Genomic DNA, 115343 nt, shown 5'->3' with positions numbered 1-115343 from the left:
CCCGGATCGGGCGGCAGAAACGCTTTGCCTCATTCAAGCCGAAGTGAGCCAGATGGCAAAGGACGGCGTCAGCGAAAAAGAACTCGAAACTGCAAAGAAAAATACGATCGGCAGTTTTGCGATCAATAACCTCAACTCATCGAGCGGAATTGCCGGAACTTTAGTCGAAATCCAGTTGGACGATCTCGGAATCGATTATATTGAGCGGCGGGAACAGCTGATCCAGGCAGTGACCCGTGACGACGTCCGCTCCGCCGCGAGGCGGCTTCTCTCCGCCGACCCTGCCGTCATGATTGTCGGACCGCCGCTCGAAGGGCACAAAAAATGATGGTCTATGGAGAAAGATGGAGATAGATGCTGCCGGGGCGCATCCGGCAGCGGAGCCACTTCATTGATTGGCCAAGGTCACCTTATGGTCGAACTACCGGGAACAACCAGTTGTGTTCCCATTGATGACGGCAATATTCGGATCGTTGAAGACGAGATTGGCAATACCCGCCGCGGCCACCCTTGAGGCTGCGTTATTATTTTTGCCATTAAAAATTGCGCCACTTGCAATGCTCCAGTGACCGGCTGGGTTGTTGTCGAAATAGATCTGCCAAGGAAACACTCGTGGTTGATCGACGGTGAAGGCACCGACCGCTATATCCGCATTTCCGATGAGAGAGTGGTGACCTGGTGCCGGCGGTGGGTCGATGTTGCCTAGATCGATCTTGACGATGCACTGGAAGGTAGACAGTGCCGCTCTTGCGGCCGCGTCATCTACATAATGGAAGAAAGACAAGCTTGGAGTAGCGCCACTCACTCCAAAATTCTTTTCGTCCCAGATCACATGACGGAAAGGATTGGCTACCACTCCGCGATAGACGGAATAGGCGCTGGCCGGACTTTCTAAAGTGAGGACTGCCAGGATTGCCAATACGGTTGCGATGACGCAATGGCGTCGCTTGTTGCTGTTCATAACGGTTCCTTTCACGATAATTGGTAGACGCTCGGCGGTTAACCAAGAGGCAGACCGCTGCGTTCTGCCGGATCGGGTAGGCGTTGGAGCGGAAGCCCCGCCCTTCGCCTTTTGAGGTGTTCTGAGAGCACAAATGCTGGTCGCCTCCAGAACTGGATTAAGCCCGGGTTGATGCCGTTGGTGTGAGGGAAGGGTGCTCTCAACCCGTTGCGGTTCGAAGGCGGTGCTCCAGGCTGGAGTTGCGGCCGACCTGGGTGACGGCGGCTTATCAGCCGCCGTCAGTCCGTGATCAGGAAATCCTGATCAGATTTTCGATGTCGAGGACCGCCGTCCGAGACGTGAGCGAGCCACCATAGGTGACCTCGACGGCTTTGGTCACATCTTGGATGTCCATCACGTCGCCCGTCTCATAATTACCGAAGACAACCCAGTAATTCGGGTGTGGGGTAAAGACGGCCGTCATGTTGGGAGCCGCCTGGACGGCAAAGGTACCCGAGCCTGACATGCCGATACCGACGGACGTTTTGTCAGGTTCGACAGTGGACAACTGCTGGATGGTGAGCGAACCGAGTGCGCCCCCGCCGCTTTGCTTGCCGAAGGTTGTCGCACTATACTGATCCTTTGTCAGCTGGATCAGGTTCTGGCGATCCGGATCGGCAGGCACGGTCTGATTAGCCGAAAAATTGATGCCAGGCTGCAGTAGGCCGGTTTCCGACCAGACGAAACTATAGTCGATGCCCCATGTAAACGCTACTCGACTTCCCGGTGCGGTCGCACGGGCGAACCAGGCGAGCGAAAACACGTCGCCCGGAATCGTGGTCGGCGGGGCTTTCTGGAACACCGCGAAGCTTCCATGAAGCTGCGAGTTATTGATGCAGGTCAGGGAATATTTCATTTGCAGTTCCTTTCGTTTGAGTATTGCCCGGTGCTTAGGGTGTGACCGGCACCACCCGGGGCTGGTACGGTGCCGGTCTATCCCTCGCCGCGAGTGAAGGAAAAGCGGAGAGGGGCTACCCGGCTCGCGACGTGAGGCCGGGAAGGTCGGTCGGTTCAGGCGCTTTGGACGATCAGGTTGTCCGGCCCACGGTGATTTGTGTGCTGGCCGCACGATTGCTGCTTTCCGAACCCTTTATGAAACAGATGTTCGTTGCGCGGCCCATGTCCGATTGATCGGAGTTTTGGAACCGGAAGGGCCTGCCAAAAATCAAAAGCAGCCGTCGACGACAGGTCAGGTTCAGGGCTGAGCGAGCCCAGGCTTTCAGGATCGCCTAAGGATCGGCGCAAGTCCGGCGGTCAGGCCGATAAAACCGTACATCGAGGTTTCCGAAGCGAAAGTCACGTGCATGTTTTCCTTCCGGACAAAGAAGACGGTGCCGTTACTCAAGGGCACTGTCACGCTATCGCCCAGCGAAACCCTGGTCTTCTGCGCATCGACGAGCGCCTTGCCACGAAAATTCAGCAGGGTCAGCGCGCCGCTTTCGCCCATCCGGTTGAGGATCTGAGGCGGACGTCTGCGTGCTGGGGCCGAGATAAGGGCCGGGATGATCTGCGTCTGTCTCAAGTGCGAGGCTTTTCAGTTTCGGCGGAAAGACGCTGAAATACCGTGTGCCCGGCGCGCTCGACCTGACAGTCAGGCTTAAGTTGATTTCGATTGCCCCAGGTGCGTTGCCCGGCGTGTGGGTGATTGCAGTCGCTTTAGACATTGATCCGCTTCCTTTCAGAAGGTTGTCTGGTTGTCCTTTTGAGTTGAGATGATCCTAGGTGGTCCACCCGGGGGTGTCTGTGGGCTGGCGTTCCAAAGACTTGGACCAGCGTCCCGACGTTCGCAGCAAGACGTCAGCTGCTGCCCAGTCCGGTCAGCCAACGTGCGAACGAGGCGCCGGCCTGCGGCGGCAACAATGTGCCCAGCCCTGGTCCCTCGCCCATCCGCGCGGCGATCCGGGCAGCTCTCGGAGAAAGTCCAAAGGTTCGGCGAAACAGACGGCTAAAATGGGCCTCGTCTGCGAAGCCCATTTCATAGGCAATGTCGGCGATGCGGCGGTCAGCATGGCGCGGATCGCAAACAACGAGCAGGCAGCGTCTGAGACGGCGGCGACGGATATAGGTCTTAACACCGCCCTCCGTCTCAAATTGGCGATAGAGTTGGCTGCGGGAAACGCCCAAGTCCCGGGTCAACCCGGTCGGACTCAAGTCACGACGATGCAGGTTTTCCTCGATATGGCGGCGCAGTCTGCGTCCAAGGTTGCCCCTTGCGTCCCTTGACGTAACCGCAGAACCCGGTCCCAGCGATGATGCGATGAGATCAGGCACGGAGGCCCCGAGAGCGAGCAACTCGCCGGCGGACAGGCTGCATGCGGCCTCGCACAAGGCTTCTAGGAACTTGCGCAGAATTATCCCCATCGCGGCATCCTTGGTAAGGATCCGGCCGGGAATCGGCTGTACAGGCGCGACTGCCGATGGAAGCAAGGTGCGCGGAAGGATTAAGTGCATCGTCTCTGCCGCTTTCATGGCAAAAGCCATTGGCGCCGAGAGATCCAGCACGGCCACGTCGCCCGGACATAGCCTCCGGGCAGCAGGGGGGGCCAGCGTGACAGCGCCACGCAGCAGGCAGGAAATGACAATGTGGTCGATGTCATCATGTGCAAGGCGCGCCGGCGTCCGCCGATATCGCCCGCCATCGACAACGCTCCGGCAAAGCAGAAACGTGCCGAAGTGATGGACTATGAGACTGGCCTCGAACCCGCCGGATGGCGATGTATCCGGCAGGAAACTGTCGAAAAGTACAATGAGAAGAGAACGCCATGCCTCAAAGGGAAAGCGATTACCCGCCGTGGCAAAATGAAAGCTCGGGACTGCACTTTCTCCGCTCGTCGCAGAGGTGAGTTCGTCCGATGTATGCACAGGTCTCTCCCCAAACGGAAGAGGCATAGTTGCAGCTAACGATTTGATTTTGCAAACGTATAAACATATTCAGTTTATAAATTTTAGATATTTCTTTATTAATGGCGCGGTGATCCGCAGGACCGTTGCGCCGCAGACCGTCGCCGTGAGACGGTGACAAATCGTCATGGGAATAGGTCTATAATTCTGCTCCTGGGGAACTTTGTTTAAACGCGAAGCCTTCCGCAGCATCGACAGCGTGCGATAAGGCATTGGCATGTCCTTTGTTTCAACACTTATCGAAGAAGGCATGGATCTTCAGCGGACGGCTGGTCAAATAGAGGAGTGAACGCAACGCCGCCGATATGCCCCATAGTGCAAGTCTTTTGAAGACTAACTTTCATGCTGCGCAAACTCAAATCGTACTCGGAATAGCTGCTCTTCTCCTGGGGCGAGGTCGACATTATAGTCCCGCTCGTCAAACGGGATGCGTCTGCCCTCCATGTCACCGTGACCCGTACATGGTTCCAACGCGAGGAAGTCTTGCTGTGGGAGAGACCATACAACCCAGTGACGTGCATCTGGCGCGTCAATTCTAATGGTGGCCTTTTCCCCAACAAGCGACAGCCATTTGCTGTTTGCATTCAAAAAACAAAGGGCTTCATTTTCGAAAAGGCTTTCATTTAGATGAAGGTACCGCCCGTGGAGTGAAATTTTCCGTTGACTACTTTGAATGAGACCCTCGGAAGATATGCATGGGACGAGAGGGGATTCCAATTTCTCGAATTGCAGCCGCCATGTATCTTTGCGCGCAGCCGATAACGGCCATCTAAATCCCGGATGTATTCCGATCGAATAAGGCAAGAACGAACTATCGGAGGTGTTTTTTACGGAAATATCGATGTTCAGTCGACTATCTACAATTTTATACGTAATTCTCAAAATAAAACAAAATGGATACATTGTTTTCGTGAATTCATCGTCAGATGTCTCTAAAGTCACCTCGCTTTCTGAGACGGAAACCACGTCAAATTCCTGCATGCTGATGAAGCCGTGAACAGGCATCGGATAAAATTGCCCTTTTATTTCGACAAGCGAAGACTCACTCCATCCGCATGAAGGAAACATCAGAGGGCAAGCTTGGTTCCAACCTGGGGGGCGCCGCGACCAGAGGAGGTCGTTTGCACCGACCTGCCATCCAATTAGCTCTGCTCCTTTTCGGTTGACAATTGCCTGTGCAATACCGGAACGAATAGCGACAGCGTCATGCATGAATGTTGTTACCTTAAAACCTTCAGAATCGTCGGACGGGCAATCCTGGCCTTCTACAATCGCGCAATTAGGTAGCAACTGCCACCAGACCCGGAGCCGTCTGAGCGCATAGGATCGCCGCGATCCTATGGAGGGGTTGCTTAATGGTCATAGTCATGGCCGAAAAGTCATGCATGTCGATTTTCCTGGCGGTTGATTTATCCCCTAATTACGTTGTCGACACTCCCGACCACAAGCCTATGTTCTTGTCACTCTCTTGTTGAGAACCCTCTGAGGTTCATTACCGCAAGTGCGCGGGCGGCCGGGGAGTCTAAAGAAATGATTGCACCCTAGCTCCCTATGGGAGCTTTTGTGTTTCTGCGCTTTGCTAAATAAGCCCGCCAAGGTTTCGATCCCCATAGGCGCGACCCCGACCCGCGACTGGTTGGGTAGTATCTGCCGCCAGCACTAAAATCCGATCGACTCACGTGGCCCGGTATTGTCCGCCTCATGTTCAGGACCATACGAATACGACAACGCTGACTTTCCACTCGCCGCGCCCGGCGAGGTTCCGTCGTATCGCGTATCCTCCAGGGAACTGAACATGATCTCCGATAACCTGCCGTCCGTCATTCCGCGGCCGCGCAAGCCCGCACCCGATCTGGAGGTCCGCCGGAGGGTGGAAATATTGGGGCAACCAGCACTTCCTGCTGTCGCCTACTGCCGGACATCGCCATGCGGTGGATATTGGTGAAAAACTCGAGCGATCGTCCGTGCTTCAGGCTCTTATAAAGGGCAATGAGTTCCGTCTGGGACCTGCCGATGTCTGCGAAATAATCCTGCTTTTCGATCACCACTTGAATGTCTTCCGACCGGTGCGGCTGAGATCGCCGGCCACCTGAGCTGGCCTTGTTGGCCGGACGTAGCCAATCCCTTTCGGCCGTCGTCGAAATGCGGGCGTCAGGCCCCACGAGCGCGCAGTGTGGAGGGTCGAGGAGATTCCTGCGTCCAGCATATACGGCGCGATTTGTCCGTAACCCGATGCGACGTCGAGTGGCGTCCCATGGTCCATGCGTTCTATGAGGTAAAGCTCGATTGCGTCCCTGCCAAATCGATCTCGCCAGGCCAGCCGTTTGTGCCCGTCGACCGTTATCACCGACGAGGGATTGAGCGGGACGTCATGGACGCCGCTCCACTGAGTTATGATCGCACTGGCGTTCGCTTGTGCGACCGTCCCGTCACTTGTGCCGTGCCACACCGAAATCGTCGGCCAGGGACCTGTATGAGGCGAGGCTTCGGCCAGCCGTTCTTGGAGGCATTCCTCATTGGGGATGCCGTGCCCTCGCATGCGATCGAAGGCTGCCGGTACTGATGTAGCAACAGCATAAGGAAGGCCAGCGATGATTGCGCCACCGACGAAGGTCTCGGGATAGGCACAAAGGGCGGCGTTTGCCATTGCCCCGCCCGCCGACAGTCCGGTGATATAAATTCGATCACGGTTGATGCCATGTTCGCTGGTCATGGTCTCCACCATCTGCCATATGGAGTGCACCTCTCCCTGGCCTCGGCGAATATCGCCTAAGTTGAACCAGTTAAAACACAGCTTGGCATTGTTCGTGTGAGTCTGTTCCGGGTAAAGCACGGCGAATCCGAAATCCTCTGCGACTTTCGACCACCCCGCGGCTTGATCATAGCCAGCAGCATTCTGCCTACATCCATGGAGAACCACCACCAACGCCGGCGCCTTCGTCAGGCCTTCGGGAACATAGTACCACGCTTGCAACGCTCCGGGGTTTGAACCGAAGCTTTGCAGCCGCGACAGCGTCGCCGGTGGCGGAGGGGCCGCGCTCCTTTTGTGAGATCTAGCAACTCGTTTAAATCCGTCTAAAAGGAATCGCATATCACCTCCTTATTGTCGCCGGAGGCGATCATGGATACGTAGCAAGATGCTCTTCGTGCTGCATTGCACAATACGCTAGTTCGGCTGCTTTGTCCTACTAATATGGCGTATCCGCCTAAACTCAGAGGAGCGGACGCCGACTCCGATAAAGCTTTGTGAGTAGATTTTTTCCTTAACCTCGGGGCCGCGCGCCACGCTGGCTAATCGAAAATCGGCGCAGGATGCTTACCCATCAAGCGGTGGGCGTTCGTCCGAATAAGGTCAGCAGATGATTGACAGACACGGCGACGTTGCCGATGCCGCGGATGCCCTATGAATATTGACCCTGCAAAACTTCAAAATCGTTGCCACGATTTCGCACCCAGAAGCCCTGTCCCTCCTGCATTGCACCATCGTACGTTTCCGGGCCGTTCCTCTGGCACGATCTTTGCGAGAAATGATCCGCTGCGGTCCGTGTTAACGGCCCCGGCGCAATCTTATTCGAATGACAATCGACCAGGCATTTACGACGAGACAAACAAAAAGTGGAGACTGCTTTGAAGGATGTTTCGAAACACGCGCAGACGGCGCTTGCCGTGCTGAGGATCGTTACCGCGCTCCTATTCATTGAACATGGTACCATGAAGCTATTTAGCTTCCCTTCAGACGGCGTGGCCGGAACAGATGGTTTAGGTGGTTTATCACCCTTCATGTTGACTGCGGGTCTTCTCGAGGTAATCGGCGGCCTGGCTGTTCTGGTTGGCGTTCTGACGAGACCGGTCGCCATTCTTTTGTCAGGTCAAATGGCCGTCGCCTATTGGATGATACATTTGCCGGGTAATAGCATCTTTCCCGTGCTTAACGGCGGCGATGCCGCGATCCTATTTTGCTTTGTGTTCCTCTACCTGGCTTTGGCCGGTCCGGGAGCGTGGAGCCTTGATGCCAAGATCAAACTGATATGAGCGGGGCTTCGTGACTGCGGCGAGACCTCTAGGGGTCCGACAATAACCTCGAATGACTAGGCGCAAAGCGATCCGAATTGCGTGGAGACTATGGGTGAATCCGTTGCTCCTGCGCGGAGATCTTGCCGCTATTTTCGCAAATGTCGGGCAGCCACCGTCCTTTGTCGCATTTGTCGAGATCGCGACGAGCGGTTCGGCCCCTGCAGCCGCTGAGCCACCGGGACCGTAAGCAGAAATGCGCTTTGAGCGGTACTCACAGTTGGCATGAAGTTTGCGTATCCTCGTTGGCGATCAGAAGCAACAAAACCATGTGATGTCGGGTCATGAAATGAGTGGAAGGGCGGGCAATGCCAGATCTTTTTCAAATCCGCATCCTACGAAATAGCCATGCATGGCCGGCGGGCGGCAGTACAAACCCCGACTTCGCCAAGATCGTCGCGGTTCCTGTCGACATCGTCGGTCAAACCAACGTCAAGAAGGAAAAAACGCAATGACCAAGGTTTCAGAAAGATCCTTTGAAACTATCGAAGACTTAGCATCGTCGCCTCTCAAGATGGCCGATCAGATCGGCGACGTCGTAGAAAAGGGGAACAAGCAGTTGGCAGAGGTGTTTTTGAAATTTGCCTCGAGCACTGAAGAGACCCAGAAAATACTTACCCCGATCTTCGAAACTACAAAAGACGTCGGGTACGAATTGTCACGAAAGACGGTCGCAGCACTGCAGGCCAATACCGAGGCCAGCTTCTCGCATTTACAAGCATTGCTGAGCGCAACTTCGCCATCGCAGCTCTTCGAACTGCAGTCGAGTTTCCTGCACAAGCGCGTAAATGCAAGTATTGAGAACGCGAAGGAATTCGGGGCTTTGGTTAGCAAGGCGGCGGCGGAGATCTCAAAGCCGATAAGGGATGCGTCTGACAAAGTTTTGACGGACCTCCAGGCGAGGTAGAGCGGCGCCGTACTAAGGCACCGGCGGTGTGAGCTGTTGGTATATACCGTGCTCAGTCAGGTCTATTGAGATCGGCGGCGCCGATCGACGGATCGTGATCCAAGCTTTTTCTGACGAAGTTTAAGCATTCAAATTATCTTGACGGACTGCGGTTACGGCGGCGATCACACGAAAGCCAGTCTGGTGATCGCGCTCAATATCATGGGCCTTCTCAGAAGCTATGAGGCGGTGGAAACGGTGAGCTAACGGCGCGGTGGTTTCGAGTGAGTCCGTCCTGCCAATGTGAGGCCTGGTCGAGCCACCAAGGCAACAAAGGACCCGGGAACATCGCTCTCGAAAATCAGAGCAGGGTCCAAAGTTTTCAGCGCTGGCGATATGAATGTGAGCGCGAGTTGCTGTGAAAGCCGACGGCGGATGGTGAGCAGCATGTCAGATCCGCGAGGTGGAGGCGTCCATGTGGGAGTTTCAAAAAACAAGCACGCACATTGCCCGCAGCGATCCTTGCATTATCGCAGATGGGATCGCCCGTATGAAGGCTGAAGTTTTGTACATTCGAAAATGGAGAGACAATGGTAGCCACAGCTATGAAATCCTGGCCGTGGGTGACATATGGTTGCCCGACATTGGATTGAGGGTGAGCGGTGTCCATTTGGTTAAGCACGCAGAAGGGATTCTAGGGGTCTACGCGCCGAGTGCCAAGGTCGAAAGTCGCTATACCGTTTGGTGGCCGGCGAACTCGGCGATTGAGAGGGCTGCGCTTGCCGCCCTGCTTCCTGCCTATGAGGAAATGTTGGCGCGCGATGTCGTCGCCTGTATCTAATGTGCAGAATATGGCCATATTGCTCCACAAGGAAATCGTCAGCTCGACGGGATTAAAGATATCCTGAATGCCCTGAGCTGAGTTGCCCGATTTGATGCGCGAGGAGGGCCGTGATTTGCTGGAACAGATTACCGAGAAGGCGATCCGCATCAATTCTAGACCGGGAAGATCAAGGGCGCTGGCAGTTGAAGCGGATACGGCGCGACGCTTGCGGACCATCCAGGGATTGGCCTTGCTTTGATCGCTCTCGCCTCGAAGCCTTTGTCCCGCCGATGGAGAGCTTTCGATACGGCCGCAACTTTGCCGCCTGGCTCGGTTCCGTGCCGCGTCAGTTCTCGTCCGGCGCTAGGGCGCGCCCCAAGGATTTCCAACGCATCGCCACGCGCTAGGATAGCCGATATCTTCCTGTCGGCCGTCGGCCTCGAAATCATTGTCGACTCCAAATGGAAATCAGCCACAGACAATCGAGGTAAATGCCAGACCATGGCAAACACATAGCATATTTGTAGATTGAATCTATAAATTAAGTATATAAGAGTTTCAAGCAACGTTTTAGTCACTTTTTCCGAAGGGAGTTGAGTTTATTGAAACCGATGGAGCCCTCGCAAGAACCGCTGCCTTCGTTGAATACCGTGAGCCGGGTCGCCATCGTCGGGGGCGGGTTTACTGGGGCGACGATAAGTCGCTTACTCGCACTCTCGGGCCTATTCGAGCCTGAGGAGATTGTCGTCTTCGAGCCAAGGTCGCGCCTTGGTGCCGGCGTTGCTTACGACACGAATGATCTATCACTTCGCTTAAACGTTGCCGCCCACCGGATGCGGGCAATACCGGGAGATCCGCACAGGTTCGCCCGCTGGTTTTGTGAAACCGGTCGGTCTGGGCGAGATCCGGAGGCTGGAACGGAGGGAGCAATCTTTGCGCGGAGAGGTGATTTTGCGGACTTCATGGACAATGAGACGAGACCGCTTCTCGAAAATGGCAGCATCTTGCATGTGTGCGAGCGGGTCGAGCGCATTCGTCGACAAAATGGCCGCTGGCGAATCGAAGGCAATGCCGGGACGATCCTTCACACCGACATCGTCGTTGTTGCTACCGGTCATCCGCCACCAAGGACACCAGCACAATTTACTTCTGCGCTGCAATTTCATCCACGTTTTGTCTCGAATCCTTCTACCCCTGGCGCTTTTCAAAAGATCCAGCAAATGGACAATATATGGATCATCGGTGCCGGATTGACCGCGCTTGACGTGCTGGCAACCTTGCGCGCTCGCGGTCATAGCGGAGAGATCACTTTGTTGTCGCGTTCAGGGCTTCTGCCGCGGCCCCAGACAACCGGAAGCCTCACGCTGGACGGTGACCTGCTAAAACGCTTTCCTAAGACGGCGCTTTGCCTTCTGCAACAGGTGCGATCGGCTATCACTGACGTAACGGAAAAAAGATTGCCCTGGCAGATCGTCTTCGATGCTCTGCGGCATCAGGGACAGGCTATATGGCAAGCGCTGCCACCCGAGGAGCAACGGTGTTTTTTGCGGCATCTTCGCAGATGGTTCGAAATCCACCGCTTCCGGATGCCCCCTCAAATCCAAGAACTCGTCGCCCGGGAGACAGCAGCTGGTCGCCTCCACGTTCGTGCGGGAAGAATTGTTTCCGCCGCATGCGACACCCAGGACATTTTAGTCGACGTCGCAACCGCGCCGCATGGCAATATAAAGAAGGATCGCGTGCAATGGCTGATCCTCGCAACCGGCCCCGATCATGAGAATGTAATCGGCAGCCAGGCCTGTTTGTTGGACCTCGAGCGTGTCGCTTTGATTACAAAGGATCCTCATGGTCTCGGAATCAAATGCGATCGCGAGAATCGCGCCGTGGCATGGGACGGGACACCCGTCGAGGACCTGTTCATTGCCGGCCCGCTGGCCCGGGGGACGTTCGGTGAACTTACCTCGGTGCCTGAAATTGTTGATCAGGCGGAAATGATTGTCGAGCGAATAAGACAGGTTCACTTCACAGGGACGCGAAGGACGCCAATCCGATTGACGCCAAGCAATTGAAGTCTTGACCTTTCTCACCGCACCAAACCATTTCACGGCGCCGTGCCGCCGGAACGCGCCTCAACACCTGCTCACATTTGTGGCGGGACGGCTGGACCGTCCACCGTGATCCCCATGCGGCGCGATGATAAATGGCGCGCTTGATCGCAAGGTGGCGAGTGGCAAAGTCATAAAGCAAGAATATGAAAAGTACCTGCTTGCAGACTTAGCTCAAACCTCCTCACCAATGAGATGTCCAACCTCCATGGCACGCTAAATGCACCGCGCATCATTTTTTCCAAGATGACGGAAGGAAAGGGATGCCATACCGAAAGATTAAATCAGCCCAAGCAGTTATGGCCGCTTACCACAAGCTAAAGGACAGCAACGGTCATGTGAACAGTTGGGACATACTACCGGAATTTCTGGCTGCAAACACTGATTTATCAAAGGCTGATTTTGCTCATGCCCTAGAGAGGCTCGTGAATGACAAAGTGCTGCAGAGGGAAGGCACCAGCGTTACCCGTTATGGATGGAAGGCACCATGGGGGCCGCCCAAACGCTAGTTGCTGCCGCTTACAGCAAGGCGGTCTGCAGCAGGCCTGCCGGCGATCGAGATCGATTACTGTCGTCCGTTCCTTGATTGCGACCGCCATCGGCGGAGTTAAGAAGTCCTGTCGTTTGCCTCCGTCAGGCTGCGAGAGCTTGGCGCGACGATTTGCTAGTGCGGCTGGTCAGGGCAGAAGGTCAGTAACGCGCTATCGCCCCTGGCCAGAAGGGAGTGGGCTTCTACCGATTTTGCAGGCTGAGCTGATTGGCCGCTCGGTCTGGCCATAACGGCGGCATTGCTCAGGGGCTATGAGGCAGCGCTACGGAAAGGTCACGAGTGATAGCGACCGCTGCGAGACAGGTAGTCGCTCTTGGCAACCTACCCGCCCTTGCAGTTCGCATGTGCGGAGTGCGACTGATATACATCCCAAAATCGGGGGAGCGCTCGACTAGCGACCGCTACCCGACCGTTTGCCCTGGTTGTGGTAGGTAGTCGCGGGAGAAGCCGGACGAGCGAATGGGGCGTTCGGCTTTTTCTTTGTGTGCCATGCGCCCTTCATGCGCCATGGGCTTGCTCCGGACTATTGGCCAACAGCGAAAGACCACCGGACACAAAAAGACAAACGATGATTTAGCCCAATAAAGTCCACCAAATATCCACTCTCCGAAAATTGTCCGTATTGCGCATCTTTAGGTATCCTGAGCGCGCGCAGGTTAGACGTTGTTAAGTTTAACCATTGGAAGACAGTAGTGACCCGAGTGTCCGCCAACGATACGCCTACACAAACATCTGGCGTCTGCGCCGTTGAGGTCCTCCGTCCATCGCCGGCGAATGATTCGAGCGGCATTTGCCTTAAAGCTCGGCCTGAAAAGCAGGACATTTTCACTAAGGAGGAATTTGAACCAATGTCTGCAAGCATTTTCTCACGCATCAGTACCAAGCTCGCGCTCATATCCGGGGCAGGCATCCTTCTTATGGTCCTCACGAGCTTGGTTAGCTGGATCTTCGCTCAGGATGCCAACGAGGTGAACTCACGCGCATTCGCTCAAATGACCGTTTCCCGCGATCTTGTCGATGCGAAGGCGTCCGTGCGAGGCATGCAGATCGGCGTGCGCGACCTGCGCCTGGCCAGAAAAGTCGATGAGGCGACCAAGGCAAAGGCCTACGTGGAGGAGCGCTACCGCTCCGTGCAAAAATATCTAGACGAAGCGATGGCGCAGATGTGGATCCCGGCAAACAGGGATCGCGTGCAGGCGGTTAAGCATCTCGCCCAGACCTATTCGGGTATGGCCGGCGATTTAGCGACGGTCATCGACGCCAGATCGAAGGGCGGCGCATCGACCAATGCGATCGATGCCAAGGAGGAGGAACTTCGCACGTCCCTGCTTGCCACTGCGGAAGCGATGACCAAGACGCTGGACGAAGGCGTCCAGGCCGCGAAGGACCTTGCGACCGAGGCCGTGAATGAGAGCTACCGAGTGCAGGCGTTTACCAGCACCGTCAACATCGGCATGGCATTCACCATGGTGCTGCTGCTGATCGGATCCGCCCTGTTCGGCACTCGCTCGGTCGCCCGTCCGATCGGCCGGCTGACGGGCAGCATGAGCGCTCTTGCCGACGGCAATCTCAAGACGGAGGTCCCCTTCGCCACCCGCCAGGACGAGATTGGCGCAATGGCGCGCGCGGTTGAAGTATTCAAACAGAACGGCATCAAGGTGCGGGATATGAATGCGCAGGAGGCCGCCTTACAGGCGAAAAGCGCCGATCTCCAATCGAGCATCGGCGAGGTCGTCAGCGCAGCGGTTGCCGGCGACTTCACGAAGCGCATCAGCAAGGACTATGGCAATGCCGAACTCAACCACTTCGCCGCCCAGGTCAACGAGTTGGTGACCTCGGTCGACCGTGGCGTCGCCGAGACGCGCCGCGTGATCTCGGCCTTGGCGGAGGGCGACCTGACGGAAACCATGCGTGGCGACTTCCAGGGCGCTTTCGGCGAGTTGCAGCAGAACGTCAACGCCACGATGGCGAACCTCCGCTCCGTCCTCACCGAGGTCCGTTCTGCGATCGACACGATCAACGGCGGCGCCGGTGAAATGCGTATGTCCTCGAGCGATCTATCGAAGCGTACCGAGCAGCAGGCTGCCTCACTTGAGGAAACCTCCGCGGCCTTGGAAGAAATCACTGCGGCGGTGAAAAGCTCGACCGAACGAGCGCTCGAAGCTAGCCATATGGTCGACGAGGCGCGGACAAGCACTGAGCAGTCGAGTGTCGTCGTCAAGGATGCCGTCCTGGCGATGGGCAAGATCGAGCAAGCCTCGGGCGAGATCGGGCAAATCATCAACGTCATCGACGAGATCGCTTTCCAGACGAACCTCTTGGCGCTCAACGCCGGGGTGGAGGCCGCACGTGCCGGCGACGCCGGCAAGGGCTTTGCCGTCGTCGCCCAGGAAGTACGCGAGCTGGCGCAGCGTTCGGCCGGTGCGGCCAAGGATATCAAGGCTCTGATCTCGCGCTCGAACGAAGAGGTGAACTCCGGCGTGAAGCTAGTGACAGCAACCGGAGAAGCGCTGTCGCTTATTCAGGGCCACGTGCTCAAGATCAACGAGCACGTGCATTCGATCGCCACTGCAGCGAAGGAGCAGTCGACCGGGCTTTCCGAGGTTTCGTCCGCGGTCAACCAGATGGACCAAGTGACGCAGCAGAATGCCGCGATGGTGGAGGAATCGACAGCGTCGTCCAGCCGGCTGGCGGACGAGGCGGTGAACCTCGCTGGACTGATCGCTCGCTTCCGGCTCAACGTGTCAGTATCCGCCCCGCGCGCTGTCAACGCCGAAAACAAACCGGTCGTCTCTCCGGCCCGAGCTCTCGGCCGCAAACTTGCCGGTGCGTTGGGTAGCAAGGGAGCGACCGCAGTTGCCATGGATACCTGGGAGGAATTCTGATCAGCGCCTGCAGCACCCCCCGGTCGGGCGTGTACCAGACGCCGTTATAGAGCAGTGCAGCGTGCAGCGGTGCATGATCTCATCCTTCAAAAGCGCAGCAGCGCGATCTAACCCAATGGATTCGATCCCGCGAGCGATCGCAAGCCATGTCGATGCGATTGCTCGCGAACAGATATTGGCGGCAGGCCTGCGCAAGTGCTATCTCAATATCACCGGCTATAATCTTGGCCTGTATCCGATCCATACACCGCGCACGAGTGACTTCAGCCGAATCTTTCTTCCGACCTCCGACTGGACGCTGAAAGAAGGTATGGTTTTTCACATGTATGTCTCGGATGCTGGTGTTGCCTTCAGTGAGACAGTCGTCATTACAGCCAACGGCGCCGAGAGACTTACGAAAGCTCCCAGGACATTGTTCGAGGCGCTCTGAGAAGCCGCTTATCGTTTAGCGCTTATTTGATCGTGAAAGGCGTAGACGCCATGCCGAAAATACTCGTAGGGATCCTGAAAACGGGCAGCGCACCAGCCGAACTGGCGGCTGCGCAAGGTGATTACGACGCGGCGTTTCGCCAGCTTCTAGGGGACGATGACTTCGAATTCGAAACCTATGACATAGAGAACAACGTGTTTCCCGGATCACCAGCGTCTGCGGACGCATGGCTGATTACGGGGTCTCGTCACGGCGTCTATGAAGACCATAGTTGGATTGCGCCGCTTGAGGCTTTGATCCGCGATATCCGCGACTCGCGTATACCATTGGTTGGAATATATTTCGGGCATCAGATCATAGCTCAGGCACTGGGCGGAAAGGTCGAACGAGCTACAGCAGGTTGGATCGCCGGCCCCCAGCGCTATCGCGACGCCGGCGGGACCGAATTCGTGATGAATGCGTGGCATCGGGATCAAGTGGTGCAAACTCCTCCGGACGCCGAGGTCTTCGCCACCGGAGAGAATTGTCCCCTTGCCGCGCTACGCTATGGCGGGGGGATTCTTACATATCAGGGACATCCAGAGTTCGATCGCGACTATTTCCAAGGCCTAGTGCGGGAAAGGGGTGGCGTGCTCGAACCAGACATGCGTGACGAAGTGATGGAAAGGGCTTCCCGTTCAATACTGGATCAAGCTCATGTTGTTGCCGGTTTGAAAAGAATATTGAAATATTGGTCAGAAGGTGCACCGGCAGGTTGAACCGGTTTGGTGCCCATTTTTGATCAAACGCCCTTACCATAGGGCTGATTGCATCCGAGGCCCTGACAGCAGGGGTGGAACCGCTAGACCATGGGCGTGTCCTGATTGCAAGGATAGGGTTGAAAAGCTCATTGCTGAGCGGCCTCGGTCTGGACATGGTCCAGGAAGAGGGAAAGCAACTCGGCTTGGGTCGAAATATTCAGTTTTTCGTATGCGCGTTTGCGATGGGTCTTCACGGTGGTGATCGAAATTCCGAGATTGTAAGAAATCGATTCCGAAGAGTGACCGCGCAGAATCATTGTCACGACCTCCCGTTCCCGAGACGTTAGACAGGTTCCAAAGGTCTCGAACCCCATTCTTGCGTTCGGTCTACGCACTTCTTCTTCAGATGCAGGTCGGGATCCCGAATAGCTCCAATAGGCATGGAATGCAGCCTCGATCACAGGCATTTTTGCTTCGAAAAGCCGGATTGCTTCATCGGCAAAGCCGCCTCGGTCCGTAGCGCGATAGAGCCCGATTTCAGCTGTAACCAAGTTTCCTAAAGAGACTGCGATATCGATTTCTTCGAGACCCTGTGGCCAGCCTTCCGTGACATAGCCGATTTCTTCACGCTCGGACAGAACCACTTCATACCCCTTGTAAAGCTCGCTCTGGAGATATGCATCGGGGGCGAGGTCGCGAATGCGGTAAACGCCAGAGGGTAGCCCCGTCCGGTGCCGTTGGAAGAAGGCGTTCAGGACGTAGGTGCTGGTCAGATATGTCATCATCCCCGCGCGAGCCGTCTCATTTCTGAAATCATCGTAAAGATGTATTGGCGGTTCAGAGCCGCGGTACACGACCATCGTAAGCGTGTCGACAGCCGCATCCGTTCGGATCCAGTCGGCAAGACGCGCACAAAAATCAGTTTCCCGAGATGAGGCAATCAGTTCGCCGATTTGCTTGTACTCAGCTGTATGCAGCATTCGCCCGCCCAAGAAGCCAGCCAGCCCGACCAGGACCCGGTCAACTGCTGGTTTTTTCGGTATGCGCGCCGAGCGCGGCGCGGTTGGTGTGTTTTAGCGCAGCGGTTCGCTTTTTTCTATCGAAGAATCGCGGGCAGCAAGGGTGACGCGGGCCGTTTCAGAGCGGCCGCGCTTGGGAACGCTCGCAAGTGACCGACACGCTGTAGTCCTCTGGGAGGATAGCGGAAAAAGGCACATTTACAGTAGCTGACCTCAGGCTTCTGCATCAGCAGATGTGTTCGAACAGGAGGTAGCCTCATGAAATACGCCCGTATGGTCATTGAAAAGGAGTCGCCGGAAGAATACGGCTACGACCTGATCAAGTATAATCTTTCTGAAAGCTCTATTACGGATCAGAGACTGTCTGACATCGGCGTCGTTATTCCGGACGTCAAGCTTCTCTATGGCGAGCATCGTGGCGATCCGAAGCTGCGTGAGCTGGTTGTCGAGAAGGACGACGGCCTGTCCGCGGAGCACGTTCTCATGGCTCCTGGCGCCGCGGGGGCCCTGTTCATTATCTCCACCACGCTCCTGTCGCAGAACGATCATCTCGTCGTCGTGCGGCCGAACTATGCTACGAACATCGAAACGCCAAAAGCGATCGGTTGCGAAATCACATATATCGACCTCGATTTCGACAGGGGCTTTTCCGTCGACATCGACAGGGTCGCAAGCTCGCTAAAGCCCAACACGCGGTTCATCAGCGTCACTTGCCCTCATAATCCAAGTGGCACCACGATGTCGCGCGCCGAGCTCGAGCGTTTGATTCAGATCGCGGAGGATCACGGCTGCTATCTGCTCGTTGATGAGACCTACCGAGATCTCAGCTATGAGGCGAAGCTTCCGACAGCCGCCTCACTGAGCAAAAAGGTAATCAGCGTCGCCTCGCTTTCGAAGGCATACGGCATCCCGGGTATTCGCGTTGGCTGGCTGATCACGCAGGACCAGGTGCTCTACGAACGCTTCCTATCTGCGAAGGAGCAGATTGCGATTTGTGGTTCGATCCTGGACGAAACTGTCGCTCTCGAGCTCCTCAAGAAACGCGAGCAGTTCCTCGCCAAAGTGCTGCCGGAAATGCGCAGGCGCCGCGACATCGTTCAGGAATGGATTGATGGCGAGCCTCTCGTCGAATGGGTCAGGCCGTCAGGCGGTGTCGTGGGCTTCCCGCGCCTGAAGGTATCCGCGGACTTCGACGCCGGCGCCTTCTACAAGACGCTCCTCGACGAGCACGGCACCTATGTGGGGCCTGGCCACTGGTTTGAAATGCCAGGCAACTATTTCCGCGTTGGTTTCGGGTGGCCGACGGAAGAAGAACTCCGTGGCGGTCTGAAGGCGATCTCCGCCGCGCTTGACGCTTACAGATAAGGCGAAGTCCGGGTCGACCCCAGCATGTCGGCCCGGTCGCATTCTTCCCTCGCGTCGCCATGATTGAGCGAGATCGTTACGGAAGGGCAGGAGGCTAGGGAACGTGCATGAACACGATCGATTGCCATCGGCGTGTGCCTGCCGGTGCAAGTGTCCCGCCAGTTTGCGAGGCTGGCAGCTGCCAACTCCGATAAACAGTCCGTCGCTTCCCATCGTAGAAGAGATCCGACTACACATTGTCGCGTGCCCGCGCGTCGCCATTATTCTCGCAGTCCTCGCAGCAGTCGTCGCGGGTTGCACCCCACGAACCATTCCAGCGTAGGGATCGACGACCGGGCGTGGTCGACCCGTTGTCTCTGCTCAAGACCGCGCCGACCTATGCGGGGCCAAGTATGATGAAGGTCTCGCTTTTCGCGACCCCCTCGCGCGAACGCACCGCTGTCACAAGCGCGTTGAGTTCGCTCATGGTCGAGACCTCGACTTCCGCGATCACATCCCAGGTCCCGTTCGTATTATAGGCAGCAGCAATTCCTGGAATGCGCTTGATCGCCGCTATGACCCCTTTGACCGGGGAGTCGGCAAATTCAATGAGCATGACAGCTCGAAGCTGATCATCGCGAACTTCGTCCCTCAGACGGACTGTAAACCCCCTAATGTCTCCGTTTTCGATCAAGCGATCGAGACGCCTCTGCGCCGTTACCCTTGAGACCCCTAAGATCTGCGCCAGCTGAGGAACAGAGGCGCGGCCGTTGATACGGAGCTCGGCGATCATGCGGTGATCTAGGCTGTCCATCCGACGTGTACACTTTCATTAGCTGAGGTATCGGAATCGTGAGTTTAGCTTAAAAATAATCACTTTGCGTTCTTTTTCGTGCATCGCCTTCAGCATAGTTTGGAGAACAACAAAAAACGGGGATCACGCTGACGTCCAGCCTCGCGACGCAGCGTCAATCGCGACAATCCAGTGGCACCTTCCTCTTCAGCCCTGTTGGGCTGCGACTCTTTGCGTTCATCGAAGACATTGCAAAACCCTACAGGAGGAGAAGAAAAATGGGATCTTTCAAGCTTATTGCGGCTGCAGTTGCCGTGGCCGCCAGCATGTGTCTTGCGAATATCGCTCGTGCGGACGATCTGGAAAAAATCCAGTCCGCGGGCAAATTGTCGGTTGCCATGTCTGGCGTCTTTCCGCCGTTCAGCTTCGTCGACGACAACAACAAGGTCGTTGGCTTCGATGTCGACATCGCATCCGAGATCGCCCGGCGGCTTAAGGTCGAGCCCGAAATCATCACAACGCAATGGGACGGCATCATCGCCGGTCTCCTGACCAAGCGTTATGACACGATCATCGGCTCGATGACGATCAATGAGGAGCGCAAGAAGGCAGTCGACTTCGTCGGCCCCTATTACCGATCCGGCATTGGAGTGTTCGTAAAGAAGGGTTCGTCCTCGACCAAGTTGAGCGACCTCGACGGCAAGACCGTCGGCGCGACGCTCGGCGAAGTGTCCGAGAAATGGGCGCGTGACCAAAACAAGTTCGATGTACGAACCTATAAGGGACTGCCGGAGCTGATGCTTGAGCTCAATTCTGGTCGCGTCGATGCCATCGTGTCCGACGACGTGCCTGTCATCGTGGCGATCCACAAAAGCGGGGCCGCCATCGAGCAGATCAAGGACAGCAGTTTGCCAAAGTACGATATCGGCATTGCTATCCGCAAGGAAAACCCTGAACTCGCGGCGGCGATGCAGAAGGCGCTCGACGACATGATGGCAGATGGCACGTACGAAGCCATCGCGAAGAAGTGGATTGGAATGGACATTCGAAACTAATTGTCCTCCCGGACGAAAGCTTCCGCCATGGATATCAATCTCATAATGAAGATATTGCCGTTCGTGGCGGAGGCTGGCTTGATGACCATCAAGCTCGCCGTCGCGAGCTTCACGATTGGGCTTGCAGTTTCCGCACTGCTTGTAGCCGCGCGGTTCTCCAGGCATTTTGCAATCCGCGCGATCGCTACTGCCTACGTCAGCGTCATGCGCGGCACGCCTCTATTGGTCCAACTGTTCCTTGTTTTCTTTGGAACTTCCCAATTCGGAGTGGAGCTGACGCCTTTCGTCGCCGGCATCCTCACGCTTGGCTTCAATATCGGAGCCTACATGTCCGAAGGGATGCGCGGTGCGATCCTGTCGGTGGACAAAGGCCAGACGGAGGCGGCAAGGACCTTGGGCTTTGGTCGCTTCGACACAATGCGTCTATTCGTGCTTCCTCAAGCGCGATCACTTTTATTGAGGTCGCTTGGAGTCAACACGGTTATCCTAACAAAGGGCACTGCGCTGGTCTCAACAATCGGGGTCGTCGAGCTGACATATTCAGCCCAACGTTTCGTCACTTCGACTTACAAGCCGTTCGAAGTCTTCGGCGTGGCTGGCGCAGCCTACATCATTATCATCGCTGTGATCCTTGCAATAGCGCGCTTCGCTGAGGCGTCCTACGGAGGAGCGACCTCTCCATGACCCTCGATTTCGGTGTGATACTTCCTTACTGGCCGGTGATCCTCCAGGGGCTGGGATGGACCGTTTTGGTGACCATCCTCGCCGGCACGCTCAGCATCGTTCTGGGCACGGGCATTGCGCTCACCGCGCAATACGGAGCGGCAGCGCTCAGCGTCCCCATGAGGGCAATCATATTTCTGTTTATGGCAACCCCGCTGCTGCTTCAGCTTTACCTCCTTTATTACGGGCTGTCGCAAATCGGCATAATGCTCCCGGCCTTCTGGACTGGCGTCGCGGGGCTGGGTGTGCACTACGCAGCCTATAATGCGGACATTGTTCGCTCGTCCTTGCAGGCTGTCGATCCAGGTCAGACGGAAGCTGCAAGAACGCTCGGCTTCGGGCGCTGGGCGACGCTGAGACATTTCATCGTTCCGCAGGCCCTGTTGATAGCGTTCCCGAGCGTCGGAAATAACTGCATCATTCTCCTCAAGGATACGGCAGTCCTGTCGGTGATTGGGATTACGGAGCTGGTCCTGGAGTCGCAGCGGGCAATCAGCGAAACCTATCGACCCTTCGAATTCTATTTCACCGCTGCCGTTTGCTACTACGTCGTCAACCTGGCGATGGAGTGGTTGCTCGCCGGCGCCGCCAGAAGAGCGGAGGAAATCCGATGAAAGCAAATTCAACCATGATCAAGTTGCAACAGATCCGTAAGTCCTACGGCAGCCTCGAAGTGTTGAAGGGAATTGATCTCAGCGTTGAGCGGGGAAAAATTGTCTCGATCATCGGTCCGAGCGGCTCCGGCAAGAGCACCCTGCTTCGCTCGATCAATATGCTGGAGGCAATATCAGGCGGCGAGATTTGGCTCGACGGCCAGCAAGTGAACCGGCCGCTTAAGGGGCGCGCTTTCGAAAAGCACATAAACCAGATCCGACAGCAGATGGGCATGGTGTTTCAGCAGTTCAATCTGTTCCCGCATCTGACAGCGCTGCAGAACATCACGATCGGTCCCATTCGGCTGAAGGGGCTATCGCAGAAGGAAGCTGAAGACCGCGGACAAATGCTGCTGGCGAAAGTCGGTCTGTCGGACAAGGGAAATGTGTTTCCAGCCCGCTTGTCTGGTGGACAGAAGCAACGCGTCGCCATCGCGCGGGCTCTGGCAATGCAGCCGAAGGTGATGCTGTTCGACGAGGCCACATCGGCGCTCGATCCAGAACTGGTCGATGAGGTCAACCTCGTCATGAAGCAGCTCGCGAGCGAACACATGACGATGCTGATTGTCACGCACGAAATGCGGTTTGCCGCCGAGGTTTCCGACCATGTCATGTTCATGGACGCCGGCGTGGTCGTCGAACAAGGACCTCCGGACGAGATATTTGTCAATCCTCGAGAGGAGCGCACGAAGGGCTTTCTGCGCAAGCATTTGGCGTCGTGAGAACATGGCGCTCGACCAACCATTTCCAAGGAGTTCAGAGTTGTTTCTAACGAGCGAGCAGCTTGCTGAAATTACGACGTTCAGACATAGCCTCCATCGCCGCCCGGAGATTTCTGGCGAAGAAGTCGAGACGGCAAGCGCAGTCATCGATGCGCTTCGCGCCATTGGCGCGGACGAGGTTTTATCCGGGGTCGGCGGGCACGGTGTTGCGGCGATCTTTTCAGGCAAGGAAGATGGACCATGCCTGATGTTCCGCTCCGAGCTCGACGCATTGCCGATAGACGAAATTTCCGACCTTCCCTACCGATCCGACATTCCCGGTAAGGGCCATCTTTGTGGCCACGATGGACACACGGCCACTCTCATTGCGCTCGCCAAGGGACTTGGCGAAAGGCGCTCTTCGCGCGGAAGAGTGGTCCTGATGTTCCAGCCATCGGAGGAGAACGGGGTAGGCGCGGCGGCGGTGGTCGCCGACGCTAAGTTCGCGGCAATCAGGCCAGACCTGATCTTTTCGCTCCATAATTTTCCAGGGCTGCCTCTAGGGCACAGCGCATTGAGGGAGGGTCCCGTCAACTGCGCGTCGCGAGGATTAAAGATCGCATTGACCGGAAAGACTGCCCACGCCGCCTCGCCAGAGGAAGGAACAGCACCAACGTTCGCTGTTGCAAGGCTCCTTGAGGCGCTCACGGCTTTGGGCCGCGGCATGACCGTAGATGAGCGTTTCCTGCAGGTGACAATTACCTATGCCAGATTAGGCGAACGAGCCTTCGGTATTAGCCCTGGATATGCTGAGATTTGGGCGACACTCCGAGCCCTTTCTGATGACGCGATGGTGGGGCTGGTCACAGCGGCTGAAAGGCTCGTTCACCTTGAAGCTGAAGCGGCCGGACTAGCTGTGAACATAGAGTATGAAGACGTGTTCCCCCAAAGCAGCAATGCGTCCCAGGCAGTTGCCGAACTAAGAAAAGCCATGGTGGACGAAGGCGTGAGCTTCGATGATGGCAATGGGATATTGCCCATGCGAGCCGGAGAGGACTTCGGAGTGTTCGGACGCGTCGCGCCGTCGGCGATGTTCTTTCTTGGTGCAGGAGTGGATCACCCCGGTCTTCACAACCCCGACTTTGACTATCCGGATGCCCTGATCGGTATTGGGGCGGGAATTTTCATGCGAACAGTTCGCAACATCCTTGGCTAATTGAAAGCTGGAGCTGGGCCGGGACAGATTTGCCTTGACCCAACGCCACCAAAACGTGGCGGTTCAGCGTGCGACGACTGTCGCAATTACGCCAACATACCCTTCATCTCACGAACCGACGACGGCTTAGGCGGTAGTCCCGCCAAACGCCGATAGCTACTAGTTGGGCGACGAGCGGAACAGGAAATCGCTTTGTCAGGCCGGTTGGCGATGGCGCGAATAAAAAGACAGAGAGCTTCACCAGCGCTAACAGGTGGGGGAGTGTCTCCGGAGTTTGGCAATCTCCTCCAAGGCCCGGCTTGTTTCCAGCAGGTAGATGCGGTTAGCGCCTGACGCTCCGTTCTCCTAACGGCCGAACGTTGCCAGGATGCAAGGAAGCGACCTCCCGTAGCAGATCACCTAGACGCCGAGTTACCGGAGCCGTATCGTCTGGTAGCCCGCGCTCCGAGAGGAGCCGGTGACGGCGCTCACGGCGCGGCGCCGCGGTTGCGCTGACAGCTGGCGGCCTTGCCGATTTGCTCTTCCTGCCGTTTTGGAAGCGCAGCGTGATGGTAATCCGGCTTCTAATCCTCGACTGTGGGGCAATCCGCGGCAGGAAAGGCCGGCCACTTGTTCGCAGTTGAACATGGCCGGACACATCATCGCGATGGCCGCCGAGCGGCCCGCACTTTCCTTTTTGAATCCGAAACAGCTAGCGGGACAGGGTTTCCGAGATCTCTGTCAGGGTGCGATCGATCTCTTCGAGGGTATTGTAATGCACCGGGCCGATCCGCACCCCGCCACCCGATTCGAGGATGCCGAGCCGAAGATTTGCTTCCAGTCCATAATTGTGGCCGCTCCAAACATGGATACCCTTTGAAGCCAAGTGGCGAGCGATGTCGGCCGATGGGATCCCTTCAGCCACGAAGGTCACAGTTGATACGCGACGGTCGAGGCTCCTGGCATCAGTGATCCCCAAAACCCGCACTCTGTTGTGCGCCCGAAGCCCTTCGATCAGCTTGAGAGCCAGCTGATCGTCATGGCGTTTCATGGCTTTATAGCCACCTTCCAGACGTTCGCGGAGACCGGACGCCGGTGTGGTGCCCGCGAATGTGTCGCCGAGTGACGCTATGTAGTCAATTGCGGCATGTACCCCGGCCAATTGTTCACGGTTCGTCGTTCCGTTGGTAAATCGCCATGGCAACGTGTCGGAGGCTGCGCGTACCTTGTAGGGTCTCACGCGGTCGAGGACGGATCTGCGGCCCCAAAGAAGGGCATAGTGCGGACCGAAAAACTTGTAGGCGGAGCACACGAGGAAATCGCAGCCGAGCCGCTGGACATCGATCAATCCATGGGGCGCGTATTGCACGGCATCCACATAGACGAGTGCGCCGACACGATGTGCGATCTGCGCAAGCTCTTGGACGTTGTTTATCGTGCCGGTGATGTTGCTTGCGTATCCAACTGCGACGAGCCTGGTCTTGTCGCTGATGAGCTTGACGAGATCGTCGGGATCAAATTCGTAGGTTTCGGTTGAGAAATCCAGCCACTTGACGCCCAAGTTCAGGTCTTCTGCAAGCATCAGCCACGGGGCGACGTTCGCGTCGTGATCCATGCGCGAGAGTATGATCTCGTCGCCGGCGCTCAACAGCGAGCCTATGCTGCGCGACATGGCAAAGGTTAGGGCGGTTGCGCTCTGGCCAAAAAAGACCTCGCCTTCCTCGTAGGCATTTACGAAGGCCTCCGCCGCCCGGTGTGCAGCCTCGACCCTTGAGGCCGCTTCGAGCGACGTATCGAAAAAGCCCCCAAGGTTTCCGTTCGCATTGATCATCACATCGGTCATGCGTTCGATCACCGAGGCGGCGACCTGCGTTCCGGCGGGATTATCAAGGAAAACGGCCTGCTGATCGTTTTTTTGGCGTTGGAGCCCGGGGAAGTTTCGTCTAACCGATTCAACGTCATAGTTCATTCATAAGGTTCCTTGGCAATTGATAGCCCACGGTGACGACCTCAAAGGCGGGCTCTGATCAGAAAGTTGGCGGCGTGTTGACCCACAGTATCCTGGCTTCACCGTCGCCCAGGTTCTGGTAGGAATGGGGAAGCGGGGACTCGAAGTAGAAGGAATCTCCCTCATGGAGGACGACCGGATGACCGTCGACCGTTAGCTCCAGGGTCCCAGCCAAGACGTAGCCGAACTCCTGTCCCATGTGGCTGATGGGCTCCGAACTCCCTCCTCCGGCCGCCACGACATGGATATTGATCTGCAGAAGGTATCCCGGCCCGCTTGGAACAAGTTTTTCGAGGGTAACCTGATTTCCGGCGCGTCGATGACCTGTAACGAGCCGGGCCCTCTCGTTCTGACGCACGACAAGCACCGGCCCGTGATCCTCCGCAGGGGTCGCGAACAACTCGCTCATGTTTGAACCGAGGGCCTGAACCAGTTTGTGAAGTGTCGCCATCGAGGCTTGCGAGCGATCGTTTTCGAGCTTCGAGAGGTAGCCTTCCGTCACACCGATCTTCTCGCCGAGCTCCGCTAGGCTGATGCCCATAAGCAGACGGGCGTGCCTGAGCTTTGCGCCGATCTTGAGTGACTGATCCTGGTTTTGCATGGTCTGGCCTTTTCCCCTCTAAGCCTTGGCGGCCTCTAAGACCGCACGGCACAGTACTTCGCATCCATGCCCTACATGCATGGGCTCGGACCACTCAAGCGGATTGTGGCTGATGCCGTGTCGCGATGGGATGAAAATCATTGCGGAGGGCACAATGGTCGCCAGGTTGCTGGCGTCGTGCATCGCACCGCTAGGGAGATGCAACGATGGCATCGACAGCGAGCATGCCGCTCGCTCGACCGCGCCTTTAAGGTCCCGATCAAACGAAGCAGGTCGAACATTCATAATTCGGCTGATGGAAAATCCGAAACCGAGCGCCTTGAGCGGCTCGCCCTGTTCGGTCATGAGCAGCTCGACTCTATCGAGAACTTGTTCATCGATATGACGCAGATCGAGCACGAGCCTCGTGCGACCGGGTATGGTGTTTGTGGAATTCGGCTCGACTTCGACACGGCCGAATGTGACCCGAACATCAGGGTCGACGTCTATAGCTCGTTCGAGAAAGCCTAAGGCGTATCGCGACGCCGCGAGAAAGCTGTCCCGGCGATTATCCATGGGGGTCGTCCCGGCATGGGCGTCCTGGCCAAGGAAATCGATTTCAAACCACCGGACCCCCTGGACGCCTTCCACGATGCCGATAGTCGCGCCGGCCTTCTCCAGCACGGGGCCCTGTTCAATATGCATCTCAAAATAGGCCGATATCGCTGGAGGGCAATCCTGCCCGGCATATCCAATGCGAGCGAGTTCAGCGTAATATCGGCTGCCGTCGGAACTGGAGATCGAACTTTCGTCGCCACTTGGCAAGGCGCCGACGAAACCGCATGATCCCGTTAGACCGGGTTTGAAGCGAACGCCTTCCTCGTTGGTCCAATTGACGATGGCGATCGGCGCCTCGGTTTCAATCCCGGCGTCGTTCAGCGCCCGGACGATTTCGAGTCCCGCCATGACCCCAAGCACACCGTCGAAGCGACCACCATGCGGCTGGGTGTCGAGGTGGCTTCCAATCAGCACCGCGGGTAGATCTTGTCGAGCGCCGGGCCGGATCGCATAAATGTTGCCGAACTTGTCGATCCGGACCTCGCAGCCGGCCGTGGTCACCCAGGAACGGAAGAGATCACGCGCCTCTTTGTCTTCGTCCGTCAGGGAGAGGCGGCAGCTGCCGTCTCCTTCGATCGCGCCGATTTCGGCAATGCGCATGATCGAGCTCCAAAGCCGGGTCGAATTCGTGAGAGTGGCAGCGCTGTGCGTCAAAGCGCGATCCATGTCGTTTTCAACTCGGTGTACTTGTCGAAGGCATGGAGGGATAGGTCGCGCCCGGTCCCCGATTGCTTTACGCCGCCGAACGGTGTCCTGACGTCGACGTTGTCGATAAGGTTGACGCTGACGCTCCCCGCATGAAGTCGCCGGGCAACGCGGTGCGCCTGCGAAAGGTCGTTTGTCCAGATCGATGCGCCCAAGCCGTAAATGGAGGCGTTTGCATACCCAACCGCCTCGTCTTCGCTTTCGAACCGGGTGACGGCCAGAACCGGACCGAATATTTCGTCCTGCGACAGCGTCGAACCAGGCTTCACATTGGTGAAGATGGTCGGCTCCACGAAATAGCCTCCGCTGTCGGTCAACGCCCTGTTGCCGCCCGCAACCAGCGTCGCGCTCTTTTTCCCGAGATCGATATAGCCACGGACTTTTTCGAGATGCTCCCCGCTGACGAGCGCGCCCATTCCGGACGCGGGGTCGAGCGGGTCGCCGGGCTGAAAATTCGAAATTTCGCCTTTCAGCCTGTCGACAAACTCGTCATGGATTGAGGCGTGAACGTAGAGCCTGGACGTCGCCGAACATACTTCGCCCTGGTTGAAGTAGATTCCAAGCGCTGCGGCGGACGCAGCCGCTCCGATGTCGGCCACGGCAGGAAAGATGATGTTGGCGCTCTTTCCGCCGCATTCCAGCCAGACCCGCTTCATGTTCGATTGGGAGGAATAGCCAAGGAACATCTTTCCAACCTCGGTGGAGCCCGTGAAGGCGACACAGTCAATGTCAGGATGGAGGCCGATTGCCCGCCCCGCATCCGTCCCCAAGCCGGAAAGGACGTTGAAAACGCCCGGGGGAATACCAGCCTCCGCGGCAAGTTCTGCCAGTCGCAAAGCGCTCAGCGGTGATTGTTCGGCGGGCTTTAGAATGACGCTGTTGCCCGCCGCCAATGACGGCGCGCATTTCCATGCAGCCATTTTCAATGGAAAGTTCCAGGGGACGACTGCGCCGACGACGCCAACAGGCTCACGGGTCACCATGGCCAGTCGGTTTTCGCCGGTCGGGATCACCTCGTCCACAAGCTTGTCGACAGCTTCCCCGTACCAGCGAAACACGGCGGCTGCGCTCGGCACGTCCAGCTTGGTCGAGTCCGTTATCAGCTTACCCATATTCATGGTCTCGAGAAGCGCCAGCTCTTCGCGGTGCTGCATGATCAGGTCCGCCAGGCGCACCAGGACACGGCCGCGCTCGGCGGGATCGCAACGCGACCAGTCACCCTTGTCGAAGGCTTTGCGCGCCGATCGGACCGCGGCATCGACATCGGAGGCATCATAGGCGCCGACAGCGGCCAGTATTTTCCCTGTGGCCGGGTTTATGGCGTCAAAGGTCTTCCCGACCGCCGGATCAACGTGCTTCCCGTCGACAAACGCGCAGGTGGGGATTCGAACGGATTTTGCCGCGTCGTGCCAAAAATCCTTGGAGCGCGAGACATCACTCATGGGCTGGGATCCTCCTACATTTTCGCCCAGTGCTATTGCCGGGAATAAGATATGTCAAGGTACTTTCCTGAGCAGAATTGAAAATGCCATGCCACAAGCTCTTGAAAACACATAATTAACCGCGCCATTCCATATTTTAATCCGATGTGGACTCCGATATCGCTTGCATAAATTCATATTAGGATAGGTACTTGACTATTCGGAAATTGTCTTGCCATATGCCCAAAACAAGAGGAGGAGCAGCGGAATGGTCGACGCGTCAAGCGACGAAATTTTGCTCAGAACCAGAGGGCTCACCAAAAGCTTCCGAGGGTTGATCGCTCTTCGCGACCATCAGATCGATTTGCGCAAAGGCGAGATCGTCGGCGTCATCGGCCCGAACGGGTCGGGAAAGAGCACGCTGTTCAACTGCATCACGGGTTTTTCGAAACCCACGTCGGGAGAGGTGTTTTTCAGGCACGACCGCATCAGCGGTTTGCGGCCATCCGCGGTCGTCGCAAAAGGCCTGGCTCGAACGTTTCAAGGCTCCCGGCTATTCGTATCTCTGACGGTGCGGGAAAATGTCAGGGCGGCCGCTCATCTGAGGCACCCCACGAATATCTTCGAGGCTGTTCTACTCACCAGGCAATATTTCACGACGCAGCAAACGGCAAACCGCCAGACGGAGGAACTTCTCTCCTTGGTGGGGCTGTCACAGCAAGCCGATCGGCTCGCTTGCGAACTTCCTTACGGCGATCAGCGACGGCTCGAGATCGCCAGAGCGCTGGCGACCGCCCCCGATATCCTTCTGCTCGACGAGCCCGCCGCGGGCCTCGATTCGGCGGAGACCAGACAGCTCGCCGACTTGATCAGACGTATCCGGGACAGCCGAGGCGTTACGGTCGTCGTGGTCGAACACGACATGGACCTGATTATGAATCTCTGCGAGCGCATCCAGGTGCTGGCTGCAGGAGAGGTTATCTGCGTCGGAACACCACAGGAAGTGCGCGAGCACCCGCGGGTGAGGGAGGCCTATCTCGGCCATGAATAGCAATGCGGGCAATCTACTGGAAATTTCAAATCTCACCGTCTCATTCGGCGCCGTACGCGCGCTAAAGGGGGCCACGCTCAACGTGGGGCATGGGGAGGTCGTGGCGTTGTTGGGTTCCAACGGCGCGGGCAAGACAACGACCTTACGGACGGTGTCCGGTCTTACCAGGCCGTCATCCGGTGTCGTGACGTTCGAAGGGACGAGTATTCTCGGGCTCACTCCGGAGAAAATCGTCAGGCTTGGCATTTCCCATAGCCCGGAGGGAAGGCGGCTTTTTGGCGGCTTGAGCGTTGCCGACAATCTGCGCCTGGGAGCCAGTACAAGGTCGGACGCTCATCAAATCGCTGCAGATCTCGACAACATGTTCACGCTGTTTCCGATCATCAAGCAGCGTATGTCCCAACTGGCAGGCACCCTCTCAGGCGGAGAACAGCAACAAGTCGCTTTGGCGCGGGCACTGATGGCCTCGCCACGGCTTTTGCTGCTCGATGAGCCATCCCTCGGCGTCGCACCACTTCTTGTCCGGCATATTTTTGAAGCCCTCCGAGAGCTAAAGCGTCGGGGCATGACGATGCTTCTGGTCGAACAGAACACAGCTCTAGCTCTGGACCTCGCTGATCGCGCATACGTTCTTCGAAATGGTCAGGTCGTGCTTACCGACGCCGCGTCGGACCTTCGGGGCGGGGAACGTGTTGCTCAGGCCTACTTGGGAGCATCACAATGAATTTCCTGGACTATGTGCTTCAACAGCTCCTCAATGCCGTAAGCCTCGGCAGCCTCTACGCCCTCGTCGCGGTCGGACTTTCGATCATATTCGGGATCATGCGTTTGACCAATTTCGCGCATGGGGACGTCATGATGGTCGGAGCCTTCGGTGCCGTTCTGTCCATCGCTGCGGGCGTTCCATTCATTCCGGCGATCGTCATAGGCGTCGCTGTCGCCTCAATGCTGGGCATCCTGATTGAACGGATCGCTTATCGACCCATCCGTAAAGCGCCGGATGTTGCGCGTCTGCTGACGAGTCTCGCGGTGACATACATTCTGGAGAATGTGGGTATTGTCATCTTCAGTTCGTCGCCGCGCAACTTTCCAATACCGACGTGGCTCGATGGGTCGTGGCAGCTCACCGGGGGTATCACCCTCACGAACATTACCCTTATGACAATCGCGGTATCGGCAGGTTCGCTGCTACTGCTTGGTTGGTTCACCACGCGTACCATCGCGGGATTGGGAATGCGTGGCGCCGCTGAGGATCCCGATGCTGCGCAGCTCGTGGGCCTCAATGTCAACAAGCTGATTATCATCGCCTTCTTGCTCGCCTCGGCCTATGCCGGGCTCGCCGGGGTCTTGTGGGCAGCTCAGGCGGGGGCGGTCGATCCTCAGATGGGCTTTACTCCGCTGCTGAAAGCTTTTGTGGCGGCGATCATCGGCGGTTTCGGCTCGATCGCCGGCGCGTTGGTCGGCGGGTACATGTTGGGTGCCTTGGAAATTCTGATCGTCGCTTTCCTGCCTTCGTCCGTGTCGCCCTACAGGGACGCGATCGTCTTCGCGTTGCTCATCGCTTTCCTGCTGTTCAGGCCCGGCGGCCTTCTCCAACCCAATCGCGAGATCAAGCTCTGATGTTGAAGTCACACGCAATCGGCGTCGCCCTCATCGCGCTCGCCATCTTGGCAGCATGGCTTCTGCCTGCAATAGCCAGCGACTACGTTAGCCGGATAGGCCTTCTTATGGCGCTCAACGGCATCTTCGTGCTTTCGCTTGCGCTGACCAATGGCTTTACCGGGGTTTTTTCTCTCGGTCACGTTGGTTTCATTGCGGTCGGGGCGTACGCCTCGGGCATTCTCTCCCTTTCCGTCCAGCAGAAATCGGCGCTGCTGCCCGACCTGCCCTTCTTGATCGCGCAAATGCATCTCGGGTTCTTTCCAGCCACCATTGTGGCCGGACTGATCGCCGCAGCGTTGGCTGTGGTCGTTGGATTTCCGCTCATGCGACTATCGGGCAACTTTGTGTCCGTCGCCACGATGGGTTTTCTCATCATCGTGAATGTCGTCCTGATCAATGCAAGCGACTTCACGCGCGGCGCGCGCACGTTCACAGGGGTGCCCGTCGACGCCAATCTGGCGTGGGCGGTGGGGTGGCTCGCCATCACCTTTTATATCCTGTGGCGTCTTGTCCATTCACCATTCGGTCGGGCGATGAAGTCCGTCCGCGACGACCAACTCGCCGCCAGTGCAGTCGGAATAAGCGTATTGAGAACGCGTCTGACTGCCTTTGTGGTGGGTGCATTCTTCGCAGGCGTCGGCGGATCGATCTTCGCGCACTACCTCGGTTCGTTTTCGCCGAAGACGTTCTACTTTGCGATGACCATGAACATCGTTGCGATGTTGGTCCTTGGCGGAATGGGGTCGCTCTCAGGGGCCCTGATCGGCGTCGTCTGCATATCGCTGATCACGGAAGTCCTACGGTCCGTCGAGAGGGGCTTCACCATTGGTGCTTTGGAAGTGCCAGCCGTTTTCGGCGCGAGCCAGATCATCCTCGGATTCATCTTCATAGTTGTCATGATCTTCAGGCCGAAGGGGATCATGGGCGACCGGGAGTTCACTCTCGGTTCAAAAGCTCGGCAATAACCAACCAAAAGGGGTAACACTATGCCAAGCCTTTCCAGGCGTGCCACGCTCACTCTCGGAATGATGGGCGCGATGATGCTCGCGACCACAGCCTCCGCCGCCGATGCGATCAAGATCGGGGTTCCGGCCAATATCACGGGAATCGAGGCGTCATTTGACGGACCCATGTTGAACGGCGCGAAGCTCGCGGTATCGGAGATCAACGCCGCCGGTGGTGTTCTCGGCCGTCCCATCGACCTTGTTACCTATGACACCAAGAGCGACACTGCGACGATCTCGACGGTCACGAGCCAGATGATCGAGAGCGATAAAGTCAAGGCGTTTATCGGTTTTGCCGATCCGGACAGCGTGCTGGCGGCAGCTCCTCAGATTGAAGCCGCAAAAATACCTCTGATTACGCCTGGCGCTACGTCGCCCAAGCTTCCCCTGCAGGTCGGCACGCAGGTTTTCCTTGCCTGCTTTGGGGATAACGTCCAGGCGGCGGTCGGAGCGGAGTTCGCGCTCAAGAAACTCAATGCCAAGAAGGGGTACCTGATCACCGACATGGGTATGGAGTATACGACCCTGCTCGCCGAATACTTTACGAAAGCATATGAGAACGGTGGCGGCAAGCTGCTGGGAACGGACACCTACAAAACCGGCGACAAGAACTTCACCGCCCAGGTGACGAAAATCAAAGCCCTGGGCGAGAAGCCGGATTTCATTTTCATCTCGGCTGGAGGCGACGAGATCGGCCTTATCCTCAAGCAACTGCGCCAAGCCGGGGTCGATATCCCTGTCGTCGGCGGTGACGGCTACGACACGCCGCTTCTTTTGGAGATGGGCGGCCCGGCTGCCAACAATACCTATTTCACGACCCACAGTTTCATAGGTGATGGCGCTTCGCCGAAGGTCGCCGCGTTCATGAAAGCCTACAAGGATGCGTATGGGCGTGCTCCGGAGAACACGTTCGCAGCCCTTGGCTATGACGCCATGAAGCTGATGGCGGACGCCATCAAGCGCGCCGGCAGTGACGACTCGGCAAAAATTCACGAGGCCATCAAGACGACTGCTGGGCTTGAAGGTGTCACTGGTACGATCACCTACAAGGACGGCAACCCAGTGCCGGAGAAGTCCGTGACCGTCATCGGCGTGAAGGACGGTAAGCTCTACCTTGCTTCGGAAGAAGCCCCTTCTTTCGTGCCGGCACCATGACCCGTTCCTCCCGAAACCCTTTGTGGGATATCTATCGGGAGGTGATCTCCTCGGCTGACTTCGTAGACCTGACCCACGCGTTCGGTCCGGGTCAGCCGCGGTTTTCAAGCTTCCCCGATGAGGAGCGGATGCTTGTGATGGATTTCGACAGAGGCGATATCGCGCAGGTCCATCGCTATAGCTTCGTCGGTCAGTGGGGGACGCACGTCGACCCGCCTGTTCATTTCGTCGATGGCGGACGCACAATCGATGAGCTTCCGGTTTCAGAGATGCTCCTGCCGCTCGTCGTCATCGATATTTCGGAAAGGGTCGCACGAGATCCCGATGCTACCCCGACGGTGGAGGATCTGACTGAATGGGAAGAGCGGCATGGCCGCATTCCCTCGGGTTGCTTTGTTGCACTCAGGACGGATTGGTACACCAGATGGCCGGACGCCGAAAAATTTGCAAACCGGGATCAGGACGGTCTCTCGCACACGCCGGGCTGGTCCAAATCCGTGTTGGAGATACTGCTCCTCGAACGCGGGGTAACGGCGATCGGCCACGAGCAGATAGACACTGATCCGGGTCTGGCCGTCTCCAGAGGCGACAGCGGCCTCGAGTTGTTCGTACTGCAGCAGAATGCGTGGCAGATCGAACTATTGCGGAATCTGGACAAGGTGCCGGAGGCTGGTGCCCTCGTTATGGCTTCATGGCCAAAGCCGAAAGGCGGGTCCGGATTTCCCGCCCGAGCCATAGCAATTGTGCCCCGCTGAAACGGCGCGAACCGCTCTCCAGTCTTCGGGCCAGGCAAGTGGCCGCTAGCTGGTGACGTGACGCGCCGGGCGATTATGAGCCCGCGGCCACGTAAATGAATCCCCTTCTTGGAACTCCTTCCGGAGGCGCGAAACTGCCTCGCTGGACGCTGAGCGACGTCGGGATCTTCGAAGGACATCTCGCGTCCAGCAAAGGTTGTCCCACTCCGGGAGGATTGGGTTCTTCATCGCGGATGAGATAGTCCGGTCTGCAAATGCAGTCACATTGAAAGAGGACATTCATGCCGTCGATCCGAGATGCACTCCCTGCCGACTACAATGCTTGGCGAATGCTTTGGGCGGCTTATCTCGATTTCTATCAGGTGCAATTGGAGGAGGAGACGACCCAAAGCACCTGGGAATCGGCAATCAACCCGTTGGTGCCGAGGCGGATCAGGGTTTTGGAAGTCGAAAACGATCTAACAGGCTTCGCACTGATCCAGTTTCAGACTTCCAGCTGGCAAGTTCGGCCCGTTTGCTACCTCGAAGACCTTTTCATTTCCGAGCGACACCGCGGGAAGGGTCTGGGTCGAGCCATGCTCGACAACCTCATCTGCGTTGCCAAGGAATCGGGCTGCTCCGAATTTTACTGGCACGCCCGGCGAGACAACACGCATGCGCGCCGTCTCTACGATCGCTATGTCAAAGAGGATGGCAACGTTCGCTATCGTTTGCCGATAGGTTGAGCGGCGTTGTCCCTCGGGTCGGGCTTCGGGCCCCCGGTGTCTGACTGGGCTTGTTGCGCCATTAAAGGGTTGTGACCACAACAGCCGGTGTTTCGGACATCCGCGATACCATTTTCCCGGAGCTATTTCGCGACAGGCACCGCGCTGCCTGCGCTGATGGCGTCGCCGCGACATTCTGCTTTGAAAGTTTAGAACATGGCGAATAGGATTGATCCGGGCCGTCCGAACTAAGCGTATCTTTGTCCTCCTTGGGGAGGATATTCTCGAAATCGACCGATCTCTAAATAGCTTAGATCGCGCAGACCATTTTGGTTTGCGCCGTGCCTTGGCGGGAGGCCAGGCAGAGCTAAGGGAGGTTCGATGATGAAGCGCACGATCGGGATAACGAAGGCCACTACGCTGGCACTCGCTATCACGCTACTCAATTCTTACGTGGCTGCGGCCGACGACGGTCGCACGGTGACGATCGCCCTGGAGGGAGCGTACGAACCATGGAATCTGACGCGGTCTGATGGAACGCTTGATGGGTTCGAACCCGAACTTGCAAAGTATCTTTGCGAAAAAGCGAAGCTCAGCTGCAAACTCATTGCCAATGATTGGGATGGCATGTTCACGGGTCTGCAGGCCGGGAAGTTCGACGTCATAATGGATGGTGTAAACATTACACCTGAGAGAAAGAAGCAGGTGGCCTTCTCGATACCCTACGCCAACACGCCCGCGGCATTTGTCGTAAACAAGACCGGTTCCCTGAATGAACTGCCCGATCTGAAAACCGTGCTGAAGCTTGATGATGCGGCCAAGGGAGACAGCGACGCAGAGGCGGTCATTTCCCGACTTCGCAAAGCACTGACCGGCAAGACGATCGGCGTGCAGATATCAACGGTGTACTCCGACTTCATTCACAAGAAATTCGGGGATGTGGCCGATATTCGAGAATACAAGACGCCTCCTGAACATGATCTTGACCTCACGGCCGGTCGAATTGATGTGGCATTCGATGATGCGACCTATTTCGGATCCGCTTTGGCCAAGCCCGACAATGCAGATCTAGCTTTTTCGGGCCCCGAAGTTGGTGGGGCCATCTGGGGCGGCGGGCAGGCTTTGGCGTTCCGTACGGATGACGCGGATCTCAAAACCAAGTTCGACGGCGCAATCAAAGCGGCATTGGCCGATGGCACCGTCAAGACGCTGGCTCAGAAGTGGTTCAAACGCGACGTGAGCCCGTAACCGGATCACGCTTCAGCTGCCCTTGCGTGGCCAAATCTACGGAAATCTGAAAATGAGCGACCTATTCTTGCTTGGATTTGGCAAGGGCGGCTGGGGCGGTCTGCTGCTTCAAGGGGCCGTGATGACGCTTGCTGTGACACTTGCAGCGCTGATCATCGGGGCAGTTCTTGGCGCGCTGATCGCCTGGGCCAAGCTCTCGCGATCACTGCCGGCGAACCTGTTGGGTGAGTGCTACACCGTCGTCTTTCGCGGCGTGCCGGAACTATTGATCATCTATCTCTGCTATTTTGGCGGATCGTCACTTCTTAGCGGCATATTCCATATAAGCGGCGTTGCAGGCTTCGTCGGGATACCGCCTTTCGTTGCCGGCGCATTGGGCGTCGGCTTGATCTGTGCTGCGTATCAGGCCGAGGTCTACAGAGGCGCCTACCTCGCGGTTTCGAAGGGTGAAATAGAGGCAGCCGTCGCCATCGGCATGCCGCGCCTGCTTCGGCTACGCAGGATACTGATACCGCAAATCATGCGCTTTTCCCTGCCGGGCCTCAACAACGTTTGGCAGATGAGCCTGAAGGATTCGGCACTGGTCTCGGTTACCGGCCTGGCGGAAATCATGAGGACCACTGACGTTGCTGCCAGAACCTCCCGGGAATACTTCCTGTTTTATGTGGCGGGGGCAACGCTTTACCTGATGTTGACAGCAGTATCGAACCAAGTTGTTGAAAAGGCTGAAAGCGTTACGGACAAGGCCTTCAAGCCTCGCACGGAAGAGGCGTGAAGATGGATCTCGTCTTTCTTGAGCAAGTTATGCAGGCCCTTCTCGAGGTGCTGCCTGTGACTGTCGCCCTTTTCGCGATCTCGGTTACCGCCGGAGGCCTTCTGGCGCTACTGCTGACATACTTGCGTGTCAGCAGCAACGTCGCCGCTCGCGGCTTCGCACGATCCTATATATTTATATTCCGTGGGTCACCGCTCTTGATGCAGATGTTCCTGCTCTATTATGGCCTCGGACAGTTTCCAATCGTCCGCCACAGCGTGGTATGGCCCATTCTCAGGGAGCCATTCTATTGCGCTTGTATCTCGTTGGCATTGTGTACGGCGGCTTATACTGCCGAGGTTTTCCGAGGGGGACTGCGCGCGGTGCCCGCCAAGGAGGTCGAAGCGGGCAAGGCCTACGGCATGTCCGGATTCCTCCTCTTCCGGCGCATAGTCGGACCGATCGCATTTCGTCATTGTCTGCCGGCATACTCAACCGAACTTGTTTCGATGATGAAGTCGACTTCATTGGCCAGTCTGGTGACGGTTTGGGAGGTCACCGGAATTGCAAACAAGATGATCAGTTCGACATACCGGACCTTTGAGATCTTCTTGTGTGCGGCGGCCATATATCTCCTCCTGAACTTCTTCTTGGTCCAAGCGCTCGGGGTGCTCGAGCGGCGCCTATCCCCGCACTTGCGGGCTCGACCCACCGGCGGTGCGACAGTTCACGCTCTTTGAGGAAAAACCAATGACACAGAACAGAAATGCAGCATTGATCATAAAGGATCTTCGGAAATCTTTCGGCTCACACGAGGTCCTCAAAGGTATCTCGCTCGAGGCTCACCAGGGTGACGTGATCTCGATCCTCGGGTCAAGCGGATCCGGGAAAAGCACGTTTCTGCGCTGCATAAACATGCTGGAGACACCAAGCACCGGGACGATTACGGTCGGCGGCCATACGATCCTCATGAAGACCAGACGGGATGGAAGCAGCGAGCCCGCTGACCGTCGCCAGGTCGACGCGATCCGCGCTGAACTCGGCATGGTGTTCCAGAGCTTCAATCTCTGGTCCCATATGACGGTTCTCGAAAACATCATCGAGGCGCCTGTCCACGTTCTCCGACGGCCGCGAAGCGAATGCATTGCGCGGGCTGAGGAGCTTTTGGAGAAAGTGGGACTCGCAGAGCGGCGCAACTATTATCCAAGTCACCTGTCGGGCGGCCAGCAGCAACGCGCAGCCATTGCCCGTGCCTTGGCTATGAATCCAAAAGTGATGTTGTTTGATGAGCCTACCTCCGCCCTTGATCCCGAACTGGTGGGTGAAGTCCTGAAAGTGATGCGTGGACTGGCTGAGGAAGGCCGAACCATGCTCGTGGTCACGCACGAAATGGCTTTCGCCCGCAACGTATCCAATCGCGTGCTCTTCCTCCACAAAGGTGAAGTCGAAGCCGACGGCACCCCGGACGAATTGTTTGGCAATACGCGCTCCGAACGTTTCAGGCAGTTCATCGCCTCAAGCGCCCACTAACATCTGCAAAGGACATCCCCATGAGCGTTCTAGTCCTTGGCTGCGGCAATATGGGCGCAGCTATCGCCTCCGGAGTCGATCAAAACCGGGACGAAGATGTCGTCGCGGTCGATCCTGACGCACAGCGCGCGAAATCGCTTCTGCCGCCAGGCAGCCGGGTGCAGGTATTCTCAGACCTTGCCCAATTAACGAAGCGGCGCTTTGACATTATCATCATCGGTGTCAAACCGAATTACGTCGGCGACGCCTTGCAGGCTTGTCAGGCCAGCCTTGCTGGGGCCCCAATAGTTTCCATTGCCGCTGGCGTCAGCTTGGCAACGATGAGAGAGGTTGCAGGACAACACGCAAGGCTGATCCGCGTAATGCCCAATCTTGCCGCTTCCGTAGGAGCGGGGATGACTGTGGGCTATGCGGATAACCTTGTCGACGTGGATGTTCTCGAGCGCGTCGAACGCGTCTTTGAAGCCGTTGGCCGCTTCCATTGGGTCTCTGACGAACACGACATCGATAAAGTCACGGCCGTTGCCGGCAGCGGACCTGGATATGTGTTTGCCTTCACGCAATACCTCGAGGCGGCTGCTGTGGAGATCGGGTTGCCGGCCGAACTGGCGGCGGCACTCGCTCGGCAGACCGTCGTGGGCGCTGGTCGCATGCTCGAGCGCGATCAACGCAGCGCGATCGATCTGAAGCGGGCCGTAACCAGCCCCAAGGGAACGACGGAGGCGGGCCTCTCGGTGCTTGAAGGGCCAAAAGGGCTCCCTGAGCTGCTCGACCGATGTGTCAGGGCAGCCGAACAACGCGCGATCGAGCTTCGGTAAATCAGGACGCCCGGCGCGGGTCCGGGAAAGTGGCCGTCGGCAGATCAGGTTGAAATCGCCGCTTGGAGAAGGGTATTGTCATCCTTCCCGATCTTTTCGTGAACGCCGGAGGCGTCATTTCGATCATGCTGGGCGGCCTGATCCGTCTGAAAGCGCGTCAGCTCCTTCTGCAGATGCAGCTGAATTTCTTTGGCTTCTTCCAGGGAGAGGCCAAAATCGTCGAGACGAGCCTCATCGACACTTCTCTTAACGTTGGCAATTTCGCGACGCTGTCGAACGCCGTCCACCCCCACAAGCTCGACGGAGATGATCATCTTCAATTGTGCGGTCAACGAGTACCCTTTCCAAAGCACTCGATTACCTGAATACCCTTACCCCCCCGTTTTTCCCGCTCTCGGTTTCGACGCTACCCGTGAAATCGGTAAAAAGCTGCCTGTCTTAGAGAGCCTGAACGTAGATGTCCGCTGGCTTGGCGGAATCCTCCATACGTTCTCATGTTCAATCCCGCGGACTATTAGAATGCGGTCCGTTCTGCCTCAAATAAGCAGAGTCGCAATCTTTCTCAGCGCCGCACTAAGTTCAACACGAGTAGGCGCACCGAGGCAAAGGCGAATCCCACTTTGATCACTTTCCGTTAATAGGGAAAGTGCAGGCTCGGTTACTAATATACGGTTTTCGCGTGCAGCGTCAGCAAGGGCGACCGCCGCAGAGTGGCGCATCGGGAGGAACATGTGGAATCCGTTTCCAATCCAAGCATCCGTTATGGACGCAAAGACTGAAGCAGCTAGCTCGTTGCGAGCAACCGCTTCTGAATATGTCATCGACGCGATATGGGATGCGACGCCGTCCACGACCCATCGATGCATGACAACGCTTGCAATCGGAGAGGCGCCGGACCCTTGCGCACGGATCACGTGCGCGAGCTCATCTAGTTGGTTGGATGGCGCGATTAGAATACCGATGCGCAACCCAGGCGTGAGTATCTTGGCTAAGCTGCTGATATAGTAAGTTCTTTCAGGCGCTAGATCGAGAAAACAGAGATGATCGGGGGCGGAGAAGGCTGAGTATACGTCATCTTCGATGATCAATATATCTCGGTGTTTGCAAATGCCCGCAATATCCCTCAGCCGCGAGCGCGACATTGTCTTGCCGGTTGGATTCTGTGCAGTCGGGTTCGTGAATAACACCAGACGCTTCTTCTTCGCCGCGACCTCGCACGCGGTCCTGTCGAGCGCCGATGGCAGGATGCCCTCATGATCAGTTCCTAGCCCGAGTAGTTCAAGGCCCAATAGACCAGCGATCCTCCGGAGACCGGGAAACGGAAGATCGTCGGTCATTATGCAAACATCCGGCGCGACCATCGTCGCGAGCACAACACAAAGTGCTTGCTGGCCCCCGTTACAGAGGATCATCCGCTCAGCATCCACGGAGGCGCTGTAGCGTTGCAGCCATCCCGCGAGTGCTAGACGATGCTGAAGGTCTCCCTGCGGAGGGGCATAGGCTCCGAAGGTCTTGGCGTCTATCGCCGACGCAAGCGTAGCCAGTGTCCCACTCAGCAATCGGTCCGACAGAATGTTTGGAGGTACGTTCACGCTTAGGTCGATTGTCTCGGTGATCGCGAGGTTTTGGCCGGTCGCGAACATGCCGCAGCCGTGGACCGATGAGGCTAGGCCCTGGCGCTCCAGCAGTGCATAGGCCTTCGTTACCGTTCCCAAACCAACGCTTAGTCGGTAGCTCAAGTCCCTTTGGGCCGGCAGCCGCGCGCCGGGGGGGATCTTTCCACTTATCAGATCCTCCGCGATCGCAGCGGCGAGCCGATGATAAATGGGCTCATTGCCTTTGGCGAGTCGTGGCTCCCAAGGCGATTTCAGCAGCATATTACCTCCAAAAAGTGTCACGCTACACAATAGTTATAGCATAAAAGTGTCTCGTGCTATAGCTTATACATAGTCGAAATCAACGCGGGTATTGGGCGTAAAGCTTATGTTTGACGATATCGATGTGACTCTGGACAGCCTTGCTAAGAAATTCGCTGACAGGCGCGACAAGCACTTAGGTTACCCTTATAATCTAGACTTTGACGCCCGACCAATATCTCAATTTACTAACTTTCTAATAAATAATTTGGGTGATCCATACGTCGGTTCACACTATGCGACAGAGGTCTGCGACGTTGAGCGCGAAGTGGTCGACTGGATGATGCGGGTTTGGGAGTGTCCCGATCCCGAAGAATACTGGGGGGTAGTAGGCGCGAGCGGAACTGAAGGTAATCTCTGGGCGATATACATTGCCCGCGAGACCCTTGATAACCCTGTCCTGATACACTCCACTGAGGCGCACTACTCGCTTCCAAAGGCGGCCAAAATCTTACGGATCGAGGCTGTGACCTGCGAGGCCGACCATTCCGGCGCCATTTGTCAGGATGCTCTCCGAGAGGTTATTCACGCAAATCGTCATCGCAGCGTCATTCTCGCATTGACCTGTGGAACAACCATGAAAGGGGCGCACGACGATATCGGGTGCTCCATTGGTGCCCTGGACCAAGTCGGGATCGATCCGAGCCGGCGATTTATCCACGTCGACGGTGCCCTGAATGCAATGATACTTCCGTTTGTCGATGAGTCACCAAGCGGTATCCGCCCCTCCTTCCGGCACAGGGTTGACAGCATCTCAACCTCGGGACACAAAATGATTGGCACGCCGATGCCCTGCGGCGTCCTCGTTGCACGTCGTGAACATGTCCGTCGAGTGGCGTCCGTTGTGAGCTACTTGCGTTCCGATGATACGACCCTCATGGGATCGCGAAACGGCCATGCCGTTCTCGCCATCTGGAACCGCCTGACGCGCCTTGGCGTTGCCGGTTTTCGCCAGAATGCCCAAATATGCATCGAGCGGGCGGGTGACTTAGCGGGAGCGCTCCGCTCGGCCGGTGTCCCGGTACTGCTCAATCCATGGTCCTTGACGGTTGTGTTTCCGAAACCGTCCGAGAGGCTGGTCAAAGAATACCAGCTCGCATGCCACGGGGACTCTGCCCATGCGATTGTTATGCCAAACGTCAAAGCTGATCTCATTGACCGGTTTGTCGGCGACTATACCGCCGAATCGCGCTGCTATTCTCGGCAAAAGGTGCATTCATGAACGCTCGTGCTCAACCGCTCTACAACGGAATCGAAGCGCCCGACCGCTACGCCCACTACCGCTTCGATCGGTCCGTCATTTCTGACATCAAGACTCTTGAAACTGATAATTGGCATGGCCCGCTTTATATCATGAAGGATTATGCCGTGATCGCCGCCTCCATGTGGCTGGTTATTGGGGTGAGCTGGTGGTTCTACCCCCTTGCGCTGATAATCATCGGGGCCCATCAGCGAGGTATCTCAACCATTTTGCACGATTCCGCGCACGGGGTGCTGACAAAAAATCGTCTGCTGAACCTCCTCCTCGGCACGCTGCCGACAGCTTGGCCCATCTTTCAACGCTACTTCGCTTATAAGGAATCGCACGTCCACACGCATCATCCCTTCCTCGGGAGGGCCGATGCCGATCCTGACCTGGAATTCTTCATCGCCGAAGGCGTCTTTACACCTCAGACGGATCGCTCTTTCGTTTGGAAGGTCATCATCCTGCCCCTGCTTGGATCGAAAACCTACGCGTATCTGAAGTATCTAGTGCGCAATAGATACCAGATGATCCTCGATAGCCTTTCTGGCAAGGAAAGCTCAGTGCGGGTGAAGCGCGGAGAAAAATGGCGCTACGAGTTTGATCGTTGGGGTTTCTACGCGTTCTGGGCTTGTAACGCCATGCTGGCTCTAGCATACGGCTACTTGTCTGAAGTAGTCCTTCTCTGGGTCGTTCCCTACCTCACGTCATTTCATATCATCGGCTGGTTTATCGAGATGTCTGAGCATTGCAGCTCCATCGACAACCAGACCGTCAACCTGAATATGGCCCGGAACCGCCGCAGCCGCCATTTAGAGAAGTGGCTGACCGCGATCAATAACGACAACTATCACCTCGATCATCACCTCGATCCGACAACTCCATTCTGGCGCTTGCCCGAAGCACATGCCATCCGCATGAGGGACCCCGTCTATGCGGCGCATTGTTCCGAAACGGGCGGGATCTTCCAGTCTGGTGAAAATGGTGAGCCTTCGATCCTGAAACTAATTCGCGATCAGAACCGAAGGCGCTTCGCCGAAAGTGCGGGATTACCGGCTTGAACGCTACGCATACACAAGATTGTATCTCCCGGAGTGACCTAATGTTGACGAATCCCCAGAAAAATGACCCTGCAACACAATTCGGTCCAACGCCACCCATGCATGCGGAGACGATAGTTCTGCATGGCGGTTACCGATGCGACCCGGCGACTCTGGCCACGACTGTACCGATTTATCTCTCCAATGCCTATGCGTTCGAATCCATTGATCACGCATCAGACGTCTTCGACCTCCGCCGCGAGGGGCGCACTTATTCGCGGTTGATGAATCCGACAACGGATATATTCGAGCAACGCGTTGCGGCTCTGGAGGGTGGCGTCGCCGCTTTAGCGACCTCGTCAGGGCAAGCCGCGATTATGCTTGCGATCCTGAACATTGCCGCTGCTGGAGATAATATCGTAAGCTCTGCTCACTTGTATGGCGGAACAATCAATCTGCTCACCAGCACGTTTCAGCGGCTTGGGATCGAAACCCGCTTCGTCGATCCGAGCGATCCCGAACGTTTCCGCGAAGCCTCGGACGACCGTACGCGCTGTTGGTTTGCCGAAGCCCTTCCCAATCCGAAGCTCAGTCCCTTCCCGATCGTTGAGGTCGGGGCGATCGCGCGTGACCTCGGGATTCCACTGATCATCGACAACACGTTGACGCCCCTCATCTCGCGCCCACTTGAGCTAGGCGCCCATGTAATCGTGCACTCCACTTCTAAATATATTTGCGGCCACGGCACCACGATTGGCGGCGTCATCGTTGATGGCGGCACCTTCGATTGGACTGCTCATTCCGACCGTTTTCCGTTGATGACACGACCTGACGGCTCCCATGGCAACATCCTCTGGCTTGATGCAGCGCGCGACCTGTCAGGTCCCTATGCGGCCAGCCCGTTTCTGCTCAAGATGCGGAACACGCTCATGCGCGACTTTGGACCCTGCCCGTCGCCATTCGCATCTTTTCTCTGCATCCAAGGACTGGAAACGCTAGCCTTGCGAATGCCACGACATTGCTCTAACGCCCGCCACCTCGCCGAGTATCTGAATGCACATCCTGGCGTTGTGGAGGTGACGTATCCAGCTTTTGGCGGGACGGTCGAACGGCATCGCGCCGAGCAAAACATGGGCGACTCTGGTGGCCCCATGATCGTGTTCGAGATCGCTGGAGGCATCCAGGCCGGGCGCCGTTTTATCGAGCGCCTGCGACTTGCCTACCATGTTTCAAATATTGGCGACGCTAGAACGCTCGCCACGCATCCAGCCTCGACGACACATGCTTCAGTCCCGCGCGAAGCGCGTCTTGCTGCTGGCGTTCGTGACGGAACAATCCGGATCTCCGTCGGGCTTGAGCACATCGAGGATATCATCGCCGATATCGGGCAAGCGCTAGAGGACTCCTAATCGTGGCCGCAATAGTAGACAACCGCCCTGCGATCGTTGGTGTCGTTTCCGACGGCCGCACCATGGACAGCGTCGGCTATGAGACCGTGCGCGTTCGTTATCTCGAAGCTCTGCGTTCGACCGCGGGTGTCTCACCGCTCATGATCCCAGGGGGACTTGCTGAAGAGGATTTGCAGGCGTGCCTTTCGGTCCTCAATGGGGTGCTGCTGACTGGGGCGGAGTCGAATGTATCGCCTTCACTCTATGGGGGGCCAGAAGCTTGTTCAGAGACGCTCGATCTCAACCGGGACAAAACAAGCATTGCTGCGATCAAGATTGCTCTATCATCGGGTATTCCGCTGTTCGGAATCTGCCGTGGGTTGCAGGAACTCAACGTCGCGCTCGGCGGCACTCTCTCAAGCGACATTTCTAAAGGCGAAGGACGGATCCCCCATATGGAAAACCTCGCACTCCCGCGCGACCTTCAATACGCGCCCTCTCATGCAATCCTAGCCGAAGGAAACGGCTACATCGCCGAATGTATCCGCCGCTCGCAAAAGGGTGCAGTCCTGGTCAACACTCTGCATCGCCAGGGGATCGCTCGTTTGGCGGACGGCCTTGCGGTTGATGCGCGGTGCGTGGATGGCGTCATCGAAGCTGTATCTGTAAAAGATGCCACAACCTTTGCCGCCGCCGTGCAATGGCATCCTGAATGGTTTCATGCTGAGGATTGGCTCAGCGTCGAAGTCTTCCGTGCATTCGGCGAAGCCTGCCGCTCGCACATGACAGCAACAAAGTTACGCCCATGAGAAACGCTTATCGTTCGTCAATCGCGGGGGCCGGTTTTGCACTGCTTGCAGCTCTGTCCAACGGAACCGTCGGGGTGTTTTCCCGATCTGCCTTTAATAACGGCCTTGATCACACTGCGGTAGCATTTTGGCGCTGCGGCATCGCACTTTGGCTGGTCTCGATCGCCATCCTTTTACGGTCGGGGGGCTTGGCACGATTGGTTTCCGCATTCAAGGGGTCATGGAAGATCGCCGTCTGCTCCGCACTTGGCATCTTCACGCTTTATCATTTCGAAACTCAAGCTTTTGCCTACGCCCCAATCCCACTGGTCGCCATCCTTGTTTTCGCTGGCGGTCTGGGTGCAATCGCGCTCGACATCCTCATCCTTAGGGAAAGGATAACCACGCGAAAGGCGTTCGCCATGATCATGGTTTTTCTTGGAGGTTACTTCCTGATTGCCGGTGATGGCCTAACGACCGGAAGTACAATGGGTGTCAGCCTTGCGCTTGTCGCGGGGCTAGGATACGCCAGTTTTATATTCAGCTGGAAGTTCTTCAAGCTTCGCTCGTCCCTGGAAACCTTCTGGTGGTTCCTGGCTTATGGCTTTGTTATGCTCGCTGTTCCCTATGCTTGGAGTGGAGCGCCAATCCCGTCAGCAAACGCACTTCCAAGCTTGCTATCGTTGGGGATTATCCCATCACTCTGCGGGTTCTACTGCACGATACTCGCGCTTCAGCATATTGAGGCATACAAGACGCAGGTCATCGAATCGAGTGAGCCCTTCTTTTCAGCGCTCCTCGCAGCGTTGTTCTTCGGAGAATGGCTGACAGGGCCGGGCATGATTGCAGCAGCGACCATCGTCGTCGGCGCCTTCATAACGTCCATTCCTGAGCGTGCCGTCTCCATGCAAGTGCGACCAGTTGGCGAACGGGAGTAAGGGGCTGTGCTGATGAGAGCGGGAAAAACGTGGGGGTAAGGGTATTCAGGTAATCGAGTGCTTTTGGAAAGGGTACTCGTTGACCGCACAATTGAAGATGATAATCTCCGTCGAGCTTGTGGGGGTGGACGGCGTTCGACAGCGTCGCGAAATTGCAACGTTAAGAGAAGTGTCGATGAGGCTTGTCCGGCGGAGATGTCATGGTCTTCAGCGACGGAGAAGTTGGCTTGCAAAGCATCGTTGTCAGCGCAACACGCCAGCCCATTACACATATTCTTGACTGGTTTCATCTATCGATGCGGCTGCGGCACATTGAACAGGCGTGGGAGAGCATCAAGTATCTCCAGGATCTGAACGTCTATCTTCGAGACGTTGCGGTGCATGTACCAAGGCATCGACATCTCCTATGGAGGGGATATGTCCGAGCGGCAACCGAGGCCGTAAAGCAGATGCTTGCCCAATTGGATCAGCACGCCGGGCTGCGCGATGCGAACGGCAAAGTCAGGCGACAATATGAACTGATCAACAATTTGCGCACTTACGTGATCCAGAACGAAGCTTCGATCGTCAACTACTGCCAGCGGCACTGGTCGGGCTTGCCGATATCTAGCTCACCGGCTGAAAGTGATGCCAACAGCCTCGTCAATGCCCGCATGAACAAGAAGCGTCAGATGCGTTGGTCGCCGATTGGCGCTCATCGCGTTCTTCAAGTCCGAGCCGCCGTTGCGGATGGTCGACTTAAGCAGGCAAAGCTAAATCTTGCGGCGTGACCCCCGGTTTTTTCCCGCTCCCGTCCGTCGCGCCGAGACCCTTGGCGTTAGCCAACCGACCGCCTAGAGCTGATCGGTCATGCGCTGCGCTGCGCGCTGCGCGAAAGCTGGACAGTTATTCCGCTAAATCCCGGACAGCAGTTTCACTAAAGTCCGGACAGTTTGATGAGGTTGGTCCTCGGCTGTGTCCGGAGATTACCGGAAATCCTGTCCGGACTTTTCCGAAACCCGCACGCGGCGCCTCATGGTGGCGCGCGAGCACATGCTCGACGGTACGGTGGAAGTCGACCATTTCTATCTCGGCGGCAGACCCAGAATGCATCCCGATGATCCGCCTCCTGGGAGACGCCGCAAGGGACAGGTAAAAACGGAGAAGAGGCCGGTCATGGCGATTGTGCAACGACCGGCAGACCTCACCCCACGTTCCAGTGCGGGCGATGCCCGTGCCGCTGTCGTTACCGGCCTTTCATTGCGTCTGCGCTCAGTTCTGCGCGGCAACCAGCAACCCTCCATCCTAAACCCCTCGTGTGGTCAGTTTCGCTCCTTAAAAGCGGCCTTCGGGAAAAGTAAACAAATTGATAGCGTTGTTTATCCGTTCAAGATGCACCTCAAGGGATTTAGCTCACGGCCGCGGCAGGCATCGGTAGCAACGAAGTCCCGCATACCTGATCTCGCCAGAGACTACCGTACTCAGGCAACTCGTTCCATGAATTCGGATTGAATGGTCATGGCGGTGTGCAGCGACGCATCCAAAGGCAGATCCCCAAAAGCGACTTGACAAAGCAGATAGTTGGCACCCGCTTCTTCTAGCTGATCAAGCAGAGCCCGTCGCACGAAAGCCCCCGTTCCGACCACACACAATTCACTTTCCATTGCCGCGTCGAAGTTGAGGGGCAGATTAGGTGGAAATGGGATCGCATTGATGTCGTACAAGAATTTGAAACTTTTAAGCCATCGTTCGAAAGCAGGAGCTGCGAGCGAATACGCATGGGTTGCAGACTGCCCGACTACGATCATGCGAAGTAATCCGAGGAATGACGCATGGTCGTCCGTGTCAGTCTTGTGTCCTCCATCAGAACGGAAGGCGTCGGTAATCTTGCGAACAAATGAGGCAGGTCCAACACACGCGATATTTGCGTCGTTTGCAGCGGCCCAGCGCGCCGACTCGGGTCGGTTAGTGGCGATCCACATCGGTGGACGCGGACGTTGATGCGGCCTCAGCGTCAAAGGGACATTGTTTAGCTCAAAATGCTGGCCCTGGTAAGAAAGAATACCGCCCCTCATCGCTTCCACTAAGATTTCGCTGGCTTCGAAATAGCGTCCTGGCACCGCGTCCGCATCAATCCCGAAGTAACCTAGCTCGATCGGAAGAGAGCCTCGCCCTATGCCTAACTCGACCCTGCCTCCGCTCAATTGGTCAAGCATGCAGATCTCCTCAAACGCACGTAGCGGATGATGAAGGCTAAGCAGCATGACCAGTGGGCCAATACGAAGTTGCCGGGTACGCTGCGCGACGCTCGATAAGAACAGATTCGGCGATGGGCTTCTCCCATGCGGGGAAAAATGGTACTCCGCTAAGTGGTAAGCATAGAATCCGAGCCGATCACAAGTTTCTGCTAGCCTTAGGCGGTCTGCGTACTGCCGCTCGATGGCGCTGCCGTTGTCGTCCAAATGATCAAATATGCCGAGGGCTAGCTTCGAAGGGAGGGCTTTTCTCATCCAATTGTCTCCAACTTTGACCGGGAGCCGGACCTTGGCTCAAGCGAACTGCGGCTTGGGGTGTTTCTTTGCTGAACATCACTACTCAGGTTGAATCTGCACTAGTTGCGTTGATGGGAGCGGTTGGCGTTACGTGGGCCCGTCCTTGCATGTTCGGCTGTTGAGCAGTTGCTCACTGCTTCTGCCGACGAAAAACTTCCCCGCCTCAACGGCTTTGCCCATGTTCTATAGTTTGAATGGCGGGGCCTTTGAGGCAGACCACGAAAGCCCCGGTATGAACCTGAGCTCCCTGCCACAGGGGGTAGCGCTGGTCCACGCTGATGTGAGAATAATTCTTGCAGCCGTTATCCTCTCTGCGATTCCTAATGGACGCGCAAAAGAGCCGAGACTGAAGCTGCTATACGACCGATCTTCGAGAGATCTCAGCACCCAAGATGTCATCGACAGCTGCGAAAAACCTATCCACTTTTGGTTGTGTACCGATGCCTTACGCGAATGCATTCTTCCGGACCTTGATCAGGAATGACGGCGAATGTTTTTGTGTCTGAAGCGGGTTTGCCACCAAGTGCTGTCTCGTCCCGCTGGCAAAAGGGGCCAGCAAGAAGCTTGCGTGGCTGGATACAGATACTGCCGTTCAAGAGCAGCAACAGCACTTTGTATTACCGCAGCCGGCAATGCAAATGCAGGCGCGGGACTGGAGGGCATGCAGTTGATCTATCTGTATACGTACACAGATACGAAAGCATTGTTTGCAATTGTCTATCAGATATACTTCTTCTCCTTTATTAATCGTAGAGGATAGTCTCCTTGCCGCGACAATCAATGCGGCCGGGTACTAATTACATTTAACTGGCTACGACTTTATGAAAGTACTTCTAGCGGAGTTTCTCCGAGACAGTAAAATTCTTTCTTTGGATGGCATCCATCGATGCTATGAATATAAAAAGATGCTTATTGAATTTGATCTTAGCTTATCTCTCGCGCCTGCCGCGGCTCTCCTTGAGCTGGGACTTCTCGCACCGGGGAGTTGTTGTCCCTTGCTAAGGCAGGCAAAATCATCCGGGTACGAATTCCAGGAAGCGGACCAAATCCTCTGAACCGTCATTGCCTCGTCGCGCACTGAGACACGACTGTCAGGCTAAAATACCACTGCTCGGCAGTAGCGAAGCCCGTTGACCAGGTTTCCAACGCGTCGAAGTCCAGCCGAGTATACAGCCGGCATGGCGGGTCGGCAGCACTAGTAAACGTCCATTGTTCTCGTGAGCCGGGCTATGAAATCAACCATATCGTCCCCAAGAAGATTGAGATGGTCAATCGCAGCTGTCGAAGCAGCCAAAGGGTCCTTAGCCGTTATTGCATCGATGATTTTTCCGTGCTCGCCGATCGTGGCTGCCATGCGGCCCGGAAGGTAGGTCACGTGCCTGCGATACACCGAGACGCGGCGGCGCAGCATTCTCGTCTGGTCGGCAATAAACTCTGTATGCGAGGCATCATAGAGAAGTTCATGGAACTCCGCATTGATCTCGTAGAAGCGATCGGGATTGTTGGAGTCGAGTTCCTCTTCAAGACGCTTCTGAATCTCCAGCAGCCGTGCGATTTCATCTGGAGTTGCACGCCTTGCAGCGTATTTGGCACACATACCCTCAAGGTTAGCCATCGTTTCGAACATTTCCATCAATTTTGGAATTGAAATGGCCGCGACTGATACGCCCTGCCTAGGACGCATCTCAAGCATCCCCGTGGCAATAAGTGCTTTGATGGCTTCGCGCATTGGTGTGCGCGAAACCTGAAACTGCTCGACCAACGCGCCCTCATCGATGCGAGCACCGGGTGGAAGCCGACCGGTGATTATCATCTCCTCTAGAGCTTCGCGCAGTTCGTCTGATCGGCTCACCTTTTGACGGCTCTCGCTTTCGCTAACGCCTTTTGGCGATCGAATACTTTCTTTTAAAACCATCGGTCTGATTTCCGCTTGCTCGATGAAAGTCTCGAGTAGCTTAATCCCACCAAATGAACCTCTTAAGCAAGCCCGCCAGAATGCCATACAGAATAAGACTTGCCACCGAAGATAATACAACCGCCGACCAGACCGTGATGGAATCAATCTGCGAGGTTGCACGGTAGATCGTCTGGCCGATTCCGGAATAGGCGCCCAACATCTCCGTTACGATGACGACCACCGTGCTTCGCGCGAAGCCGACTTTTAGTCCCGTCGCAACTGAAGGGAGTGACGCGGGGAACCGCAGGCGAGCCAGAACCGAAAGCGACCTAGCCCCGAAACTGCGGTAGAGATCGATGTGTGCGGGCAAAGGACTGTTCAGACCCGCCAAGGTATTGACGAGCACCGGAAAGCTGACGCTCAGTGCCGCGATCGCTATTTTCGAGCTGACCCCCACTCCAAACCAAATAAGGGCGAGCGGTACGAAGGCGACCGTTGGCACCATATTGATCATGACTGCAAGTGGCATGACAGCGCGCTGGAACGGCGGGGCCAGGACAAACACGATGGCGGATCCTATCCCGATCGCCGATCCGATAGCGAAGCCCGCCAGGGTCTCTCCGATTGTGATGGTCAGGTCGCCAAGCAATTCCGAAGCCTGCGAACCCACAAATCCAGCTATACTTAGCGGAGACGGAAGAACGAATGGCTGAATGTCGAAGGCAATGACAGTGAGCTGCCAAGCCGCGAGCGCCACGAGCAGTGTCCCGGCTGCGGGTAAAAGGGAAGCAGCTTTGCGCATCACTCGCTCCTCCACCAGATAAAGTTTCTCTCAAACAAGGCGATGAGACCGTAAAAGGTACCACCGACGAGACCGGTCGTTATGATCAATACCCAAGTTCGAAGGACGTCTTCGAAATAGAGGGCTTGGAGAAGCATGACGCCTAGCCCTGTCGTGTCTCCGAACCACTCGCCGACGATTGCGCCAACGAGGGCAAGCGAGACGCCCGTTTTCAGGCCAACGGCAATATTCGGAAGGGCAGCGGGCAGTTCCACTGAACGGTAGGTCTTACAGCTTGACGCCCCGAAACTGCGAAGTAAGTCAATGCGCTGCCCGTTAACGGCCTTCAACCCCTGAAGGGTGTTCACCGAGATAGGAAAAAAAGCGAGGAAGAAAGAAATGAACACCTTCGCAAGCAGAGTATTCCCGAACCAGATGACCACGATTGCGCCAAACGCGACGACCGGGATCGTCTGAAGTGCGACAAACAGCGGTAGAACGGCTCGCTCAAGCAATCCGACTTTCGCAAATAAGGTTCCCCAGACTACACCGGCACCCGCCGCCAGCCCAAAACCGAGAAGGGCTTCGAGGCCGGTCCGCCCGATTGCTGCGACGAGCTCGGGCATTGCCATCATGGCATTGCCCACAACGGCGCCGAGCCCCGGTAAATATCGATCCGGTACCGAGGCGAGTGGTACGATGAACCACCAGACAAGGATGAGGGTAATCGGAAAGATCGCCGATTTCGTGAGAGATCCTGCTGTCATAACCGCTCCGTATCAAACGTCTTTAGGCTTTCCTCCTCGACGACCTCCAAGAGGCGTCTCTTGATATCGCCAAACTCGCTCGTGGTGGCCAATGCGGCGTCTCGGGGCCGGGGCAAATTGATCGTCTCGCTGTATTTGATCGAGCCGGGACGAGTCGACATGACGGCGACTTTGTCCCCCAGCAGGACCGCCTCATCGATGTCGTGCGTGATGAACAGCACGGTTCGCTTGTGCCGCGCCCAAATATCGAGCAGCCACAGCTGCATCATGGATCGAGTGAGTGCGTCGAGCGCGCCGAATGGCTCATCGAGCAGAATGAGATCGCGCTCGAATAGAAAGGTTCGCATCAGGGCCACTCTCTGCCGCATACCCCCAGAGAGTTCGTGGGGATACTTGTCCTCAAAGCCAGCAAGCCCGAATTCGGGGAAGAGGGCCCTTGCTCGTTCGCGCGCCTCTCTCCTTTTGACGCCTTCGATTTCAAGCGCGACAATCGCATTGTCGAGCACTGTTCGCCAAGGGAGAAGCAGGTCACGCTGGGGCATGAAGGAGACCTTACCGAGCAACTCGCCATAACCCTGGGTGCGGCCGTCGATCACGATCGATCCATCTGCATCCGGCGCGAGGAGGCCGGCAATCATGTTGAACAGGGTGGACTTGCCACTTCCCGACGGACCGATCAAGGTTATGAATTCTCCCCGCTGTAGGGAGAGTTCAACGCCTTTGACCGCCACGACGGGGCCAAATCGCTTACCAAGATTGACAAGCTTAAGGTGTGGGATCGGCTGGACCTCTTTTACGAAAGCGTTCATAGGCGCTTGTCCTCCGCCGGAACCTGGTCCCAGAACCGATTTGTGAACGCTGCCGACACATCCTGCGGGACTTTGAGAGCTTTAAATTGCACCAGGCTCTCATTGACTGCTTTTGCGGCATCAAGATCCACGTAACCGATGCCTTTCGTCTTAGTATCTCCAGCTGTTGCCAGCTTTGCGTATTCCGCCATCATTCGGACCTGGTGTTCTCTGTTCAACGCGGTCCCATGTTTCAGAATGATGTTCACGGCGTCGTCCTGATGCTCGATCGCGTCCTTCCACCCCCTGAGTGTGGCGTTGAGGAAAGCCTGCACGATTTCAGGTTTTTCTTTGATCGTCTCCTCGGAAGCGATGATGGCGCCGTCTTGACCACGAACTCCATTTTCATCGGCACGAAATACCTTCACCGGAATATTTTGCTCCTGAAGAGACAGAAGCTCGTTGTAGGTTGTAACCGTGGAGATGTCGTACTTTCCATCAATAAAAGGCTGCATCGAGAAAGGTTGCGATACGACTTTCTCTTTCGATGGATCGAGACCTGCATTCGTCAGCGCCGTGTATAGCTGATACTGCGAGCCCGTGAACCATGCCGACATGGTTTTGCCGGCAAAATCCTTGACCGAGTTGATACCGGCGTCTTCCTGGGCGACGAAAGCATAGGGTGAGGTAGCCAGGGTCATGCCGATCGTGACGATTGGAAGGTCCTTCTCTCGGGCGAAGAGAATGGCATCGGTCATGCCAGTGATCGCAAAGGTGTCGGCACCGGAGGCGACCATGGTTTCGGCGCTGACGTTCGGCCCGCCAGGATTGATCTTCACGTCGAGCCCGGCGTCCTTATAGAAACCTTTGTCCAAGGCGACATAAATGCCTGCGAACTGGGCCTGCGCGATCCAGCGCAGGCGAACCGACACCGCTTCTTCAGCAGCGGCGGGAGAAACGGCGCCAGCGACGGTGATCGCGGCGATGGCAAATGCGGATATCATGTTTAGTCGTTTCATTGTTCCGTCCTCTGGATACTATTTCATGTGTTTTGTATTTTTATCTTAACGTGACAAAATCGATATGAGACGTCAAGGCAGATTTGTAGTCGAAAAGTAATTTTGATCGTCCGGATACGCTAACTACGTATCCCATATATAACAATTTGTATCCTCAAATACCAGAACAGGTATTCCCGTGATGCACGTGCACTCGCTTTTCGTAAGGCCGATTAAACGAGGGTATAAAAGGACTGAAAAGTGGCCTTTCCTTCCTGTGGGGCCTGCATCGCCGGCAACGAGATTCCCATGTCTCGATTTTGTTGTAGAACCTGAACAGAAGTATGCGGAAAGCGGTCGCGGCGGAGCTATCGCTCAGCCCCTCATTGTAAATCACCTGCTGGATCAGGAATTGGCTTGCCCGGTCAAGAACACGGATAGGCATTTGCGAAACGGCACCGCTCAGTATCGGGTCGGATGTCCAAGAGGTCGGTTTGGCCCATGAGCCTCCCAAACAGGATTGCTTAGCGCTCCGCTGCGAAACGGATCGGCATGGAACGGAGACTGGCGAACCTATTTAATCCGATTATGAAGCTTCCGATTGAGGATAGGCTGCCCTTTGCCTGCGTTCCATCAACAAGGAAGGAAGCTTGTCCCGTGATTGCCAGGTGGAAGGTCCAGCCAACTGGCAATGCTTTCGGCGATATCCGCGAAACTGTCTCGGACACCTCCGGTGCCTGGCTTTATCCGTTGCGAGTAGCACAAGATTGGAACCTGCTCTCGCGTGTGATCGCTCCCGATCCAGGTCGGATCGTTTCCATGATCGGCGGTTATAATCAGGAGATCGTCAGGCTTGAGTCGCTCAAGCAAGCTAGGTAGAGCAGCGTCGAAATCCTCCAGCGCTTTCGCATAGCCTATAACGTCGCGGCGGTGGCCGAACTCCTGGTCGAAGTCGACAAAATTCGTCACAATAAGATCTCCGCTTTGCGCATCCGCCAGAGCCTCGAGAGTTCGATCCATAAGGCGTGTGTTGCCAGATGCCTTCAGAACATGGGTTACGCCGCACCCTGCGAATATGTCGGAGATTTTACCGATCGCGAAAACCTTCGAGCCACTGTTCTTTACGCGGTCGAGGATGGTCGGCTCTGGGGGCTTGATTGCGAAGTCACGGCGATTGCCGGTTCGCTTGAACCCGTCTCTTTCGTTTCCGATGAAGGGCCTTGCAATCACGCGGCCAATGCGCATCGGCGCTGTGACCTGGAACGCAGCTGCGCACACCTCATACAACTGTTGCAGTCCAAACGCTTCCTCATGCGCGGCAATCTGGAGCACACTATCGGCTGAGGTATAAAATATCGGCAACCCAGATTGTACGCTCTGCGCGCCATACTGTTCTATCACCGCCGTACCTGATGCATGGACGTTGGCAAGAGTGCCCTTGATCTTCGCCCTTGCACATATGTCTTCCAAAAACTCGCGTGAGAAGGCCGGGATTGTTTGAGGAAAATAGCCCCATTCTTCCATTGCCGGAACACCTGCGATTTCCCAATGTCCAGAAGGAGTATCCTTTCCTTTCGATTGCTCACGGCCGACAGCATAGAATCCAAGAATAGGCTCAGGCGAAAAGCCGATTGGCAGTGATCCCGTCGAAAGCAGGGCTGCCGCGCCGAGGCCAAGCGCATTAAGGTGCGGCAGTCTGAGGCGGCCGGACCGCACACCCTCTGCATCGGCTTTGCCATTTGCTGCGTTGCGCGCGATGTGACCCACCGTATCGGCACCGAGGCTGCCGTAAGCTGCGGCGTCGGGGGCGCCACCAATTCCGACACTGTCCAGGATGCAAAGTATCGCGCGTGACATGAAATCTCTCCATTGCACTTTTTCATTTGGTTTTTCCCGAAGGACTTCACCACTCGACTGTGTTTCGTGTCTGCCTTCGACCCTCGGACGGCGAACACATTCACTCCGAGGCTCCCTGGCTGGACAGGCTGACATGCTCTCATCTTGGCATGAGCGTCCTTTTACGATGCGCGCGAAATGCTGCAGGACGAGGCAATGTCGACCGCCGCGAGCCGATGAACGGGCGTCCGCTGCCTGCCCTCGTCATTCGACGCCTGCGCTCAGACGCTCTTTGTCTAAGACAATGCGAGTTTTGCCAGGCCGAGTGCGGGCCGCTTGCCGCAAAGCACATCAACACCGGGCCACGGGCTTCTCGACCTCTTCACATCGGCGGGCATCCAAGTATCGGAGCCGAGCGCGCGAGTCCAGTATACTGAAATAAATAATTTGCATCCATTGCGTGACTTAGTCCGGAAACAGAAACCTCCAACTTCTTTTGGCGGCAAGGAATTGTTGGCCGGTCGTTCTTGACGGCCGATGCATTCGCATTTTGCCAGCAAATGAATATATGAATTGCAATTTTGAATACATGATGGTAGTTATTGGATAATGAGCTGATTGGAGGCCCGCTGAAGCGGTCGGACGGCTCGAGCAGGGAGTTAAAATGAACGTCTATAAACCTCTCGTCGGTGCGATTCTTGCTGCCGGCCTTCTTTCCGGTCCGGCTTTCGCCGAGAACAAAATATCCGCATGCGAACTCACCGATACCGGTGGCGTCGACGATCGTAGTTTCAATGAGACGGCGTGGCACGGGATGCAGCGCGCCAAAAAGGAACTTGGGATCGGAGCCAAGGTCGTCGAGTCGCCGTCCGAGGTGGACTTTGAACCCAACATGACATCCGTGCTTGGTGGCAAGTGCGATGTCATTGTGACGGTCGGCTTTTTGTGGGGAAAGGCCACGGAGAAATTCGCCAAAGCAAACCCTGGCCAGAAATTCTCGATTGTCGATTACGCCTACACGCCGCAACTGTCGAACGTCCGCAGTCAGACCTTTGCGACGGATGAGGCGGCGTTCCTGGCCGGATACCTCTCGGCAGGGATGACCAAGACCGGTACGATCGGCGTTTTCGGCGGCATGAATATTCCGCCAGTAACAATTTTCATGGACGGCTACGTTCGTGGCATTCGCTACTACAACGCGGTCAAAAAAGCGTCCGTGAACGTTCTCGGATGGGATCCGGACAAGAAACAGGGGTTGTTCGTCAACAACTTCAGATCCCTCGATGACGGTCGCACCTTTGCGCAGAATCTCTATGATGAAGGGGCGGATATCATCCTTCCGGTTGCTGGAACGGTAGGCCTTGGCAGTGCGGCGCTCGCCGACGAACTTGGTCCCGACAAGCTGAAAATTCTCGGCGTGGATGCTGACATGTATCTTACGAACCAGAAGCTCGGCCGCGTCTATCTGACGTCGATTATGAAGCGGATGGACAACACCACCTTCGAAGTCCTCAAGGATGCAAAGGACGGCAAATTTGCCGGCGGAGAGCAGCTCGGTACGCTCGCCAATGGCGGCGTTGATATCGCCCCATTCCATGACATGGAAAACCAAGTTCCCGACGATCTGAAGACCGAACTCGCAGAAGTGAGAGCGCAAATCGTGTCCGGGAAGCTCAGCGTCAAATAGGGACGATCATGTGGGAGGAATGTTCCTTTCCAACCGTATCGCGAAACTCATGATTATCACGCTCGACAAAATCACGAAGCGCTACGGCAGCTTCGTAGCCAACGAAGATATCTCATTCTCCGTCAAACCCGGGGAGGTACATTGCCTCCTCGGGGAGAACGGCGCTGGCAAAACGACTTTGATGAACGTCATCTACGGTCTCTCTCCTGCCGACGGAGGACAAATTTTCGTTGACGAAAACCCGGTAACATTCACAAGTCCGAAGGACGCGATCAATGCCGGGGTTGGTATGGTTCACCAGCACTTCATGCTGATCCCCGCTTTTACTGTAGCTGAAAACATAATTCTTGGTCAGGAGCCGACAAGGGCTGGCGACCGTCTGGATCTTAAAGCCGCCAGGCGACGGGTACAGGAGATCAGCATGCAGTTCGGCCTCGGTGTGGATCCTGATGCCAAGATCGAGGATCTTCCGGTTGGCGCGCAGCAGCGCGTGGAAATCGCTAAGGTCCTCTATCGCGCGGCGGACGTGATGATTTTCGACGAGCCGACTGCTGTGCTCACTCCGCAGGAGGTGGAAGGCTTTTTCAATATCGTTCGCGGTCTTCGCGCGGCCGGCAAAGCGATCCTTCTCATTACTCATAAGCTCAACGAGGTGATGGAAATTGCTGATAAGATCACCGTTCTCCGCCATGGACGCGTGATAGCGCAGGCTGACCCCGCGCAAAGCTCTCCCCAATCGCTTGCCAACATGATGGTCGGTCGTCCGGTCACGCTGCAGGTCGAACGTCAAGCTGCCAGGACAGGACAGCCTGTTCTCGAGCTGCGCGACGTGTTCACTGTCGATGAAACCTCGATGACCTGCCTGTCCGACATCAATCTAAAGGTCAGGGCGGGGGAAGTTGTCGGGATCGCGGGCGTCCATGGGAATGGTCAAACCGAGTTGATCGACGTCGCCGCGGGTCTATTGCCGGCGGCAAGCGGCAGTGTGTGGATAAACGACCGCTATGCAGAAAACTTCAGCGCACGTGGGCGTCATGAGCTAGGTCTTGCGCACATTCCGGAAGACAGGACGCATTGCGGTCTCGCACTTTCAATGTCGATTGTCGAAAACTCTGCCCTGAACAGCTACTACGAGCGGCGGTTCTCCAAAGCGGGGCAGGTTGATTGGCCAACGATCAAAGATACGGCCCAGGACCTCGTTCGGCAGTTCGATGTTCGTACAAAGGACGTTGAACTACCTGTGTCGTCGCTGTCGGGCGGAAATCAACAGAAAGTCGTAATCGCGCGGGAGATGAGCCGCCCTATCAAGGCACTCATTGCGGCGCAGCCGACGCGCGGCGTCGATGTGGGCTCAATCGAGTACATTCACAAGCGGATTGTCGAGGCCCGTGACCAGGGTATCGGGGTACTGCTTGTTTCCACCGAGCTCGACGAGGTTCTGGCTCTCTCCGACCGCGTGCTCGTGCTTTTCCAAGGGCGCATTGTCGCCGAATTCGAAGGTCGTCCCGACAATCGCGAGATGATTGGCCTGGCAATGGCGGGGATTGCGCCCGCGCACAAGGAGATGCGCCCATGAGTGCTGAAGCAACGATGTCTTCGCGAACTCAACGGACAAGTGGCGCGCTCGGATCCATTCTCTTAATCGTCGCAGCACTTTTTACGGCGCTTATCGTCGCTACCGCAATTATGCTTGCTTCAGGCGTGTCAATCGTCGATGCCGGCAGAGCTCTGCTTGCCCTCCTCGAGGGTGCCTTTGGATCTCCGCAGTCGCTGTCGGAGACCTTGGTCGCAGCGACGCCGCTTATAATCGCCGGAGCGGCATTTATCGTCGGAGCAAAGGCAGGGCTTTTCAATATCGGGCTTGAGGGACAACTTCTTGTCGGCGGCATGGCCGGTCTCATCGCCGGCTTTAGCCTTCCAGGATTGCCACTCGTCATTCATCTTCCGCTGGCGCTTGCCTTCGCGTTTGTCGCAGGAGGGATATGGGCTGGATTTGCAGGATGGATGAAAGTTGCGAGTGGTGCGCATGAAGTCATTACGACGATCATGCTAAACTTCCTTGCGTTGCGCTTGGTCGAGTTTCTCCTTCGCCATCCTCCCGTCCAAAACCCGGAGCGTGCCGACCCCATTTCAAAGTCCGTCCTGGACTCTGCCGCGCTACCTCCGATCCTCGCATGGCTTGATCCGTCGCTTCGCGTCAATTTCGGCATTCTGCTCGCGCTGTTGGTTGCCCTTGCGGTCGGATTTTTACTATGGCGAACCAAGCTTGGCTTCGAGATCCGTGTCATGGGAGTGAGTCCCCGGGCCGGCCGCGTCGCGGGAATGAACCCGGCAAGGACGATTATCCTCTCCATGGTGCTCTCCGGTGGCATTGCTGGTTTGGCTGGCGCCAGCCTCACCCTTGGCGTGCTCGGCCGCGCCACGCCTGACTTCACCGCCGGTTTGGGATTTGAGGCGATCGCAGTTGCCCTGCTTGCTCGTCTCCACCCGGTTGGCGTCGTATTTTCGGGAATTTTATTTGGCGCCCTAACGGCCGGCGGCCGCTACATGGGTGTTGCCGCTGGAGTTAGCATCGATTTGGTGACCGTGATTCAAGCGGTCGTGCTGCTCTGCATTGCAGCTCCAGTCCTCATCAAGCGCCTCTATCCATTCATTTTTTCTTCGGCCAAGGAGGTCTGAAATGTCGTCAATAGCTCGAGATGCTAAGGTCGAACTGAAAGCCCCCCTGGATCCGGCTCTCGTTCGGCGCAATCAACTTATTGGACTGCTCCTGATATTCATGGCTGTCGCCGTCACGTTTACTCTAGGGTATCACCTTAGCGGAACAGCCACGTTCAACCTCGATCCGCCCAGAGCTGTATGGAAGATTGGAAGCCTGAAGGTTCCGGCCGCTCCATATGTTTTCGTCGTCTCCGCCGTGATCGCAGTTTTCGGTTTCAACCTGCTTGTCAGAGTAGGATCTCATCGAGCGAACCTCCTGCTTGGCATTGCTCTTGCTCTCGCAGTGACGGCGTTCTTGACATGGGCAACTGCCGACAAATCGTTGTCGCTTGTCGGCCTCCTTCAGGCCACTGTGGTTCGCGCAGTTCCTATTGCCTTCGGAGGCCTGGCCGGTGTGCTCTGCGAGCGGGTTGGCATCGTGAACATCGGAATCGAGGGAATGATGCTCGCCGGGGCATTCACGGGTGCGGTGGTCGGATCTCTGGTTGGAGGCTATGGCGGGCTTCTGGCGGCAACATTCGTTGGTGGTCTGATAGGGCTGCTGCTCGCAGTACTGACTGTAAAGTTCTTGCTCGACCACATAATCGCCGGCGTCATTGTCAATATGCTTGTCTTGGGACTTACCAGCTATGCCGCGAGCCAGGTTCTGGTTCGCAATCCAGATCTTAACCACGCATCGATTTTCCGTGCTGTCGAGATTCCCTTCTTGAGCCAAGTCCCACTGATCGGACCGATCATCTTTTCGCAAAATATCTTCGTCTACGCCGCCTTGGTCATGCTGGCCAGCGCTACCTACTACCTTTTCCATACCCGTTTCGGACTTCGCGCCCGGTCGGTAGGCGAGTATCCTCGCGCGGCCGACACGCTTGGTATCGACGTCTTGCGAACGCGGACGGTGCATGTCGTTCTCGGCGGAATGGTCGCGGGATTTGGCGGTGCCTGGTTCACCCTCGGCGCAGTGGGACAATTCGACGCGAATATGACCGCGGGCCGGGGGTTTATCGGCCTTGCGGCGATGATCTTTGGGCGCTGGCATCCGATGGGGGTCCTGGCGGCTGCGCTGGTTTTCGGATTCGCCGACACGCTCCAACAAAAGCTTATCATTCTTCAGACGCCTGTTCCGTCAGATTTCCTCGCAATGGCACCGTACATCGCGACGATCGTCGTAGTAGCCGGCCTGGTTGGCCGTGCCCGGGCGCCGGCTGCGGATGGACATAACTACGTCAAAGCCTAGTCAGGCGCCTCGTCGCAGTTCCGACTGTCGATCAAAAAACCGTTTGTTTCCGGGTTAGGTCCGACGGCCACCCAAACTCACAACCAAAGTACTCGTATTCAAAAAGCGACAAAATGAATACAAAATATTGACATCTGTCTACATGAGTGCAAACTGAGCTCATTCGGAAATTGAACGGGGGATCCCAGAATGAAGAGATTTGAAAGTCGGAACGCACATTTTGACCGCTTGGTCGCGAATCCGGATCTGCGGTGGATGGGACAGAACACCAACCACGTTCCGGCGCATCCGGCCGTCTTCGAGGCGATGGAAAAGTGCATCCGGGATGAAGGCTTCCACATCTACGCCCCGCCGGTCGGCTATGAAAAGCTCCGCCACGGCATCATCGATGATCTTGGCCTCAGCGGCATGGCAGCAATGGTAACGGACGGCGCCGTCGAAGCCCTCTATCACGTTTGCCACACGCTTCTGCAGCCCGGTGACGAATTCGTGACGACCGACCCGACGTGGAACTGGCCAATGGCGTTCGCCCGGTCCAAAGGCGCGGAGGTCAAGCAGATCCCGATCTATGGCGAAGAATACGGTTACCGTCTATCGGCCGAGCGGCTGGCCGCAGTGATGACGGCGAAAACCAAAATCGTCTATCTCGTCGATCCGAATAATCCGCTCGGAACCGCATGCACGAAGGAAGAGATTTCCGCAATCGTCGAGGTCGTGCGCAAGGCAGGCGCCTATCTCATTCATGATTGCACCTACCGCGACTTTGCCTTCGACCACACGCTGGCGGCGACGCTCTATCCGGAAAAGACGCTGACGATTTACAGCTTCTCGAAATGGTCTGGCCTTGCTGGATTGCGCGTCGGTGCGGTTATCGCGAACCCGGATCTTCTTGAGTCTCTGACGGCATCGCCACCAAACAACCTCGGATCCAATATCGTCTCCCAGCAAGCTGCCATGGCCGCCCTGTCGATCAAGAAGCAATGGTTCCCGGAGGTTTTGCGCATCACCCGGGAAAACCAGAGGATCGTGAAGGAGGCTTGCGACAAGATCGATGGGCTGGTTGTGCCGGTCTTCCCGTCGAACGGCAACTTCCTCGTCGTCGAAACCCAAAAGCTCGGCATCGCCCCAGAAGCGCTGGTTGCGGCGTATCAGCACCACAACATCATGATCCGTCAGGGCGCCTATCACACACCTAAGTTCGGCGATCGATTCATCAAGGTCAGCATCAGCGTCCCGGCAGGCTGGGTTGAAGAGTTCGCACATCTGCTTCCGCGCGTCATCGAGGAAGCTCGCACTCTGAAGATCGACGCCTCGAATTTCTAAGATCAACCTACAGCAGAGGAAGAACGATTATGGATCTGTTTCTCACTGGTAAGAAAGTCCTCATCACCGGCGCATCCCAGGGTATCGGTGAAGCTCTTGCAAAAACTCTTGCAGAAGAAGGCTGTGACCTGCACCTCGTTGCCAGGTCCGGAGACAAGCTTGAGGCTATCAAAGCGGAAATTCTTAAGGATCACAAAGTCAGCGTCACCGTGCAGGCACTTGACCTCACGAAGGAAGGCGCCATTGAAGAAGTCCTTCAGGCGGCCGGGGACATCGACGTCCTGGTCAACAATGCAGGCGTCATTCCGAGCGGTAGCCTTTGGGATGTCGACGAAAAGCGCTGGCGCGAAGGTTGGGAGCTGAAGGTATTTGGCTACATCAACATGACACGTGCGGTCTATGCGAAGATGAAGGCGAACGGCGGCGGCGTCATCATCAACAATATTGGCAACGGCGGCGAAGTCTTCGACCCGCAGTACGTTGCAGGAACGACCGGCAACGCGAGTCTGATGGCTTTCACGAGAGCCATGGGCGGGCACAGCCTTGACGATAATATTCGCGTCGTTGGCGTCAATCCAGGCCCGGTTGATACGGACCGCATTTACAACATGCTCAAGAAGCGTTCGGCTAGCATGTTCGGTTCGGAAGACCGCTACAAGGAGCTCGAGGCTCGCTATCCGCTCGGTCGTCCGGCCCACATGAGCGAAGTCGTTGACCTGATTGTGTTTCTGGCTTCGAAGCGCTCCGGTTACACCAGCGGCACGATCCTCACCGTTGATGGTGGCATCGCGTCTCGGCGCTCAATCATTTGAGGTCGAACATGGCACGCGCACGAACCTCAGATGGAATTGAGCTGTACTTCGAGGAATTCGGCAGTGGTGAGGCCATTGTCTTTGTCCACGAATTCGGGGGTAACTACTGGAGTTGGGAGCCTCAGATCGGCTATTTCTCCAGGCGTTACCGATGTGTGACGTTCGCTGCGCGTGGCTTCACGCCCTCCGATATTCCGGAAAATGTTAGCCACTATTCCCAGGCTCGCGCCGTCGACGACATCTTCGACGTCATGGATGCAGCGAAGATTGAGAAGGCACATCTGATCGGGCTTTCGATGGGAGGCTTCGCAGTCCTGCATGCCGCGCTTCGCAGCCCCGATCGCGTGCTGTCTGCGGTTGCAGCGGGTACCGGCTACGGAGCCGAAAAGGAGTGGGCGGACTATTTTCGGGACGTCTCGGAAGGCGTAGCTGAAAAGTTCGAGAAGCTCGGCGCGAAAGAATTCGCGCCGGTATATGCATCTGGCCCTTCACGCGTGCAGTTCCAGAACAAGGACCCTCGCGGCTGGGCGCTTTTTGCTCAGCGGCTCGGCTTGCATTCGGACCGCGGCGCCGCCAACACGATGCGCGGCGTGCAGATGCTTCGTCCGTCGCTGTACGATCTGGAGGAAGAGTTCAAAAAACTCGATGTCCCGGTTCTGGTGATGACCGGCGACGAGGATGATCATTGCCTTCAAACAGGAATCTTTTTGAAAAAGGCGATCAGCCGAGCCGGACTGGCAATCTTCCCGAAGGCAGGCCACACGCTCAATCTTGAGGAGCCGGAGCTCTTCAATCGCATCGTGTCCGAATATCTGGCCCAAGTCGAGGCTGGCAAATGGGAGAGGCGTGATCCCCGGGCTAATGGTGCCCAGATCATGAAGACGGAATGAGCGCAAAACCCCACACGTACGTCGATGGCGATCGGCTTTGGTCGCGGATGATGAGCCTTGCCGAGTACGGCAAGCGCCCAGATGGAGGTGTCGACAGGCAGGCCCTGACCGAGCAAGAGATCGCTGCGCGCGCCCAAATCGTTCGCTGGGGCCGCGAACTGGGCCTTACACCCTTTACGGATGCCGCTGCCAATCTGTTTCTTCGTCTGGAGGGCACCGCGCCGGCTCTCCCAGCGGTCGTTGTTGGCTCCCATATCGATAGCCAGCCGACGGGCGGCAAATTTGACGGCGCCTTCGGTGTCATGAGCGGCCTTGAGGCCGTAAACGCTATAATCTCGTCCGGAAAGAAAATGCGCCGTTCCATCGAGGTGGTCGCGTGGACCAATGAAGAAGCGAGCCGTTTCGCGCCGGGCATGACAGGCTCATGTGTCTTCACGAACAGACTATCGATCAGTCAGGCCGAAGCCATCAAGGATGCCGCAGGCATAAGCTTTGCGGCTGCGCGAGATCTCGTCCTTGCGGCAGACGACCGTGTGGCTTTGCGTGACATGGGCTGGCCTATCGCGAGCTATGTCGAGCCACATATCGAACAGGCGACGCGGTTGGAAGAGGCCGGCGTTCCGATCGGCGTTGTAACTGGAATCCAAGGTACGCGGCGTTACCGAGTGACAATTCTTGGAGAGCCCGCACATGCAGGCACGGCTGAACGGGAAGTTCGTCGTGACGCTATGCTGGCGACGGCAAGGATTCTTACCGCCATCGACGGTGAGGCCGCACGTATTCCCGGGTTCAAGTTCACCGCAGGGATGGTCAATGTTAAGCCCAATGCACCATCGGTAGTGCCCCAAGAAGTGCTGTTCTCGATTGACATCAGGCACGTCGATGACCAAGCGGTCGACGAGATCGATGCGGCTATTTACCGGATCGTCGAACGAGAAAAAGGACGATGCGATGCTATCGTAAAGGAGATTACGCATGCTCCCTCTGTCCATTTCGACGCTATCGTTCAAAGCAAGATTGCTGCATGTGCTGATGCTCTTGGAATCCCGCACATGCCCGTATTCTCAGCTGCGGGTCATGACGCACGCCAGCTTAGCTACGTTGCTCCAGCAGGAATGATCTTCATTCCATGCCGAAAAGGCATCAGCCACTCCCCCGAAGAATGGTCCGAGCCCGAACACTTGTGGGCAGCAACGCAGATTCTGGCAGAGCTTCTTGTTCAACTAGCTTCTGAATAACGGAGGTACCATGGAAAGTGAAAAACCGGTCACGCGAGGAAAGCGCCACGTGGATATTCGCGGCGTTGAACTGCCTCGATGCGTGCTCGTTCCGGGCGACCCCGGCCGTGTGCCCATCATGGGCAAGACTTGGGATAGTTACGAAGAAATTTCCTTCGTGCGAGAGTTCCGCCTCGCTCGAGGTGTTGCGAATGGCTCTCCGATCACCGCTTGTTCGTCGGGTATCGGTGGACCGTCGACTGAGATTGCGGTTCTCGAGCTCGCGGAGGCCGGGCCTGACACGTTCATCCGTGTGGGAACCTGCGGGTCTCTGCAAGAACATATCGCGCCTGGCGACCTCGTCATTTCCCACGGTGCCGTACGCATGACCGGCACCGTAGACGCCTATGTTGATCGAGAATATCCCTCAGTCGCAGATATTGCCGTTACGAACGCGCTGATCGCAGCCTGCGAGCAGTTGGGTTACCGATATCACATAGGACTGACGGCAAGCGTCGACTCATTTTATGGCGGCGAAGGGAACTCAATTCCAGGCGGTCATCAGCTTACCAACCTCGAAGGACCGGCGGAGTATTTGAGATCTCGCAAGGTCGCAACTCTCGAAATGGAAGCCGCGACGCTGTTCGTTCTCGGCTCCCTATTCAATCTTCGCACCGGCAGCATCTGCACTGTCGGGTCAAATCGGGCCACCGGCGAACGCCGTGATGTCGAAGAATCCGTGATCGCAGCCTGCAGGGCGGCGACATTAGCAGCGGCACATCTAACGGGAGCTCCCAGTGCTTGATAATTTGAAACTTGCCTCAATGATCGATCACACGAACCTTAGGCCGGAAGCGACCGAAGCAGATATCGAACGCTACTGCCGAGAGGCGATCGAACATAAGTTCAGGGCCGTCTGCGTCAACCCGCTCCACATACCTCGCGTCGCTGCAAGGCTTGCGGGTTCAGACGTTTTGACTTGCTCCGTCGTTGGCTTTCCGCTCGGGGCGATACCAACCGTCATAAAGAACGCAGAGACGGACCTGGTCCTTTCTCAAGGCGCGTCCGAGATCGACATGGTCGTTTCGGTCGGCGATCTAAAGAGCGGGAATGTCAAAGTGGTGGAGACGGAAATTGCCGCGCTGAAACGCACGTGTGGGAATGCCGTCCTCAAAGTGATCCTGGAAACCTGCTTGTTGACGCACGACGAGATCATTGCCGCGTGCCTTGCTTCGCAGGCTGCCGGCGCAGACTTCGTCAAGACCTCGACTGGGTTTGCCGCTCGAGGTGCAGTCGCTGAACACGTTGCGCTGATGCGTCAGACAGTCGGACCCGATATGGGCGTCAAGGCATCAGGTGGGATTTCGACCAGAGAAATTGCCGAAGCAATGGCTGCCGCAGGTGCCAACCGCATCGGTGCAAGCAAAAGCGTGGCGATTATTGCTGCGCGATGAGGGATGTTTCGCGCAGCGAATATTCTTCGTTGCGCGGGACCCATTTGCCCCAGGTGTTCTGGGGTGCATCGAATTGGGTGCATCGCGTTCTATCGCCTGCCTGCGACCAGGGCAATGGGTCAACCTCGATGAGCAATTTCGCCAGCGAAGCCGGGACGTCGAAAGCCGGGTGAAACAACCTGTGGGTCCGCCAAATGGCGACCGCGAATATTGCGCCAACGTTCTTGAACCGGAAAGAACAGGAGGGGTTGAAACCAATGACTTTGAAAATAGGAATACCCAAGGAGATCGGGCCGGGCGAGTCGCGTGTCGCGATGAGCCCCGACAGCGCCGCGCACTTGCGGAAGCTTGGGTACGAATGCGTGATCGAAGCCGGCGCTGGGAGGCAGGCCGGGTTTTCGGACGAGGCGTATCGTGGCGTGGGTGTCACGGTGGTCGACAGCGCGGCTTTGCTCTACGAGACATCCGACGTCATTGCCAAGGTCCGTCCGCCCGAAGCCGCAGAGGTTGATCGGCTGGCACCGGGCAAGACGCTGATCTCCTTCTTCTACCCGGCGCAGAACAAGGACCTTCTCGAGCAGGCCAGGTCCAGGGACGCGAATGTCATCGCCATGGACATGGTGCCGCGCATCAGCCGAGCCCAGAAGATGGATGCCTTGTCGTCGATGGCCAATATTGCCGGCTATCGGGCCGTGATCGAGGCCGGCAACAATTTTGGCCGCTTCTTCACCGGCCAGGTGACGGCGGCCGGCAAGGTGCCGCCGGCCAAGGTCTTGGTCATCGGCGCCGGTGTCGCAGGCCTTGCGGCGATCGGCACGGCAACGTCGCTCGGCGCCGTCACCTATGCCTTCGACGTGCGCCCGGAGGTGGCCGAGCAGATCGAATCCATGGGGGCGGAATTCGTCTTCCTCGACTTCGGCGAAGAACAGCAGGATGGTGCTGCGACCGGCGGCTATGCCGCGCCGTCCTCGCCGGAGTTCCGCGAGAAGCAGCTTGCCAAGTTCCGGGAACTGGCGCCTCAGATCGACATCGTCATCACCACCGCCCTGATCCCCGGTCGCGATGCGCCGAAGCTGTGGCTTGCCGATATGGTGGCGGCGATGAAACCGGGCTCGGTCGTGATCGACTTGGCCGCCGAACGTGGCGGCAATTGCGACCTGACGGTCCCCGATCAGCGCATCGTCTCCGACAATGGCGTGATCGTCATCGGCTATACGGATTTCCCGAGCCGCATGGCGGCGCAGGCCTCGACGCTTTATGCCACCAATATCCGCCACATGCTGGCGGATCTGACGCCGGGCAAGGATGGGGTGATCGTCCACAACATGGACGATGACGTCATCCGCGGTGCGACCGTCACCAAGGATGGCGCAATCACCTATCCACCGCCACCGCCGAAGGTGCAGGCGATCGCCGCCGCCAAGCCGAAGGAAAAGGTGAAGGAGCCGACGCCGGAGGAAAAGCGGACCCGGGAACTGGCCGCCTTCAAGGCGCAGACCAGGAACCAAGGCATCCTGCTGGTCATCGGCACGGCCCTGCTGCTGCTGGTCGGCGCCTATGCGCCGTCGAGCTTCATGAGCCATTTTGTCGTCTTCGTGCTCGCCTGTTTCGTCGGCTTCCAGGTGATCTGGAATGTCAGCCATTCGCTGCACACGCCGCTGATGGCGGTGACCAACGCCGTCTCCGGCATCGTCATCCTTGGCGCGCTGTTGCAGATCGGCTCGGGCAACGGGCTGGTGGTGACGCTGGCGGCGCTGTCGGTGCTGATCGCCACCATCAACATCGTCGGCGGCTTCCTCGTCACCCGGCGCATGCTCGCCATGTTCCAGAAGTCTTAAGCGGCAGGGATCTTCACAATGACCATCGGTATTGTATCGGCCGCCTATGTTGCGGCAGCGGTTCTCTTCATCCTCTCGCTCGGCGGCCTGTCCGGCCAGGAAAGCGCCAAGCGCGCCGTCTGGTACGGCATTGTCGGCATGGCCCTTGCCGTAGTTGCCACCGTCTTCGGCCCCATGATCGACAAGACCGTCGGCAATTGGTTCATCATCGCGCTGATGATCGCCGGCGGCGCGGTGCTCGGCCATTATGTGGCGAGCCGGGTACAGATGACGGAAATGCCGCAGCTCGTTGCGGCGCTGCATTCCTTCGTCGGCCTTGCCGCCGTGTTCATCGGCTTCAATGCCCATCTCGAAGCGGCCCATGTCGCTTCTCTCGATGATGCTTCCCGCGCAGCCCTCACCGGATTTGCCGGCATATTGGCGCATAAGGACGTGTTGGAACTGTCGATCATGAAGGTCGAGGTCTTCCTCGGCGTCTTCATCGGTGCGGTCACCTTCACCGGCTCGGTCGTCGCCTTCGGCAAGCTTGCCGGCAAATTGGACGGCAAGGCCAGGAAGCTGCCGGGCGGGCACGTTCTCAACGCGAGCGCCGCGATCGCCTCGCTGATCCTGCTGTTGATGTACTGCAATGGCGCCGGGGTCTGGACGCTTCTCCTGATGACGGCACTTGCCTTCTTCATCGGCTATCACCTGATCATGGGCATCGGCGGCGCCGACATGCCGGTCGTCGTCTCGATGCTGAACAGCTATTCCGGCTGGGCGGCCGCTGCGATCGGCTTTACGCTCGGCAACGATCTCCTGATCGTCACCGGCGCCCTGGTCGGCTCCTCGGGTGCGATCCTCTCCTACATCATGTGCAAGGCGATGAACCGCTCCTTCGTCTCGGTGATCCTCGGCGGCTTCGGCGCGAGCACCGGCGCACAGATGGAGATCATCGGCGAGCAGATCGCCATTAGTGCCGAGGGCGTCGCGGCCGCCTTGGACGAGGCCGACAGCATCGTGATCGTGCCGGGCTACGGCATGGCGGTGGCCCAGGCGCAGCAGTCGGTCTCGGAACTGACCCGCAAGCTGCGTGCTGCCGGCAAGACCGTCCGCTTCGCCATCCATCCGGTGGCCGGTCGACTGCCCGGCCACATGAACGTGCTGCTTGCCGAAGCCAAGGTTCCCTATGACATCGTCCTGGAAATGGACGAGATCAACGACGACTTCCCCAATACCGACGTCGTCATCGTCATCGGCTCCAACGACATCGTCAACCCGGCGGCGCAGGAAGATCCGAACTCGCCGATATCCGGCATGCCAGTGCTCGAAGTCTGGAAGGCCAAGCAGGTCTTCGTCTCCAAGCGCGGTCAGGGCACCGGTTATTCCGGCATCGAGAACCCGCTGTTCTTCAAGGAGAACACCCGCATGTTCTACGGTGACGCGAAGAAGTCGGTCAGCGAGCTCTTGCCGATGATCGGGTAAGCAGGTCAGGCAAGTGACGAACGAAAAGAAGGGCAGGGAGGCTGCCCTTCTCAAGGCGCCGCTGACTTACCGCAACAGCCGCAGACTGCCGTAGCGCGTCATGACCGAAAATGAACCCTGCTAAACCAATGGCAAGGCCAGCGCTTCATTTCAGATCGGCTCAGGGATGGGCTTAGGCAGTTGCATACTGAACATTTCAGCTGCGAGCTGCCCAACGGCCGAATGGCTCCGCCGCTACAATTGGCATCGACCACATGGTAGCCGAAGATCAGATACTCCAATCCACAGACGCTACCTGCCCCGGGGCAACCCTTTGAGGCTCCAGAGTTGCTAGCCCAGTTTTTGGGCAAGCGCCGTCAAGCGACTGAGTATCAATATGCTGGCGAAAATACCTCTCTCAGCGGAGGTGATCTCGTCCTCTGTAAGCCCCGTGACGACGGACATCTCCTCAAGGGAATAGCCCGACCGTCGCCGCATTTCACGGAACTTGTTTCCTAACGAGTAGTCGATTGCTGTGTCGCCAGGGCCGCGGCATTCCTTTAGGACTCGGACCAACTTCGCCTCCTGAATATCAATTGAGCTACTGCAGAGGCAATCGCGATTTCCAACTCGACCTTGCCCTCGCGCGTGATCTCCACCTGGCTGGACACGACGTCAACCGCGCTGATCCTGTTTCGATGGTTGCCCATTTTTTGTACCCGCTGCTGTTTCGCACAGTACTTTCGACGGAAATGAAAAGCTCACGAGAGCGCTTCATCGCAATGTAGCATTGCCTAATGTTTTGGCCTCGACCGCTTTGGCGTGCCGCAATCAGCGAACCAATTGGTGGATGGTCGGGGGAGGTTTCACCGAGGTACCGCCCATAAGGTAGGCATGGCAGACCTTCTCTGCGGCAGCCTTTGCATCTTCGATGGTTCGGGCGTGGACATGGGCAATCGGCTGACCGATCAGGATCTCCTGGCCAATCTCCGCCAAGCCAGTCAGGCCCACCGCGGGATCTACGGCATCCTCGGGTCGTCGTCGCCCGCCGCCAAGTTCCACCACAGCCATGCCTACCGCTCTGCAGTCGATCGCTTGGACAATTCCGCCGAAGGAGGGCACCACTGGCAGGACAATGGGCGCCGTGGGGAGATACTTTGCGGGAGCCTCGATCAGATCGATTGGGCCTCCCAGCATCGCTACCATCTTGCCGAAGCGTTCGGCTGCCGCGCCGGAAGCGAGCACTCGGTTTAGCATGTCGCGGGCCTCAGCCTCGGCCCGCGCGAGCTGTCCTGCAATCAGCATCTGTTCGCATATAGTGAAGGTTACCTCGTGTAGCCTTCGCGGGCGAGATTTTCCGGTAAGATAATCAATGGCGGCTTGAACTTCGACAGCATTGCCGGCCGCCGGCGCCAGTGGCTGGCTCATGTCGGTCAATACGGCGCTCGTGCTCATTCCCGCACCGGTTCCCACATCGACCATGCTTCGTGCGAGCTCCATCGATTTTTCAATGGTTGGCATGACAGCGCCGGAACCGACCTTCACGTCCATGACCAGGGCCTGAAGACCCGCTGAAAGCTTCTTGGAAAGGATAGAGGCGGTAATGAGATCGATGGACTCGACCGTCGCAGTTACATCCCGAATGGAATAGATTCGTCCGTCCGCGGGAGCGAGCTTTGCCGTCTGTCCAATGATTGCGACGCCAACCTCCTTCACCACCTGCCGGAACGTATCAGTCGAAGGAACCAGGTTATAACCGGGTATCGATTCAAGCTTGTCGAGGGTGCCACCTGTGTGTCCCAAGCCACGACCCGAGATCATTGGAACATATCCGCCGCAAGCGGCAATAAGCGGTCCCAACATCAAGGACACGACGTCGCCCACGCCTCCGGTCGAGTGCTTATCAACGACAGGGCCATCGAGATTCAGCGAGTTCCATTCTAGGACCACTCCGGAATCGCGTTGGGCCAGAGTGAGGCGCACTCGCTCCTCAATGCTCAAGGCATTCAGGAAGACCGCCATAGCGAAAGCTGCGATCTGGCCTTCAGTGACATTGCCGTCTGCGATGCCGCCGATGAAGAGAGAAATTTCCTCACCGGTAAGGGCGAGGCGATCCCGCTTCTTTCGGATAATCTCTTGCGGCAACATCATGATATTTCCTTTCGTTACGAGCTCGCCAACATATGCGGCCTGGCAGGCGCGCGCATTTGAAACAGCGATGCGTAGTCCAAGTCTTGACCAGTCTTTGGCGAAAAAGCAAGGACTATTGATACAAAGAAGATAATACTGTATACTGAACAGAATTTGTAGGATCCAAAATACTGAACATGGGCAACACCGCATTCGCAGCCGAGTGCACGGGATTAGCGCCTTAAACAGAATCAACACAGGGTGCCGATGCAAATTTCAAAAAAAATCCAGTTGGGAGCCCCTGGCGCCACGAGTTCCGCAGAGGTGATTTCGCTCTCCGATCCTGGGCACGATACAGGTGTGATGCCTGGCCAGAGCCTCTCAGACAGGGTGAGAGAGGCCATCGAAGCAATGATCATTGGTGGGCAGATGCTGCCCGGCTCGCGTATTGACGAGGCGGAGCTTACGCAAAAGTTTAAGGTTTCACGCACCCCCATGCGAGAAGCTATCAAAGCATTGATTGCAACGGGCCTCCTTGAGAGCCGGCCGCGTCAAGGGGTCACGGTGGCGGCTTTATCGACGCCGGTGCTGCTCGAAATGTTCGACGCTATGTCGATGCTGGAGGGCATGTGCGCGAAATATGCCGCCCGTAGAGCAACGTTCAAGCAGATCGCGCAGCTCGAAGAAATCCAGGACCGTTTGGAAAAAGCTTTCAAGTCCGGTGATCCGGAAGGCTTCTACGTGACGAATCTAGATTTCCATGAGGTCATCTACTGTGCGACCCATACGACTTTCCTTGCCGAGCAAACTCGGTCGTTGCGCAAGCGCGTCGCCATGTACTGGAAGCACGTGACCTATCTACCGGGCCGAATGGCGGAAACCGTCCCGGAGCATCAGTGCATCATTGCCGCAATCAAGGCGAAGGATCCCAAGGCGGCCGAGTTAGCGGGATACCAACACATCAGTCTCTTGGGGGACAATATGATCGATTTCATCGCTCGTCTCCCCAGAGCCGTAACATCCGATCAATGACAAGAGAAGCGACGCCCATGACGATAGATACCTTGCCCTCTCAAGCTCGAGACGGGCGCCACATATTTTACAACGGGGAATATCGAGAAATCGTTGGCACGGGCCGCATAGACGTCCGTAGTCCGGCGACGAATGAGGGCATCGGATACATGGCCGTCGCCGATGCGAGCGATGTCGCACGAGCTACCAAGGCCGCCGCCAAAGCCTTCGAAAGCTGGTCGGCCCTGGATCCTCTCGATCGTGCCCGCCATCTTCGTAAGCTTGCTGAACTGGTCAGGGAGCGCATAACCGAGCTTGCCGGATGGGAATCGGCCGTCACTGGCCGTCCGTTGCGCGAAATGCGCGCGCAGATGGCGCGCATCCCTGAATGGATCGAGTATTTCGCGGGAATTGCACCCGGCCTCGAAGGAGAATCCAATCGCTTGCGCGGCAGCTTCTCGTCGACAACAAGTTGGCAGCCCTATGGCGTGTGCGCTTTGTTGACGCCCTGGAACCACCCGATACTCATCCTCGTAAAGAAGCTCGCGGCCGCACTTTCTGTTGGAAATACGGTCGTGATCAAGCCATCGGAGCTTGCGCCGTGTACTCCTCTCGTCTTCGCAGCCTGGTGCACGGAAGCCGGCATACCGCCTGGCGTGGTGAACGTTGTGACCGGCGAAGGTGCAACTGGAGCATCCCTCTGCGCTAGCCCGGAGGTTCGCAGGATCGATCTGACGGGTGGCACCACGACGGGCCGCCGCGTTGCTGCTGCTGCTGCGGAACGCTTGGTTCCGTGTACCCTTGAGCTGGGCGGCAAAACGCCTGTCGTCGTTTTCGAAGACAGCGATATAGAGGAGGCGGCTGCAGGGGCAGTTTTCGCGGCGTTCGTCGCGTCCGGTCAAACCTGCGTGTCCGCCGGCCGTTTCATCGTCCAACGTCCCATCTATGAGCGATTTCTTGATGCGTTCGTCAAGCGAGCCGCCGCACTTAAGGTCGGCGACCCAGCCGACCTCGCAACTGATGTTGGGCCTGTCATTTCCTACGTCTCCCTCCAGCGCATCGAGCGCATGATCCAACATGCGACGTCAGCCGGCGCCCGGCTTGTCACAGGGGGGGCAGCGCCACAGTTCGACGGACCCCTTTCTGCCGGCAACTTCATGCAACCGACGATTTTTGCGGACGTGAAACCGGATATGGAGCTCTTCCAGGAAGAGGTCTTCGGCCCCGTTGTTGCCGTTACGCCTTTTGATACGGAGGAAGAAGGATTGACGCTTGCCAACGACTCTCCCTACGCACTCGGCGCATCCATCTGGACGCGTGACATTGCAAGGGCCGCCCGGGTCGGCGCGAAGATCCGGGCCGGGATGATCTGGATCAACGACCATCACAAGAACGATCCCAGGTCCATTTGGGGCGGCTACGGCGACAGCGGCTATGGCGTCGAAAATGGCTGGGACGCAATCAAATCCTACTTGATCAAGCGCAATCTGATCGTCTCTTCCAACCCGAAGTTCGACGACTGGTTCAAGGGCGGCACCCGATACGGCTGAGGTGAGCACCGGGGGGCCGCCGCATTTTTCTTCTAAGGGAACAGGAATCATGAAAGTTGGTTTTATTGGAATCGGTGCCATGGGGGCAGGGGTGGTCCGCAACCTTCTCGCCGCCGGACATGAGGTCGCGGTGTGGGACCGCTTTCCGGAGCCCGTCGCCGAGGCGGTGGCTATTGGTGCCAGCGCCGCCGCCTCGCCGTTCGAAGCCGCGCAGTTCGACGTCGTCTTCTCGATGCTCGCGCATGATGACGCGATTCAGTCAGTTCTGATCGATAGTGGTTGGCTTGTTCAGCTGAAAAAGCCGCTGATCCACGTCAATCTGTCGACGATATCCGTCAACTACGGCAAAAAGCTTGGCGAACTGCACGACGTGGCGGGCATTGATTACGTAGGCGCTCCGGTATTCGGGCGACCTGACGCTGCTTTGGCTGGGACCTTGCACCTAGTTGTGGGCGGTCGCGCGGAACTTCTTGGAAAGCTCGACACACTTCTCACGGCGATCAGCAAAAAAGTCTGGCATGTGGGTGAACAGCCGTTTCAGGCAAATCTCGTCAAGCTGGCCGGCAACATGATGATCGCGTGCGCAATCGAGGCGATGGCGGAGGCGACCGCGCTCGGTACCTCACATGGCATTGATCGGAACATTATGCTGGACCTTTATCTCGATGCTCTGTTCCCCTGCGGCGTTTACCGAGGCTACGGCGATTTCATTCGGCGCCGCGAGTATGAACCGGTCGGCTTCAAGCTGCCGTTGGGCCTGAAGGATGTTCGGCTTGCCCTTGAGGCTGGCGAAGCTTCGCGCGTACCGCTGCCGCTTGCCGGCGCCGTCCGCGACAGCCTCGTTATGGCAATGGCAAACGGCTATGAGGATAAGGATTGGTCGTCGCTAGCGGAAATGTCCTACGCGCGCGCAGGCATCAAACGAGAAATATGAAACCGCTGAACGCTTGCTCAAAGTTCAAATTGCTTCGTCCGATGAGGAAAACATGAGCGAAAGAGCCTGGAAAGGCCATTTGAGGTCGTTAGAAGCTGACAGGGGGCCAGTTGTTTGCCGTCACTGCGAGCGCGCGCGACAAAAAACAGTGATTGGATAGGGCAAGTTGGCCGAAATTTTGACGCTTAAACTCGAGGCGACGGCACTCACAACGAGTGAAGTCTCCGAATGGCTTACTGGCGAAAAGCAGGACAATTTCTATCGGCCTCTCAGTACCGACAGCCGCGGTCTTTTCTCATTCGGTGTTCATGGCGCCGGCGAGATGGTGGGCTGGATGGGATCGACTTCAACGGACCGCGCCTTTTCCGTCACGATCGAGAATGATGACTTCATGTTTTTTCTCGAGCATGGAACCTGCTACGATCTGGCAACAGGCGGCATAAGGCATGCTATCACGCCCTGCACGGGACTGCTGACGACGGCCGACCGCTATTCCGCGGTGAATATTCACGCAGGCTCTGTTGCGGAGGGATTTTGCGTCCCGAGGGGCGCGGTACACGCGGCCCTGACCAGCACCTTCGAACGTCTGCCGCCTGTCGATTTCGAATTCGTTCCCCTGCAGGACCTGACGGCGGGACCGGCGGCGCATCTTTTCAAGCTCATGCGGTTCTTCCGAGATGAGATTTGCGCCGATCAAAATCTCGAGATTTCTCCCATTGCCCTGACTAGCTTCCAAGAGATGTTCTGTCTGCTGATGGTGCAGAATCTGCCCCATACGCTTTCGGACACCGGATCGCGGGTGCAGACAATTGCCCCTCGCCAGCTTCGAAGAGCGCTGGAGTTTGCGAGAGCGCATATCGCAATGCCGATCACGATCACGGACATGGCAGCGGCAGCGGGTGTCAGCGTGCGGGCACTGCAGATCAATTTTCGACGATTTTTGAATGTCACCCCAATGGCTTACCTAAGGCAGCTCCGCCTTGATGGCGCACGCCAAGATCTGTTGACGGCCATGCCGTCTGGGACGGTCAGTGAAATCGCGCGCCGCTGGGGGTTTATACATCAGGGCCGCTTCTCTCAGGAATACCGTGCTGCTTTTGGTGTCCTGCCGAAATACGATCTCGGGCGCAGCTATGAGAAGAATCGGCGTGCGGCGTCATAAAGCACACATATCGACGCGTGTTCGCGGCTTCTGATGATGGACAAATTGAAGGCGACGGATCTGCCGGTTAGAGGAACTGAATTCTCTGGGCAATTGCACCGGCTATTTCGCTCGGGCTGAATTCCCACGCATCCAGGTACCATGGGCTCCAAGAGCGCTTTCCGCCCCACCATGGTCGAGGCGAATAAAGTTATGGGGGATCCAATCTGTACGGGGTTCATGAACTTGCGCGTCGTCACGAAGCCCAATACCAAAGGTGCCTTGGTGCAGTTCGACGACGGTGCTGAAGACGCGATCACTACCGCCGAACTTGAGAAGCTCATTGGCGGCCGGGCGATCAGCATGCGCAAGGCTCCGGGATGAGAGTTCCAACGAGTGATCATTCCTGTCGGCCCCTCGAAGCTGCTGGATCGGACCATTGCACTAAAGGCGATCACTCGCGGCATAGAAACCATGGTGCTCGTCGGCGATCCGGGATAATCAACGAGATCATCTCGATGCCACCAAAGTCGCTGACGAGGTCGCAGGTGTTGGTTCACCACTCGCAACGCACCTAGTCCATCCTTTCCTCACTTATCGCGAGGCCACGGAACTTGACTGCCTTTGACGAAGCCACATGGCTCGCCGTGCTGTTCCTCATTGTCGCGGCACTCTATGCAGCGGTCGGCCAGGCCGGCGCGTCGGGATATCTGGCGGCTATGGGGCTCTTCGGGCTCGCACCAACGGTGATGAAGCCCACGGCACTCGCCTTGAACCTGCTCGTCGCAGCGATTGGGACCTCCCAGTTCTGTCGTTCGGGGCTGTTCTCCTGGCGCACCTTCTATCCGTTCGCCGTGCTCGGTTTTCCGTTCTCGCTGCTTGGGGGATCAGTGCAGTTGCCGATGCATGTCTATTATCCCCTCGTCGGGATCGTTCTGCTCGTGTCGGGCGTACAAATGATTTGCTCGGCGATAACGAAAAAGGTTGCAGTCGAAGCCGCCGATGCCCCTCCCTTGCTGCCCGCTCTGCTGACGGGAGCGGTGATCGGCTTCCTATCGGGAACCACAGGAACAGGCGGAGGCATCTTCCTCGCGCCGATCATCCTCGCAATGAACTGGGTTAGCGCGCGGCGTACCGCAGCCGCTACCGCCGCATACAATCTGGTGAACTCGGCAGCAGCTCTCGCTGGTGCCTATGCCTCGATCAAGTCTATTCCCTCGGCACTTCCGCTGTGGCTACTCGCGGTCGGCATAGGTGGCGTCGCTGGCAGTTTCGTAGGCACCCGGTATCTCTCCGAGCGCACCCTTAGGTTCATCCTCGCGGCCGTCCTGTTGGTGTCCGGCACCAAGCTTCTGTTGAGCTGAGGAAAGCAATACCGTCGGTTAAGGTACCGCAACACGGCTTTGTGCGTTGCGTTCCTGATAAACAACGAAAGGAACAAACCAGACAAGTAGGAAGATCATCAATCTACGGCGATCAACGAACGTGCCAAAGGTTCGATTCCGTTCAAGGCGCCTATCATATTCATGCAAGTTTGAGCCTCGCCTGCGATGGCGTGACTAATTTCAGCTACCCGTTTTCAATCAGGCACTAACGCCAAACCGCCAGTCGCAGAAAGAGCCCGCTGACGGGCTCGTTCATTTTCATTCCCTCACTTGGAGTTCTTGTGGCTCTGTTCGCCAGCTTTGACATGCTGCTCGTGAGAACCACCCTGCTTGCCGGTCGAGCGCGAGCTTTCCTGGCTCGGAGCGCTTTTGCTCCCTTCAGACTTGGACCCGCTTTTACTGCCATGCTTTCCGCTGGTAGATGGCATGATAAAACTTCCTTCGTTGGTCGAGATCATGATTGATCTCTGCAGATGCAACCACGATCGTGGGTAAGTGTTCCGACGATGGCATCAAAATTCTGAAACGGAATGCTCAGCAACAGCGCAGTCCTATAGAAATGGCTCCTCCACTCAGCACAAGTCACTCGCCGCCACAGGAGATCTCAATTGGCCACAAGCTCGCCTAGCCTGATGCCGGCTTTCGGCCCCATCGCGGAGATGAAAACCTATCGTTAGGACCTTTTAGCTGTCATGTTTGAATTAATATTCCTTATCCTGCGAAAGGCTCGTCCGGAAGAGGAGGCCGACGACCTGCTTGACCTCATGAACTTGCAAGATCTGCTAGGCCGGAAGACACTTAGTCTGCCTTAAAACGGCTCGCGTAAAATCAACGGGTGCTTTTTGTTTTCTCGACCGCAGGTTCGATCAAAACAATCTGAAGATTGAAACGTTAGGCTCACCACAGGCCTCTCATGAGGTGAGTAATGATGGCATACACAAGGTATTCGGCGAGGGAGGATATTTAACGGCAGGTGGTCGGTGATCGATGCCATCACCGAAGACGTAGCCGAGATACGGGGCGTGCCGCTCATCGGCATTGGCAAAGAGCTGGCACAAGACATGGCCGATCTGCTGAATTTAGAGGAGGGCAAGAAGAATTGGGAAGTGGAGGATTGAGGCTTTTGCCCGTAAGAGCCTTGCAAGCAAAGAAGCTGAAGCCATCAAGAACGCACCGAGGGTTCATCTTTCATTTCTTCATTCCCCGAACGCCCGTCGAGCAGTTGCAAACTTCGACACAGGTCCAATCGCCAATCTGCGTTTCGTGGAGCCCTGCCGTCCTTATCTAACGGAGAGCGGCGTCCGCATAGCATGGCCAAGGACGCTGTACGCGCCCTTTGCTCGCACTGCACGTACAGCGGGGGACCGCAGGCTAGCCCTTGAATCACAAATGGCTGCTCCAATTAAACTTCAGATTATGTGTCGGTGACCGACATGCCGGCCATGTTTCATAGGCGAAAGAGCCCAATGGCTGAATGCAAAAGCAATTCTTTTCGATCTACGATGGCTGCTATGGGAAGCGCGCGTATTAACCTCTTCAGGCATGGTTGGGCTTCGCTGGCGATGAGATGCCCCCGGCCTTCGCGCGCATTCAAACAATGCCCCATGGTTTATGGATCTGTGTAAGAGCTACAGCGAGGCAGTGATGCAGCGCGATCGCACGCGACTTGCCCCTTCCGATGACGATCGGCTGTTGGAGTCCGAGGAAATCTGCGACGACTTGGAGAAAGAGGTGTATGCGCCGTCTACGCCCCATTGATTTTAGAGTTTCAGCTACCGGGTAAGGCTGCCTAAGGGCCAGATGTGAGCTCACCGGATAGTATCTGACGAGCTCATTATGAGGCCTTGATGCGGGCGGCATAGGCCCATGGCATCAGCGCATCGATGTCTTTGGCGAGGTGGCCATTTGCGAGGCGGGTGAAGAGGTCGCACAGGTAGGCGTATGGCTCGACGCCGTTCATTTTGCACGTGCCGATCAGGCTGGCAAAGCGGGCCCAATTTCGGCCCCCTTCATCGTGCCCGGCAAAGAGCGCATTGCGGCGGTTCATGGCCGGTCGGCGGATGGCGTTTTCCACCAGGTTGGAGTCAATATCGACGTGGCCGTCGTCCAGGAACAGCCGGAAGCCGTCCTGTCGCGTTAGCATATAGGCCAGGGCTTTTCCGAGATCAGACTTGCGTGAGACGCGCTTGGCTTGCGCTGCCAGCCAGGTGAAGAACTCGTCCACGAGCGGAAGGGACAGGTCCTGTCGAACTGCCCGGCGATGTTCGGGATCTGAGCCCCGGATACTGTCTTCGACCTTGTAGAGCGCGGCGATCCGCACCAGCGCCTCGTCGACGATGGGCGATCCACTCTTTGGCGTGGCCTTGATCAGCTTCCTGCGCCCGTGCGCCCAGCAGAAAGCCAGCTTCAAGGGATCGCCGCCCATCCGGGCCGACGTGGCGAGGTGAGAGTAACCACCGTAGGCATCGACCTGGATTGTCCCGTTGAACCCGTCAAGGATTTCAGCGGCATATTCGCCCTTACGCCCGGGCCGGTAATGGAACACCACGCCCTGCGGCGCGGAGCCATTCCAGCCACGGTCGTCACGCAACACGGCCCAGAGATAACCTGTCTTCGTCTTGCCTCGCCCCGGATCAAGAACCGGAGCTGTTGTCTCGTCGACATAGAGCCGCGTGCTTTCAAACAGCAGCCGTTCAGCCATGTGGTCGACCACCGGTGCGATTTCGCTGCCCGTGCGCCCAAGCCAGTCGGACAGGACCGTGCGGTCGATCGGCACCCCGTGTCGCGCCATGACCTCGGCCTGCCGGTTGAGCGGCATATGTTCGGAATGTTTGGCGACGGCAATCTCAGCCAGAAGGGCTTCGGTCGGCCAGCTCCCTTCCAGCAGATGCGCTGGCGCTCTGGCCTGGATGACGCCCGTTCGACCCTTGGGGCATGCGTATTTCGGGCGGATCGTGACGATCACCTCGTAGCGCGCCGGAACCCGGTCGAGCCGTTCCGTCCGATCCTCGCCGATCCGGACCATGTTGCCGCAGCCGCAGGGACAAACGATGCTCTCGGGCTCGATCACTCTCTCGACCCGCGGCAGGTGTTCGGGCAGTGCACGGGCCTTACGCTCCTTGCGAGGAACGGCCTTGTCCGGATCGGATGCGCTGGCTTCGATCTTTTTCTCGACGGCGGCAATCCGCGCCTGTGTTTCGGCAATCGCCGTTTCAAGGTCTTCCAGCGCCAGTTCCATCTGCGCCGGATCGAGCTTTTCCGATTTCGGCCCGAACTTCGTGCGCCGATAGTCGTGAACCTGCCCCTCAAGCTTCTCGATCAGTTCCTTCAGCTCGGTGATGAACGCGTCCTTTTCGGCGACCACCGCTTGCTCATGCTGACGTGCCGCACGCTCGACCGACAGCTCGAACTGCACGTCCGCAAAGGCTTTCAAAACCTCGGGAGGAAGGTCCGGGAACTGGCTAAGATCGATCGGCTGCGACATGCAGCTTCATAGCAAATCGAAGCAGAAAAACCCAATAAAACAATACAAAAACAGGACGGCTGAGTCATCCTGCCGCAGTCGGCGCTGTTACCCGTTGCGCCATGACCCGTCGCCAATCAAGCCCTTCGAATAAGGCTTCGTATTGACCCCTGGAAAGACGCATCGTCCCATCCTGAACCTTGGGCCAGGCAAAGCTACCCTGTTCCAGAATTTTGTAGGTCAGCACCATTCCGGTGCCATCCCACACCAGGATTTTGAGGCGATCGCCGCGCTTCGACCGGAAGATCACGGTCACCCCGGAATGCGGATCGAGCTTCAACTCGGTCTGCACCATCAGAGCCAGCGCCTGATGCCCACAGCGGAAGTCCACCGGACGCGTTGCAATCAGGATCGGCAGTCGTTGGCCCGCGACAATCATGCCGCCCCTCGCATGGCTCGCACCAGAGCCGCCACACGTTCAACCGGCACATCGTCGGGAACCCGCATCACAACGTCCGGGCCGATCTCCAACGTCAGGACCGACGAAGCCGCCTCCGGCAGCGGCGGCGCCAAAACATTCACAGCCGCGCTCGGCTCTGCCGCAATCGCCAAAGGCACAAATGCAGGCTCGGCATCGCCGCTCTCCGACAGCCCCGACATAGACTCAAAAGGCAGGGCCAGAGTGCCCTCGCGCACTTGCCGGCGCCACAAGGAAAGCTGGTGCGGAACAACGTCATGACGGCGCGCGACATCAACGACACGAGCACCAGGCTCAAGGCTTTCCGCTACGATCCGCGCCTTCACATCATCTGGCCAACGCCGGTTTCCGCGGCGCGGCTGGACAACTTCGTAGCGCCCAACAAATCCATCATCTGCCATGCAAATCTCCAGATAGTCCTGGAAACCTTCTCGCACACGCAGCAAGCCTCAAAATATAGCCAATCCAATGGGGCGGAGGCGGCGCTTACAAAGAGGTTGAGCTCTATCTAAGATTTTCCGCTCATGTGCGTGGCTGACAGATTTCCGCGCAACGCGTTGGCGTAGCGCATGTGTCAGCGACAAGATGCCGGTTTGGGGCGGTATTCGGATCGAAGTCGCATCGACCACCGACGGTGCTGAAATCGAGCGGCGCATCGTATCTCATCAGGCGTCCGGCATTGGCGAACACCAGCAAGACAATCAGAGGTTTGAAGCCGCTCTTCGTTTCCTCCAAAACATGTTTCAACTTATCGGCGGGTAGGGCCTCAGCCGTGACATCGGTCATGCCGATATCATCCTCCCCGACTGGCAGTCGCCGCTTAGCAGCAGTTGCCGATTGAGCCCGAGCGCCTAACTCCGTCATCGCCACCGCAGCTTGCGGCTTGACTATATCCAATTAGCCATTTGGGAAGGGGGACGTGACCGGCAGCCGACGACGTTAGCCTGCGCGCCTGCTTTGGCAGGTCCGTCTTGCCCGGACACTGCCGCCCTTCATTCTCCTGAGCTGACCGGAGCGCGGTCTTGTTTGAATTCGCTAGCTTTTGATCATCCGTCGGTCCATGCGGGTAAAATACCCTATCGAAAAAGGAGGCATCAAGATCATCAAACCAGCCAGCAGCAGTCGCGAAAAAGCGGATGCGTTGACCAGGAAGCAGCCCATTTTTGAATTCCGGGCGCCTAGCTTGAATATGCCCCTGAGGCTGTCGGCTTTCTGCCTTCTCCGTCCGACCCCATGATGCTGATGGTCGGATTGCTCGACCTCAACAATGCGCTGAACCCCTGAGCGGACTCATCAATAATTTCGGTTGAGTGCATTGCAACTCGCTTCTAAACCGCCGAAATTGCGCAAGAACGTCCTGACATTAAATGGGGTCACGTGAGTCCTGATCCCTTCAAGACGCTTTGTTGGGCCTCAAGCAAGCTCTTGGGGATCCCGGTACCGATCGCCGATCTCCTGCATGAGTCATGCGATCCTGGAGCGGCGGTGTGAATCTGACAAAAGCATTCGAGATTTTTACATAGTCAATGAATAATCGACTATGTTTAAAAGTGGTGCAGATCTCGCTGCGGTAGCCACGATCAAAATCACAACTCCGTCTGTGGTTGCCTAAATCGTTTTTCGTAAGCCGCTATAAAGGCGGCCGGAATCGGCCGGGGAAATCGGGTGAAATTTTGAGGGCGCAAAGCGCCTCAGCCAGGCTATTAAACATAAACTTGATCTTGGATAACATAAGGAATCAGGGCAGTCATGCCGCCGCGGCGGAAAGCGGCAGATCTGATTGCCTTTGGCCAATCGAAGCTCGCGGTCATGCAGGGATTCCGTCGCATTTGGCAGATCCGGACTGATCTCGGCGGAACACATGTGCGATCTCGGCCTGGCTGATCTTCTTCCTATGCATGCGCGCTGGGAGGGGATTTTCCCATGTTCAACTACACATAAGAGCGCGCTGCTTCCATCCTCAAGATTGCGAACTGCGCAATACGCCGCAGCGGTAATTGAGCAAATTGTCTGAGATGATGCTCGGCGCATGACTTTCGCGTCCAGTTTGTGAACGTCAGAACCCTCCTCAAAACGCGCCATGTCATTGATTGTTGTTCGGAGTCATACGAGCGATTTCTGTCGGATTCTCAAGAAGCCGATATCGAATGCTCCCACGGATTGACGAGTGCAACTCCCATGCCCTCGAAATCTTTGACGTTGCGCGTGACCAGCGTCATTCGACGGGTGAAGGCTGTCGCTGCAATATAGGCGTCGTTGATCGGTTTGGGATTGGGCACATGCCATCGGGCCGCCTGAACGGCGGCCGCCTCGTCCAGAGGCAGGATGCGGCCGGAAAATGCAGTGAGAACGGTATTTTCCAGCCAGTTGCGCAGTACCCTGCCGGCGACTGCATCATTATGCTCCACCAGCCGAACGCCGATCTCCAATTCGTGCAGGACGACAGATGAAATGAAGGTCTCGGCGGGATCGACGGTTTCGTTCCAGACCACGACGTTGGGATCAGCCTTGCCGCTGGCGACCTTGCGTAATTCTGACATGACATTGGTATCGAGCAGCAGCATCAGGACAGGTCAACCGGTTGGGCATGTTCATGGCGTTGTGGGAGCGGCAGGTCAATATCTTCCGCATCCGGCGCCGCCAGCATGTCACCGAGCGTCCGCATCTTACCTGTGAGGCGCTTGTACTCGTCAAACGACAGGAGAACGTGCGCAGGCCGTCCCCTGTCGGTAATGATCACTGGTCCGTCCTTGGCGGCGCGCTTTGCGCGGCCAAGATCCTGATTGAGTTCTCGTCCTGATAACGTGGTGATGGTCATGGCGAGTCTCCAAAATCCCGTGGTTACGTAACCACATTTAGTCCGCGTGGACAGGAATTGCAAGATGCTGCGCCTGGCGGGGCGCCGGTCATGATCTCCAAGGTTTTACAGCGGGTAGGCCGATCCCGGAAAGAAGAGTACCTGGAGATCAGCGTAGATGAGGTATTTCATGCCCCATTTTTACCGGCCGCAAGGGAGCATTTCGATCGTTCGTTCCTCTATGCCGCCCGAACAGCAATGGCATTATCAGGTACGGAGTTCACTCGTACCGACTGCGCGCCGCACCCACCATTGCCGAACCCGCAGTCAATTCTGGTCGCTGAGGGAAATGCTGAAAAGCAACAGATGCGCTGGGGCTGAGGAGGGGCTACAGCTTCCTAATTCAGTCGACGATGCGTAAGGCCGATTGGTGGGGTAAGTTCCGTGCCGTCTCGGCAGCGACCTTGACGACCGTGGCCGGCTTTGCCGCAACGGTCGCCTTTTCGCCGGGAACATAACCGGCGCCGATCGCGACGTTCAAAGAGATGTAGTCGAACGCGCTCTGCTGAACGACCTCAGCGAGGCTTTCCTGCGCGTCAGAAACCGAACGCTGCGCGTCGAGAACGTCAAGCAGCGAAGAGGCGCCGTCCTTATAGCTTACCGCCGAAAGGTCGACGAGCCTCCTCATAGGACTTCGTCGCCTGCCTCGGGCCGCCACCATTGAGGACCTTGCAGAACTCGCAGGCAACGCGATGAGGCATCGACCGGTGTTGGTCTGATATCGGGGGATGGCGAGGCTCGATCGTGCAATCCTTTGCCGTCCGAATTAGGTTCGGATCCCGAGCAATCAGATCGTTCACCTAGACCGCAACATTAATCGATATCAATCCTAGCAGAACATGAAATCCGACGCAGTCAGGCCGAGGCCGGCCAAATGGAGCAAACTTTGCACGTTGCTCAAGTGCGCGAAGTCGTCCACGTGGTTTTCGGAGGTAACATAACCCAGATCCGCCGTCATTGTGTTGTAATTAAAATAGGCAACGACATCACCTGCGGCCTCGCCGGAGATATCCCTGGCTGCAGCTGAACCATCGGCGAAGCTGTGATCGGTGATCACGACGACGTGCTCGCCGTTCGCGCCATTGGCGGGGCCGCTATAGAACGTGTCCACGTGATTGCCGGGCGCCGCATGATTAACGAAATTCGCCGCAAGACCATCGCTGCCAAGGCCTACCGCGTCGAAGGCGAAGGTATCTTGCATGGGGTCGAAATCAACAATGCTGGTGTGATCCGATTTTGGCTCGTAGTTTGGATCGAACCCCGCCATCGGGTTGTGGAATTGGAACACAAAGGTGTCGTGGCCGGCATCACCGGTCAGAGAGTCCCTACCGTCGCCCGCGAACAGGACGTCATCGCCGGAGCCGCCGTAGAGCTTGTCGTTGTCGCCACCGAGGAGGGCCGTAGCGAGCATGCGCAGTTTGTCGAGGCCATTGTCGCCGTAGAGGTAGTCGTTGCCCTCGTCGCCAAACACGTGGTCATTGCCCGCGCCACCGAAGACTCGGTCATTTCCCTCTCCGGCCGAGATGGAGTCATTGCCGGGACCACCGTCGATCCAGTCATTTCCCGTCGGATCGACCATTATGTCGTCACCGTTGCTGCCAAAGAGACTGTTGCTGCCGGGGCCGCCTAGAATTGTTTTTTCCATCGCCAATCCTCCTTATGAAACAGCCCCAACACACTCATTCATATGCCTTGCCGGACGGTTAGAGTAATTGTTTGTTTAGATAAGACACATCGACGTGACGGATGCATCCACGTTCGGTGCACCTCAAATTGATCTGACCTCTGGAGGTAATCACCCAGATCGTGCGAAATGGTTGATGGTAGGGCATTTCATCCTTACGCCGGTTCAGGCGGAGGCGACCAGCAACAAGACCGTTCATGCGTCGTCCAAAGTCAGCCAACTGTGTCGCTCACATAATCCGCGGAACCGCACGCCTGGCAATGCAAATAGATGAACTTGCCAGCGATGGCGAAACCGATCCGTCTATGTTGGCGAGTGCGTAAATCGAAATCGTCCATGGAACACGCGAATAGGGGAGGACGGCAACCACCCCATCTGACTTGTCCGAAGGTCGCGGCCCGCTTTCGATCCATCAAGCAAATGCGTTCCATCGGAACAATCAATTTTGCGGAGAGACTAGGGGGCTATACCGCTCCTCTGGGATGTAGCGGAACTATCAAAAGGAGACTCCAAGAGCAGATCAGTGAGCGAAACGCCGCTCCACTACGGCGGCAGCCGGCGATAACCCTTGCCCATAGGACCACAGCCCCCAAGACTTCGACGCGTATTCAGTGGGCCGAAGCTTAATGCCCGCGCCGAATTGCCTTAGTAGGCCCTGCCGTCATTTCGCGCCTTACCTGAAACGACCTCCATCACGCCAAGGCTTAAATCCATCGCCATGACGATCCCAAAATGAGGCGAGAATGAACTGAAACTGATGCGAAAATGAATTTTGAAGCGTTGACATACCGCTTCTTCGAACTAGTTCTCCGCTGGCCGGGGTCCGCCATGCATACAATCAGGCAATCCGCATTGCCGTATCGACGTAAATAGTTGATACGAAAGGGAGTTTTTCGCGGTAAAACTGCCGCACCATAGCGTAACGGGGCTTCAGGATCGCATGAACAGCATCACGGGACGGCTCGTCAAGGGAAGCATGTGGTTAAGCTTGTCTCGGACGATCGTGAACGGGCTTGCGACCCTCAGCACATTCGTTCTGGCACGATATCTGTCACCCTCTGACTTCGGCGTAGTCGCTCTCGGCATGACGATCCTCCTGATCGTCACGACTGTTACCGAGCTTTCGCTTTCCGAAGCATTGATCCGTCATGCGGCACCGGACGAATCTCATTTCAGCGCCGCTTGGACCCTCAATGCCGCGCGCGGGCTGGCGATTTGCATACTGTTTGCGATCTTTGCCTATCCCACCGCCGTCCTGTTCAACGAGCCCAGATTGACGGGTGTGATGCTGGCCCTCGGGGTCAGCATGCTGATGGGCGGTCTCACCAATCCACGGCGGATCATGCTTCAGCGAGATCTGATCTTCTGGCAGGAGTTCGTGCTTGCCGTTTCACAAAAGCTCGCCGGCTTCCTTGTCTCAGTGGCAATCGCGGTTATCTATCAAAGCTACTGGGCGCTGGTCGCCGGTACGCTCATAAGCCAGGCGACGAACGTCATCGTCTCCTATCTCGTATTGCCGTTCCGGCCGAGGATCACCTTTCAGCATATGCGGGAGTTCTTCTCCTTCTCCGCCTGGCTGACCGCCGGCCAAATCGTCAGCACGCTCAACTGGCGTTTCGATTACTTGCTGGTCGGCAAGATGCTCGGCGGGGTTCAGCTCGGCTATTATTCCGTGGGCAGCAACCTCGCCATGATGCCGACCCGGGAAGCGACTGCGCCGCTTACCCAGACGATCTATCCAGCGTTCGCAGGCATTCGCAACGACCCCGACAGGCTGGCCGCCGCTTATCAGCGCGTGCAGGCGCTCGTTGCCGCCGTTGCGCTTCCCGCCGGCATTGGCGTAGCAGTGACCGCCGATCCGCTGGTCCGGCTCGCATTGGGTGACAAGTGGGCACCGGTCATTTTCATCATCCAGTCGCTTGCCTCGGTTTTCGCGCTGCAGACACTGGGTTCCCTGGTTCAGCCGCTCGGAATGGCAAAGGGTGAGACGCGGGTGTTGTTCGTGCGCGATACCCAGATGTTCTGCCTGCGGGTGCCAATCATGGTTGCCGGCCTGATGCTATATGGCCTTCCCGGTGTCATCTTCGGTCGCGTCTTTACCGGCCTTTTCAGCACTCTTGTCAACATGATGCTCGTACGGCGCTTCACCGGCATTTCCGTATTGAAACAATTGTCGGTGAACCTTCGGGCGCTCGCAAGCGTCGCAGTGATGGCGGCTGGCGTCTCACTCGCTTCAAGTCAACTGGCGGCGAGCGACGACAAGCTCGTGCTCGTCACGCACCTGTCATTGCTGATCCTGCTTGGAGGCCTGCTCTACTGCGGCTCGACCTTGCTGCTGTGGATGTTGATGAAACGGCCGGCCGGCCCCGAAAAGGAGGTTCGAATCATACTCGGCAAAGTGCTGCCGAGACTACGTCTTGTCTGAAGAAGGTGCGGCCGACGTCGGCTGGAGTGCCTTGTCATCTAAAGGGGAATGGGGGAATGACATTGCAATCAAATCGAGCCTTGATCGCGAAGCTGGACAACATGATCCACGATTGCCTGAAAGACTACATCTGCCGTGATGAGCCTTTGGCGATCCTCGACTTTCCGGATATCCGCAATTGCGGTGACTCGGCCATCTGGCTGGGCGAAATGGCCTATCTCAAAAGGCGACACGGCAAGCGGCCGACTTATGTATCCCGGATTGATGATTTCTCGCCCGAGCAACTCGAGCGCACTATGCCAACCGGTCCGATCTTCATTCATGGCGGCGGCAATTTCGGTGACATCTGGGATGCGCATCAGGACTTTCGCGAAAAGGTCCTGGAGCAGTTTCCCCATCGTCTGGTGATTCAGTTCCCCCAGTCCATCCATTACAACTCCCCGGCTCGCCTCACCCAAAGTGCGCGCGTCATCGGACGCCACAAGCGCTTCGTACTGCTGGTGCGCGACGAGCATTCGAAGGAATTTGCCCTTAAGCATTTCGATTGCGAGGTGCGCCTTTGCCCGGACATGGCCTTTTCAATCGGAGCAATTCAGCCGAAAGAACCGGAAGTTCCCGTCCTTGCCATGCTCAGATCCGATCTTGAGAAGGTGGGAGATGCCGACCTCTCCGCCTACCCCGATATCCCAAAAGAGGACTGGATCACCGAATCTGCAAGGCGCGTGCGCATCGCAAAAGCGCTTGGCGCAGCGACGGCCTTGCTGGATCTCAAACCCGCAGAAATGCGGCTGCGTAAGCTTGATGCAGCAGCACACAACAGATTAGGTCGCGGCATCCGCCAGATATCCCGCGGTCGTGCGCTCGTAACCGACCGGCTTCACGTCCATATCTGCTCGATCCTGCTCGGGCGACCCCATGCGGTGCTAGACAACAGCTACGGCAAAATACGCCGGTTTATGGATGCATTTTCGGGTGGCACAGATCTAGCTTACAGGGCGACATCACTCGACGATGGGATCGCGTGGGCACGCTGTAAAGCTGATCAATCACTACTGCCTGCCGCTTAGCGGTCGCACTTCGGGATGATAACGCCAGCCCGTCCGGACCGCATGCCACGCCGGGGCATTAGATCCGAATTCTGCGAATCCAATCCACCTTTCGCTGAGTGAATTGGCCATGAAATTCCTATTTGGGAGATCGTCTGATACAGAGCAATCGCCCTGTCGCCGACGTATCCATGCCACCCGCGCCGGCGACCGCGCCCTGTCGTTACCTGCCACGGGTAACGACAGGGCAACTCAACGGGGCCTCGCTGCCAAACGAGAACGTCGACATCAACCGAAATCCTTGGTGGATGTAAAACTCACCACCGCAAAGAACTTGCTAACGGAGCAATTGCTTCAGCAGAGTGAGATGCCGTGCATACGCCGGATTAGCGGCCTCGATTTCGAAATCAGTTTTGTCTGCCCCTGCCGACATCCCATGGAAAAGTCGCCAACTGGAATACGAAGGAGGTAGAACTGACGCTTTTCAATCGCTCCGTCGGATTGTGCCCGATCGTCATCAACGGGGAGTGTGCGCCGCTTGACTCCGTTTTTGGAATGAGGAGGAGTTCTAGTTCATCAATGCGTGCAATGAGCTCGACAATTGGTGCAAGATGTCAGCCTCGCAAAGAGGAGTTGAACGCATGGAAATACAAGGACGGTGCCACTGTGGACGTGTGACCTACGAGGCAGAAATCGATCCCGACGACGTCGCTATCTGCCACTGCAGCGATTGTCAGCAACTCACCGGCTCGGCATATCGTGTGACCGCCAGTACACCACGCGCGCATTTTCGTATCACGGCCGGTGAACCGCGATGTTACGTTAAGACTGCGGATAACGGTCAGAAGCGCCTGCAATTTTTCTGCGGCGACTGTGGGTCGCCGATCTATACGACGGGCGAGGCCGAGGCTGCCGAGCATGTCGGTATACGCGTCGGAACCATCGACCAACGTCGCGAGCTTTCTCCCCGGTTTCAAATCTGGCTAGCGTCCCGGCTGCCCTGGGTGGAAACGATCGGCGATTTGCCAGGCCGCCCAACTGAATGATGGCGGATTGCGTCGATTGAAGGGATGACGCCAACACGCATCGGCAATCGCCGGTGCATTCGAAACACCGCTTGCACTTCACTGGGCCTTATCGTCTAGTGACGCATTGAGGAAAATGGGAACGCATAGGCCCGAACCCGGAGATCGGAAGCGACAAGCGGGGATATTGCGGGCGCGGGATACACAGCAGTACTGCGCAACAGCTACAGGGATACCGGCGGCCCCAAAAACCCTAGATGTCCGCAAAGACGTCTGAGATGACGGAAAATTTCACCGCCTGCCACCGTCTATAGTCGAGCACTAGGTTCCTCGAAACCCAGCAGTCGCCGCTCTTCTTGACCGTCAGCCATCCTAATAGCCCCTTGGACTGCGCGGTCGCGAGTATCCTGCCGGTATGAGTGCGGGAAATGAGATAGTCGGCGGCGGCAAGCCGTGCCGAAACGGCACCTATCCACGAGCGCTCAGCCACCTCTGCGGTGGCTGGCACACGCGACATAAGGTCGTGCAATATGTTGCTGCCGGATTCCGACTTGACGAAGAGCGTGATGCTTTCGGGAGGGCTATACCAGTCTGGGTGATGGAAGAGCCGACGCGCGATTTGCGGCTGGGCGCGAAATAGTATCGTTGGATCCGCTTGGGACCGCTGAAATCGATCGCCCGCATCTATGCTGTCAAGCGAGCGCAGATGTCCATCGAGCCATTGCCGGATTAGCTGTTCCGTATGGGCGGTAGCCTGCATGGCGTTGGTGCGCCGGTCCACATTTTCTACAGGCTCGAATAACTTATAATGCGCCATCTCCTTAAGATGCGAGATCGCTGTGTTGGGGCTGGCAACATGGTTCTCGACCAAGAATTTTCTCAGATTGGAGACCGTGACTGGCGGGCAGCTCGGATTGAGCTTGTGCTCAAAATGCATTGCCAATGTCGCCTGGCTGAGCAGCCACTTCTGCAAGTCGGCGACATAACGTACCACTCTCGGCGCCGTGCGATGGATCGCCAGCAACTCCGACGCGGCATCACGGAGAGCGGCGGCAAAGGAGGCATCCGCCAGCAGCTCGTCGATACTGAAAGCGTGGCACCTGTCTCGCACGTGGGCTGAATCAGCATGCATTGGCATTTTGGTGGGCGCGAATCTTTATAAAAATGCGAGGAGTCATAGTGATGGAAATATAGAGGGTATCGAAATGGATAGGCGCTGTCGGCATTTTTGGCAACTCTCTCCTCGAACACGGATACCGCCAAGCGAACTGTGAAGGCGAGCTATGCACCGTGATGATGAATGTCGTTCCGCTGGGATGCGTCAAGGCGTCAGCGGGAACCGACCAATGTCTTGCGGGTTACCTCGTCAGCGAAAGGAGGCGACCATGCCGTTTCCATCACCACGATCCCAGGATTTGCAGCAGCGCTTCGAGGAATTGAAGGCGGCGGCCAGAGAAACCCTGGAAGAAGTTATCGCCTCAGCCAATGAGGCGGGGTGGGGCACTCGAGAGGTACTCGGAGCGCTGGTCGAGGCGGCCCACTCTCTCGAGGACGCCAATAGTGCGGACCCGGATCCTGCTGATGATCCGCCAATTGGCGATGCAGTTCGCGAACAGATCGGCCACGGTGAACAATTCGATTGAGGGGCGGCGCCGACACCCTTGTTCTTTTAGGCGCACGCCAAGCTTGATGGAGAAGACGATGAGCACCAACGACACCAATGCGACGCCCGAGCAGCGACGCCCCAAGGACGTGAGTCCTGTACCGGAAAAACCTGAAAAGGCGGACAAAGAATCCCTTGCGCCGCCCACTGTCCAGCCCGCTGGAAGCAAAGACGAGAGCGAGCGACCGATCGTCAATCCAATAACTGGCGTGGCCCTCTGAACTTCGGAATGATCGAGGTGACGAACTCCGGCGAATGCCGACGGTCGGCCTTGCCGTTGTTCGCAGGACTCCCCATTTCCTTGATCGGCCTTTAACTGGAGCCGCGAATGGACGACCCGCCGGCCGAAGCGCTTTCCTTTCAATCTAATCAAAATCCTGCCACCCGACCGATGCGATAGGGTAGGCGAGGGAGCAACGCCATGCCTGTGCTGCGGCCAACCCCTGTCACGTCAGTGGATGGATGATGACGGCTGCGGGATATGCGAAGAATGACTGGCCTAACACCTTAACGCAACTCTCCGACAGGTGCCTTGAAGATTTTGAAGCGGCGCTAGCGAGTCATCCGGACGGGTATGTGGAAGGCAACTTCCGAGGCCGAAGATGGGGCTCGACCATGACAAGGTCACGTGACGGGCGTCGAACATGGTTGTTTGCCGATGAACTTGGCGGGAGACATCGTCAGCTTCAACATCTATCGTCTGTCGGGACGCCTGATGCTGAAGCCATGCGAGATGTCGTCGTCCAAGGTGATCGATTTCCTCCTGGGTTTCCGACCGGACGGGCGGATGCAAGAAGGAGTATAATGATAACCGACTTCTCGCCAGACTGACTCTAAGCTGCCAACGAAGTTGGAAGTTGGGGTCACTGGCCCGGAAAGTTCCGAGAAAGGAACCTTTTCTGAGCTTGCTCGGTCTCCTCAACCGAGAGGCAACGAGCGACCCATGAATAGTTCACGGCGGTACCAGCGACAGCATTCTTCGTCGGTTTGAAAGGGTCTTCGCTCACCGACCACTGGATGAGCGAGCCACGACCCCAAATGCCTCTTCGGCAGCCAAATCTCACACATTCAAACTGCGTCGATTTGGAAACTGGAGTACAGGTAAAGCCCAGTCCACGGAGCTTCTCCGCTATCACAGCTTTGCTTCCGTTCGCCTCAGTGGCCAGTTTCTGCACGAATGCGTCGAAGTCTTTCATGGCGAGTGGCAATGGGGGATACCCGTCGTTACGAAGAGAGCCGCCCAGTGCAACGCTCCAGAAGGCGAAGTATGCAAGGAGGAGCGGAAGGCAGCGTGAAACAATCCACGTCTTCATGCCGTGCCATCCACGTCGCCATCCTCATCCAGTTCCCGCACCGGCAGGTATGCGTTCGTCTCCAGCCATTCTTTAATGGTGTGGCGGACAATCTCGTTTCGCGTTACGCCGAGCTCGCCAGCAATCGAAAGCAAAGCATCGTCCATTTCAGCATCGAGCCCGATCGGTGCGGCGTTCCGGATCAAAAGCGCCGCACGTCGCAGCATAATCTGTAGGTCGGCACGAGACGCGTCTCGAATGCGATCGGCTGCATATTCGAGCTGCCCTGCCATGTCACTTGGCGGGCGTTCTTCATTCCGTTTCCAGTCACTCATGCGGGCACGCTCTCTGGCGAAAATAATAGCAGTTCATCATCGGGCATTGGACGCTGCAGCCGTTTCGCTTCCTCCCATGAGGCCGTCAGCCATAGTTCGATCTCTTCCACATTCCGCAGGATGACCGGCATCGCCTTTTCGTGGATTTCACCAACGACCCTGTTGGCTTCTGTCGTCGGGAAGCCATAGAGGTCGGCGGTGATTTCTCCCTCCTTGATCTTCCGTACCGATCGCCATTGCGACACCCATATGCCGGCGAAAAACATGAGTGGTTGTTCTTCATTGGCTGCAAACCAGGCGTTCGGCACACGGCCACCTTCTCCGCGACTTCCGTAATCCGGCTCGGGAAAACGGGTGAAAGGCACGACGCACCGGTTTTCTATGCCGAGCCAGCGCGTCCAATGCTTGCTGCTGGTATTCCGCACATTGGTGGTACCGCCGTCCGGCTCCATCTTCAGGAGCTGCGCGAAGTCAAACGGTGAACCCTTTGCCTGCAGCTTATCGGCGCGTTTTTTGGCAGCCTGCATGAGCGCCTGTTGCGAGCTGGGCAATCCCCACCGCACCATTGCCATTTCGCGACCGGCTGGAGTGTTTCGAACGACTGGCCCCATGCGGTCGGGATAGACATCTAGCGTCGGCTCGAGATTGCCGATGCTGTCGATCATCGCCCTGGTGAATTGTCGGATGGCTTCTTGGTTCGTTGTGACGTTATAGAGATTGCACACGATCTCGCTCCCTCCTTCTTCCTAAAAGCCATCATCGTAAAATTCTCCGGGGTGTCTACGACACACTCGGCGTCGATGCATCGACTATCGCTTTTCATCTTTCCAGACGGGACGCCTGAGCGTTTTGATCCTGACAAGGCGGCGGACAGTAATGCCGACGGCTTCAGCGCCGCTAACGGATCGTAGCTTCGACGTGAGATATTCTTTCTTCCCACACTGACTGCAGCGGAACTTCCCCTCGATCCCCATGAACGGAAGGTCACCGAAAATCTGCACGAGGTCGGCTGGCTCGTAAAGATGTTGGCTTCGACACCAACTGCATTTGATCTGAACATAATGCCTATCTTGGAAGCTTGAAAGCTTCGGAAGTTGCGCGATCTTCGTTGGCGATAGGTAAGCCGGCGGATGCGTTTCGGGCACAATCAGGCGACCTTATGTGCGGGCTCGTCTTCTCCCTGCATCAGCGCAAAGAACTCATCTACGGGTATCGCATCGGCAAAGGTCTGGATCACGTCATTCACATCCGCGTTCGTCTCGAGCCAAGCAGGGCCAGCGACGAAGTCGCTTCCGTTGGCATTTAAGCGGAATATGCCGCACACCTTTCCGCTGTCGTCATCGAATGCCATTTCGAGTGACCCAAGATAAAACTCCTCACTCTGGTAAGAAAGATCGGCTTGCAGCATTCGCACCTGCCGATTGCCGATCTCCTCTAGGAGTTTGGGATGGACTTCGTCGGCGGCGAGCGGGAAAGGTTCCCTCCAGAAGAAGCCCTCGAAGTCGGCTTGAATTCCGTGAAAAGTCTCTGGTTTTTGGCTCATATCCGACGTGTCGGAGGTATTGTTGCCAGCTTGCGGCCTAACTCGACTATTGGCCAAGAGGATGTCATTGCCATCTACCTGCTGATAAGGTTCATCGGCTACAACGTCTTCGATGTGTTCGGAGATCCGCCGGGCCATCGCGGTAAATCGTCCGAGCTTCAGGAGCTAGAACGCCCCGTAGATGCAATGCTTGCGAAGCTCATGAACCCAGGAGCGCCCGACTTCCGTGAAAGTGATCAAACGCGTCGTCGCTGATGTATTTCACCAGAGCGCTTACGGCCTCGATGTCCTTCTCACTGACCGTTAAAGTGCCTTCCTTCGGCGTCGGATCCCACTCAGGATCATACTTGACCTCTAACATCACGTATCTCCTTTGATTTCAAAACGCGGCTTCCAGCCCCGCGTAAAGCCAACCGACATTCCGGCTTCGCTCAAGGCCAACTGGCCGCGGACGAACCGTAATTCGTCGAGCAGGGCGGCAATTGTCGCGCGGACATCACCGCCACAAAAGGCAAGTGCGGCTTCGACGGGTTCGAATTCCGGTTCTTCGGTTTGGGCGACTACGGTACTCATCGGGCAAGCGTCTTCCTTCTCCGCTGTCGCCAGGGAGTTTCATCAGCAGGGTATTGAGGGTGAACGGCGGGTCATTCCGCCGCCAGAATGTTCCTATTATGTTCTCGATTTCCGATACGAGTCAAGAACGCTTTTTGATGGCGCCGAGCAGTTCGTCAATTTCACCCGATGTTATGAGGCCGAGCATGTGATGATCGGCAAGATCGACGAGTGCTGCCGCAATCTCCCGCTCGCCCAGGCGGCGTCGACCGCGTTGCTTTGGCGGCGGCACCTGAGATCGGCGGGACAGCCATCTCGATGGCGAAGCAGTTGTTCTTGATGGGACGGTCGGATTTCGGCGCCCTTCCACAGGCGCTGGGCTGACGAACTCTGGCCTCATGCGGCCAACGAGCACTTTGTGCAGCGTATATCGGCACAATTGTCCTATCGACTTTCGCTCCTGTTTCGATCCCATCGCTAACGCCCCGCTGGCGAAGCTTAGTCAACCAAGTGAAGGGAAGACCGCTGTATTTCCCGGACGTTTCAGTACTATTGGGCAACCGTTAGGAGAGCATCGTGGTGCGATTGGTCATAGTTTGCGCAGCAGTTATAACATTCGGTTTTTGCGCGCCTGACACTTGGGCATCCGGCCGAAAAATCTATCTCACATTTGATGATGGTCCGCTGCCTGGCAGTGAAAACGTCCTGCAGGTGCTATTCGAAGAGAATGTGCCTGCAACCATGTTCATGGTTGGCGTTCACGTTGAGACCAAAGAAGATGGCCGATCTGTTCTGGCAGAGGTTCGCTCCCTCGAGAACGTCGCCGTTGGCAATCATAGCTATAGCCACGCGAATAACCGATACCGCGTCTTCTACTCGGATAGCCAGGCTGTAATTACGGATCTCGTCAAAGCCAATGAAGTTCTCAGCCTAGCCATGCCCGCCGCAACACGTCTTCCCGGCAGAAACGTCTTCCGATTGAAAACAGCATCCTCCGAGGACTTGTCGTTGGACGTCCGTGAGTGGGGTAAGGAGTGGATTAACTTCGAGTTAGTCAGAGAAGCCGGCTTCGACCTGTATGGCTGGGATCACGAATGGGCACATTATAGCGACGGTAAGCCCATCCAGTCGGTGGAAACACTGGGCCGGGAAATCGATTCCTTATTTGCGTACAACCGCTTTGTGAAGCCGGGCAAAATGATCCTCTTGATGCACGACGCGATGTTCCAGGACAAGTTTAACGGAAAGGAAAACCTGCGCGCCCTCATCAGAAAGCTCAAGCAGCGCGGTTATCAGTTCTCCTCTTTACGAGATTATGAAAGCACCAGTTTGCAGGATTGAGCGAGCCCCGCCCAATATCGCATTGGCCGAACCATAGATCAGTTGACAGCCGCCAGCCGAAACAGAAATTAAAGAAGGCTGTTCGGCCTCGATGCGGATAATTTACCTTGCATAGCGATCGCCACTCTTGAAGGCCATCTTGGTAGTAATCTCGGATGGAGGGCGGTCGAACTCTACCGAAGTTTTCGGCGGCAAGATGCAGGCATTGCGCCTCTCGCAATCCGAGCAGATGGCCCACCTCTTCAGGTCCAGGCCTTCATCGGTTCTCGGTTGCTCCGGACGGCACGCCGTCCCCGAAGCTGGCACCCGTTTCCTCAGCCCTTCCGGATGCCTGGTGATCCCCAACTCCGTTTCTGCTATTTCTCAGATGCAGTCACTCAGTAACCCATGGTTTGTGCAGCGACGTAAACCTTAAGAGGTGCGCAAGACACGCGCATCTTGGTCGCGCCTTCTGGCGGCCCGAATTTAGAAAGCTCGAAACGCGAGAAATCGCAACTATCCATATCTGGCAATTCCAAATACTCGGTCCTTTGCCCTGCACTCGTTGTAAGGATCATGATCAGAACTGCCTTCATGACAAACATTCGGCTTCCCTCGCAAACACACAGTTCAGATCAAAGCTGGGTCCACCAGCGAAATGCAAGTACGTAAGTTCCACCTGGGGACGCGCGGCGACCCGCCTCAAGTGAAGGCCCAATCTTCAACGCGCATGCAGCATTGATGGGTTCATCTGGTGCGCCTCAAATCAAAGGAGCTCCCTTATGAATTCTGAGATCAGAGATATCGTCATTGAAGGACTGCCGGCGAGCCGGTTTTCGAGAATTTTTTTGACCGTCTCCACCGTTGAGCACGTCGTTGACGCTGTTGCATTGGAAACCGAAATCAAGGAATGTCGGGACTTGGCACGGAGCCCGTTGCAGCAAGTTCGGCTTCACTTTGCCGCCCGGCCGCCCGGCCGAGCTGGCGGCTTCAGGCCGATCGCGCTCGCCTTCGACGCGATGGAGTGGAAGTAGCGACGCTGCCAAACAGCGCCACGCGCCATTGGTGGCGCCGCACCGTATTCTCCGTTCCGATCTCCGCAACCACGGATGTGATGGCCCCTTACGGGGCCTCTGCTTCGATGGCAGCCTTAAGGCTGTTGGGCCGCATGTCGGTCCAGCGCGTCTCGATTTGATCGAGGCACGCGTGGCGGGTGGCGGGTCCGAAGCCGGTGTGCCAGCCAGCAGGGACGTCTACAAATTCGGGCCACAGAGAGTGCTGACCCTCGTCATTGACCAGCACCAGGAAGGTAGCATGGGGATCGTCGAAGGGGTTAGTCATGGTGGATCCTTTATAGGGAGGCAGATTCTGTTTGCGATGCTCGCTCGAGGGCTCTGGCTAAGAGCGGGCCGATGGCAGAAAGCGTGGCAGGGCGCATCATTTTCTCGTGCCGGCAGACAATGTCGTGGATACTGATGCGGCCGGTGACATAGCGCTGCCAGTCCTCCGGCTGAGATTCCTTGGCGGTCAGCGTCGCCCGGAAGAACAAAAGATCCCCTTGGAAGGTTCTTGGTCTGAATTCTCGCATTAAGCGCGGGGCGTCACGAAAATTCCTGAATATACTCTCAACAAGTCGGTCGTCGAGGGTGGCCAACGCGTCAGTCTTTGCAAGGAGCCCCCGGATTTGCGCAGGAGATGGCACCGCATCCCCGAACTCGACCGGCCGGTCCGAGAACACATCGAGCAGCACCTCCATTAAATCCCGAATAGTCGGTTCAGGAGCAACTGCATGGGGCGCGTTACGCATCGGGTAGCCGTCGAGGTATGCGAGCAGGGAGACCTGCTCCCCCTTGTCCTGCAGGCGATTTGCGATTGCGTGGGCGACATGACAGCCGAAGGACCAGCCGAGCAAGTGATAGGGGCCACAAGGTTGCACTGAGTGTATCTCGTGGAGATAGTCTTCGGCCATTGCCTCAATCGATAATTCCGAAGTCTCCCCGTCGACGAAACCCAAGGCCTGCACGCCGTAGAGGGGGCGACCCTTTAGGTGCTGCAAGAGACCGGCATACGGCCAAGCGAGGCCGCCGGCAGGGTGGATGCAGAAAAGCGGTGGACGGCTACCTTGGGTGCGCAACGGCAGGAGCACATGGAGGGAGGCGGAGGCGGCCGCCTGCTCGTGATCGGCCTCGGCGAGACCAGCGGCGAGCTGGGCGGGGGTGGGGGCGTCGAATAGGGCCCGGATCGGCAGCTCGACGGCGAGGGCGGCGCGGATGCGGCCAACCAGGCGAGTGGCGAGCAGCGAGTGACCGCCGAGCTCAAAGAAGTTGTCCTCGGGGCCGACACGTTCCAGCCCCAGCAGATCGGCGTAGAGCTTGCATAGCAGCGCCTCCTCTGGCGTCTGCGGCGCCCGCGTGCTGCGGCCCGCCATGACGGGCGCCGGCAGCGCCTTGCGGTCGAGCTTGCCGTTCGGGGTGAGGGGCAGGGCTTCGAGCCCGACGATCGCCGACGGCACCATGTGTTCGGGCAGCCGCGCCGCCGCATGCGCTCGTAGCGCCTGGGCGTCGAGGTCTTGGCCTGCCACCGCCACGACATAGCCGACCAGCTGCTGGCCCCCTGGGCCGTCCGCGCGCGCCACCACCGCTGCCTGTGCGACCGCCGGATGGGCGCTCAGCGCCGCCGCCACCTCTGCCGGCTCGATCCGAACGCCGCGTATTTTGACCTGGTCGTCGACCCGGCCGAGAAAGTCGAGCATGCCGTCCGCCCGCCATCGCGCCAGATCGCCGGTGCGATACATCCGCTCTCCCGGCTCGCCGAACGGGCATGCCACGAACCGTTCCGCCGTCAGGCTCGGGCGCCCGCAATACCCTCGCGCCAGACCCGTCCCCGCAATGTACAGCTCACCCGCCACACCTGCCGGCACCGGACGCAGACTGCCGTCGAGCACGTACACACGAGTGTTCCAGATCGGTCGGCCGATCGGCACGGAGGCCTTGTCGCGGTCGCGGCTACACTCCGACGCTGTGACGTCGATAGCGGCTTCCGTAGGCCCGTAGAGATTGTGTAGCGCTACATCCAAACTGGCGAAGAAGAGGGCCTGCAACGTCGCCGGCAGCGCCTCGCCGCTGCAGATAACGCGCCGTAGACCCCGACAGTCACCGGATGCTTGCTCCTGTATAAAAGCCCGAAGCATGGAGGGCACGAAGTGCACCGTGGTAACGCCGTAGCCAGCGATGGTCGCGGCCAGATAGGCCGGATCCTGGTGCCCGTCTGGCCGGGCAAGCACCAGCGCGGCGCCTCCGATTAGCGGCCAGAAGAACTCCCACACCGAGACGTCGAAGCCGGACGGGGTCTTCTGCAGGACTCTGTCGCTGCCGTCGAGGCAATATTCGGCCTGCATCCACAGCAGGCGATTGACGATCGCCTGCTCGGAAACGGCGACGCCCTTGGGTGTTCCGGTGGAGCCAGAGGTGTAGATGACGTAGGCAAGGTCGCGAATATCGAGCCGGCGGACGCGGTCGGCGTCAGTGGGAGGGGTGGCAGGGGCAGCGGCGATGGTGGCCCGCAACTGCGGCTCGTCGAGCAGCAGGCGGACGGGGCCGGCCGCGGGCAGGCGGGCGGCCAGTGCGGAGGTGGTGACCAGCGCCGCCGGGCCGGCGTCGTCGAGCATGAAGCTCAGTCGAGCCTCGGGATAGCCGGGATCGAGCGGCAGGTAGGCCGCTCCCGCCTTGAGGATGGCCAGCAGCGCAACGACCATCTCCGGCGAGCGCTCCAGGCAGATCGCCACCACCTGATCGGGCCCGATTCCCAGCCCGATCAGGTGATGCGCCAGCCGGTTAGCGCGGGCGTCAAGTTCGGCATAGCTGAGTTCCTGATCCTCGAAGATGAGCGCCGTGGCCGCGGGACTGCGGCACACCTGCTGCTCGAACAGCGCCGGCAAGGTGGTCTCAGGCACCGGCCGGGCAGTGGCATTCCACTCCTCCACGATCTGCCGGCGCTCGGCGGGCGCGAGCAGCTCAAACGAACTGATCGGCCGCCTGGGCGCCGCCGTGGCCTCCGCGAGCAGCCGGGTCAGGCGCTCGGCTAGTGCTTCTGCGGTCGCCGCGTCGTAGAGGTCAGAGGCGTATTCGAGGGTGGCATCCAGCCCCTGGCACACACCGGTGGCCCCGCTCCGCTCAGCAAAGCTGAAGGTAAGGTCGAACTTGGTGGTGCGCGTGGCGATCGTTTCTGGCGTGACGCTCAGGCCGGCGAGCGCGATGGATGGCGCCGCGGTGTTTTGCAGCACCAGCATGACCTGGAATAGCGGATGGCGTGCCAGGGAGCGCGCTGGATTGAGCTGCTCGATCAGTCGCTCAAATGGCACGTCCTGATGCTGATAAGCGGCCAGGTCGGTCTCGCGTGCCTGGGCTAGGAGATCGGCGAAACTTGGGTCGCCGCGGGTGTTGGTCCTGAGAACCAGGGTATTGACGAAGAAACCCACCAGTCGGTCCAGAGCGGCGTCACCGCGGCCGGCAATAGGAGTACCCAGCGGGATGTCGTCTCCGGCACCCAGGCGCGAGAGGAGCGCCGCCACACCGGCATGCAACACCATGAACAGGCTGGCGCCGTGAGTGCGTGCCAGCTCTAGGAGCTGTGCGTGCAGCACCGCGTTGAGGGAGAAGGCAATCTGGTTGCCGCGGCCGCTCTGCACCGGTGGACGCGGCCGGTCGGCTGGAAGAGCGAGCTCCTCGGGCAGATCGGCCAATGCCGCCTGCCAATAGGCGAGCTGGCTGCCCAGCGGACTGTCGGCGTCGGCCTCGGCACCCAGGAGCTCGTGCTGCCACAACGTGTAGTCGGCATATTGCACCGGCAAGGGCAACCATGCCGGGGCCTCCCCCCCACGGCGGGAGGCATAGGCTTGGCTGAGATCCTCCAGAAGTGGCGCGAGCGACCAGCCATCACAGGCGCTATGATGCAACACTAGCAGCAGCACCTGCCGCTCTGGGGCGAGGCGGAACAAGGTGGCGCGTAGCGGCGGCTCACCCGCGAGATCGAAAGGTTGCGTCGCCGCTTGCTCAAGGGTGAGTGCAAGCTCCTGCTCTTCGATCGCGGCGACGGCGAGGGCAGGTCGGGCAGCTTCGGTCTCGAGGATGTGCTGTGCCGGCACGCCATCGGCCTCCACCAGCAGCGTGCGTAGACACTCGTGCCGCGCCACCACATCTGCGAGCGCGGCCTCCAGCGCCGCGACATCGAGTCGACCCTCGAGCCGCAGCGCCAGCGGGATGGTGTAAGCTGAGCTCGACCCTTCCAGGCGGTCGAGTAACCACAGCCGGGCCTGGGCGAAGGACATCGGGATCACCGCTGGCCGTTGTCGCGGTGAAAGGGCGGGGCGCGGTGCCCCCGACCGGCGGGCCTCGGCGAGACCAGCGGCGAGCTGGGCGGGGGTGGGGGCGTCGAATAGGGCCCGGATCGGCAGCTCGACGGCAAGGGCGGCGCGGATGCGGCCAACCAGGCGAGTGGCGAGCAGCGAGTGACCGCCGAGCTCGAAGAAGTTATCCTCGGGGCCGACACGTTCCAGCCCCAGCAGATCGGCGTAGAGCTTGCATAGCAGCGCCTCCTCTGGCGTCTGCGGCGCCCGCGTGCTGCGGCCCGCCATGACGGGCGCCGGCAGCGCCTTGCGGTCGAGCTTGCCGTTCGGGGTGAGGGGCAGGGCTTCGAGCCCGACGATCGCCGACGGCACCATGTGTTCGGGCAGCCGCGCCGCCGCATGCGCTCGTAGCGCCTGGGCGTCGAGGTCTTGGCCTGCCACCGCCACGACATAGCCGACCAGCTGCTGGCCCCCTGGGCCGTCCGCGCGCGCCACCACCGCTGCCTGTGCGACCGCCGGATGGGCGCTCAGCGCCGCCGCCACCTCTGCCGGCTCGATCCGAACGCCGCGTATTTTGACCTGGTCGTCGACCCGGCCGAGAAAGTCGAGCATGCCGTCCGCCCGCCATCGCGCCAGATCGCCGGTGCGATACATCCGCTCTCCCGGCTCGCCGAACGGGCATGCCACGAACCGTTCCGCCGTCAGGCTCGGGCGCCCGCAATACCCTCGCGCCAGACCCGTCCCCGCAATGTACAGCTCACCCGCCACACCTGCCGGCACCGGACGCAGACTGCCGTCGAGCACGTACACACGAGTGTTCCAGATCGGTCGGCCGATCGGAGGAGGTTTGTGCCGATCGTGTTCATCGAGCGTGCATAATGCATATAAGCTGTCGCCGGTGGCTTCCGATGCGCCATAGAAGTTGAAGAACCGCGCCTCCGGCAGGCGCGCATTCAGAGCGGCGACATGGCTTCCGAGCAGCGCTTCACCGCTGGCCAGCCAAGCTCTGCACGAGATCAGGCTGTGCAAACCGGTTTGATCGAGCACGGCATTGAGCAAGCTCGGTACAAGGGTGACCCCAGAGACGCCTCGCAACTCGATCAAGTTTGCGATCTTGGCAGGGTCCCTAGCCATAGCACATGGTGCCAGCACGACCGAACTCTTATGGACCAGTGCCCCAAGGAGTTCGGTTGAGCCGTCAATGAAGCTGATGGAGCTTTTCGCAAGCACCGGCCCCTGTCCGTAGACCTGCAGCTCTCCAATCCAGCTCAAACGATTGACAAGGCCGGCATGAAGTCCGGCGACGCCCTTGGGTGTTCCGGTGGAGCCTGAGGTGTAGATGACGTAGGCGAGGTCGCGAATATCGAGCCGGCGGACGCGGTCGGCGTCAGTGGGAGCGGTGGCAGGGGCAGCGGCGATGGTGGCCCGCAACTGCGGCTCGTCGAGCAGCAGGCGGACGGGGCCGGCCGCGGGCAGGCGGGCGGCCAGTGCGGAGGTGGTGACCAGTGCCGCCGGGCCGGCGTCGTCGAGCATGAAGCTCAGTCGAGCCTCGGGATAGCCGGGATCGAGCGGCAGGTAGGCCGCTCCCGCCTTGAGGATGGCCAGCAGCGCAACGACCATCTCCGGCGAGCGCTCCAGGCAGATCGCCACCACCTGATCGGGCCCGATTCCCAGCCCGATCAGGTGATGCGCCAGCCGGTTAGCGCGGGCGTCAAGTTCAGCATAGCTGAGTTCCTGATCCTCGAAGATGAGCGCCGTGGCCGCAGGGCTGCGGCACACCTGCTGCTCGAACAGCGCCGGCAAGGTGGTCTCAGGCACCGGCCGGGCAGTGGCATTCCACTCCTCCACGATCTGCCGGCGCTCGGCGGGCGCGAGCAGCTCAAACGAACTGATCGGCCGCCCGGGCGCGGCAAGCACAGCCTCAAACAACAGCTCCAGTCGCGCCTGGTATGCGGCCAGATCGGCGGACGCGTAGACCGTCGCATTGGCATCGAGAGCAATCTCCAAGGGCGCGTCGGCACCGCGATCGAAGACGTAAAGGTCGAGGTCCCGGACCGGGCCGTTGGCCAAGTTTCGCGCCGCCGCAACATGACCCCCAAAGCTGAGCGCGTAGTCGAACGGCTCAATGTTGATCGCGGTGGTGAACAGATGCTGCCGATTGGCCGCGAGGCCGAGGTCACGGCGCAGGTCCTCATACCGATACCTCTGATGGCGCAGCGCTTGGCGTACCTCCCGGCCAACCTGGCCGATCAGGTCCATGAGGCTTGTGCCTGGCGTCACCGCCAAGCGCAGCGGCACCACATTCGAGACCATGCTCGGAATTTGCCGCAACGTCCGGCCCGCGCGCGCCGTGACCGGGCAGCCGATGACCAGGTTCGCTTGGTCGTGCATTCGATGGAGATAAGCGACCCCCAGCGCGATCATCAGTTGTGGCAGGGTGGCGCCGGCCCTCCGTGCCAGATCCCGCAACGCTTCTCCTGTCTCAACCGGTAGATGTGCCCGATGACGCAGGATGTCGCCGCCCGTCGATCGCCACCCAAGGGCACCCGCCGGTTCAGGCCGGTCTGCAAAGCGCTTGGTCCAATACGCTCGATCCCGCAGGAAAGCTTCTGTCTGGCGGTACTCGGCATCCGACGCAAGCAATTCCGCAAATGTGGGGAACGGGGAACGCTCCGGCACCCGGCCTGCGGCCAACGCCGTGTACACATCAGCCAAACGGCGCGCCAGCAGCGCCGCGCCGTAACCGTCCATGACTATGTGGTGATAATGTTGGAACCAGAAGGCACGGTCGGGCCCCGCGTGGAACAGGGCGTAGGCGAAGAGCGGCCCGTGCACCAGATCGGCCGGCCGGGCGAGGTCAGCCTGCATCCAGGCCTCTGCCGCAGCGCGTGGATCGGCTTCGGCACTGACGTCGATCACCGGGAAGGACCAGTCGGTCCGGCGGCGACGGATTTGCCGCGGCCCCTCGTCACCATCGAAGAAACTAACGTGCAAGCTCTCTGCCTCGCACACCGTCTGGCGTAGCGCCCTCTCGAACAAAATTTGATCGACCGGCCCCTGGATTTCCAGATATTCGGCGATGTTATAGCGCGCGGTCCCCGGCGTGAGTTGCTCGGCCAGCCAGATTTCCGTCTGCGGTGCAGTGAGCCGATGAACGTTCTGCTGCATGCCATTCATGGCTCGCCGCTCCCCGGCTCAACACGGTACGGTGCAGAGGCCATCGGTGAGCTTGCATCAATTCTCTGCCAGCGGAGGTAACTGTCGCAGATCGGCTGCGGCACGGCATCCTGAAGCCGCCGGCCGATCAGAGCCTGCAGGGAAACCTGGAGCATTCTGCTCATTTGTTGCAAGGCTATCAGAATCGGCCGGACAGTCATGCTAGCGTGGCGCGTACACCCACGATGACCCGTCGACTGGCAGGGCACCTCCGAGACAGCGGGAAGCCTTCCGGCCCTGCGCGAGACGAACCAGGTGGCAAGCGCCTGTTCAGCGAACCTGTTCACAGTGAGCTTCCTTGTCGGTTCGTGCCGCAGTGTGGTTGCTGACGGCTAAGCAACCGTCGTACCAAGTCAGAAAACTCCTCAAAACAATGCTACTCTGGAGACCGAGCTGCGCTTTATGTCCGACATTGTCAGCAATACGACATTACGGGGAGAACAAGCCTCAAGCAGGTGTCATGCTCCGACGTCGATTCCCATGATATATGGCGATATCCTCGAGGGGGGCTCTGTTGCAAAAACTCCGGTGGGTTGGATAGATCCTTGTCTTGCCTGCCGTTACGCGGCCGGAGCGCCGAGATTTGAGGTGAGCAGAGTTATGGCTTCCGTCAAGGCGCTCGGTCCGATACCGAAAGCCCGCTCGACAATGCGGGCTTCTCCGTGGATGTCGCGCGTCAGGTTGAAAACAGCAGCCTGTCCTTTGCGTAGAGCCCGCATGACCTCGAAACCCTTGATCGTTGCGTAGGCGGTTTTCAACGTCTCGAACCCTTTCACCGGTCTGATCAACTGTTTTAGCTTGCCATGATCGGCCTCAATGACATTGTTCAAATATTTGACCTGCCGATGCACGAGATTTCCTCGGCATTTGCGTTCGGCCTTCAGTTCCGAAATCGCGATCCCGTAAGTCGGCGCCTTGTCGGTGTTGATGACCGTTGGCTTTTCCCAATCCTTCAGACCGTTCAAAGCCTTGCCGAGGAAGCGCTTGGCCGCTTTGCCATTCCGTGTCGGAGACAGATAGAAGCCTTGGAAGGCGGTGATAGGCGACGGAGAAGTCCTCGCGGCATGCCTTATTTCCGAGCGCGCAGGCAAGCCAGCTCTTTCCGACGCCGGCGGGTCCGATCAACAGTAGGCTATGGCGCTGAGAGATCCAGTCGCAACCGGCGAGCTTCATGAATAGATTGCGGTCCAGGCCTCGGGGGGCTCGGAAGTCAGCGTTCTCGATCTGGGCGTCATGACGCAGCTTTCCACCCCAGGCGCCTGAAGATAAGGAATCCTTGCCGGTCCGGGCATTGATTGGCTCTTGTAGATTTGGAGCGGAATGCCAAGGCATCACGAAATTGCCGGACCATTCACGATCGCTTTAAATGCAAATCAAAACCTCGTGCTTCACGAAGAAAGGGTTTCGGATGATACAGATCGCCGTTGACACGCCTCAATAAATACTGCCGTTAGTATTAGGCCATTTGAAATAGTGAAGCGGCCGCGAAGCTCTCGTGGACAATCGGCTGCCGGCACACACGTGTGTGGAAGCTGAACAATAAATGAGCCATCTTCTGGAATGATAGTCACCACGGCATCCTGGAAGCCCAGCCATTCACGCGTGAGCGGAAACCACGCCTTGAAGATACTCTCCTTAGCGCTGAAGAGCAGCCGTTCCCAATTGATATGCTCGGATGCGTTCGCGATCCAAAGGCGTTCCTCATGGCTCGATATGATCGACAACACGCCTGAGGGCAGCTCCTCGTCAACTTCGGCATCGATTCCAAGCGCAATGTAGTCCTTCTGCATGGCCACCGCCGCAGCATAGAATCCGGCGCAATGTGTTATGCTGCCAACGATGCCAGACGGCCAAAGCGGTTCCCTGTTAGGTCCGCTTGGGATCGGACAAGACGGAAAGCCAAGTTTGCACAATGCCGCCCTGGCACAGGCCCGCCCGATCGAAAATTCATGCCTTCTGCTCTTGACCGCTGTCGCAATTGCACTCTCTTCTCCGGCCATTACTTGGATTTCGGGGACTTCATTTGCTCGAGATGTTTGCACGGCAACGTTCGGTGGGAGCAGCTTTTCTAGCATGAGATTTCCGCTCATTCGAGCACGTCCTATTTGATCGGGAACTCGTGCAAGATCACGCTGGATCGGTGCATTCTCGCTCGGCGTTAAAATCAATTGCCATGCGTAAGTATGACCTCGTTTTTTTTGGATTGGCTGGTCAATCCCAAGCGAATCCGCAATCATCGCCACGTTCGCATCAACTCTCAGTCTTAACCAGCCGCTCGCGGAGAAACGAGCATTCCTTTGAGATCGCCGAACTGCCTGACTATTACAAATACAGCAAGCAGCCCGGCCAGAAGCTCAGCAGTTGCCTGGCTGATTAATAGTCCTTTGAAGCCCCAAATGTCGGGCAACAGCAGTATGGCTGGTACGAATAGATATCCTTGCCTCGCGAATGAAACGACTGCACTCAGACGGGCCTTCCCGAATGACTGAAGCATTGTGATCGCTACATACTGAACACCAAAAAGCCCGAAAAAGAGATGGAACATGATGCAAGTGGAGACAGCGATTTCAGTCATGTCCTCGCTGTCGCTGAAAAGTCGGACGATTGGCCGGGCGAAAATCACAACCACAGCAGAAAAGCTGGCTGAAAATGCAACGGCTATAGAGAGCATGAACTTAGCAGCCCTCTGTACCCGAGCGAAATCCTGTGCTCCCCAGCTGAAACCGAGAACCGCCTGGGAGCCTATGCATAGGCCAGTGATTGGGAGTGCCCCGATCGTCAACAATCGTGCAGCTATGCCCACCGCGGCAACGGAATTGTCGCCGAATTGCGCAGCGGCCCTGTTCAAGAGCACAAACGCAACAGCAGACAAAATGCCAGCGATGGTTGCAGGGGCTCCAATGGCGGCGAGTTGCTGTACGCGCTCACCCCTCCAAGTTATGTAAGAGGGCCGGACACGAACAATTCCCCATTGCTTCACGAAATATAGAAGGTAGAGGCTGGCGGCGGCGAGCTGCGCCGAAAAGGTTGCGAGCGCCGCCCCGCGAATTCCGAGGTGCAGGGAAAAAATCAGAATCGGATCGAGCGCGGCATTCAGCACAAAAGCCGTGATCATGGTCCACATGCTGAAGCGTGTATTACCCTCAGCCCTCACTATAAACCCGTTGACCATATTCAATAACATCAGAGTGTAACCAAATAGGAGCGTCGATGCGTAGTCGAGTGCGGCTGGCATTATGGTCGGACTGGCGCCGAGCAACGCGAGAACGTCGCGCAAACCGAAAAGCAGAGCGCCGGTAAGTGCCACTCCGATCGGAGCCGCTAGAGCGAGCGCCAAGCTCGCGCCTCGATTCGCCTCCAAAGAGTTGCCAGCGCCAAGATTGCGCGACACGAACGACGCCGCGCCGACTCCAACCCCCTGCCCAACTGCCGTGAGCAGGACGATCAAGGGTAACGTTATGCTGACTGCGGCGATAGCCTGTGCGCCGAGCCTGCCAACAAAGATTGCATTCACGAACTGTTGAAGCGCATTGATTGACAAACCGATCACGGAGGGAATGGCAAGCCGTATGACGAGGCCGGAAACCTTCCCCTTCAACAAACTGGTATGCTCCGCCGGTAAAGCCATGCGCTCATCTATGCCCTTCATCATCAGTTGCTGTGCCGGTCTCATGCGTAATTGACCCGCTGTGCAGCCTCGCCAAATGCATCGACAGTCCGCAGGAGTTCCTCGCGGAACATCGTACAGAGATTGCGGGTGGTTTCGTAGCCGACTTGTCGTGGATCATATCTCACTTCGATACGCAGTTCGCCCGACTCGTATCCGATGCGAAACCAGAAAAGGTAGTTCATAACGGACTGATCCATATCTTCGCCGATCCACAATCGGTGTGGATCTCTGCATAGCAGACGGCGCGGATAATGATGTTGGAGTCTAGCTCGATAGTTTAGCCCGATGCGGGGTAACGGCAGACGATCGATCCGCTCGCGCACAGCGGGATTCTGGTTCAAGAACTTCAGAGCACGGAAACCTATGCCTTGGCGCGGCAGCGAGCTGCGCTGCCGATATATGGAGCGGGCGCGGTCCAGACGAGACTCCGTTCCGGTAAGGAATAACGGAAGCGGCACCAGTTCACCGACATAACCGATGATTTGAGACGGGTCGATATCGTCGAATAGATGTCCCCTCGTCGAGGTGAGGCTGTCAATCCAGAGGGAGTAATTTCCAAAAGCGCGGCCAAATGCCCCCGAAATAGCCGCGAGCATGAGATCAAAATCCTCGCAATGCGCAGACCTCGCCGCAACCTTGAGAAGTTTCCCGGTTGTCTCCTCATCGATCTTTAAATGATATGTCGCCTGGTCTTTCCAGAGTGGCGCGCAGAATTCTTCATCGATCTGCTTCTCAGAGCCAATGTGGTGGAGCCGTTTGGCCGTTTCGGTTGAAAAGCCGGCCGCAGACGAGCCGGCGTCGCTTACGCGCATGTCAAACCGTTCATATGGAAGGCCTTCCCAGTGCTCGAGCTCCGTTTCGGCTTCGCCATTCGCGTATCTCTCCAAACGCTTCAGCCATTGGGTCAGGGTCGTGGTCTCGGTAACCGCTGCGGTTTGGCCCGCAGCGAACGAATTGTAGGCTGCGTCCAGTGCATTCAGGAACAATCTGTATCCGACCCCATCTGCTACAAAATGATGCAGCAGAAGAAGCAAATAGTAATCGCCGCGTTCCGACGTCCGGAAAGCTGAGACCTTGATAAGAGGTGTCAGACCGTCAAATCGAAACGAACGCTGACGCTCCGCACAGGAGCGCTCAATGACTGCGAGTTGTTCCGATGTGTCTAGACCGACGAGGTCTATTTCCTCTATGAGGGGATGGGGTATCGATCCGATTACCTGCGAGAGGCCGCCCTCAGTTTGCACGATGCGGAGCCTCAGTCCTTCCTCCCGGCCGGCGACATGCGCAAGCGCATGTTCAAGAGTGGAGACGTTCAAGAGGCCGGCGGGCATGAAGAAGAGATCGCCGATATTGTAGTGCTCGCCGATTCCGACACGACTATTCCAATGTGAGACCGCGGGGGTCATTTTCAGCGGTTCATCGGAAATGGGCTCGGCACAGGTCATGGCCGAGGTCTGGTGCGTTGCCAGCGCGCGGATTGTTGGTGTCCGATGCAGTTGGCTGACTGTCAAGTTCAGTCCCGCCTTACGAGCCAGTGTAACGCAGCGCACGCTGAGGAGCGAATTTCCACCGATATCAAAGAAGCTATCATCGATGCCGACAGATTTGGCATCCAACAGCTTGTGCCAGATATCGGCAAGGAGCCGCTCGCTCTCCGTCCGCGGCCTAGCGGATTTGGTCCTTCGCATCTTGCGGGACGAGACGGAAGAGAGACGAGCCCGATCAATCTTCCCGCTTGCAGTGAGCGGTATACGGTGCACGATCCGAACATCTGACGGAATCATGTAGGAGGGCAGTGTCTGCCGCAGATGGTTCACAATGGCTCCAGAGGTCAGGCCGTCGAGAGCTGGGACCACAAGCGCAACCAGTCGCCGATCATCGTCTTCGCCCTGAACAAATGCGGCGGCCTGCGCAACACTGGAATGAGCGACGAGCGCCGCTTCAAGTTCCTCCAGCTCAATTCGGAATCCCCGAAGCTGAATTTGGTTATCTGCTCGACCGCAAATTTCCAGAAGGCCTTTGGCGGAGATGCGGGCAATATCACCGCTGCGATAGAGGATGCTGTATTGACCTTCGCCGTACGAATTTGGAACGAAACGGTGCTTTGTTCGTTCTGGGTCCTTCCAATACCCGGTGCTCACGCAGCGTCCGGCAACGCAGAGCTCACCTGCGACTCCGGCAGGAACCTGCTTCAATTGTGTGTCAAGGACGTAAACTTTTACATTGTCGATCGGGCGCCCGATCGGCACAGCTGAAGAGCCGTCGTCGGCGATCGATGTTTGGTACACGGCTGCATTAGACGCGCACTCGGTCGTGCCGTAAAAATTCCATAGCGGCACATCTGGAAAGCACTCTCGCCAGCGAATGGGAAGCGACGGCGGCATCAGTTCAGCGCTGCTTGTGACCAGTCGCAAGTTGGTTGTTTCCGGATGTCGCTTTTGAGAAGCGATTAAACCGGACAGAATGGGCGGTGAGGCAAACAACCGCGTGACGCGATGTCGTCGCAATGCCCTCAATAACAGGTCGGGGTCGAGCACCTGCTCCTGCGTTAGGATCAGCGTGGGCACTCCCTTCAGCAACCCTCCAAAATACTCCCATACCGCGGCAACGAGTGTTGCTGACTTCTGTGCCACCATCACGTCGACGCCATCGAAGGGGAAGCATCGCCACATCCAGTTCAGTCGGTTGAGTATCGCAGATTCGGGTATGAGTACGCCCTTCGCCTTCCCCGTTGAGGATGAAGTGTAAATTAGGCTGGCCGCGTCCTGAGTGGGCAACTCGACAGTTCGGTGGCAGATCCGGCCAGGGCCGGATCCAGCTTGGAGGACAGCCAGGTCGACGCACGGCACGCCGAAATCGGCCTCTGCGTCCATGCCGGTATGAATAAGGAGCCTCGCGCCGCTATTTCTTACGATGTGGCTGACCCGTTCCCTTGGGTAATCAGGCGAGATCGGCACAATCGTTGCCTGCAAATCCCTGATTGCCAAACTTGTTGCCGCTACATCCGGCGACCGGTCGACCAGCATGGCAACGATGTCGCCCGCTCCCACCCCGCAAGTTCGCAGAAGCGACTGGATTGTAGCCATTCGGTCGCGCAGTTGGCCGAAGGTGATTTCTCCGAACTCGCCGAAGTACGCCACCCGATCGCTGTTTGAAGCGCTTACCTGATTGAACGCCTCCGTAAGCGAAGGCTGGTCCTCATACGACTGCTCGTCGCCCTTGAGGGAGTTTAGGATGGCGATTTCCGACGGGCTGGGGGCGCTCAGGGCGACAATCGACTCGTCAGACCTCTCAACACAGGCAGCAATGAGGTGGCGAAGATTATCGGCCATGCGGGCGATCACATCGCTTGAGAATGTGTCTTGCGCATAAGCCAGCTGCATTGCAATTTCATCTCCTTCATCTTGTGCATAAAGGGTAAGGTCGAACTTCACATAGCCGGTGTCGTATTCGCGAAATGTCAGTTGCAGATCGCGTTTGCCCGATGGCTCCGGCGGCTCGGAGTACATGTTGAACATGACTTGGAAGATCGGCGATCGACCATGCTCGCGCAGGAACCTGGTATCTCTGACCATCCAGCTGAATGGATAGTCCGAATTCGCGATGGCATCGCTCATGAGGTCCTGCACATGAGCCGCGTGAGCCGCGAACGACTGATTGATGTCGACCTTCGTTCGGATTGGCAGCATGTTGAGGAAAAAGCCTACGATTTCCTCGGTGCCTGGTTGGCTACGCACGACGTGCGGCATACCAACGACAACGTCGTCTTGGCCGCTATACATACGCAACAGCAGCTTGAAGCATGCCAAGAGGACAGCCGAAGTCGTGCATCTGTGCCGGCGCGCAAAATTTCGCACGTGGT

General features: G+C 57.4%; 102 protein-coding genes and 9 pseudogenes (2 of these 111 cut by a window edge). 64 read left to right on the top strand and 47 right to left on the bottom strand.

What is annotated here, in order from left to right; all coding sequences use genetic code 11:
• Positions 1-328, top strand: the end of a protein-coding gene (locus tag N2601_RS31770) for a M16 family metallopeptidase (protein ID WP_260305470.1). The gene continues 1022 nt to the left of window position 1, outside the view; 328 of the gene's 1350 nt are visible here — the last part of the coding sequence; its start codon lies off the left edge, out of view; its stop codon occupies positions 326-328.
• 93 nt (positions 329-421) lie between these two features.
• On the opposite strand, the gene N2601_RS31765 is transcribed toward N2601_RS31770, so the two are convergent.
• The 7 genes and pseudogenes from N2601_RS31765 to N2601_RS31735 form a co-directional block, all read right to left on the bottom strand.
• Complete coding sequence (locus N2601_RS31765; protein ID WP_260305469.1) at positions 422-961, bottom strand: hypothetical protein; 540 nt, start codon at positions 959-961, stop codon at positions 422-424.
• A gap of 289 nt (positions 962-1250) precedes the next feature.
• Complete coding sequence (locus tag N2601_RS31760) at positions 1251-1856, bottom strand: protein rhiA (RefSeq protein WP_260305468.1); 606 nt, start codon at positions 1854-1856, stop codon at positions 1251-1253.
• A 363-nt stretch (positions 1857-2219) separates the two neighbouring features.
• Positions 2220-2522 (bottom strand): hypothetical protein, encoded by a 303-nt coding sequence (locus N2601_RS31755; protein ID WP_260305467.1) that lies wholly within the window; start codon positions 2520-2522, stop codon positions 2220-2222.
• A 275-nt stretch (positions 2523-2797) separates the two neighbouring features.
• Entirely contained in the window at positions 2798-3502 is a 705-nt protein-coding gene (locus N2601_RS31750) for a helix-turn-helix domain-containing protein (protein ID WP_260305466.1), read from the bottom strand.
• A 732-nt stretch (positions 3503-4234) separates the two neighbouring features.
• Positions 4235-5113, bottom strand: a complete 879-nt coding sequence (locus N2601_RS31745) for an aldose epimerase family protein (RefSeq protein WP_260305465.1) — start codon at positions 5111-5113, stop codon at positions 4235-4237.
• A 608-nt stretch (positions 5114-5721) separates the two neighbouring features.
• Positions 5722-5949, bottom strand: a complete 228-nt coding sequence (locus N2601_RS31740) for a hypothetical protein (RefSeq protein WP_260305841.1) — start codon at positions 5947-5949, stop codon at positions 5722-5724.
• Positions 5935-6992, bottom strand: a pseudogene (locus N2601_RS31735) (extracellular catalytic domain type 1 short-chain-length polyhydroxyalkanoate depolymerase); the annotation flags it as partial. The pseudogene N2601_RS31735 and the gene N2601_RS31740, both read right to left, overlap by 15 nt.
• A gap of 536 nt (positions 6993-7528) precedes the next feature.
• Here N2601_RS31735 and N2601_RS31730 point away from each other — a divergent pair.
• The 9 genes and pseudogenes from N2601_RS31730 to N2601_RS31685 all read left to right on the top strand — a co-directional run bounded on the left by N2601_RS31730 (position 7529) and on the right by N2601_RS31685 (position 16409).
• Positions 7529-7933: a DoxX family protein gene (locus tag N2601_RS31730; protein ID WP_260305464.1), complete on the top strand. Its 405-nt coding sequence runs from the start codon at positions 7529-7531 to the stop codon at positions 7931-7933.
• A gap of 347 nt (positions 7934-8280) precedes the next feature.
• Positions 8281-8427 carry a hypothetical protein gene (locus N2601_RS31725; protein WP_260305463.1) on the top strand — a complete coding sequence of 49 codons (147 nt, stop codon included), beginning with the start codon at positions 8281-8283 and terminating at the stop codon, positions 8425-8427.
• A complete protein-coding gene (locus N2601_RS31720) occupies positions 8424-8879 on the top strand; it encodes a phasin (RefSeq protein ID WP_260305461.1) in 456 nt (151 codons plus the stop codon). The genes N2601_RS31725 and N2601_RS31720 overlap by 4 nt, the downstream gene beginning before the upstream one ends.
• 454 nt (positions 8880-9333) lie before the next feature.
• Positions 9334-9699 carry a hypothetical protein gene (locus tag N2601_RS31715; RefSeq protein WP_260305460.1) on the top strand — a complete coding sequence of 122 codons (366 nt, stop codon included), beginning with the start codon at positions 9334-9336 and terminating at the stop codon, positions 9697-9699.
• A 251-nt stretch (positions 9700-9950) separates the two neighbouring features.
• A pseudogene (locus N2601_RS31710) lies at positions 9951-10055 on the top strand (transposase); the annotation flags it as partial.
• Between the two features lie 237 nt (positions 10056-10292).
• Positions 10293-11750: an FAD/NAD(P)-binding protein gene (locus tag N2601_RS31705; RefSeq protein WP_260305837.1), complete on the top strand. Its 1458-nt coding sequence runs from the start codon at positions 10293-10295 to the stop codon at positions 11748-11750.
• Between the two features lie 1434 nt (positions 11751-13184).
• Positions 13185-15221, top strand: coding sequence for a methyl-accepting chemotaxis protein (locus tag N2601_RS31700; RefSeq protein WP_260305459.1), 2037 nt, complete (start codon positions 13185-13187; stop codon positions 15219-15221).
• A gap of 115 nt (positions 15222-15336) precedes the next feature.
• A complete protein-coding gene (locus N2601_RS31690) occupies positions 15337-15651 on the top strand; it encodes a M24 family metallopeptidase (protein ID WP_260305458.1) in 315 nt (104 codons plus the stop codon).
• A gap of 50 nt (positions 15652-15701) precedes the next feature.
• Positions 15702-16409: a type 1 glutamine amidotransferase gene (locus tag N2601_RS31685; protein ID WP_260305456.1), complete on the top strand. Its 708-nt coding sequence runs from the start codon at positions 15702-15704 to the stop codon at positions 16407-16409.
• Positions 16410-16537: 128 nt separating this feature from the next.
• Here the strand turns inward: N2601_RS31685 and N2601_RS31680 are convergent, their stop codons facing one another.
• Positions 16538-17371, bottom strand: a complete 834-nt coding sequence (locus tag N2601_RS31680) for a helix-turn-helix transcriptional regulator (protein WP_260305455.1) — start codon at positions 17369-17371, stop codon at positions 16538-16540.
• Positions 17372-17668: 297 nt separating this feature from the next.
• Between N2601_RS31680 and N2601_RS31675 the strand changes: the two genes are divergently transcribed.
• Positions 17669-18775, top strand: coding sequence for an aminotransferase class I/II-fold pyridoxal phosphate-dependent enzyme (locus tag N2601_RS31675; RefSeq protein WP_260305454.1), 1107 nt, complete (start codon positions 17669-17671; stop codon positions 18773-18775).
• Positions 18776-19151: 376 nt separating this feature from the next.
• Here the strand turns inward: N2601_RS31675 and N2601_RS31670 are convergent, their stop codons facing one another.
• Positions 19152-19547: an Lrp/AsnC family transcriptional regulator gene (locus N2601_RS31670; protein ID WP_445945061.1), complete on the bottom strand. Its 396-nt coding sequence runs from the start codon at positions 19545-19547 to the stop codon at positions 19152-19154.
• 278 nt (positions 19548-19825) lie between these two features.
• Here N2601_RS31670 and N2601_RS31665 point away from each other — a divergent pair, with 278 nt between their 5' ends.
• From N2601_RS31665 to N2601_RS31645, 5 genes are read left to right on the top strand one after another with little or no spacing between them, the layout of a single operon-like run.
• Positions 19826-20602, top strand: a complete 777-nt coding sequence (locus N2601_RS31665) for a transporter substrate-binding domain-containing protein (RefSeq protein WP_260305453.1) — start codon at positions 19826-19828, stop codon at positions 20600-20602.
• Between the two features lie 27 nt (positions 20603-20629).
• Positions 20630-21286: an amino acid ABC transporter permease gene (locus N2601_RS31660; RefSeq protein ID WP_260305452.1), complete on the top strand. Its 657-nt coding sequence runs from the start codon at positions 20630-20632 to the stop codon at positions 21284-21286.
• Complete coding sequence (locus N2601_RS31655) at positions 21283-21939, top strand: amino acid ABC transporter permease (RefSeq protein WP_260305451.1); 657 nt, start codon at positions 21283-21285, stop codon at positions 21937-21939. Before N2601_RS31660 ends, N2601_RS31655 begins: the two co-directional genes overlap by 4 nt.
• A complete protein-coding gene (locus N2601_RS31650; protein ID WP_445945060.1) occupies positions 21936-22700 on the top strand; it encodes an amino acid ABC transporter ATP-binding protein in 765 nt (254 codons plus the stop codon). The genes N2601_RS31655 and N2601_RS31650 overlap by 4 nt, the downstream gene beginning before the upstream one ends.
• A gap of 40 nt (positions 22701-22740) precedes the next feature.
• Positions 22741-23895, top strand: a complete 1155-nt coding sequence (locus tag N2601_RS31645; protein ID WP_260305835.1) for an amidohydrolase — start codon at positions 22741-22743, stop codon at positions 23893-23895.
• A gap of 691 nt (positions 23896-24586) precedes the next feature.
• Here N2601_RS31645 and N2601_RS31640 read toward each other — a convergent pair.
• From N2601_RS31640 to N2601_RS31625, 4 genes are read right to left on the bottom strand one after another with little or no spacing between them, the layout of a single operon-like run.
• Positions 24587-25843: a cysteine desulfurase-like protein gene (locus N2601_RS31640; RefSeq protein WP_260305450.1), complete on the bottom strand. Its 1257-nt coding sequence runs from the start codon at positions 25841-25843 to the stop codon at positions 24587-24589.
• 58 nt (positions 25844-25901) lie between these two features.
• Positions 25902-26483 (bottom strand): cupin domain-containing protein, encoded by a 582-nt coding sequence (locus tag N2601_RS31635; protein WP_260305449.1) that lies wholly within the window; start codon positions 26481-26483, stop codon positions 25902-25904.
• Positions 26484-26501: 18 nt separating this feature from the next.
• Positions 26502-27680 (bottom strand): M20 family metallo-hydrolase, encoded by a 1179-nt coding sequence (locus tag N2601_RS31630; protein WP_445945059.1) that lies wholly within the window; start codon positions 27678-27680, stop codon positions 26502-26504.
• 50 nt (positions 27681-27730) lie between these two features.
• Positions 27731-29227: an aldehyde dehydrogenase gene (locus N2601_RS31625; protein ID WP_260305447.1), complete on the bottom strand. Its 1497-nt coding sequence runs from the start codon at positions 29225-29227 to the stop codon at positions 27731-27733.
• A gap of 247 nt (positions 29228-29474) precedes the next feature.
• Here N2601_RS31625 and N2601_RS31620 point away from each other — a divergent pair, with 247 nt between their 5' ends.
• The 12 genes from N2601_RS31620 to proC all read left to right on the top strand — a co-directional run bounded on the left by N2601_RS31620 (position 29475) and on the right by proC (position 39887).
• Positions 29475-30257 carry an ABC transporter ATP-binding protein gene (locus tag N2601_RS31620; protein ID WP_260305446.1) on the top strand — a complete coding sequence of 261 codons (783 nt, stop codon included), beginning with the start codon at positions 29475-29477 and terminating at the stop codon, positions 30255-30257.
• Positions 30250-30981, top strand: a complete 732-nt coding sequence (locus N2601_RS31615; RefSeq protein ID WP_260305445.1) for an ABC transporter ATP-binding protein — start codon at positions 30250-30252, stop codon at positions 30979-30981. The genes N2601_RS31620 and N2601_RS31615 overlap by 8 nt, the downstream gene beginning before the upstream one ends.
• Positions 30978-31877, top strand: coding sequence for a branched-chain amino acid ABC transporter permease (locus N2601_RS31610; protein WP_260305444.1), 900 nt, complete (start codon positions 30978-30980; stop codon positions 31875-31877). Before N2601_RS31615 ends, N2601_RS31610 begins: the two co-directional genes overlap by 4 nt.
• 107 nt (positions 31878-31984) lie before the next feature.
• On the top strand, positions 31985-32884 hold the full coding sequence (locus N2601_RS31605) for a branched-chain amino acid ABC transporter permease (protein WP_260305443.1): 900 nt from the start codon (positions 31985-31987) through the stop codon (positions 32882-32884).
• A gap of 21 nt (positions 32885-32905) precedes the next feature.
• Complete coding sequence (locus tag N2601_RS31600) at positions 32906-34078, top strand: ABC transporter substrate-binding protein (RefSeq protein WP_260305441.1); 1173 nt, start codon at positions 32906-32908, stop codon at positions 34076-34078.
• Positions 34075-34833, top strand: a complete 759-nt coding sequence (locus tag N2601_RS31595) for a cyclase family protein (RefSeq protein WP_260305439.1) — start codon at positions 34075-34077, stop codon at positions 34831-34833. The genes N2601_RS31600 and N2601_RS31595 overlap by 4 nt, the downstream gene beginning before the upstream one ends.
• Positions 34834-35114: 281 nt before the next feature.
• Positions 35115-35558: a GNAT family N-acetyltransferase gene (locus tag N2601_RS31590; protein ID WP_260305438.1), complete on the top strand. Its 444-nt coding sequence runs from the start codon at positions 35115-35117 to the stop codon at positions 35556-35558.
• 360 nt (positions 35559-35918) lie between these two features.
• Positions 35919-36785, top strand: coding sequence for a transporter substrate-binding domain-containing protein (locus tag N2601_RS31585; protein ID WP_260305437.1), 867 nt, complete (start codon positions 35919-35921; stop codon positions 36783-36785).
• Positions 36786-36837: 52 nt separating this feature from the next.
• Complete coding sequence (locus N2601_RS31580) at positions 36838-37560, top strand: ABC transporter permease (protein ID WP_260305436.1); 723 nt, start codon at positions 36838-36840, stop codon at positions 37558-37560.
• A gap of 2 nt (positions 37561-37562) precedes the next feature.
• The gene (locus N2601_RS31575) at positions 37563-38279 is read left to right on the top strand and encodes an ABC transporter permease (protein ID WP_260305435.1); all 717 of its coding nucleotides are present in this window, start codon (positions 37563-37565) and stop codon (positions 38277-38279) included.
• A 10-nt stretch (positions 38280-38289) separates the two neighbouring features.
• Positions 38290-39069 (top strand): ABC transporter ATP-binding protein, encoded by a 780-nt coding sequence (locus N2601_RS31570; RefSeq protein ID WP_260305834.1) that lies wholly within the window; start codon positions 38290-38292, stop codon positions 39067-39069.
• A gap of 20 nt (positions 39070-39089) precedes the next feature.
• Positions 39090-39887: a pyrroline-5-carboxylate reductase gene (gene proC / locus N2601_RS31565; protein WP_260305434.1), complete on the top strand. Its 798-nt coding sequence runs from the start codon at positions 39090-39092 to the stop codon at positions 39885-39887.
• Positions 39888-40006: 119 nt separating this feature from the next.
• Here proC and N2601_RS31560 read toward each other — a convergent pair.
• A pseudogene (locus N2601_RS31560) lies at positions 40007-40219 on the bottom strand (hypothetical protein); the annotation flags it as partial.
• 204 nt (positions 40220-40423) lie between these two features.
• Positions 40424-41764 carry an aminotransferase-like domain-containing protein gene (locus N2601_RS31555; protein WP_260305425.1) on the bottom strand — a complete coding sequence of 447 codons (1341 nt, stop codon included), beginning with the start codon at positions 41762-41764 and terminating at the stop codon, positions 40424-40426.
• Positions 41765-41870: 106 nt separating this feature from the next.
• Between N2601_RS31555 and N2601_RS31550 the strand changes: the two genes are divergently transcribed.
• The 7 genes and pseudogenes from N2601_RS31550 to N2601_RS31520 all read left to right on the top strand — a co-directional run.
• The gene (locus N2601_RS31550; protein ID WP_260305424.1) at positions 41871-43025 is read left to right on the top strand and encodes a histidine decarboxylase; all 1155 of its coding nucleotides are present in this window, start codon (positions 41871-41873) and stop codon (positions 43023-43025) included.
• The gene (locus N2601_RS31545) at positions 43022-44107 is read left to right on the top strand and encodes a fatty acid desaturase (protein ID WP_260305423.1); all 1086 of its coding nucleotides are present in this window, start codon (positions 43022-43024) and stop codon (positions 44105-44107) included. The genes N2601_RS31550 and N2601_RS31545 overlap by 4 nt, the downstream gene beginning before the upstream one ends.
• 41 nt (positions 44108-44148) lie before the next feature.
• Positions 44149-45495, top strand: a complete 1347-nt coding sequence (locus N2601_RS31540) for an O-acetylhomoserine aminocarboxypropyltransferase/cysteine synthase family protein (RefSeq protein ID WP_260305422.1) — start codon at positions 44149-44151, stop codon at positions 45493-45495.
• Positions 45496-45497: 2 nt separating this feature from the next.
• A complete protein-coding gene (locus N2601_RS31535; RefSeq protein ID WP_260305421.1) occupies positions 45498-46283 on the top strand; it encodes a gamma-glutamyl-gamma-aminobutyrate hydrolase family protein in 786 nt (261 codons plus the stop codon).
• Positions 46280-47200 (top strand): DMT family transporter, encoded by a 921-nt coding sequence (locus N2601_RS31530; RefSeq protein ID WP_260305420.1) that lies wholly within the window; start codon positions 46280-46282, stop codon positions 47198-47200. The genes N2601_RS31535 and N2601_RS31530 overlap by 4 nt, the downstream gene beginning before the upstream one ends.
• 182 nt (positions 47201-47382) lie before the next feature.
• Positions 47383-47970, top strand: a pseudogene (locus N2601_RS31525) (ISKra4 family transposase); the annotation flags it as partial.
• 238 nt (positions 47971-48208) lie between these two features.
• Positions 48209-48445: pseudogene (locus N2601_RS31520) on the top strand (transposase); the annotation flags it as partial.
• A 215-nt stretch (positions 48446-48660) separates the two neighbouring features.
• Here N2601_RS31520 and N2601_RS31515 read toward each other — a convergent pair.
• The 8 genes from N2601_RS31515 to N2601_RS31485 all read right to left on the bottom strand — a co-directional run bounded on the left by N2601_RS31515 (position 48661) and on the right by N2601_RS31485 (position 56819).
• Positions 48661-49689, bottom strand: a complete 1029-nt coding sequence (locus N2601_RS31515; protein WP_260305419.1) for an LLM class flavin-dependent oxidoreductase — start codon at positions 49687-49689, stop codon at positions 48661-48663.
• Positions 49690-50926: 1237 nt separating this feature from the next.
• Positions 50927-51646 carry a GntR family transcriptional regulator gene (locus tag N2601_RS31510; RefSeq protein ID WP_260305418.1) on the bottom strand — a complete coding sequence of 240 codons (720 nt, stop codon included), beginning with the start codon at positions 51644-51646 and terminating at the stop codon, positions 50927-50929.
• 40 nt (positions 51647-51686) lie between these two features.
• Positions 51687-52430, bottom strand: a complete 744-nt coding sequence (locus tag N2601_RS31505) for an ABC transporter permease (RefSeq protein WP_260305417.1) — start codon at positions 52428-52430, stop codon at positions 51687-51689.
• Positions 52430-53176: an ABC transporter permease gene (locus N2601_RS31500; protein WP_260305416.1), complete on the bottom strand. Its 747-nt coding sequence runs from the start codon at positions 53174-53176 to the stop codon at positions 52430-52432. Before N2601_RS31500 ends, N2601_RS31505 begins: the two co-directional genes overlap by 1 nt.
• On the bottom strand, positions 53173-53985 hold the full coding sequence (locus tag N2601_RS31495) for an ABC transporter ATP-binding protein (RefSeq protein WP_260305415.1): 813 nt from the start codon (positions 53983-53985) through the stop codon (positions 53173-53175). The genes N2601_RS31500 and N2601_RS31495 overlap by 4 nt, the downstream gene beginning before the upstream one ends.
• Positions 53982-54983: an ABC transporter substrate-binding protein gene (locus tag N2601_RS31490; RefSeq protein ID WP_260305414.1), complete on the bottom strand. Its 1002-nt coding sequence runs from the start codon at positions 54981-54983 to the stop codon at positions 53982-53984. The genes N2601_RS31495 and N2601_RS31490 overlap by 4 nt, the downstream gene beginning before the upstream one ends.
• 154 nt (positions 54984-55137) lie before the next feature.
• Positions 55138-55407 (bottom strand): nucleotide kinase domain-containing protein, encoded by a 270-nt coding sequence (locus N2601_RS34355; protein ID WP_445945058.1) that lies wholly within the window; start codon positions 55405-55407, stop codon positions 55138-55140.
• Positions 55408-55595: 188 nt separating this feature from the next.
• Entirely contained in the window at positions 55596-56819 is a 1224-nt protein-coding gene (locus tag N2601_RS31485) for a phosphopentomutase (RefSeq protein WP_260305413.1), read from the bottom strand.
• A gap of 643 nt (positions 56820-57462) precedes the next feature.
• On the opposite strand from N2601_RS31485, the gene N2601_RS31480 reads away from it, so the two are divergent.
• The 13 genes and pseudogenes from N2601_RS31480 to N2601_RS31420 all read left to right on the top strand — a co-directional run.
• The gene (locus N2601_RS31480) at positions 57463-58485 is read left to right on the top strand and encodes a BMP family lipoprotein (protein ID WP_260305412.1); all 1023 of its coding nucleotides are present in this window, start codon (positions 57463-57465) and stop codon (positions 58483-58485) included.
• A gap of 19 nt (positions 58486-58504) precedes the next feature.
• Positions 58505-60061 (top strand): ABC transporter ATP-binding protein, encoded by a 1557-nt coding sequence (locus tag N2601_RS31475; RefSeq protein ID WP_260305411.1) that lies wholly within the window; start codon positions 58505-58507, stop codon positions 60059-60061.
• A gap of 206 nt (positions 60062-60267) precedes the next feature.
• Positions 60268-61164: an ABC transporter permease gene (locus tag N2601_RS31470; RefSeq protein ID WP_260305410.1), complete on the top strand. Its 897-nt coding sequence runs from the start codon at positions 60268-60270 to the stop codon at positions 61162-61164.
• Between the two features lies 1 nt (position 61165).
• The gene (locus N2601_RS31465; protein ID WP_260305409.1) at positions 61166-62440 is read left to right on the top strand and encodes an ABC transporter permease; all 1275 of its coding nucleotides are present in this window, start codon (positions 61166-61168) and stop codon (positions 62438-62440) included.
• Between the two features lie 189 nt (positions 62441-62629).
• Entirely contained in the window at positions 62630-63763 is a 1134-nt protein-coding gene (locus N2601_RS31460; protein ID WP_260305408.1) for a pyridoxal phosphate-dependent aminotransferase, read from the top strand.
• 29 nt (positions 63764-63792) lie between these two features.
• Complete coding sequence (locus N2601_RS31455; RefSeq protein ID WP_260305407.1) at positions 63793-64575, top strand: SDR family oxidoreductase; 783 nt, start codon at positions 63793-63795, stop codon at positions 64573-64575.
• A gap of 8 nt (positions 64576-64583) precedes the next feature.
• Positions 64584-65465 carry an alpha/beta fold hydrolase gene (locus N2601_RS31450; protein ID WP_260305406.1) on the top strand — a complete coding sequence of 294 codons (882 nt, stop codon included), beginning with the start codon at positions 64584-64586 and terminating at the stop codon, positions 65463-65465.
• The gene (locus N2601_RS31445; protein ID WP_260305404.1) at positions 65462-66703 is read left to right on the top strand and encodes a hydantoinase/carbamoylase family amidase; all 1242 of its coding nucleotides are present in this window, start codon (positions 65462-65464) and stop codon (positions 66701-66703) included. Before N2601_RS31450 ends, N2601_RS31445 begins: the two co-directional genes overlap by 4 nt.
• A gap of 10 nt (positions 66704-66713) precedes the next feature.
• On the top strand, positions 66714-67487 hold the full coding sequence (locus N2601_RS31440; protein ID WP_260305403.1) for a nucleoside phosphorylase: 774 nt from the start codon (positions 66714-66716) through the stop codon (positions 67485-67487).
• A gap of 19 nt (positions 67488-67506) precedes the next feature.
• Complete coding sequence (gene deoC, locus N2601_RS31435; protein ID WP_260305833.1) at positions 67507-68136, top strand: deoxyribose-phosphate aldolase; 630 nt, start codon at positions 67507-67509, stop codon at positions 68134-68136.
• Positions 68137-68399: 263 nt separating this feature from the next.
• Entirely contained in the window at positions 68400-69974 is a 1575-nt protein-coding gene (locus N2601_RS31430; RefSeq protein WP_260305832.1) for a Re/Si-specific NAD(P)(+) transhydrogenase subunit alpha, read from the top strand.
• Positions 69975-69992: 18 nt separating this feature from the next.
• Positions 69993-71438, top strand: coding sequence for an NAD(P)(+) transhydrogenase (Re/Si-specific) subunit beta (locus tag N2601_RS31425; protein WP_260305402.1), 1446 nt, complete (start codon positions 69993-69995; stop codon positions 71436-71438).
• Between the two features lie 223 nt (positions 71439-71661).
• Positions 71662-71772, top strand: a pseudogene (locus N2601_RS31420) (IS481 family transposase); the annotation flags it as partial.
• A gap of 476 nt (positions 71773-72248) precedes the next feature.
• On the opposite strand, the gene deoA reads toward N2601_RS31420, so the two are convergent.
• Positions 72249-73568 (bottom strand): thymidine phosphorylase, encoded by a 1320-nt coding sequence (deoA, locus tag N2601_RS31415; RefSeq protein ID WP_260305831.1) that lies wholly within the window; start codon positions 73566-73568, stop codon positions 72249-72251.
• Positions 73569-73814: 246 nt separating this feature from the next.
• On the opposite strand from deoA, the gene N2601_RS31410 reads away from it, so the two are divergent.
• The 6 genes from N2601_RS31410 (at position 73815) to N2601_RS31385 (ending at position 79547) form a co-directional block, all read left to right on the top strand.
• Positions 73815-74579, top strand: coding sequence for a GntR family transcriptional regulator (locus N2601_RS31410; protein ID WP_260305401.1), 765 nt, complete (start codon positions 73815-73817; stop codon positions 74577-74579).
• A 149-nt stretch (positions 74580-74728) separates the two neighbouring features.
• A complete protein-coding gene (locus tag N2601_RS31405) occupies positions 74729-76108 on the top strand; it encodes an aldehyde dehydrogenase family protein (protein WP_445945057.1) in 1380 nt (459 codons plus the stop codon).
• Between the two features lie 49 nt (positions 76109-76157).
• Positions 76158-77042 (top strand): NAD(P)-dependent oxidoreductase, encoded by an 885-nt coding sequence (locus N2601_RS31400; RefSeq protein ID WP_260305399.1) that lies wholly within the window; start codon positions 76158-76160, stop codon positions 77040-77042.
• A 166-nt stretch (positions 77043-77208) separates the two neighbouring features.
• Positions 77209-78204: a helix-turn-helix transcriptional regulator gene (locus N2601_RS31395; protein ID WP_260305398.1), complete on the top strand. Its 996-nt coding sequence runs from the start codon at positions 77209-77211 to the stop codon at positions 78202-78204.
• 141 nt (positions 78205-78345) lie between these two features.
• On the top strand, positions 78346-78567 hold the full coding sequence (locus tag N2601_RS31390; RefSeq protein WP_260305397.1) for a hypothetical protein: 222 nt from the start codon (positions 78346-78348) through the stop codon (positions 78565-78567).
• A 230-nt stretch (positions 78568-78797) separates the two neighbouring features.
• On the top strand, positions 78798-79547 hold the full coding sequence (locus N2601_RS31385) for a sulfite exporter TauE/SafE family protein (RefSeq protein ID WP_260305396.1): 750 nt from the start codon (positions 78798-78800) through the stop codon (positions 79545-79547).
• 287 nt (positions 79548-79834) lie between these two features.
• On the opposite strand, the gene N2601_RS31380 is transcribed toward N2601_RS31385, so the two are convergent.
• Positions 79835-80026, bottom strand: coding sequence for a hypothetical protein (locus tag N2601_RS31380; RefSeq protein ID WP_260305395.1), 192 nt, complete (start codon positions 80024-80026; stop codon positions 79835-79837).
• Positions 80027-80548: 522 nt separating this feature from the next.
• Between N2601_RS31380 and N2601_RS31375 the strand changes: the two genes are divergently transcribed.
• Positions 80549-80686: a hypothetical protein gene (locus tag N2601_RS31375; RefSeq protein ID WP_260305394.1), complete on the top strand. Its 138-nt coding sequence runs from the start codon at positions 80549-80551 to the stop codon at positions 80684-80686.
• A gap of 716 nt (positions 80687-81402) precedes the next feature.
• On the opposite strand, the gene tnpC is transcribed toward N2601_RS31375, so the two are convergent.
• From tnpC to N2601_RS31345, 6 genes and pseudogenes are all read right to left on the bottom strand, one after another.
• Positions 81403-83052 (bottom strand): IS66 family transposase, encoded by a 1650-nt coding sequence (gene tnpC, locus N2601_RS31370; protein ID WP_260305393.1) that lies wholly within the window; start codon positions 83050-83052, stop codon positions 81403-81405.
• Positions 83053-83116: 64 nt separating this feature from the next.
• Positions 83117-83470 carry an IS66 family insertion sequence element accessory protein TnpB gene (tnpB, locus tag N2601_RS31365; RefSeq protein WP_260304104.1) on the bottom strand — a complete coding sequence of 118 codons (354 nt, stop codon included), beginning with the start codon at positions 83468-83470 and terminating at the stop codon, positions 83117-83119.
• Positions 83467-83910 (bottom strand): IS66-like element accessory protein TnpA, encoded by a 444-nt coding sequence (tnpA, locus tag N2601_RS31360; RefSeq protein WP_260304103.1) that lies wholly within the window; start codon positions 83908-83910, stop codon positions 83467-83469. Before tnpA ends, tnpB begins: the two co-directional genes overlap by 4 nt.
• 295 nt (positions 83911-84205) lie before the next feature.
• A pseudogene (locus N2601_RS34350) lies at positions 84206-84403 on the bottom strand (cation-transporting P-type ATPase); the annotation flags it as partial.
• Positions 84404-85638: 1235 nt separating this feature from the next.
• Positions 85639-86073, bottom strand: a complete 435-nt coding sequence (locus N2601_RS31350) for a type II toxin-antitoxin system VapC family toxin (RefSeq protein WP_260305390.1) — start codon at positions 86071-86073, stop codon at positions 85639-85641.
• Positions 86073-86327, bottom strand: a complete 255-nt coding sequence (locus N2601_RS31345) for a type II toxin-antitoxin system Phd/YefM family antitoxin (RefSeq protein ID WP_260305388.1) — start codon at positions 86325-86327, stop codon at positions 86073-86075. Before N2601_RS31345 ends, N2601_RS31350 begins: the two co-directional genes overlap by 1 nt.
• 90 nt (positions 86328-86417) lie before the next feature.
• On the opposite strand from N2601_RS31345, the gene N2601_RS31340 reads away from it, so the two are divergent.
• Positions 86418-86687 (top strand): hypothetical protein, encoded by a 270-nt coding sequence (locus N2601_RS31340; protein WP_260305387.1) that lies wholly within the window; start codon positions 86418-86420, stop codon positions 86685-86687.
• Between the two features lie 22 nt (positions 86688-86709).
• On the opposite strand, the gene N2601_RS31335 is transcribed toward N2601_RS31340, so the two are convergent.
• A complete protein-coding gene (locus N2601_RS31335; protein WP_445945056.1) occupies positions 86710-86994 on the bottom strand; it encodes a TolC family protein in 285 nt (94 codons plus the stop codon).
• 201 nt (positions 86995-87195) lie between these two features.
• On the bottom strand, positions 87196-88011 hold the full coding sequence (locus N2601_RS31330; RefSeq protein WP_260305386.1) for a calcium-binding protein: 816 nt from the start codon (positions 88009-88011) through the stop codon (positions 87196-87198).
• Positions 88012-88990: 979 nt separating this feature from the next.
• Here N2601_RS31330 and N2601_RS31325 point away from each other — a divergent pair.
• The 3 genes from N2601_RS31325 (at position 88991) to N2601_RS31315 (ending at position 92567) form a co-directional block, all read left to right on the top strand.
• Entirely contained in the window at positions 88991-90475 is a 1485-nt protein-coding gene (locus N2601_RS31325; RefSeq protein WP_260305385.1) for a lipopolysaccharide biosynthesis protein, read from the top strand.
• 56 nt (positions 90476-90531) lie between these two features.
• Positions 90532-91542, top strand: coding sequence for a polysaccharide pyruvyl transferase family protein (locus N2601_RS31320; RefSeq protein ID WP_260305382.1), 1011 nt, complete (start codon positions 90532-90534; stop codon positions 91540-91542).
• Between the two features lie 620 nt (positions 91543-92162).
• The gene (locus N2601_RS31315; protein ID WP_260305379.1) at positions 92163-92567 is read left to right on the top strand and encodes a GFA family protein; all 405 of its coding nucleotides are present in this window, start codon (positions 92163-92165) and stop codon (positions 92565-92567) included.
• A 232-nt stretch (positions 92568-92799) separates the two neighbouring features.
• Here the strand turns inward: N2601_RS31315 and N2601_RS31310 are convergent, their stop codons facing one another.
• Positions 92800-93678, bottom strand: a complete 879-nt coding sequence (locus N2601_RS31310; RefSeq protein ID WP_260305378.1) for a hypothetical protein — start codon at positions 93676-93678, stop codon at positions 92800-92802.
• A gap of 253 nt (positions 93679-93931) precedes the next feature.
• On the opposite strand from N2601_RS31310, the gene N2601_RS31305 reads away from it, so the two are divergent.
• The 3 genes from N2601_RS31305 to N2601_RS34345 all read left to right on the top strand — a co-directional run bounded on the left by N2601_RS31305 (position 93932) and on the right by N2601_RS34345 (position 95014).
• A complete protein-coding gene (locus tag N2601_RS31305) occupies positions 93932-94189 on the top strand; it encodes a hypothetical protein (protein ID WP_260305377.1) in 258 nt (85 codons plus the stop codon).
• 58 nt (positions 94190-94247) lie between these two features.
• Positions 94248-94430 (top strand): hypothetical protein, encoded by a 183-nt coding sequence (locus tag N2601_RS31300; protein WP_260305376.1) that lies wholly within the window; start codon positions 94248-94250, stop codon positions 94428-94430.
• A gap of 437 nt (positions 94431-94867) precedes the next feature.
• On the top strand, positions 94868-95014 hold the full coding sequence (locus N2601_RS34345) for a hypothetical protein (protein WP_445945055.1): 147 nt from the start codon (positions 94868-94870) through the stop codon (positions 95012-95014).
• A 504-nt stretch (positions 95015-95518) separates the two neighbouring features.
• Here the strand turns inward: N2601_RS34345 and N2601_RS31290 are convergent.
• The 5 genes from N2601_RS31290 to N2601_RS31270 form a co-directional block, all read right to left on the bottom strand.
• Positions 95519-95836, bottom strand: a complete 318-nt coding sequence (locus N2601_RS31290) for a CopG family transcriptional regulator (RefSeq protein ID WP_260305375.1) — start codon at positions 95834-95836, stop codon at positions 95519-95521.
• A complete protein-coding gene (locus N2601_RS31285; RefSeq protein ID WP_260305374.1) occupies positions 95833-96561 on the bottom strand; it encodes an SOS response-associated peptidase in 729 nt (242 codons plus the stop codon). The genes N2601_RS31290 and N2601_RS31285 overlap by 4 nt, the downstream gene beginning before the upstream one ends.
• Before the next feature lie 422 nt (positions 96562-96983).
• Positions 96984-97517: a hypothetical protein gene (locus N2601_RS31280; RefSeq protein WP_260305373.1), complete on the bottom strand. Its 534-nt coding sequence runs from the start codon at positions 97515-97517 to the stop codon at positions 96984-96986.
• Between the two features lie 61 nt (positions 97518-97578).
• On the bottom strand, positions 97579-97740 hold the full coding sequence (locus N2601_RS31275; protein ID WP_260305372.1) for a hypothetical protein: 162 nt from the start codon (positions 97738-97740) through the stop codon (positions 97579-97581).
• Complete coding sequence (locus tag N2601_RS31270) at positions 97740-97952, bottom strand: hypothetical protein (RefSeq protein ID WP_260305371.1); 213 nt, start codon at positions 97950-97952, stop codon at positions 97740-97742. Before N2601_RS31270 ends, N2601_RS31275 begins: the two co-directional genes overlap by 1 nt.
• 555 nt (positions 97953-98507) lie before the next feature.
• Between N2601_RS31270 and N2601_RS31265 the strand changes: the two genes are divergently transcribed.
• Positions 98508-99272 carry a polysaccharide deacetylase family protein gene (locus tag N2601_RS31265; protein WP_260305370.1) on the top strand — a complete coding sequence of 255 codons (765 nt, stop codon included), beginning with the start codon at positions 98508-98510 and terminating at the stop codon, positions 99270-99272.
• A gap of 377 nt (positions 99273-99649) precedes the next feature.
• On the opposite strand, the gene N2601_RS31260 is transcribed toward N2601_RS31265, so the two are convergent.
• The gene (locus N2601_RS31260) at positions 99650-99856 is read right to left on the bottom strand and encodes a hypothetical protein (RefSeq protein WP_260305368.1); all 207 of its coding nucleotides are present in this window, start codon (positions 99854-99856) and stop codon (positions 99650-99652) included.
• 177 nt (positions 99857-100033) lie between these two features.
• Between N2601_RS31260 and N2601_RS31255 the strand changes: the two genes are divergently transcribed.
• Positions 100034-100285: a hypothetical protein gene (locus N2601_RS31255; RefSeq protein ID WP_260305367.1), complete on the top strand. Its 252-nt coding sequence runs from the start codon at positions 100034-100036 to the stop codon at positions 100283-100285.
• 88 nt (positions 100286-100373) lie between these two features.
• Here the strand turns inward: N2601_RS31255 and N2601_RS31250 are convergent, their stop codons facing one another.
• From N2601_RS31250 to N2601_RS31220, 7 genes and pseudogenes are all read right to left on the bottom strand, one after another.
• A complete protein-coding gene (locus tag N2601_RS31250) occupies positions 100374-100592 on the bottom strand; it encodes an MbtH family protein (RefSeq protein WP_104825817.1) in 219 nt (72 codons plus the stop codon).
• 10 nt (positions 100593-100602) lie between these two features.
• Complete coding sequence (locus N2601_RS31245; RefSeq protein WP_260305366.1) at positions 100603-107772, bottom strand: amino acid adenylation domain-containing protein; 7170 nt, start codon at positions 107770-107772, stop codon at positions 100603-100605.
• Positions 107773-108371: 599 nt separating this feature from the next.
• A pseudogene (locus tag N2601_RS31240) lies at positions 108372-108833 on the bottom strand (DDE-type integrase/transposase/recombinase); the annotation flags it as partial.
• Positions 108826-109068, bottom strand: a pseudogene (locus N2601_RS31235) (ATP-binding protein); the annotation flags it as partial. The pseudogenes N2601_RS31240 and N2601_RS31235, both read right to left, overlap by 8 nt.
• Positions 109069-109199: 131 nt before the next feature.
• Positions 109200-110048 (bottom strand): 4'-phosphopantetheinyl transferase family protein, encoded by an 849-nt coding sequence (locus tag N2601_RS31230; protein ID WP_260305830.1) that lies wholly within the window; start codon positions 110046-110048, stop codon positions 109200-109202.
• A 26-nt stretch (positions 110049-110074) separates the two neighbouring features.
• On the bottom strand, positions 110075-111484 hold the full coding sequence (locus N2601_RS31225; RefSeq protein ID WP_260305365.1) for an MATE family efflux transporter: 1410 nt from the start codon (positions 111482-111484) through the stop codon (positions 110075-110077).
• Positions 111481-115343, bottom strand: partial view of a non-ribosomal peptide synthetase gene (locus tag N2601_RS31220; RefSeq protein WP_260305364.1) — the 3' portion only. It continues 2602 nt past the right edge of the window; only the last 3863 of its 6465 coding nucleotides appear in the window; its start codon lies beyond the right edge, outside the window; the stop codon is at positions 111481-111483. Before N2601_RS31220 ends, N2601_RS31225 begins: the two co-directional genes overlap by 4 nt.

The sequence above is a fragment of the Rhizobium sp. CB3060 genome (genome assembly GCF_025200735.1).
Lineage (GTDB): Bacteria > Pseudomonadota > Alphaproteobacteria > Rhizobiales > Rhizobiaceae > Rhizobium.
The sequence above is the reverse complement of the archived record's forward strand: the minus strand, read 5'-3'. Positions and strand labels throughout refer to the sequence as shown.

Excerpts from the sequence above, each read along its gene's own strand:
- N2601_RS31720 (WP_260305461.1), top strand. The coding sequence starts at position 8,424 with ATGACCAAGGTTTCAGAAAGATCCTTTGAAACTATCGAAGACTTAGCA.
- N2601_RS31340 (WP_260305387.1), top strand. The coding sequence starts at position 86,418 with ATGATCTCCAAGGTTTTACAGCGGGTAGGCCGATCCCGGAAAGAAGAG.
- N2601_RS31655 (WP_260305451.1), top strand. The coding sequence starts at position 21,283 with ATGACCCTCGATTTCGGTGTGATACTTCCTTACTGGCCGGTGATCCTC.
- N2601_RS31550 (WP_260305424.1), top strand. The coding sequence starts at position 41,871 with ATGTTTGACGATATCGATGTGACTCTGGACAGCCTTGCTAAGAAATTC.
- N2601_RS31575 (WP_260305435.1), top strand. The coding sequence starts at position 37,563 with ATGGATCTCGTCTTTCTTGAGCAAGTTATGCAGGCCCTTCTCGAGGTG.
- N2601_RS31455 (WP_260305407.1), top strand. The coding sequence starts at position 63,793 with ATGGATCTGTTTCTCACTGGTAAGAAAGTCCTCATCACCGGCGCATCC.
- tnpB (WP_260304104.1), bottom strand. The coding sequence starts at position 83,470 with ATGATTGTCGCGGGCCAACGACTGCCGATCCTGATTGCAACGCGTCCG.
- N2601_RS31245 (WP_260305366.1), bottom strand. The coding sequence starts at position 107,772 with ATGAATGGCATGCAGCAGAACGTTCATCGGCTCACTGCACCGCAGACG.
- N2601_RS31670 (WP_445945061.1), bottom strand. The coding sequence starts at position 19,547 with ATGATCGCCGAGCTCCGTATCAACGGCCGCGCCTCTGTTCCTCAGCTG.
- N2601_RS31290 (WP_260305375.1), bottom strand. The coding sequence starts at position 95,836 with ATGAGTGACTGGAAACGGAATGAAGAACGCCCGCCAAGTGACATGGCA.
- N2601_RS31675 (WP_260305454.1), top strand. The coding sequence starts at position 17,669 with ATGAAATACGCCCGTATGGTCATTGAAAAGGAGTCGCCGGAAGAATAC.
- N2601_RS31275 (WP_260305372.1), bottom strand. The coding sequence starts at position 97,740 with ATGTTAGAGGTCAAGTATGATCCTGAGTGGGATCCGACGCCGAAGGAA.
- N2601_RS31460 (WP_260305408.1), top strand. The coding sequence starts at position 62,630 with ATGAAGAGATTTGAAAGTCGGAACGCACATTTTGACCGCTTGGTCGCG.
- N2601_RS31405 (WP_445945057.1), top strand. The coding sequence starts at position 74,729 with ATGGCCGTCGCCGATGCGAGCGATGTCGCACGAGCTACCAAGGCCGCC.
- N2601_RS31540 (WP_260305422.1), top strand. The coding sequence starts at position 44,149 with ATGTTGACGAATCCCCAGAAAAATGACCCTGCAACACAATTCGGTCCA.
- N2601_RS31570 (WP_260305834.1), top strand. The coding sequence starts at position 38,290 with ATGACACAGAACAGAAATGCAGCATTGATCATAAAGGATCTTCGGAAA.
- N2601_RS31515 (WP_260305419.1), bottom strand. The coding sequence starts at position 49,689 with ATGAGAAAAGCCCTCCCTTCGAAGCTAGCCCTCGGCATATTTGATCAT.
- N2601_RS31590 (WP_260305438.1), top strand. The coding sequence starts at position 35,115 with ATGCCGTCGATCCGAGATGCACTCCCTGCCGACTACAATGCTTGGCGA.
- N2601_RS31320 (WP_260305382.1), top strand. The coding sequence starts at position 90,532 with ATGACATTGCAATCAAATCGAGCCTTGATCGCGAAGCTGGACAACATG.
- N2601_RS34345 (WP_445945055.1), top strand. The coding sequence starts at position 94,868 with ATGAACTTGGCGGGAGACATCGTCAGCTTCAACATCTATCGTCTGTCG.
- N2601_RS31760 (WP_260305468.1), bottom strand. The coding sequence starts at position 1,856 with ATGAAATATTCCCTGACCTGCATCAATAACTCGCAGCTTCATGGAAGC.
- N2601_RS31495 (WP_260305415.1), bottom strand. The coding sequence starts at position 53,985 with ATGAACGCTTTCGTAAAAGAGGTCCAGCCGATCCCACACCTTAAGCTT.
- N2601_RS31380 (WP_260305395.1), bottom strand. The coding sequence starts at position 80,026 with ATGATCTCGACCAACGAAGGAAGTTTTATCATGCCATCTACCAGCGGA.
- N2601_RS31715 (WP_260305460.1), top strand. The coding sequence starts at position 9,334 with ATGTGGGAGTTTCAAAAAACAAGCACGCACATTGCCCGCAGCGATCCT.
- N2601_RS31400 (WP_260305399.1), top strand. The coding sequence starts at position 76,158 with ATGAAAGTTGGTTTTATTGGAATCGGTGCCATGGGGGCAGGGGTGGTC.
- N2601_RS31310 (WP_260305378.1), bottom strand. The coding sequence starts at position 93,678 with ATGCATGCTGATTCAGCCCACGTGCGAGACAGGTGCCACGCTTTCAGT.
- N2601_RS31225 (WP_260305365.1), bottom strand. The coding sequence starts at position 111,484 with ATGAGACCGGCACAGCAACTGATGATGAAGGGCATAGATGAGCGCATG.
- N2601_RS31490 (WP_260305414.1), bottom strand. The coding sequence starts at position 54,983 with ATGAAACGACTAAACATGATATCCGCATTTGCCATCGCCGCGATCACC.
- N2601_RS31335 (WP_445945056.1), bottom strand. The coding sequence starts at position 86,994 with ATGAGGAGGCTCGTCGACCTTTCGGCGGTAAGCTATAAGGACGGCGCC.
- N2601_RS31445 (WP_260305404.1), top strand. The coding sequence starts at position 65,462 with ATGAGCGCAAAACCCCACACGTACGTCGATGGCGATCGGCTTTGGTCG.
- N2601_RS31660 (WP_260305452.1), top strand. The coding sequence starts at position 20,630 with ATGGATATCAATCTCATAATGAAGATATTGCCGTTCGTGGCGGAGGCT.
- N2601_RS31350 (WP_260305390.1), bottom strand. The coding sequence starts at position 86,073 with ATGCTGCTGCTCGATACCAATGTCATGTCAGAATTACGCAAGGTCGCC.
- N2601_RS31625 (WP_260305447.1), bottom strand. The coding sequence starts at position 29,227 with ATGAGTGATGTCTCGCGCTCCAAGGATTTTTGGCACGACGCGGCAAAA.
- N2601_RS31510 (WP_260305418.1), bottom strand. The coding sequence starts at position 51,646 with ATGGTTTTAAAAGAAAGTATTCGATCGCCAAAAGGCGTTAGCGAAAGC.
- N2601_RS31505 (WP_260305417.1), bottom strand. The coding sequence starts at position 52,430 with ATGCGCAAAGCTGCTTCCCTTTTACCCGCAGCCGGGACACTGCTCGTG.
- N2601_RS31270 (WP_260305371.1), bottom strand. The coding sequence starts at position 97,952 with ATGAGTACCGTAGTCGCCCAAACCGAAGAACCGGAATTCGAACCCGTC.
- N2601_RS31425 (WP_260305402.1), top strand. The coding sequence starts at position 69,993 with ATGACCATCGGTATTGTATCGGCCGCCTATGTTGCGGCAGCGGTTCTC.
- N2601_RS34355 (WP_445945058.1), bottom strand. The coding sequence starts at position 55,407 with ATGCCTATCCGTGTTCTTGACCGGGCAAGCCAATTCCTGATCCAGCAG.
- N2601_RS31605 (WP_260305443.1), top strand. The coding sequence starts at position 31,985 with ATGGCGCTCAACGGCATCTTCGTGCTTTCGCTTGCGCTGACCAATGGC.
- N2601_RS31230 (WP_260305830.1), bottom strand. The coding sequence starts at position 110,048 with ATGATTGCGGATTCGCTTGGGATTGACCAGCCAATCCAAAAAAAACGA.
- tnpA (WP_260304103.1), bottom strand. The coding sequence starts at position 83,910 with ATGGCAGATGATGGATTTGTTGGGCGCTACGAAGTTGTCCAGCCGCGC.
- N2601_RS31745 (WP_260305465.1), bottom strand. The coding sequence starts at position 5,113 with ATGCATGACGCTGTCGCTATTCGTTCCGGTATTGCACAGGCAATTGTC.
- N2601_RS31500 (WP_260305416.1), bottom strand. The coding sequence starts at position 53,176 with ATGACAGCAGGATCTCTCACGAAATCGGCGATCTTTCCGATTACCCTC.
- N2601_RS31545 (WP_260305423.1), top strand. The coding sequence starts at position 43,022 with ATGAACGCTCGTGCTCAACCGCTCTACAACGGAATCGAAGCGCCCGAC.
- N2601_RS31330 (WP_260305386.1), bottom strand. The coding sequence starts at position 88,011 with ATGGAAAAAACAATTCTAGGCGGCCCCGGCAGCAACAGTCTCTTTGGC.
- tnpC (WP_260305393.1), bottom strand. The coding sequence starts at position 83,052 with ATGTCGCAGCCGATCGATCTTAGCCAGTTCCCGGACCTTCCTCCCGAG.
- N2601_RS31610 (WP_260305444.1), top strand. The coding sequence starts at position 30,978 with ATGAATTTCCTGGACTATGTGCTTCAACAGCTCCTCAATGCCGTAAGC.
- N2601_RS31475 (WP_260305411.1), top strand. The coding sequence starts at position 58,505 with ATGTTCCTTTCCAACCGTATCGCGAAACTCATGATTATCACGCTCGAC.
- N2601_RS31765 (WP_260305469.1), bottom strand. The coding sequence starts at position 961 with ATGAACAGCAACAAGCGACGCCATTGCGTCATCGCAACCGTATTGGCA.
- N2601_RS31410 (WP_260305401.1), top strand. The coding sequence starts at position 73,815 with ATGCAAATTTCAAAAAAAATCCAGTTGGGAGCCCCTGGCGCCACGAGT.
- N2601_RS31260 (WP_260305368.1), bottom strand. The coding sequence starts at position 99,856 with ATGTTTGTCATGAAGGCAGTTCTGATCATGATCCTTACAACGAGTGCA.
- N2601_RS31450 (WP_260305406.1), top strand. The coding sequence starts at position 64,584 with ATGGCACGCGCACGAACCTCAGATGGAATTGAGCTGTACTTCGAGGAA.
- N2601_RS31615 (WP_260305445.1), top strand. The coding sequence starts at position 30,250 with ATGAATAGCAATGCGGGCAATCTACTGGAAATTTCAAATCTCACCGTC.
- N2601_RS31325 (WP_260305385.1), top strand. The coding sequence starts at position 88,991 with ATGAACAGCATCACGGGACGGCTCGTCAAGGGAAGCATGTGGTTAAGC.
- N2601_RS31585 (WP_260305437.1), top strand. The coding sequence starts at position 35,919 with ATGATGAAGCGCACGATCGGGATAACGAAGGCCACTACGCTGGCACTC.
- N2601_RS31300 (WP_260305376.1), top strand. The coding sequence starts at position 94,248 with ATGAGCACCAACGACACCAATGCGACGCCCGAGCAGCGACGCCCCAAG.
- N2601_RS31345 (WP_260305388.1), bottom strand. The coding sequence starts at position 86,327 with ATGACCATCACCACGTTATCAGGACGAGAACTCAATCAGGATCTTGGC.
- N2601_RS31685 (WP_260305456.1), top strand. The coding sequence starts at position 15,702 with ATGCCGAAAATACTCGTAGGGATCCTGAAAACGGGCAGCGCACCAGCC.
- N2601_RS31315 (WP_260305379.1), top strand. The coding sequence starts at position 92,163 with ATGGAAATACAAGGACGGTGCCACTGTGGACGTGTGACCTACGAGGCA.
- N2601_RS31485 (WP_260305413.1), bottom strand. The coding sequence starts at position 56,819 with ATGTCACGCGCGATACTTTGCATCCTGGACAGTGTCGGAATTGGTGGC.
- N2601_RS31665 (WP_260305453.1), top strand. The coding sequence starts at position 19,826 with ATGGGATCTTTCAAGCTTATTGCGGCTGCAGTTGCCGTGGCCGCCAGC.
- N2601_RS31630 (WP_445945059.1), bottom strand. The coding sequence starts at position 27,680 with ATGCGCATTGCCGAAATCGGCGCGATCGAAGGAGACGGCAGCTGCCGC.
- N2601_RS31650 (WP_445945060.1), top strand. The coding sequence starts at position 21,936 with ATGAAAGCAAATTCAACCATGATCAAGTTGCAACAGATCCGTAAGTCC.
- N2601_RS31680 (WP_260305455.1), bottom strand. The coding sequence starts at position 17,371 with ATGCTGCATACAGCTGAGTACAAGCAAATCGGCGAACTGATTGCCTCA.
- N2601_RS31640 (WP_260305450.1), bottom strand. The coding sequence starts at position 25,843 with ATGAACTATGACGTTGAATCGGTTAGACGAAACTTCCCCGGGCTCCAA.
- N2601_RS31705 (WP_260305837.1), top strand. The coding sequence starts at position 10,293 with ATGGAGCCCTCGCAAGAACCGCTGCCTTCGTTGAATACCGTGAGCCGG.
- N2601_RS31635 (WP_260305449.1), bottom strand. The coding sequence starts at position 26,483 with ATGCAAAACCAGGATCAGTCACTCAAGATCGGCGCAAAGCTCAGGCAC.
- proC (WP_260305434.1), top strand. The coding sequence starts at position 39,090 with ATGAGCGTTCTAGTCCTTGGCTGCGGCAATATGGGCGCAGCTATCGCC.
- N2601_RS31530 (WP_260305420.1), top strand. The coding sequence starts at position 46,280 with ATGAGAAACGCTTATCGTTCGTCAATCGCGGGGGCCGGTTTTGCACTG.
- N2601_RS31390 (WP_260305397.1), top strand. The coding sequence starts at position 78,346 with ATGGGCTCCAAGAGCGCTTTCCGCCCCACCATGGTCGAGGCGAATAAA.
- N2601_RS31255 (WP_260305367.1), top strand. The coding sequence starts at position 100,034 with ATGAATTCTGAGATCAGAGATATCGTCATTGAAGGACTGCCGGCGAGC.
- N2601_RS31555 (WP_260305425.1), bottom strand. The coding sequence starts at position 41,764 with ATGCTGCTGAAATCGCCTTGGGAGCCACGACTCGCCAAAGGCAATGAG.
- N2601_RS31250 (WP_104825817.1), bottom strand. The coding sequence starts at position 100,592 with ATGACTAACCCCTTCGACGATCCCCATGCTACCTTCCTGGTGCTGGTC.
- N2601_RS31700 (WP_260305459.1), top strand. The coding sequence starts at position 13,185 with ATGTCTGCAAGCATTTTCTCACGCATCAGTACCAAGCTCGCGCTCATA.
- N2601_RS31465 (WP_260305409.1), top strand. The coding sequence starts at position 61,166 with ATGTCGTCAATAGCTCGAGATGCTAAGGTCGAACTGAAAGCCCCCCTG.
- deoC (WP_260305833.1), top strand. The coding sequence starts at position 67,507 with ATGATCGATCACACGAACCTTAGGCCGGAAGCGACCGAAGCAGATATC.
- N2601_RS31600 (WP_260305441.1), top strand. The coding sequence starts at position 32,906 with ATGCCAAGCCTTTCCAGGCGTGCCACGCTCACTCTCGGAATGATGGGC.
- N2601_RS31620 (WP_260305446.1), top strand. The coding sequence starts at position 29,475 with ATGGTCGACGCGTCAAGCGACGAAATTTTGCTCAGAACCAGAGGGCTC.
- N2601_RS31725 (WP_260305463.1), top strand. The coding sequence starts at position 8,281 with ATGCCAGATCTTTTTCAAATCCGCATCCTACGAAATAGCCATGCATGG.
- deoA (WP_260305831.1), bottom strand. The coding sequence starts at position 73,568 with ATGATGTTGCCGCAAGAGATTATCCGAAAGAAGCGGGATCGCCTCGCC.
- N2601_RS31440 (WP_260305403.1), top strand. The coding sequence starts at position 66,714 with ATGGAAAGTGAAAAACCGGTCACGCGAGGAAAGCGCCACGTGGATATT.
- N2601_RS31480 (WP_260305412.1), top strand. The coding sequence starts at position 57,463 with ATGAACGTCTATAAACCTCTCGTCGGTGCGATTCTTGCTGCCGGCCTT.
- N2601_RS31690 (WP_260305458.1), top strand. The coding sequence starts at position 15,337 with ATGGATTCGATCCCGCGAGCGATCGCAAGCCATGTCGATGCGATTGCT.
- N2601_RS31595 (WP_260305439.1), top strand. The coding sequence starts at position 34,075 with ATGACCCGTTCCTCCCGAAACCCTTTGTGGGATATCTATCGGGAGGTG.
- N2601_RS31580 (WP_260305436.1), top strand. The coding sequence starts at position 36,838 with ATGAGCGACCTATTCTTGCTTGGATTTGGCAAGGGCGGCTGGGGCGGT.
- N2601_RS31305 (WP_260305377.1), top strand. The coding sequence starts at position 93,932 with ATGCCGTTTCCATCACCACGATCCCAGGATTTGCAGCAGCGCTTCGAG.
- N2601_RS31280 (WP_260305373.1), bottom strand. The coding sequence starts at position 97,517 with ATGGCCCGGCGGATCTCCGAACACATCGAAGACGTTGTAGCCGATGAA.